Source organism: Streptomyces pacificus (assembly GCF_011766325.1).
Classification (GTDB): Bacteria; Actinomycetota; Actinomycetes; order Streptomycetales; family Streptomycetaceae; genus Streptomyces; species Streptomyces pacificus.
This window is the reverse complement of the sequence record NZ_BLLG01000014.1, coordinates 1-115,343: the sequence shown is the minus strand read 5'-3', so window position 1 is coordinate 115,343 and position 115,343 is coordinate 1. Positions and strand designations below refer to the sequence as shown.

The following is a 115,343-nucleotide window of genomic DNA, read 5'->3' as shown; positions in this document are numbered from 1 at the left end:
GAACCGGAACCCCGGCCGGGGAGCAGGACGTCCTCCGGGTGCTCCCCGGCCCTCAGCGCGCCGCCGTGGCGATGCTGTGCCGGGAGGCCCCCGTGCCCGAGGAGGGCTGGGACCGCATCGCCCTGCGGCTGGCCGTCGCCGGGATCCTCCGGGCGCTCGCCGCCCGCGGTCCCGTGCTGCTCGTCGTCGACGGAGTGCAGCGGATGGACCCCGAGAGCGCGGACCTGATGCGTTTCGCCCTCCACCTGGCCCCGTCCACGCTGCGGGTCGTCGCCGTGGAGACCCCCGACGCCGAGGCGTACGGCCCCGGCACCCGGGGCGAAGACCCGGAACCGCTGTGGGTGCCCTCCGAGGCCGATGTGCTGAACGTACCGCCGCTGCACGCCGACGAGATCGCCGAACTCCTCATCCACCACCGCCTCCCGGCCCGGATGGCCGGACGCATCCACCGGGCGAGCGGCGGGAATCCGCGACTCGCGCTCGCCATCGGCCGCTCCCTCGCCGACGCGCGCACACCGGTGCACCACGCCGAGGCGCTGTCCCTGTCGGGCCGCGCCCGCGACCTCGCCCGTCAACTCCTCGCAGTGGCCTCCCCCGCGGTGCGCGACACGCTGCTGCTCGCCGCGCTCGCGCTGCGCCCGTCGGCGTCGCTGATCCGCCGGGCGGGCCGCCCCGGCGCCGAGGCCGACCTGGCCACGGCCGAACGGGCCGGGCTGGTCACCCTCACCGAGGACGGGTCCGTGGCCTTCACCGCCGGCGTGCTGCCGTCGACGCTCGTCCACGACGCCTGCTGGACCGAGCGCAGCCAGGGGCACGCCGCACTCGCCCGGGTCGTGGACGACCCGGTGGAGGAGGTGCGGCACCGCGCTCTCGCCACGGACGTGCCCGACGAACTGCTGGCGGCCGAGGTGGCCACGGCAGCCGAAGCCGCGCGTCGCCGGGGCGACAGCGCCCTGGCGGCCGAACTCGCCCTGCTCGCCGCGGAGACCACACCCGGCCGGGTGGGAGGGCAGCGGATCTCCCGACTCGTGGACGCGGCGGAGGAGGCGGCCCGTGCCGCGCGGGCCGACCTGGCGGTGCGGGCCGCCACCGACCTCCTCTCCCGGGACGCCGGCCCCGCCGACCGGGTACGCGCCCGGCTCGCGGTGCTGGACACCGCGGGGCAGGGGCTCACCGACCTCGACGAGATCTATGTGCACGCGATGGAGGACTCCGAGGGCGACACCGCGCTGCGTGCCGCCGTACAGCTCCGGCTTGCCGTGAAGTACGTGCTCGCCGACGGCGACCCCCTGCGCTCGCGGGCGGCCGCCGTCGAATCGGCCGAACTGGCCTCCTCCGTCGGCGACACCAGGACGGCGGCCAGGGCGCTGACCGTCCGGGCCCGCATGGAGCGCTTCCTCGGCCGGCCCGACGCCGAGCGGGTACTCGCCGAGGCACGGGCCCTGGAGATGGTGGAACGGCCGCAGGGGGTCCGCAACACCGCCCGGATACTGACGATCCGCCACGCCCTGTGCGACGACCGGCTCACCGACGCCCGGGACCAGTTGAACGCCCTGCTGCCGCTGGTCGAGCGGCGCGGTACCGTCGAGGACGCCATCGAGCTGTTCAACACGTCCGCCGAGGTCGAGGCGCGCAGGGGCCAGTGCGCCGCCGCGTTGTCCCATGCCGGCAGGTCGCTGGCACTGACCCTGGAGGCGGGTCTCTCCCCGGGGCCCGCCTGGTACTCCCTGGCCCTCGCCGAGACGGCGGGCGGCAGCTTCGCCCGCGCCGCGGGCTACGCCCGCCGCAGCGCCCAGGCGTCCGAGGAGGAGGGCGACCGCGTCTTCCTCTCCCGCAGCCTGTACGCGCTCGGCCGGGTCCAGCTCGTCACCGGCGACGTGGCCAACGCCCTTCAGACGCTGCGCCGGGTCCAGGCCGGGGAGCGGGCGCAGAGCGCCGTCGACCCGTCCATGCTGCGCTGGCACGAGGAGCTGGCGGAGGCGCTGCTCGCCAACGACGCCCCGGAGGAGGCCGGCGACGTCCTGGCCGCCGTCCGCCCGGTCGCGGAGCGGCTGGGCCGTACGACGGTACTGCTCGGCTGCGACCGGGTGCACGCACTCTGCCTGGCCGCGAGCGGGAAGGCCACCGAGGCGGCCGTGCTGCTGGCCGACACCGCCGACCGGTTCGGCGGCGCGGGGCTGCCGTTGGAGCGCGGCCGGGCGCTGATCGCGCTCGCCCGGGTGGAGCGCCGCCGTCGCAGGCGATCGGCCGCCCAGCGGGCGCTGCAGGCGGCGGCAGCGGTCTTCGAGCGGTCGGGCGCTGCGCCCTGGCTGGCGCTGGCGTCGGAGACCCCGTCGGGGACGGCCGATCCCGCGCCTTCCCGCGCCGGCGCGCTGTCATCGCTGACGGAGGCGGAGCTGCATCTGGCGCTGCTGGTGGGGCAGGGCGCCAGCAACCAGGAGGCGGCCGCGCGGCTCTATCTGAGCGTGAAGACGGTCGAGGCCCGGTTGACGCGTATCTACCAGAAGCTGGACGTCCGTTCGCGGGCGCAGCTGGCCGGCGCGCTGAGTGCCTGGCCTGGGCTGAGACCGCCGCCGGTCCTCGCCGGCGGCCCGGCCGCCGGCTGAGCACGGGGCCGGAAGGCACGTCCGGCGCCTTCGCGGGGGAACCGGGCCGGGCCGGGGTGCCCGCCCGGGCCCGCGCCGTCCGCGGCACCGGGCGAGACGGACGGCCGGGAGACCGGGAGACCGGGAGACAACCCGGAGGAAACCCGGGAGCCGGAGAGCCCGGGAGCCGGCACCCCGCCCTGGGCACGAGGCACCGGGCACGAGGCACCGGGTCCCTGTGCGAGGGCACCTGCTCCAGTGGTCACCGCGATCCGCGGGGCTCCGCACCGCTGCCGGCGACCGTCCAGAGCAGCACCATGGTCACCGCGCACACGGCGGCTCCGAATCCGACGCTCACCTGGCAGCCCTGGATGAAGTCGCGCGTCGCGATCTCCGCGACGGAAGCGCGCTGCTCCAGCGAGGCCCCCGGCACCGGTCTGCCGGGGCCGATCTCGGCCGGATAGGCGTGGGGGTTGGCCTCCTGGATGATCCGCTCGGCGATCGCCCGGCGGGCCGCGGCGTCCGGGACCGCTTCGCGCAGATCGGCGGTGAGGCTGCGCCCGAGCCAGACGGCGAGGATGCTGCCGAGGACCGCGAAGCCGAACGTGGAGCCGATGGCCCGCTGGGCGCTCATGATGCCGGAGGCCATCCCCGCCCGGTCCACCGGCACCGAGCTCATGGCCAGGGCGGTGACCGGGGTGGCGAGGAGGGCCACACCGGCGCCGCAGAGGAAGAGACCGGCCGCGACCACCGCCACGGAGACGGGCATGCCCAGGGCGATGACGACCAGCCCGGCGACCAGCAGCGGCTGGCCGGTCCTGGCGACCGGCAGCGGCCCGACCCGTGCCGCCAGCCGGCCGGCGATCGGGGAGAGCAGCATGATGTTGAAGGCGAACGGGAGGATCAGCAGCCCTGCCGCCTCCGGCGAGTACCCCTCGATGTTCTGGAAGTACTGCGTGACGACCAGCAGCGTCCCGTATGCGCTGAAGAAGCCCGAGAAGATCGTGGCGATGCCCACGGCGTACGCACGGTGGCGGAAGAGGCGGACGTCCATCATCGGGTTCGGGTTCCGGTACTCGTACCGGGCGAAGAAGACGAGTCCCACCACGCCGACCACCAGCAGGGTCAGGATCCGGGCCGATGTCCAGCCGGCCTTCTGGCCTTCGATCAGCCCGTAGGCCAGGGATCCGACGGCGACGACGAACAGCAACTGGCCGCCCCAGTCGAAGCCGCGGGGCGTCGCCTCCCGGGACTCGGCGACATAGCGGGCGGTCATCACCAGGACCAGCACTCCGACCGGCACATTGACCATGAACACGGCCCGCCAGCTGACGCTCTCGGTCAGCACTCCCCCGATCGTGGGGCCCAGGGCGGTCGCCACACTCGCCACGCCGGTCCACAGCCCGATGGCCTTCGCCCGCTCGTCGTCGTCGGAGAACGCGGCGCTCACCAGCGCCAGCGACGTCACGGTCACCGTCGCGGCCCCGATGCCCTGCACGGCACGGGCGATGGCCATGAGGACGAGCGTGGGCGCCAGGCCCGCGGCGGCGGAGGCGAGGGTGAACACCGTGACGCCGACGACGAACAGGAGCCTGCGCCCGAACCGGTCCGCCGCGGTCGCACCGGCCATGATGAACACCGCCATACCGATGGAGTACGCGGTGACCACCCACTGCAGACCCGACTCGCCGACGCCGAAGTCCCGCTGGATGTCCGGCAGGGCGACGTTCGCGATGAGGGCGTCGAGAAAGACCATGAAGAGGCCGAGTCCGGTCGCCACGATGGTCAGGACCTGGGTTCTCGTCCAGGAGCGTGCTGTCCGCTGCTTGGTATGACGCATCGTCACACGCTAAGGCCAGGCCGGTGCTCCCCGGTGGATCAGCGCGCTGCGCGGGAGCCGGTTGCCGGGAGCCGGAAGCCGTCCCGGGTGAGGCCGGGCGATCGGGCACATCGCCACCGCACGGATGAAATGCGGCATTATCTCCGGAATCATCCGACTCCATTGACTATGCTCGCAACGCCCCTGAGGCCCACACCGCCGGAGCGCCATGCCGTGGGGCATCGCGGACACCGCTCTACCCCTGCCGGGAACCGGCAGGCGGACGCACACCGGGAGGGCGTGCGCCGGACAGCCGGCGGACGCAGGAACACAGGAGCCCGCCATGCACCTCGGCCGACCCCACCGCAGACCTCACGGTGAGGACCCCGGGCCCCGCCCAGACGGCCTCGGGGCCGGGCAGCTGCGTCTCGGCCTGACGCTGATCGCCGCCTCGCTGTGCATCTTCGTCGTGCAGCTGGACTTCCTGGCACTCAACCTGGCCCTCCCCCGGATGGCCGCGGAACTCGGCACCACGACCACCGATCTCCAGTGGGTGATCAGCGGCTACATGCTGGCACTGGCCGCCACCCTGGTCCCCGGCGGAAGGCTCGGCGACATCCTCGGCCGCAAGCGGATGCTGCTCGGCGGCCTGGTCGTGTTCGGCGTCTGCTCGCTCGCCGCCGGCCTCTCCTCCGACGCGGGCGTCGTCATCGTCATGCGGATCGCCCAGGGTGTCGGCGCGGGCGTGCTGTTCCCGCTCGCCATCGCCATCATCACGGATGCCTATCCCCCGGAACGCACACTACGGGCCATCGGGAACGCCTTCGGGATCGGCGCCGTGGCCCTGGCCCTCGGACCAGTGTTCGGCGGCGGTGTCACCGAGTTGCTGAGCTGGCGCGTCGTGCTGCTGGTCAACGTCCCGACGTGCGCGGCGGCCATCCTGATGGTGGTCGCCGGAGTGCGCGAGTCGCGTGACACCACCGTGCCCCGCTCGATCGACCTGCCGGGCGTGCTCGCGGTCGCGGCCGGCATCGCCCTGGTGACCTACGCGGTCGACCGCTCGACCACGTGGCCCCCCGGCTGGACCGTCGGTCTCGCGGCGGCCGGGGTGCTGCTGCTGGTCGCCTTCGTGCTCCACGAGCGCGTGGCCCGCTGGCCGCTGGTCGCCCTCGACCTGTTCCGCAACAAGCCCTATGTGCTCATCACCATGATGGCCACCGTCGCGAACATCGCCTTCGTCGTCGCCATGTACGGCATCACGATCTATCTCCAGCAGGTCGAGGGGTACTCACCGCTCGGGGCCGGCCTGGTCTTCCTCGCCGCGTCCGTCTCGGCGGGGATCGCCGCGCTGCTCTCGGGGCGGCTCGGCGAGCGCTTCGACGTCCCCCGTACGATCGGCGTGGGGACCGTGGTCGGAGGCGCCGGCCTGTTCCTCGTCTCCTACGGCGGGGGGCTGTGGTCCTATGTGCCCGGACTGGCACTGACCGGGCTCGGGTACGGCCTGGGATGGACGATGGGCAGCGCCGGAACCCAGGTCGTGGTGCCGCCCGAGCGGGCCGGCCAGGCCTCCGGGGTCACGCTGGCCGTCATGATCGGGGTCGCGGGCATCTGCGTGGCCGCGGGTGCGACCCTGATCGAGGTACGGGCCGCGGGCGAGGGCCTGGGCGCATCGATCGAGGGCGTGCTGCGCTGGGTCGCGGTGGGCAGCGCCGTCGCGGCTGTGGCGATCGGCGTGCTGGCCGAGCGCATGATGCCCCGCACCCCCGCACGCCCCGGCTGACCAGGTGCCTCCGCGCCGGGGCACTGCGACGCCACGCACACCCGGGAGGTCGCGCTGTACCGCCCATGGCCGGTCGTGGCACCGGCCGGCGGGGACGAACCCGGGCCGGCCGCCGACGAGGCCCGCCGCCGCAGAGGCCCGCCGTGTCATCGACACATCCGGCGGTCTTCCCTCGGAGCGCACGGCGGAGCGGACCCGGTGCTGACCTTGATCAACAGATGTTGCGAGGAATCGCGAGACGGCACCCCTGGAAACAATCGAGAGGGGCCCCGAAGGACCCCTCTGATCTGCGACGTTTCCGTCGGGACGACAGGATTTGAACCTGCGACCCCTTGACCCCCAGTCAAGTGCGCTACCAAGCTGCGCCACGTCCCGATGCCCGCCTGACCTGGTAATTCCCCGGGCCGAACGCGCACCAGAACCATACCGCACTTCACCGGGTGGCCACGAACCGATTGCCGGTTGACCTCAACTGCGGTTGAAGTTGCATGGTGGGCGCATGACCAGCACGGGAACCACCACGATGCACGACACCGCGCCCGACCGCCGGGACCTCGGGCGCCTGACGGCCCTGATGGCCCTGATGACGGGCGACGAGAAGCACGGGCCCGCGGCGACCTCGACGCTCGACGCACTGTGGGTGCTCTACGACCGGGTGCTCCGGGTGACCCCGGAGACCGCCGACTCGCCGGAACGCGACCGGTTCCTGCTGTCGAAGGGCCACGGGCCCATGGCCTACTACGCCGTGCTCGCGGCGAAGGGCTTCATCGACGAGGAGGTACTGGCCGGCTTCGGATCGTACGACTCCCCCCTCGGCCACCACCCGGACCGGATGCTGGTGCCCGGGGTGGAGATCGGCAGCGGCTCGCTCGGGCACGGGCTGCCCCTCGCGGTCGGCACGGCGCTGGGCCTGCGGGCGCAGGGGCTGGACACCCCCCGGGTGTGGGTGCTGATCGGCGACGCGGAGCTGGACGAGGGGAGCAACCACGAGGCCATCGCCTTCGCCGGCCCTGCGGGGCTCGACCGGCTCCACACGCTGGTGATCGACAACGCCTCCGCGACCCACGGCTGGCCCGGAGGCATCGCCACGCGCTTCGCGGCGGCGGGCTGGTCCACCGCGTCCGTGGACGGTCGCGACCCGCAGGCACTGTACTCGGCGTTCACCGCCCCGCATCCCGGCCGCCCGCACGCCGTGGTGGCCCGCGTCGAGCCGAGGACCGCCTGACGGGCGCTCCCGGCGGCGGACCCGGACGGGGCCGCCCACCCCGCGGGCACCCGACGGGGAACAGAACACACTCCCAAGGAAACGATCATGGACACCATGCGTGAGCGCTTCATCTCGAGCACGACCCGGCTGCTGGCCGAGGACCCCCGGCTCGCCCTCGTCCTGGCGGACATCAGCGCGGAGGGCTTCCGGCCCGCGGCGCGGGCGCACCCCGACCGGGTGATCAACGTCGGCATCCGCGAGCAGCTGATGATCGGCGTGGGCGGCGGACTGGCCCTGACCGGACTGCGACCGGTGGTGCACACCTTCGCCAGCTTCCTGCTCGAGCGCCCATTCGAACAGGTCAAACTCGACTTCGGGCATCAGGGCGTCGGCGGTGTCCTGGTGAGCGTGGGCGCTTCCTACGACTGGCCGGCGGGCGGCTTCACCCATATGGCACCCGGCGATGTGGCCCTGCTCGACACCCTCGACGACTGGACCGTCCATGTGCCCGGGCACCCGGACGAGGCGGAGGCACTGCTGCGGAGGGCGGCCCCGGGGGACGACCGCGTCTATGTGCGGCTGTCGCTCCAATCGAACGAGCACGGGTGGCCGGTCGACGGCGCCCGGTTCCTGACCGTCAGGGAAGGGCGCTCCGGAGTGGTCGTCGCGGTGGGGCCGATGATGGACCACGTCATGGCGGCGACCGAGGGTATGGACGTCACGGTGCTGTACGCGACGACCGTGCGGCCCTTCGACGCGGCCGGAGTCCGGCGGGCGGTCGGACACGGCCCGGCCGATGTGGTGGTCGTCGAGCCGTATCTCGCGGGCACGTCGACCGCCGCCGTCAACGACGCGCTGGCGGACGTACCTCACCGGGTGCTGGGGCTGGGCGTCGCACGGCGGGAGATCCGGCGGTACGGGCGGATGGAGGAGCATCTGGCCGCGCACGGCCTCGACCCGGCGGGGCTCCGCGGGCGGATCGGCCGGTTCCTCGGCGCCGGAGCATCCCGCTGAGCGAGGCCCGCACCCCGGCGGTCCCCCGCCCCATCGGCGCCCCGGGCCGTCACCCCTGCTCCCCGGCCGGTGGGGCGAGCCACCCCGCGACCGCCTCCGCGACGGGCAGACCGGTCTCCAGTTCGATGAAGCCGAACTGGCCGCCCTGGTTCGCCTCCAGGAACCACCACAGCCCCTCCGCGTCCTCGGCGAAGTCGAAGGCCGCATAGGCGAGTCCGGCGAGTCCCATGTACTCGCGTACGGAACGGGCGACGCGCTCCGGCACGTCGGCGGCCCTCCAGGGCTCGCCGGTGTCGCCGTACCGCCCGTCCACCTGCCCGTCCACGGAGCGCTTGCGGGCGGCGAACAGGCGGGGGCCCACGGCGGTCAGGCGGATGTCGGCGCGTTTGGGAACGTACTGCTGGAGCAGCGTGGGACCGGCGGCCACGCTGGAGAAGTCGGTTCCGGGAGGGACTCGGGTGGTGGGCAGGGACACCGGCGGATCGCCGGGCGGCGGCCCCGAGGCGGACTTCACCACGATGTCCCGGTACTGGGCCGCGAACTGCCGCGCCACACGGGGGAACGTGGTGATGACGGTGGGTGGTACGGCGAAGCCGCTGCGGTGCGCCAGGCTGAGCTGCCAGGGCTTGCAGCGGGCCTGAGCGGAGACGACGGGGTGGTTCATCCAGCGCGCGGTGACCGAGTAGAGCATCCCGTACAGGGCCTGCTCCGTCTCCGCGGTCAGCCACTGCGAGGGCTCCTCGGCATGGGCGGCGGGGTCGCCCGGTCTTCGCACCCAGACCGACCGCAGCGCGCCCATGCTGAGCAGCCGTCCGCCGGTCGACAGATGGCCGTAGAAGTCACCGCGCACATACTCGGCGGACAGCGCCGCCTCACCGGGCAGGTCGGCGGGGTCGAGCCGCACGAGGGGCACCCCGCGGTCATGCAGCTTGGCGATCACCATGTCCGCGGTGACGTCTTGACGGCACGTCAATATCAGTACGGTCATCGCTGCGCCGGTCCGTCAGTCGTCGAAGTGCGTCTTGGAGCCGGCCGTGGACGTCGTCGTGCCGGTGACCAGGATCAGATCGCGGTCGACGATGGCCGGCCGCCCGTCCGGCAGCACGTTCAGCTGAAGGGCGGAGTCGTAGGTGTACGGCAGCGTGACCGCAGGACTCTCGGCCGGAAGTACGTACTTCAGTACGAACGGTCGCATGAGTCTCCTTCGTCGACTGTCTGGGCACACGTAACAGTACGTGCCGATGATGTAGGGCACTCATTACTTTCCGTCACTTCCCGCCGTGCTGGCAGTGAAGGGTGCCACACCGGACGGACCCCGCGGGATCACCCCATCGGTAGACGGGTGAGGGAATGCGCGGGGTTCCCCCATGAGAGCACTGAATGGTGTAGACCGATGTGAACATCCCGTGAAGACAGGCATGTTGCGATGCCGCCCGCCATCGAACGCGCGGACGCCATGACCGTCCGTCATGCGTGCGCTTCCTCCACGCCCCCACCATGACCAGGCGTCACACGCCCCCGCCACCCCCGTATGCGACATGACCGCGTGTCACAGCGGGCGAACCCCCTTGACCCGACCCTTACCCCCTGTGACGGTTGCGGCCGACCCGCGCGCACGACTCCCGGTGCGGATCGCGCGCCGCCACGGGCCCGAACACCCACCGCACTGCCGCGCCGCCGCACCACCGGGTTCCGTCGGCAACCGGGCACCAGGACCACCCCGCGACGGCCGGCAGCACCGGGCGCGGCGCCAGGCCGCCGGGCGCAGGGACGCAGAGACGCAGAGACGGCCGGCGAGGCCGGGGAAGGGCGCCGCGCACACCGGACCGCCCGCACGCGCCGGACCCGGCGGACCCGGCGGACTGGCCGTACCGGGCGTCCCCCGGCGCAAAAGCGGGCGGAAGGCCCCGCAAAGCCCCGAAGCCCCGAAGCGCGGGGGCAACGGGGCCACGGGAGCACCGGCCCGGGTCCGCTCCAGGCCCCATCCGGAACCTCGGAACCACTCCGGGGGCGTGCAGTACGGGAGAGCGCGCCCGTCCGGCACTCCGATACGCCGGCAGCCCGCCCGATCAAGAGCGCTCAAATCCGGCCGAGTTGCGCGCCCTTCCAGACCCCCGGCGACCGACTGGCGACCGACCGGCGACCGACCGAAGCGGAATGCCGCCCTTCGTCGCCATATGCCCATGAACCGCTTGCCATGGGCACGTGGCAGAAAGATGCTCCATGGGCATGCCCTGCACCGGACCGGGCCGCGGGCCACCACCGGGGACGCGGTCCCCATCACATGACAACGGAGCGCATTTCGGCCAAAGTTGGCCACCGAGTTGTACCGGCCGTTAGCGATCAACACCATGAGGTAGTCGGCCTGTACGGGACGGGACCATGCCGATGCACCACCTGCTCGCACGCTCACGCGAGCAGGCGTTTCGCAGAGGAGGCCTCGCGATGGACGGGTACTTCGCCAGTCGACTTCATCAGCAGCTACGGGACCGGGTACGGCACTTCGCCGAGTGCGAGGTCCGCCCGCGCATTCCCGCCATGGAAGCCGCCCGCACGGCACACCGCGAGCTCTCGCGGCTCATCGCACACCAGGGCTGGCTCGGAGCGACGATCTCCCAGGCCCACGGCGGCATGGGCGTCGGTCATCTGGCCAAGACGATCATCATTGAGGAGCTGTCCCGGGTGAGCGGGGCGATGGGGGCCATGGTCCAGGCCTCGCAGCTGGGCGTCGCCAAGATCGTCCACTTCGGGAGCGACGAGCAGAAGAAGACCTGGCTCCCCCTGATCGCCGCGGGCGAGTGCCTGCCCACGATCGCGGTCACCGAACCCGAGTCGGGCGGTCATGTCCTCGGCATGACCGCCACCGCCGTACGGGACGGCGACGACTACGTCCTCAACGGCCGGAAGGTGTACGTCGGCAACAGCCATGTCGGTGATCTGCACGGGGTCGTCGTCCGCACAGGGCCGGGATCCAAAGGGCTCACAGCCTTCCTGGTGGAGTCCGGCCGCCCCGGATGCCACACGGGAGAGCAGAAGCCGACCATGGGACTGCACGGCTTCGGTTTCGGCGAGCTCCACTTCGAGGACTGCCGGGTTCCCGCGGCCAACCGGCTGGGCGAGGAGGGCGACGGCCTGGCCGTCGCCTACTCCTCCAGCATGCTCTACGGCCGCGCCAATCTGACCGCCGTTGCGCTCGGCATACACCAGGCCATCATCGAGGAGACCACGCGGTTCTGCGCCGAGCGCCACCGCTACGGCAAGCCGCTGCACGAACTGCCGTCCATCAAGCTCAAGCTGGGGCAGCTCCAGTCACGGCTGATGACGGCGCGACTGGTCGCCTACCACGCGGTGCACCTGCTGGACCAGGGGCTGGCCTGCGACGCTGAGCTGATGAACGCCAAGCTCGTCAATGTCGAGTCCGCGCTCGACTCGGCACGCAACGCGATGGAGATCCACGCGGCGGCCGGACTCTTCACCGATCGGCCCATCGAGCGCTATCTGCGCGACGCGCACCACATCTTCGCGCCCGCGGGCACCTCCGACGTCCAGCTGCTCAGGCTGGCGGAAGTCGCACTGGGGCAGGCGAAGGGGCAGTGGTCGCAACGGCTGTCCGAGCTGACCCGCGGCGAAGCCCTGGTCTAGGGGCGCGGCAGGAGGCCGCTGCGGCGTCCCGGGGAGCCTCTCGGGGCTCCCCGGGACGCCGTCGCGCTCGTCGCGCTCGTCACGGCAGCATGTCCTCGCGGCGGTGGATCTGCTCGACCAGTTCCGCCGCGAGCGACTTGATGGTCTCCAGACCCGCCCGGCCCCAGGGGCGCGGCTCGGTGTCCACCACGCAGATCGTGCCCAGGGCGGTGCCCGTGCGGTCGATCAGCGGCGCGCCGAGGTAGGAGCGGATGCCGATCTCGTCGACGACCGGATTGCCGGCGAACCGCGGGTAGTCGCAGACGTCCTCCAGCACGAGTGCCTTGCGCCGCACGACCACGTGCGGACAGTAGCCGTGGTCGCGCGCCATGAAGCGCCCCACGTCCCCGGCGTCCGCCGTGTCGAGGTCGCCCCCGCCCGCGTGGGTGCCGGCGGGGGTGTGCAGCCCCGCGAAGAACTGGCGGTGCTCGTCGATGAAGTTGACCATCGAGTAGGGTGCCCCGGTCACCTCGGCGAGCCGGTGCGCGAACTCGTCGAACGCAGGCTCGGGCCGTTCTCCCAGACCGAGTTGACGCAGCCGCCGCACGCGGGCGGGAGCCTCCTGGTCGACGGGTGTCAGCAGCAGATGGCCGGTCGGGTCGAACGTGGTCATGACTGAGCTCCGTAGCTCGGCGCCGCTGCCGGTGCCGGGGTCGTGGTGAGCAGGTGCTGGACGAGGGTGACCAGGGCGCCGATCGCGGAGCTGGCGATACGTGCGTCGCACAGCACGACCGGGACGTCCTGCTTGAGGTCGATCGCGGCCCTGACCTCGTCGGGTTCGTAGCGGTAGGAGCCGTCGAACTCGTTGACGGCGACGACGAAACCGATGCCGCGCCGCTCGAAGAAGTCCACGGCGGAGAAGCAGTCCTCCAGCCGGCGCGTGTCGGCGAGGACGACCGCGCCGAGCGCCCCTTCGGAGAGTTCGTCCCACATGAACCAGAACCGCTCCTGGCCCGGTGTGCCGAACAGGTACAGCACATTCCGGTCGTCGAGGGTGAGCCGCCCGAAGTCCATGGCTACCGTGGTGGTCGTCTTGGTCTCCACACCCGCCAGGCTGTCGGTGCCGACGCCGACGGCCGTCAGGAGTTCCTCGGTGCACAGCGGCTCGATCTCGCTCACCGCGCCGACGAAGGTCGTCTTGCCCACCCCGAAGCCCCCCGCCACGAGGATCTTGAGGGCGCTGGGAAAGGGGTCGCCCCGCTCGCGCGGGCCCCGGCCGTGCTCGGCGGCGCGGTCGGGGCGGCGGTCAGAGCCGTCGTCGTAGGCCATCGAGCACTGCCTCCAGCAGGGAACGGTCGGTGGGGGATTCCTGGAAGCGGGGCGCCCTGGCGGTGACCGCCCCGCAGTCGACGAGATCGGAGAGGAGTACCTTGGTGACGACCGCCGGGAGCCGTAAGTGCGCCGCGATCTCCGCCACCGAGGTGGGCCCGTCGCACAGGCCCAGGGCCAGCGCATGCTCCGGTCCGAGCGACCCCTGGGGGGCCGTGCCGGTGGCCATCACCAGGGACAGCAGGTCGAGCGCGGCCGTCGGACGGGTACGGCCCCCGATCACCGAGTACGGGCGGATCAGCCGGCCTGCCGCGTCGTCGAGCCACGGCCCGTCCATGGGGGCCGGCACGGTCAGAGCCCCGTGGCGCTCGGCGCCCCGGTGGCCTGTCTGGCCGGCGTGACCAGGTACGGCCGCACGCTCTTCACCAGCATCGCCATCTCGTAGCCGAGAACCGCGGCGTCCGCCTCCCGCCCGGCCAGCACCGCGAGACAGGTGCCCGAGCCGGCCGTGGACACGAAGAGCAGGGTCGAGTCGAGCTCCACCACCACCTGGCGGACCTCTCCACCGTCGCCGAACCGGGCACCGGCGCTGCGTCCGAGCGAGTACAGACCGGAGGCCAGCGCGGCCATGTGGTCGGCGCTGTCGGCGTCGAGGCCGTGCACGGACTTCACCAGGCCGTCGGAGGAGAGCAGGACTGCGTTGCGGGTGTACGGCACTCTCTGGACCAGGCCGCTGAGCAGCCAGTCGAGATCCGAGGAATGGCCCGTCGGCACATCGCTCGCCATGGTGCATCTACTCCTTGTGGGTGTCGTCGCGTTGCTGCGGTTCGTGCGGGGCCGTGTCCGCGGCCCGGGGCGTCCCGGACTCCGCCAGGCCGATGCCCCGCTGGAAGGCCGCCATCAGACCGGGGTCGTGCAGCGCCGTTTCCTCAGGTCTGCGCTGGGCCGGTTCGTCCCGCAGCTGGGGCACCAGATGCTCCTGTGCGCGCCGCTTGGGCAACTGCGGGCGGCCGGTGGCACCGCGTACGGCCGGGGAACCGAGCGGAGGGGACGCATGGCCGGGTGCGGGCGCCTGCGGTGCGGGCGCCTGCGGTGCGGGCGCCTGCGAGGGCGGTGGGAGGGGCGTCTGCGGAGGTGGGGGGGCGGCCGCCCGCGGTGCGTCCGGATGGCCCGCGCCGGTCCACCGGGCGGCCGGGTCGGGCCGGTCCGGGTGCTCGCCGCGCACCGGGAGGGGAGCCGGTCCTGCGAAATCCGCCGGGGGCTGGTGGTGCGGTATGGCCGGCATGCTCGTCGTGTAGGTGAGGCTTCGCTGGCCGCCGCTGTGGTGGCCGGCGGCAGGCTGCCGCGGTGCGACGGCGGCGTGCGGAGCAGCCTCCGTGGGAACGGCCCCCGCGGGAACGGCACCCCGCTCCCGGCCTGCGCCTTGGCCCGCCGCCGCGGCCGTCGCGGCCGTCGCGGCCGTCGCGGCCGCTGGGTGGTCGGCGTGGCGCTCGGCGCCCGGCTGCGCCGCGCCGCCGTGGGCTCCCGGCTCGGCACCGAGCAGTCCCTGCGGCAGCACCAGGACGGCCTGGACTCCCCCGTAGATGTTGGACTGGAGGCGGACCGCGATGCCATGCCGGCGGGCAAGCGCCGAGACCACGAAGAGGCCGATGCGGCCGTCCTGCAGAAGATGCGCCACATTGACCTGGTCGGGGTCCGCGAGCAGGGCGTTCATCTTGTTCTGCTCGGAGAGCGGCATGCCGAGGCCCCGGTCTTCGACCTCCACGGCCAGACCCGCCGTGACACGCGAGGCGCGCAGCAGCACCTGGGTGTGCGGGGCGGAGAACAGGGTGGCGTTCTCGACGAGTTCGGCGAGGAGGTGGATGACGTCGGCGACCGCGTGTCCACGCAGGGTGCCGTCGATCGGCGGCACCAGCTTGACCCGGGGGTACTGCTCGACCTCCGCGATGGCGGATCGGAGGACCTCGGTCATGGTCACCGGGTTCGACCACTGGCGCCGGGAGATCGCACCGCCGAGGACGGCGAGGTTCTCCGCGTGCCTGCGGATCCGGGTGGCCAGATGGTCGACATGGAAGAGGCCCTTGAGCAGTTCCGGGTCCTCGACCTCGTTCTCCAGTTCGTCGAGAAGCTGGATCTCCCGGTGGACCAGCGACTGGAGCCTGCGGGCCAGGTTGACGAAGACCTCGACCTTCTGCTCGTTGCCGACGCTGCTGGAGAGCCGGGACGCCTGCACCACGGCCGCGACGGCCGCGTCATGGGAGCGGCTCAGCTCCTGCGCGAGGAGGTCGAGTTCGTCTCCGCCGGACGGCGGGACCGGGAGATCATCGCGGGTCGGCGGGCGCTCCCCCCGGCGCAGTCCGTCGACGACGGCGGTGAGCTCTGCCTGCCGGTGGGCGCTGGACCGGCGCAGGGCCTGCGCGCGGTCGAGTACGGATCTGGCGGTGCGCTCCGCGCTTAACGCCGCCGCCGCGACGGCGACGACGGCGAGGAGCGCCGAGCCGGCGAGGGCGGCCCACAGCGCGGCGGAGGGCCGTGCGCCGGTGGAGTGGATCGTCAACAGCACGGCGCCCGCGCCACTGAGCGACACGACCACGGCGGGCAGCACGGCGGTGCGCATCAGTTGGGGACGTATACGGGCTTCGGAGCTCGGCGGCGTGGACTGCGGTCTGCCCGTGGAGGAGGGAACGCGGGCGCCTGACCGGCCGTGCCGCCCGCCCTCACGGCGGTCCGACCGCGCGGCGGGTGCGCGTAGTTGAGACATCAGTGTCCTTGGTGCGGGGCCCGGGATTGTCTGTCGATCGTTGTGCGTGGCGTCAAAGGTGAGTGCTCAAGACTATCGTTGATCACCGGGCACACAGGGTAGTCGTGAACCGTTCATGTGTGGTGGGCAGTTGACAAACTTGCCGGAAGAGGAGCCCGCTCTGGTATGAGGGCTCGCACGCGCAACCGAAACCCCTGGGCCGAGGTCGGGGCACTGCGGCGGGGACGCCCTCTCCCATGGCGAGGCGGCGAAGTGTCCGGACCACCGGCGAGAAGGCCGGGCTCCGGGGGCATCCCCCGTGCTGCGGAAACGGACGGCCGGTCCCGGACGCGAGGCGCACCCGGGTGGGCCGGGGCCCTCGAACGGCCCGCCTGCGGCGCCGGCGGGCCCGGACGGCGTCCGCTGCCGGGCCTCCGGAGGCAGTCGGCCGGAATCCGGCCACACGCCGGACCGCGGCATCGGGAGCCCGCCCCTCTCCACCCCGTCCTTCTCCGCTCGATTCCCGGCCGTCCCTCCCCTCCACCCGAGGCCCCGCCCCCGAAGCACCTGCCGGTGTCAGCCGGCGACCCCGCGGGCGAGCGGCTCCTGCCTCCCTTCGGCGCCGGCCGCCACGGCTCCACCCGTCTCCCGCCTCCCGCCTCCCGTCTCCCGCCTTCGATTGACCGTCCGTCCCGTCCCGCCCCCGCACCGCCATGGAGCGATGGCGGCGCACCTCCTGCACCGCCCCACCGCCCCGCCCACGCCCGCCCACAGCGGTGACTACTCGCTGCCCCCGTGAAAAGGGCGGGGTCTCTTTCGCTGAAGCGAACCCGAGTACGGTTCCCGTGACATCGAGGGGTCGCTTCCGCGGGGCCCCGCGGCTAGGCTCGATCCGATACCTCGGGCAATGGGCCCGAGTGGACAAGGCATGGGATTTGGTGGGGTTGGACATGGTGGCTGGTCGTGTGGTGCGTTTCGACAGTGCGCGGGGTTACGGGTTCATCGCCCCGGAAACCGGCGGGGACGATGTTTTCCTGCATGTCAACGACATGCGGGTGTCCGAATCGCTGGTGGGTCCCGGTGTGATGGTGGAGTTCGAGATCGAGAACGGCGAGCGGGGACCGAAGGCAGCAGGGGTCCGCCTCGCCCCCGGGGAGACCGGCAAGCCGAATCCCTCGTACGACGATTCGCTCTGCGACGTGCTTACCGAGGTGCAGTTCACCCGGGAGGTCACCGAGATCCTGCTGGCGGCAGCGCCCTCGCTCACCGGCCAGCAGATGCTGCAGGTCCGCGGTGGGCTGGCCCAGTTCGCTAAGAACCACGGCTGGACCGAGGGCTGAGCCGCCGCCGGGGCCCGCGGGATCCCCGGCGGACGGCCGTGCCGGGCGGCACCGCAGAAGCGGCCGCCCGGCTGAGGGCCGGCGACCTCGTGCCGGATCGGCATCCGGCGTCAGCGGTCACCCGCCAAGTCGAGGTCACCGCTGAGCGTGTCACCCGACACCGCTTCGGTGGTCCCGGGCCTCCGCCACGGGCGCTCGATGGGGTGGGCCAGGGGCCTCCACCAGGGGTCCACGGGCAGTCCCCCAGCCGGCTCGAAGGGCTCGCCCGGCCGGGGCAGGGCCACCGCCTGGCCGGCCTCCCCCGCCGCGTCCCTGGTCCACTCCCCCGGCTCGGCCCAGGCGTGCGGGGCGAGGTTGAAGGTGGCCCAGTGGATCGGCAGCATGACGCCGCCCGGCTGGCCTCCTTGCAGGTCAAGATGGCTTTGGACGCCCTCGGCGGGTGACATGTGAATATCCGGCCATGGGCCGGGGAGCGGCCTGTGGTCCGTGCGGTTCTCGGGCCAGTACTCGCTGTACGCACCGATCTGGATCATGGTCGCGTCGAACGGGCCGTGCTCGGCGCCGATGTCCCGGAAGCCGGGGAAGTACCCTGTGTCACCGCTGTGGTAGACGCGGTGACCGGACGAGCCCTCGACGACCCACGAGGCCCAGAGGGTGTCGTGCCGGTTGCGCAGGCCGCGGCCGCAGAAGTGCCGGGCCGGGGTGGCGGTCAGCCGCAAGCCGTCCACCTGCGCCGACTCCTGCCAGTCCAGCTCCCTGAGGCGGCTCTCGGCGACACCCCAGCGTTCCAGGTGCGCGCCCACGCCCAGCGGTACCGCGAAGAGCGTGTCAGTCGAGGCCAGGGTGCGGATCGTCGGCAGGTCGAGGTGGTCGTAATGGTCGTGCGAGATGACGACCACGTCCACCGGGCCGAGCGCGGCGAGGGGCAGCGGCGCGGGGTGGAGGCGTTTGGGCCCGGCGAACGCGAACGGTGAGCAGCGCCGGCCCCAGACCGGGTCGAAGAGCACCCGTGCCCCGTCGATCTCGGCGAGCACGCTGGAGTGGCCCATCCAGGTGAGCCGCAGCCCCGATGCGGGAGGCCCTGCGAGGTCCTCGAGGGTGGTGGGGTGCAGGGGTATCGGCGCTGCGGGGGCGCGGCGCCTGCGGGACTCCCTGCCGAAGTAGACCTTCGCGAACTCGAGCATGGACCCGGCCGGTCTGGTGCGGGCGCCCATGGGGTTCTGGAACACTCCGTCGGCGAAATGGGGCGAGCGGCGTATCCGCTCCATCCGCGCTCCGGCGGGGTCGGCCCCGAAGGCGGCGGGCCGCAGCGATCGCAGCCGGTTACGCAGCGGGTACGGGGAACCTGCGCCGGTCAAGGGGACCTCCTGAGATCTCCGGTCAATTCCATTATCGGTGGATATGTGCGGGACGCCGGGCGAGGGCACCGGGACCACGCGCGTCCCACGGCAACCGCAACGAGCGGGATCCGGAAAAAATGCCGGACGGCGGGCCCGGACCGTACCGACCGGTTCGTTCCGGACGCCGCGGCGCACACGTCCGGCCGATCCCCGCGTGCCGCGGTCCGCACCCGCCGACGGATCGCGCCGAGGCTCCCAGCCCGTGCCCGGGCCCCCGGCGGCACCCGGCGGCCGGGTCGTCTCGAAGCGGGCCTCGCACCACGATCTGCTCCCGCAAGCACGGGGATGTCGCGCGACCGCGATCGCGACCGCGGTGAAACGGCTGCCCCGCAAGGGGGAGGGGGCCGAGCGCTCCACGTTCCGGTTCGAGGTCCGTGATGACCTCCGCGGAGGCGGCCCCCGGCAAAGCGGCCCGCTGAGGCGGGCTGCCCGCCCGATCCGGCCGCGTCGCCACACCGGCAGGACACCATCGGCGGTCGCGCCGCGCGGCAGAAGCCCGGGCCCGACCGCGGAGCGGCAACGGACCGGCGGCCGTCCCGGTAGCCTGCCCCCTGCGCGGCCGCAGGCGCCGCCCCGCCGACGGGTCCGCCACACCCCGCGCGCCGCGGCGACGACCCGGACATGGGCAGCGCCGCCGCGGCCCGGACATGGGCAGCGCCGCCGCGGCGGCGTCCGCGAGCAGCTCGACCGGAGACCAGGAGGTTGCCGATGCGGTCGGCGGACGACACGGCGGTGTGGCGTGAGCGCGGCAACCCCCTGGTGGCGGGGTCCGCTACCGGGAGGTTGCGGGGGGTGCGCCTGGCGGTGAAGGACATCCACGCCGTCGCGGGGCACCGGATCGGCGCCGGCAATCCGGCCCGGCTGGCGGAGGCCGAACCGCAGCCGTCGCACTCCTGGGCGGTGGCCGCCCTGCTGGACGCCGGTGCCGACGTGGCCGGGATCGCGCAGACGGATGAGTTCGCCTACAGCCTCAACGGGACGAACGCCCACTACGGCACACCGCCCAACCCGGCCGCGCCCGGCCGGGTGCCCGGCGGCTCGTCGAGCGGGCCTGCCTCGGCCGTCGCGCTCGGCGAGGCCGACGCGGGCCTCGGAAGCGACACGGCCGGCTCGATCAGGGTGCCCGCCTCCTACTGCGGGCTGTACGGGCTGCGGCCCACGCACGGTCTCGTCCCCGTCACCGGAATGCTGCCGCTGGCGCCGTCGTTCGACACCGTCGCCTGGCTGGCGCGCGACCCCGGGCCGCTGGCGCGCCTCGGCGACGTCCTGCTGCCGGAGGCCGGGGCGGCCGAAGCCGCGCCACCGTTCCGCACGGCCCTGGTGGCGGACGATCTCGTCGCCCTCGCCGAGCCCGAGGTGCGCGACACGTTCGCCGAGGCGGCCGCGGACCTGGCGGCGCGCGCCGGTCTCCGCCTCGCGCGGGTGCCCTCCCCGGGCGCCGACCCCGGGGTCCTCGGGGCCGCGTTCGCGACCGCCCAGGGCGCCGAGGTCTGGGAGAGCGACGGCGCCTGGGTTCGGGCCCATCCCGGTGCGCTCGGCCCCGGTATTGCGGCCCGCTTCGCCCGTGCCTCGGAGGTCACCGCGGAGCGCCGGGCGGCCGCGGAGGAGGTGGTGCACCGCGCGGGCCGGGCCGTGCGTTCGGCCCTGCGCGACGACACCGTGCTGCTGCTCCCCGCCGCGGGAGGCCCTGCGCCGCCGGCAGACGCGGCCCCCGAGCGGAAGGCGGCGCTCCGCGACGCCGCGTTCCGCCTCACCTGCCTGGCGAGCAGCGCCGGCCTGCCCTGTCTTGTGCTGCCCCGGATGAGGGTGGGCGGACTTCCCGTAGGACTGGCCGTCGTCGCCGGACACGCAGCCGACCGGCGCCTGCTGGAACTCGCCACGCGCGTGCAGGCGCCCGCGAGGGAGCTCTGAGGGTCGCCGACCGGGCGGGCGGCTTGTCCCCTGCCCGGATCGCCGGCTCAGCGTGTGTTCGGTGGCCCACTCGGCCGTCGATCCGCTCGCGCAGGAGGTCGGCATGGCCGCAGTGCCGCGCATAGGCGCCGGCCTGCGCCACGAGTATCCCCCGGGGGGTGCCTCCCCGGTCCGGGTGCCGAGGTCGGCGAAGCCGGCGATGAACCGGTCGGCCAGTTCCTTGCCGGCCCGCCACCGGTCGCACGCTTCCGCCACGACGGAGTGGGCGGAAGCAGAAGAGGCGCTCGCCCGCGAACCGGGACTCGACCGCGCGGCGCTGACACGGCAGAGTGCTTGGCGCACGGACAGGCACGCGGAGAGGAAGACCTTGTCGACACAGAGCACGGAGCAGTCCACCCTCGATGTACTCGTGGTCGGCGGAAGCGGGGTCGACACGGTGGTGCGGGTCGAATCCCTCCCGGTACCGCTGGCGGACTCCGTCGGGGTGCCGCCGATCCGTGAGTGGGTGGGCCACACCGGCGGCAACGTGGCACTGGGGTGCCGGGCACTCGGACTGGGTGTGACCTTCCTGGACTTCATCGGCGACGATCTGCCGGGCCGCCGGGTCCGGGAGCGGCTGGCGGACGGCGGCGTGGACTTCGCGTATCTCGTCTCCCCCACCGGAACGAGGCGTGCGGTGAACCTCGTCGACGGCACGGGCCGCAGGATGTCGTTCTACGACGCCCGCGACCCGGGCGATCTGCGGATGCCGCGCGGCTTCTACCTCGACCATCTGCGGCGGGCCCGCCACATCCACCTGTCGATCACGGACTTCGCCCGCTTCCTGTACGACGACATCGCGGAACTCGGGGTGCCCGTGTCGACCGATCTCCACGACTGGGACGGAGTGGAGGACCACCACCGGGACTTCGCCCTCCGCTCCGACGTGGTGTTCCTGAGCGCGGCCGGGGCCGGCGAGCGGATCGCGTCGGTGATGCGCGAGATCCTGCGCGAGGGCCGCGCCGAGGTGGTGGTCGCCACGGCCGGAGCGGGAGGCTCGTATCTGATGACCCGTGACGGTGGCCGCACCCCCCGCCCGATAGCGGCGACGGTGCCGCCCGCACCCGTGGTGGACTCCAACGGCGCGGGCGACGCGTACGTCTCCGGCTTCCTCTACGGCCGGCTGGCGGGCCGCAGGGTGGAGGACTGCGCCCGGCTGGGTGCGGTGGCCGGTGCCTACGCCTGCACGGGGCAGGGCGGTTCGGCAATGATCGGCCGGGAGGCACTGGCGTCCGCTCAGGTCTGACGCAGCGGGGCGTACGCCTCGGCGTCCAGTCCGAAGGTCCATGCGACTCCCTCCTTCGCGGTCCGGGTCGCGGGCGGCACCCTCAGCCAGTAGGTCTTGGACGTACCGTCGGGCTCGGGCGTGGAGTTGACCACTTCGACCATCGTCACGTCCTCGTCGCCGGCCAGCGGGATGCACCACAGGACGCCGGTCTCGTCCCGGTGCACGGGCCGTGCCCCCGACTCGGCCAGATAGCGGTCGTAGCCATAGAACTCCAGCATCACCCGGCGCAGTTCGGCGTTCTCCTCGGTGCGTATGCGCTCCGGGGTGAGGGACACCAGTCCGGACAGGAACTCGGCCGTCACGGCCATTCCGCGCCAGGCGTGGAGCGCGAAGCCGTCCGGGAACGCGAGCGCCGGGCCGTCACCGCGGTCGAGCCGGCCTGCCTCGTCGCGGTGCAGTTCCACGGGCCGCTCGCAGAGCACCACCACCTTCTCGAAGGGCCACCACCAGCCGGCGTGCCGGGCCACCCCGGCCAGGCCGGCGAGCCGGTCGCTGCGCCCGTCGAAAGCGGCGAGCCAGGCGGCGTCGTGCTGGCCCGGCACCGCGTCCAGCAGGACCATCCGCACCGCCTTCCGCTCGGCGTCCGCGGCGTCGGAGTCGTCTCCGGTACGGGCGGCGTCCGCCGCGAGGGCGTCGGCCACTCCCGTCCGTATCCGCTCCGCGAGCGCGTGCGTGCTGTCCCACAGCTGCGCCCCGGTCCTGCCCCAGAGTTCCGTCCAGCCCGCCGGCCCGAGGGCGTCGTGCACCCGTCGCCTCTCCCCGGCCCAGGGCACCGTCCTGACCTCGTCCCGCACCGAGCGGCCCGCGTCCCGGAGCGACCGCACCGCCGTCACGGCCGCCCTGGGCGATCCCACCCATACGAAGCGCCCGGGCTCCGCGAGCCCGGCCGTGCGATAGGCGAGCCTGACCGCGTCCTGCGCGGCCGCCCGGTCGGCCGGGCCCGTCGCCGCGGCCACTGCCCGCCACGTGTCCATGCGATGCATCCGAAGCCCCGTTCTCCCGAAACCTGTTCCCGCCCTGCGGAGCCCTGCGCCGCACCGTGCCCTGTGCCGCGCCGCGCCGCCCTTCCTCTCGTACTGCCGCGCCCGCCCGCCGGCCCTGCCGCAGGAGGGCCGGGAGGCCGCTGCCGGCGCTCAGTCCGCGACGATCCGCACCGCGCCCGGGAGGTACTCCCGCTGGCGCACCACCCGGTACCACCCCTTCGGCAGCGGTATCGGGGCGTGCTCCTCGTGCATCACCCGGCCGCCCTGGGGAAGGTGCAGAAGCATCGGCCCGGCGGGGCCCTCGTCGCGAAAGAGCCGCCCCGGTCCCGTCACCGCGTGGGCGTGCCCCGTGACCTCGCCGAGAGCGAGCACCAGCCGCCCGCGGCCGTCCCTCGGCTCTCCCTGCGCCTCCTCGGCACGGGCGGGGACGGCGTCCTCCACCACGGGCACGATCAGCACGTCTCCCTGCCGGTACATGGCTCTCCCCTGGACCGCCGGCACCTGGTGCGCCGGGCTGTGATCGACGCTAGGGGCAGGGTCTGACATCGGCCGGGGCACCGGCTCGGAAGCCGGGGACCCCCGGGCCGTCCGCTGGACCGCTGTCCGACCGGCGGCCGTTCCGGCCGGGTGGAGCCGCGCCGGGCCAAGGGCGGATCTACCGGCCCCGACGGGACCGGAGCACGACCGGCCGTGCGTGCGGAGCGCACCTCGGGCGCCGGGACGCAGCTGGGCGGCGGAAAGGCAGCCGCGCCGGGCCACCGGCGGATCGGAGCGGGAGGTCGCCGCCCCTGCCTGCCCGGCGCGATCGCGTGCGGCCGGCGGGAGGCGTCCGGCCGCCCCGGGACGGGCGGTGTCAGTGGCGCTTGGTAGAACTGCTCGCACATCAGCCGCTCATCGCCCGTCCGCTGTCTGGAGCATCGTCATGACCATCGGGAGCCATCTGCAGGCGCTGCACGGCCTGCCCGCGTTCGACTTCCCCGACGCCGACGCGATGGGCGGCGAGCTGCCGGACCCGGCGTCCGTCGCCTGGCGCATCACCGTCGAGGCGTACGAGAGCGACGAGGCGTGGGAGGACGCCTTCGCGCGCTTCGCCGCCGCCGTGGACCTCGCGAAGGTCCGGTCGCTGATCGTGGGCGCCTGGAGCGAGGTGTACGACAGCGGTCCCGACAAGGTGGTCTCCGCGCTGCTCGGCTCCCGCGACCGGCTGCCGGAGCTGCGGGCGCTGTTCGTCGGCGACATCACCTTCGAGGAGTGCGAGATCTCCTGGATCAACCAGGGCGATGTCACGCCGCTGCTCGACGGCTTCCCGGAACTCGAGGAGTTCGGGGTGCGGGGCGGCATGGGCCTGGCGTTCGGAGCAGCCCGGCACGACCGGCTGCGGAGCCTGGTCATCGAGAGCGGTGGCCTGCCGGCCGAGGTGGTGCGCGGCGTCGCCGCCTGCGAACTGCCGTCACTGGAGCGCCTCGACCTCTGGCTCGGTACCTCCGGCTACGGCGGAGACGCCGAACTCGCCGACCTGGGACCCTTCCTCGCCGGCACCAGGCTTCCCCGGCTGCGTCGCCTGGCCCTGCGCAACAGCGAGATCCAGGACGAGATCGCGGCGGCTCTTGCGGCGGCTCCCGTCGTCGCCCGGCTGGAGGTGCTGGACCTGTCGATGGGCACCCTGGGCGACCAGGGCGCGGCGGCGCTGCTCGACGGGCAGCCCCTCACCCACCTCAGGGAGCTCGATCTGCACCACCACTTCATCGACGCACAGCTGGCCGGGCGCATACGGCGCGCGCTGGAGCCCTCCGGAGTCACCGTCGATCTCGACGATGTGCAGGAGCCGTGGGACGACGACATGGACAGCGGCCGGTTCACGGCGGTGGCCGAGTGAGGCCGGGTGAGCCGCGGCGCTTCGCCGTGGTCGGTGTCCCGGGGAACCGCCGGGTCGCCTCCTTCCAGCGCGCCCTGCGCGCGGCGGGGCTGCCCGGGGCGCGCGTGGTGCCGTGGCTGGACGTCCTGCGCGGCCGGGCCCGCTTCACCGCCGGGGAGACCGTGCGGATCGACTCGCCCGGTGAGGACCCGGAGGTGGACCTGCTGCTGCGCGGGGTCGGGGACCCGGCCAGGGTCGAAGGCACCGGCCGCTGGTACGCCCGCTTCACGGCCGTCGTGCGGAGGGTGGCGGAATCCGTGCGGGCGGCCGGCGGCGACCTGCTCGACGATCCGGAGGAGATCGCCGTGCTGTTCGACAAAAGACTGTGCCACGAACGGCTCACGGAGGCCGGTGTGGCGGTGCCGCCGTCACCCACCGCAGGCGCCCGGGCGGCCGCGGTTCGCGGCTGGGACGATGTGCGGGCCGTGCTCGCCGAGCCGGGCTATCGCCGCGCGTTCGTCAAGCTCGCCCACGGTTCCTCGGCGTCCGGCGTCCTGGCCGTGGAGTCCGCGGGCGGCGGCCGCGTCCTGGCGGTGACCTCGGTGGAGCGGGCCCCGGACGGACGGCTGTTCAACTCGCTGAGGCTGCGCCGGTACACCGCCGAGCGGGAGGTCGCCGCCATCGTGGACGCCCTCGCGCCCGACGGTCTGCACATCGAGCGCTGGCTGCCGAAAGCCGACCAGCACGGGCGGGCCGCCGACCTGCGGGTGGTGGTCGTCGCGGGCCGGGCCACCCACGCCGTCGTACGCACCAGCCGCTCCCCGCTGACCAATCTCCATCTGGGCGGCCGGCGGGGGGACCTGGCCGAGGCCAGGTCCGCGGTGCGGGCCGCCGGCCGCAGCTGGCGCGACGATGTGCTCGGCCCGTGCGAGCGGGCCGCCGGTCACTTCCCCGGAACCTTGTGCGTCGGTGTCGACCTGCTGCCGGCCACCGGCTGGCGCCGGTTCGCCGTCGGCGAGGTCAACGCCTTCGGCGACCTGCTACCGGGGCTCACGGGACTGCCGGGCAGCGGCAGCGAGGGACTCGACACCTATGCGGCGCAGGTCGCCGCCGCCGTACGACCGCACGATGAGGAACCAGCATGCGCCAAGCCCCACCCGGCCGGACCGGTCCGGCCGGCATGACTCAGCCCTCCACGGTCCCGGCCGGGGCCCCGTGCCGGACCACAGGACCGCCGCAGGTGGACATGGGCAGGGTCGTCGGCAGGGACGACCTGCTGCTCGTCACCCTCGACACCCTGCGCTTCGACGTCGCCCAGGAACTGGCGGCCGCCGGCCGCATTCCGCATCTGGCAGGTCGTCTCCCGGGCGGCCGCTGGGAGCGGCGGCACGCCCCGGGCAGTTTCACCTGGGCCTCCCATCAGGCGATCTTCGCCGGCTTCCTGCCGACGCCCGCCGGGGCCGGTCCGCACCCGAGGCTGTTCGCCGCGCGGTTCGCGGGCAGTGAGACGACCGCCGACGGCACGTTCGTGTACGACACGCCGGACCTGGTCTCCGGGCTCGCCGCAGCCGGGTACCGGACGGTGTGCATCGGCGGTGTCGGTTTCTTCAACCGGCAGGGGCCGCTCGGCAGCGTGCTGCCGGGGTTGTTCCAGGAGAGCCACTGGGAGCCGGCGTTCGGGGTGGCCTCCCCCACCTCCTTCGAGTCGCAGGTCGACAGGGCGGCGGAGGTCGTCGCCGCGCTCCCCGCGGAGCAGCGCCTGTTCCTCTTCGTCAACGTCTCCGCCCTGCACCAGCCCAACTGGTTCCACCTCCCGGGGGCGACGCGGGAGGCGGGCGACTCGCGCGAGAGTCACGCAGCGGCGCTGGAGTACGTCGACCGGCACATGGGCCGCCTCTTCGCCGCGGCCGGCAGCCGCCGGCGCTGCTTCGCGATCGTCTGCTCCGACCACGGCACGGCGTACGGCGAGGACGGGTACACCGGTCACCGCCTGGGGCACGAGGTCGTGTGGACCGTGCCGTACGGGCAGTTCTTCCTGCCGGGTCCGGACGGTGCCCGGTGAGCGGCGCGGTGCGGGGGATCCGCCCGTACCGGAGCTATGTGTACGCCTACCCGCACAAGACGTCCTACCGTCCACTGCCGGAGCGGCCCGCGCTGGGCGAACTGTGGTCCGGTGAGCGGAAGGACGCACTCTCCCTCTACCTCCACATCCCGTTCTGCGAGATCCGCTGCGGCTTCTGCAACCTGTTCACCCGGATCGGCGCCCCGGACGAGCTGACGACGCGGTATCTCGACGCGCTGGAGCGGCAGGCCGCGGCCGTGCGGGAGGCGCTGGGCGACACCGAACCGGTCCGGTTCGCGGCCGCCGCGTTCGGCGGCGGCACGCCGACCTTCCTCACCGCCGGGGAACTGGAGCGGCTCTGCGACATCGCCGAGCGGCGGATGGGCGCCGATCTGCGCGGGGTGCCGCTGTCGGTGGAGACGTCCCCGGCCACCGCGACCGCCGACCGCCTCGCGGTGCTCGCCGAGCGCGGCACGACCCGGTTGAGCATCGGCGTGCAGAGCTTCGTGGACGACGAGGCGAGGGCCGCCGTCCGCCCGCAGCGGCGCGCGGACGTCGAGGCCGCGCTCGGCCGCATCCGGGACACCGGCGTGCCCGTCCTCAACATCGATCTGATCTACGGCATCGACGGGCAGACGGAGACGACCTGGCGGCGTTCCCTCGACGCGGCACTCGGCTGGCGTCCCGAAGAGCTGTATCTGTATCCCCTCTACGTACGGCCGCTGACGGGCCTCGGCCGGAAACCGCGCGGTGACGCGGACACCTCCTGGGACGAGCAGCGGCTGCGGCTCTACCGGCAGGGCCGCGACCACCTCCTGGCGCACGGCTACCAGCAGGTCTCGATGCGGATGTTCCGGCGCCGCGGCGCGCAGGACACGGCGCCGCGCGGCCCGGACGACCACGCCTGCCAGACCGACGGCATGATCGGCCTCGGTTGCGGGGCACGCTCGTACACCTCGGGGCTGCACTACTCCTTCGACTACGCCGTGGACATGCACCGGATACGCCAGATCATCGACGACTACACCCGGACGGTGGACTTCACCCGCGCCGAGGCAGGACGGCCGATCGACGGCGGCGAGGCGCGCCGCCGGCATCTGCTGCAGTCGCTGCTGCAGGCGCGGGGCATGGAGGTGGCCGACTACCGGGAGCGTTTCGGCAGCACTCCCGCCGAGGACTTCCCCGCCGAGTTGGCCGCGTTCGCCGGGCGCGGCTGGCTGGAGGAGAGCGGGGGCCTGCTGCGGCTCACCCCTGAAGGGCTGGCGCACTCGGACGCGCTGGGTCCCGAGCTGTTCTCGCCCGCCGTGCGGCAGGCCATGGCCACGTACGAACCGAAGTGAGGCGCCGATGGATCTGACCGTGCTCTACCGCGGGCCGCTGGCGTCGTGCGACTACGACTGCCCCTACTGCCCGTTCGCCAAGCGGCGGGACAGCCGCGACCGGCTGCGGGCCGACCGGGCGGCGCTGGAGCGGTTCACGGGCTGGGCGGCGGAGCACCGGGGTGAGGACCACCGGCTGTCGGTGCTGTTCACTCCGTGGGGCGAGGCACTGGTGCGCTCCTGGTACCGGCGGGCGCTGTGCGAGCTGTCCCGGTTGCCGCACATCCGCAGGGTCGCCGTCCAAACCAATCTGAGCTGCCGCACGGACTGGCTGGAGGACGCGGACCCGCGGCGGCTGGCGCTGTGGTGCACCTACCACCCAGGCCAGACGCCGTACGCCCGCTTCCTCGGCAAGTGCCGGGACCTGACCGCGCGCGGGGTCAGGTTCAGCGTCGGGATCGTCGGCCTCGAGGAGCACCTGGAGTCCGCCCGGCGGCTCCGGGCGGATCTGCCGGACCCGGTCTATCTGTGGGTCAACGCGGCAGAGGGGCGGCTGTACACGGACGAGGAGGCCGCCCGCTGGACGGCGCTGGATCCCCTGTTCCCGTACAGCCGGCGGCCCCACCGCTCGGCCGGGCTGCCCTGCCGCACGGGCGAGTCGGTCGTCTCGGTGGACGGCGACGGCACGGTGCGGCGCTGCCATTTCGTACGCTCCGAACTCGGGAATCTCTACGACGGTTCCTACCGTGCGGCGCTGCGGCCGCGGGCCTGCCCGCTCGCGGTGTGCGACTGCCATATCGGCTATGTCCATCTGGAGTCGCTGCCGCTGTACGACGTGTTCGCCGGCGGGGTCCTGGAGCGGATACCCGCCGGGTACCCGGACTCGGTGCCCGTCGGCGCGATCGCCCCGGGTGGGGCCGGCGGGGCGGTGACGATCCCGCACCCGGCCCCGGCCCCGCGACCGCCTGACCACCGGAGCCCGGGAGCAGGGCGCGGTGGTCAGAGCGGCAGCAGGTCAGGTCGCTTCGGCGCCACGTGATCGCCGGACGACTCGCCCCTGAGCCGACGTCCGATCCACGGCGCGAGGTGCTCGCGGGCCCACTGGATGTCGTCCCTGCGGACTTCCAGGCTGCCGCGCGGGGGCAGCGGGGGCCACGGCTGGTCGGGGTCCGCGGGCACGTCCAGACCGAGCACCTGTGCGGCGCGCAGCGCCACCCGGGTGTGTCCCTCGGGCGACAGGTGCAGCCGGTCGGCGTCCCAGGCCCGCCTGTCCTGCACCGACCGGAGGGACCACAGGTCGAGGACGGGGCAGTGGTACCGGTCGGCGATGGCTCGGACGTGCGCGGTGTAGGTGGCGATCCTGCCCCGCAGATGGCGCAGGACGGGTACCCGTCGGGTGTCGAACCCCGTCGTCACCATCACCGTGCCCACGGAGGCGGTCAGGTCGGCGACCGCCCGCTCGAAGCGTTCCGCGACGGCGTCGGGGTCGCTGCCCGGCCGGATGATGTCGTTACCGCCGGCGCAGAAGGTCACCAGGTCCGGAGCAAGCTCCCTGGCGCGCGGGACCTGCTCCTCCACGATCTGGTCGAGGAGCCTGCCGCGTACGGCGAGATTGGCGTAGCGGAAACCGTGCTCCGGTAGGCGGTCGCCCAGCAGGACCGCGAGACGGTCCGCCCATCCGACGAACCGTCCGTCGGGTCCGGGGTCTCCGACACCCTCGGTGAAGCTGTCACCGATCGCCGCGTACGACCCGAAGGGTTCCCTGGTTCTTGATCGCGATTCGTCTGCCACGTCGAGCCATCATTCACCGCGCGAAGTGGCCTACGCCACCGTAGGGAGAGGTTGACGGCACGTGACATGGACCACCGCGCCGACTTTCGGCCACTCTGGCCGAACAGGCCGAACAGGCCGAACAGGCCGAACAGGCCGAACAGGCCGAACAGGCATCGCCCGGCCTGCCTGCTTCCCGCCGGGGCGGTGGGAAGGCGTCCGCCGGCCCCCGCGCGGGAGCCGGCGGGCGGATGACGCCTGCGCGAGGTGCCCGCGCGGCGTCAGATGACGACCCCGTGGCGGCGCAGATAGGCCAGCGGGTCGATGTCCGATCCGTAACCGGGGCCGGTGCGGACCTCGAAGTGCAGGTGCGGACCGGTGGAGTTGCCGGTCGAGCCGGACAGGCCGATCTGCCGGCCGCCCGTGACGGCCTCTCCGGAGGAGACGGACAGCTGGGAGAGGTGGGCGTACTGCGAGTAGGTCCCGTCGTCGTGCTTGATGACGACCTCGTTGCCGTAGGCGCCGCTCCACCCCGCCGAGACGACCGCGCCGGGCCCGACGGCCTTCACGGAGGTGCCGGTCGGGGCGACGAAGTCCACCCCGGTGTGGTAGCCGCTGGACCACATGGCGCCGGCGGCCCGGTACGCGGTGCCGACGCCGCCGTTCACCGGGGCGACGTAGCCCGAGGGCGCGTTGCGGGCGACGGTTCCCGCTGCCGGCGCCTGGACGGGGGCCGCCGACGGGGCCGCCGCGGCGCGGGGAGTGCTGTCAGCGGAGGCCGCCTCCCGCTGCGCCGTCGGCTGGTTCCGGGCCTTCGCCGGGGTGCCGGCCGTGCGGTCGCTCTTCGCCTGCGGCTCGGGGGCGCTGCGGGCCTTCGACTCGCCGTGCAGGCTGAGCTCGAGGCCCGGGTGGATCAGCGACGGGTTGTCACCGACCGCGGCGCGGTTGTGGGCGTAGAGCCGCTGCCAGCCGCCCGCGACCTGCTGCTCGACCGCGATCTTGGAAAGGTGGTCGCCCGGCACGACGGTGTAGAGCCCGGCCGCCTTGCCGGTCCGCGGCGCCTGAGGGGAGGCGGCCCTCTGCGGGGCCGGGGCGGCATACCCGGCGGGCGCAGACTGCCCGGCGGACACGGACTGCCCGGTGGGCGCCGACTGCCCGGTGGCGTGCGCGCCCGCGGCGCCGGTGAACGGGATCGCGATGGCCGCTCCGCCCGTTCCGGCGGCGATCAGTCCGCGCCTGAACGGGCTGGCTTTCGGACGGCGGTGCTTCCCCTTGCCGGGCATGGCGCTTTCCTCTCCGCCGCCTGCGAGGTGAGCTGTCGGGTTCGGGCTGGAGCCGCCCGGCCGCACATGGGCACGGCTTCACCCCAAGCCGTCCGGGGTCACGGAACGGCGCGGTACCTGGGTCCCCCGCTCCTGCCGCATGTGTGTGGGTGGGTGCGATATTCCGGTCGGCGGCAGGACGAGGCGTTCCGGCCGGATTGCGGTGACGGTAAGGGAGCCGGGCAGAGGGAAACAAGCCGCCATTTCCCCGCCGAATCGATCTGCCGGATATCGGCAGACATTTCCTGGTCACACTGAGTGGATTCCGGATCGCCGACACCCTGAGGGGAAGGGGATTTGACCGACCCGGCCCCCACGGAACGTCACGGATATGATTCAGCTCACGGACTGATCGCCATACCCCATCCAATCGCCCCGAATTCCCAGAAGAACCCGAATCCGACATTTCACGGCTTGGGGATACATAACAGCGAATAGGGCGAATCTGCCCTTTTGGCCGGATGGCCGGATGGCCGGATGGCCGGAATCCCCTTCCCGCAGCGGACGTCCTGCCGCTCTCCAGTGCAGCGGACAGCGCATCCGGCACCGCAGCACGGGCGCCCCACCGCCCACGGCACTGCGAGCAGAGCACCGCCACCACCGCCCACGCACGCGGGGCGGAGCACCCCTCGTCGGGATCCCCGCAGAGCACGAGATAACTGCCTGCGAAACCGGTGTCGTAATGTCAGCACCGCGCCATCGTCGGCGAGCAGCGCCGACCGCAGACACGGAGGAGCCCCCGTGACGCAGCAGCTGCCCCAGACCCCGTCGGCCGAACCCGAACTGTCCGGCGTGCGCAACTTCCGGGACGTGGGCGGACTGCCGACCGTGGACGGACGGCGCGTTCGGTACGGACGGCTGTTCCGCAGCGGCCATCTCGCACACGCGACGGACACCGACGCGGCCTTCCTCTCCTCACTCGGGCTCCACACGATCTTCGACTTCCGCAATGCCGCCGACCAGCGGCTGGAGGGGCCGGACGTCGAGCTCTCGGGAGTGCGCAACGTCAACATCCCGCTGTCGGACCCGGCCGACGGCGCCGAGTTCTGGCGCATGGTGCGCGACGGGGACCTCGATCAGCTCACGTCGATCCTCGCCGACGGCCAGGCGGCCGGGCGCATGATCGCCTCCTACCGCATGATCGTCACTGAGCGCACCGCCGAGCACAGCCGCGTCCTGCACGCGCTGGCCGAGGACAGCACGCCGGCGCTGATGCACTGTGCGGCGGGCAAGGACCGGGCCGGCCTGTCCATCGCGGTCTCGCTGCTGGCCGTGGGCGTCGAGCGGGACGCCATCGAGGCGGACTACCTCAAGTCCAACGACCCCCAACGGCGCTACCGGGTACGCCGCAGCGACAGCTCACCGGCCGGGATGTCGCCCGAGGTGATGGAGCTGCTCAACCCGCTGTTCGACGCCCGTGCCGAGTACCTGGCCGCGGCGTTCGAGACCATGGAGGAGGTCTGGGGCGGCACCGAGCGCTATCTGGAGGAAGGTCTCGGCCTGACGCCCGCGCTGCGGGAACGGCTGCGGGAAAGGCTCCTCGACGGCACCGCCTGACCACGGCCGACCGCCGGCCCCGGACCGGAGCTGCCCGCGCCGGGGGTCACCGCTCAGCCCGAGGGCCCTTCCGGGCCCGGATGCCTGGAAGTGGGCCGGCGGGAGACGGCCACGGCCGGACCCGGACCGGCCCCTCGCCCGACCGCACACCCTCGTGCCTGCCTGCCTGCCTGCCCGCCCGCCCGCCTGCCCCAGGTACCGACGCCCGGGAATCGACGCGCGCGGGCCCGACGCCTCGGGCACACCGCACCTCGTCCCGGCGCGGCGGGCCGGGCCGGGCCGGGGCGCGGGGACCGCCTCCCGGTCCTCCGCCGTACCGGCCCGCGGTGACCGGACCTCGGCGCCCGCGGGGCGCTCCCCGCCCGGCCCCGCCCTGCGCTGCCGAGCCCTGCTCAGTGACCGGCCATCGCCTGCTTCACGAGGTTCTTCCCGAAGTCCCACAGCAGCCCGCTGCCTCCGTGCGCCTCTTCCATGACGGCGGTGAAGGCCCCGACGAACCGGTCGACCTCCCGCTCTCCGATGGTGAGCGGCGGAATCAGCTTGATCACTTCGAGCCGGTCGCCCGAGACCTGGGTGAGGATGCGGTGGCGCTGCAGCAGCGGCACGACCACCATCTGGGCGAACAGCCCCTTGCGCGCCGCCTGCAGCATCGACCAGCGGCCGCGCAGCTTCAGCGAGGACGGTCTGCCGAACTCGATCCCGATCATCAGCCCGCGTCCGCGGACCTCGTGGAGCAGCTCGTAGCGGTCCACGAGCGCGGCGAGCCGGGCCCTCAGCAGGTCCCCGGTGGCCCTGGCGTTCGCCACGATCTGCTCGTCCTCGATCACCGAGAGCACGGCGAGGCCCGCGGCCATGGCCTGGGCGTTGGAGCCGAAACTCGCCGAGTGCACCAGCACCCGGTCCATCGAGGAGTAGACCTTTCTGAAGATCCATTCCCTGCCCAGGGTCGCGCCGACCGGCACATAGCCGCCGGAGAGGGCCTTGGCGACACAGACCAGGTCCGGCTCGGCGCCGTCCTCGTGCTGGTAGGCGTAGAAGTCGCCGGTTCTGCCGAGGCCGGTCTGCACCTCGTCGGCGATCAGCAGTGCCCCGTGCCTGCGCAGCAGTTCCCGCGCCGCGGGAAGGAACCCCGGCGGGGTCTCGTGCACGCCCTTGCCCTGGATCGGCTCCACGACGAAGCCGGCCACGTCGCCGCGTGCCAGCTCCCGTTCCAGCGCCGCCAGATCGCCCAGCCCTACCGCGGTGTCGGGGAGGAGCGGGGCGAAGCCGTCCCGGAAGCCCGCCTCGCCGTTGACCGAGAGCGACCCGGCCGTCAGCCCGTGGAAGGCATGGCCGCAGTAGAGGATCCTGGGCCGGCCGGTCGCGCAGCGGGCGAACTTCAGGGCCGTCTCGACCGCCTCCGTGCCGCTGTTGCAGAAGAACACGCGGTCCAGGTGGGGGCTGTGGGCCAGCAGCCTCTCGGCGAGAAGCCCGGGCAGCGGCGGGCAGTCGAAGCGGGTCAGGTCGGCGAGGGGGGTGTCGAGGACGTCGTGGAGCGCCTTGCGGACGACGGGGTGGTGCCGGCCGAGGCCCATGACGCCGAATCCGGAGAGCATGTCGAGGTAGTCGCGGCCTTCCTCGTCCCAGAAGTAGGCGCCCTCCGCCCGCTGGTACACCCGGTCGAAGCCGATGGTCCGCAGCATCCGCGGCAGTTGGTGGTTGAGATGCCGGGCGTGGAGTTCGTACCGCTCCCTCCCTCGTTCCTCCAGGAGTTTCGCGAGGTCGAAGCCGTTGCTCATCCGCCGCTCTCCTGGAACGCCGCGGGGCGCCCCGGCCGGGCGGTCCCGGCGGGCGCCGGGGAACCGGCGCGCTCCGGGACCTGCCCGGTTCGCCGTGCTCCGGCCGGAGCGGCGGGCGTCCGCGGTCCGGCGGCCGGTCTCAACTCCCGCTCCCCGTCACGGTCTCCCGCGCCGCGCGCAGCGACTCCTTCAGGGAGCCCATGGTGGCCAGGACGGCGGTCGGTTCGTACCCGCAGTGCGCCATGCAGTTCGCGCAGCGCGGGTCCTTGCCCCGGCCGTAGCTGTTCCAGTCGGTCTCCTCGACGAGTTCCCGGTACGTGGACACGTACCCGTCGCTCATCAGATAGCAGGGGCGCTGCCAGCCGAACAGCGAGTAGTTCGGGATCGCCCAGGCCGTGCAGGGGAAGTCGACCTTGCCCTCGAGGAAGTCCAGGAAGAGCGGTGAGTGGTTGAGCCGCCAGCGCCGCCGGTTGCCGTCGGCGAACGCCTTCCTGAACAGCTCCCGGGTCTGCTCCACGCCGAGGAAGTGCTCCTGGTCCGGCGCCTTCTCGTAGGCGTATGCCGGGGAGATCATCATCTCGTCGACCCTGAGGTCGTCATTGAGGTAGTTCAGCACCTCGACGACCGTCTGCGGAGTGTCGGTGTTGAAGAACGTGGAGTTGGTGGTCACCCGGAAGCCCCGCTCCTTGGCCTCCCTGATCGCCGCCACCGCCTCGTCGAAGACGCCCTCCTGGGCGACCGACTCGTCGTGCCGCTCGCGCAGTCCGTCGATGTGGACGGCGAAGGCGAAGTAGCGCGAGGGGGTGAACCGGTCCATCTTCTTGCGCAGCAGCAAGGCGTTGGTGCAGAGGAAGACGTACTTCCGCCGGGCCACCAGCTGTGTGACGATCTCGTCGATCTGAGGGTGCATCAGCGGTTCGCCGCCCGCGATCGACACCATCGGGGCACCGGACTCCAGAACCGCGCCCACCGCCTGGGCGACCGGCATGCGCTGTCTGAGGACCCCGGCCGGGTGCTGGATCTTGCCGCAGCCCTCGCACTTCAGATTGCAGGCGTACAACGGCTCCAGCTCCACGATCAGCGGGAACTTCTCACGCCTGCGGAGCTTCTGTTCGAAGAGATAGGTCCCGACCCTGATGGTCTGGCGGAGCGGCATGGCCATCTGGCTCACCTCCTGGGGAGCGGCAAAGAACGGCGCCATTCGTAGAAAGCTGGCATGAGGGCACGAAGAACACGGAACGCTGATATTCCACCGCGTACCGTACCGATACGGACCAGCTCATGCTCGGGAGCGTCCACGACCACCCGGACGGCGGCAACCGGGCGCACCCCGGCCCTCAGGGCGCCGTGGAGCGTCGCGGCGGACTCCATGTCCACCGCGATCGCGCCGGTCGCCGCCAGCTCAGCCCGCTCCTGCCCGCGCACCACGTGATCGGAGGCGGTGAGCGGGCCGGTGTGCACGGTCCGATCCGGCACCGCCCTGGCCAGGGCCTCCGCCAGCGTCTCCGGGGCGGTGCAGGGCGTGACGCCGCGGGGGCCGCGGGTCTCGTCGGCGACCACCACATCACCGGGGTGCATCCCAGGGGCGAGCCCCGCGCAGAAGCCGGCGGCGACGACGCCGGCCGGCGGGGGCTCCCCGGCGCGGCGGCCGGGGCCCTCTGCGGCGTCGCCCAGCGCCCGGGCGAGCGCACGTTCCGCGTTCCTCGGCCCCATTCCGGTGCGCAGTACGGTGACCGAGCCCGGTGCACCGCCGCGGGCCCCCGCGCGCAGGGCGAGCCGTTCGATGCCGAGTGCGCAGGCGATCAGCAGCGGCCCGGCGGGGTCACCGGCGGGGTCACCGGCGGGCGGCGTACCGGGGGCCGTCATTCATTCACCGTTCCGGCCTGCGGGCAGTTGTCCGTGCACATAGCGGCCGAGGGCCATCAGCGGGAACACCTGCCGGTAGATGTGGTAGTTGATGGAGAAGTCCCAGGGGAACCCGGTCCCGGTGAAGTACGGCTCGTCCCAGGAGCCGTCCTCGCGCTGTGCGGCGGTGAGGAACGCGACGCCCCGCGCGACCGCCCCACCGTCCCGCTCCCCGGCGGCCAGCAGCGCCAGCAGTGCCCAGCCGGTCTGCGAGGGGGTGGAGACGCCGCGGCCGATCCACGACTCCTCGCGGTACGAACGCAGGTCCTCGCCCCATCCGCCGTCGTCGTTCTGGACGGATACCAGCCAGTCGACGGCCCTGCGGATCGCGGGATGCGACACCGGCACCCCGGCCGCGGTGAGCGCCGGGACGACCGCGCCCGTGCCGTAGAGGTGGTTGACCCCCCACCGGCCGAACCAGGCCCCGCTCGGCCGCTGTTCGCTCAGCAGCCACTCGACCGCCCGGCGGGTCCGCGGGTGGTGGGCCCGGCCCTCCCGGGCCAGCATCTCCACGACGTGCGCGGTGACGTCGGCGGACGGGGGGTCGACGACCTCGCCGAAGTCGCAGAACGGAAGCCGGTTCGGAAAGGTCCCGGTGTTGTCGGCGTCGAAGGCCCCCCAGGCGCCGCACTTCGACTGCATCCCCAGCGTCCAGTTGCCGGCCAGGGCGACGGCCTCCTCGACACGGGCCGGGTCCGGGTGCCTGACCCGGCGCAGGGCCAGGACGACCTCCGCCGTGTCGTCGATGTCGGGGTAGTTGTCGTTGTGGAACTCGAACGCCCAGCCGCCCGGGGCCAGACGGGGCCTGCGCACGGCCCAGTCCCCGGGCCGGGTGATCTGCTCTCCCAGCATCCAGTCGGCCGCCCTGACCAGCGCCGGATGATCACCGGGCACTCCGGCGTCGGAGAGCGCGAGCACGGTGAGGCAGGTGTCCCACACGGGCGACTGGCAGGCCTCGACCATCCTCGCCGGGCCCTCCCGGCGGTCACCCGGCCCGGCGGTCCCCTCACGCCAGACGGCGAACCGGTCCAGCGACTCCAGTCCGGCGCGCATCACCGGGTGGTCGAGGTCGTAGCCGAGCAGGCTCAGGGCGATCAGCGAGTAGACGGCGGGCGGCTGGATACCGCCCCAGCAGCCGTCGTTCTCCTGCCGCTCGATGATCCAGCGGGCGGCCCTGTTCATCGCCGCGCGGCGCAGCGGGCGCGGAGCCACCCTGCGGTAGCCGTGCAGCAGCCGGTCCAGGTGCTGGAAGACCCCGTCCCATCCGGTCGCGGGAGACGGCGGCCGGGGCGGGTTGGGGCGGTGGCGGTCGGTGTGCAGCTCGTCCAGGGCGAACGGCGCGGGGCGTACGGGCCGCTCGGCGGAGACGACAGTGAGCGGCACGATGGTCTGGCGCGCCCAGCAGCCGAAGTCGTAGATGTTGAGCGGGAACCAGGAGGGGAGGTAGATCAGCTCGGGCGGCAGCTCTGGCAGGTCCTCCCACCGCCACCAGCCGAAGAGCGCCAGCCAGATGCGGGTGAAGACGCGGCTCGCCGCGATGCCGCCCCGCGCCCGGATCCATGCGGCGGCGCGTTCCATATGGAGCTCGTCCGGCCGGTCGCCGGCGAGGCGCAGGGCGACGTACGCCTCGACGGTGGTGGAGAGTTCGCCGGGTCCGCCGTAGAAGGTGGCCCAGGTGCCGTCCTCGCGCTGCTCGCCGCGGATGAAGACGGCCGCCGCTGCGGTGGTCTTCGGATCGTGCACGCCCAGGAACTGGCGGAGCAGCAGATCCTCCGCGTCCATGGTGACGTTGGTCTCGAGGTCGCCCTTCCACCAGCCCCGCGGGTCCTGCCTGCCGAGCAGGTGCTCGACGGAGCGCTGCGCCGTCAGCAGGGCGGTGGTGCACAGGCCCGCGGAGTCCCCCGGAGCCGGACGGTGATCGGTGATGCGGTCGCTGGCCGCGGGCGGGTGGGGCGCGAGGGCCCCGCCGCTTCCGTCGGTCGTCGCTGTCATGGCTTCCCCTTCGTGCAGTCGGACATGCTGCTTCGGGTCTGCCGTCGGCCGGTGCCGAGAGGGCACCGGCCGGCGACCGCGCACTCATATGCGGTGGATCGCGGTCGTCTCGGCCGGTGCCGTCCGGGGGAAGGCGGTCATCTCTTGCGTACGACGACGAAGTCGGCGAGGGCGACGAGCTGGGCGCGGATGCGCTCGGGCATGTCCACCCGGTCCAGCGCCGCCACGGCGACGGCGTGCTGCCTGCGGGCCTCCTGCGCTGTCCACTCGCGGCCGCCCGCCTCCTCGATGAGGGCCGCCCGGGCGGCGAACTCCTCCTCGGAGAAGCCGTCGGCGTCGCCGGCGGCCGAAGACCGCCCGTCTGGGTCCGCCTTGGCGTCGGCGGCGAGCAGTTCACCGAGCCGCCGCGACGCCGGCCCGCCCGCGGCGAGCGCGGCGACGACGGGCAGGGACTTCTTGCGCTGACGCAGATCGCTCCAGGTCTGCTTGCCGGTGGCCTCCGGGTCCCCCCAGATGCCGAGCAGGTCGTCCACGGCCTGGAAGGCGAGCCCCAGGTGGTGGCCGTACGCCTCCAGGGTGTCGGCGGTGCGGTCGTCGGCGCCGCCGAGCACCGCGCCGATGGAGACGGCGCAGGCGAGCAGGGCGCCCGTCTTGTTGCCCTCCATCTCCAGGCACTCCTCGACGGTGACCCGCTCCCGGTGTTCGTAGGAGATGTCCTGGGCCTGGCCGTCGATGAGCTTGCGGGTGGCCCTGGTGAGCCGGCGGGTGGCGCGGCCGGCCTCCACGGTGCCGAGTTCCAGCAGGATCTCGTTGGCGAGCGCGAAGAGCGCGTCGCCGACGAGGATGGCCTGCGCCGGCCCGTGCACCTTCCACACCGTGTCGCGGTGGCGGCGCTGCTCGTCACCGTCCATCAGGTCGTCGTGGAGCAGCGAGAAGTTGTGCACCAGTTCGACGGCGACGGCACCGGGGACGCCGACCTCGGGCGCCGCGCCGGCCGCCTCGGCGGACAGCAGCGCCAGCGCGGGGCGTACCGCCTTGCCGCCGTCGCCGTCCGCGGGACGGCCGCGGGCGTCGATCCAGCCGAAGTGGTAGGCGGCGACGGTGTCCATGGGGGGTGCGAGCCGGTCCACGGCAGCGCGCAGCACCGGGGTGGACATCGTCCGCCCACGCTCCAGCAGCGCGGCGACGGCCGCGGTGTCGACAGCCGGGTTCGCCGAAGGCGCAGTCGGCACTTTCTCTCCTCTGGTTCCGGACGTGGGTCTCATGCCACCTCCTCGAGCGGATGGTCATGGCGGCGGCCGAGGGCTGCGAGGGCGGCACCGGCGGCGTTCAGTCCGCTGCGCACGGCGCCCTCCATGGTCGCGGGCCAGCCGGTGGCGGTCCACGACCCGGCCAGCAGCAGCCCGGGGGCGTTGGTGCGGGTCCCGGGCCGGAGCCTGCCGACTCCGGGGGCGGGGGCGAACGTCGCCGTGCGCTCCCTGGTGACGAAGAAGTCCCGCACCTTCGCGGTGCGCGCGGCGGGCAGCAGGCGCCGGAGTTCGGGGAGGTAGCGCTCGCCCAGTACGGAGACGGGGGTGTCGATCTCGTCCTCGGCGGCGGACTGGGACAGCGCCAGGTACTGTCCGGCCGCGCGCCCGGGGGTCCCGCCGCCGGGGGTCCCGCCGCCGGGGGTCCCGGCGGCGTCGCCGGCGGCGAGGCCGGAGGCTCCGGTGCGGTCGAAGACCCACTGGACGGGGCTGCCGAGCGCGGCGAAGAAGGGGCGGCGCAGCACCGGACGGTCGTACACCACGTGCACGTTGAGGATCGGCGCGGTCCCGATGCCGAGCAGCCGGTCCGGGTCGTCCAGGGCGCCCTCGGGGAGCAGTGCGTGGGCCTCCCGCTGCGGTACGGCGAGGACGACGGCGTCCGCGGCCAGCGGCCCGCAGCCCGCGGTGACGCTCCAGCGCCCGTCGTCCGTGCGGGTGATCCCCGTCGCACGGGTGCGCAGTTCGGTACGCACGCCGGCGGTGTCGAGGGCCTTGCGGGCCAGCGTGTCGTGCAGCTCGCCGAGGGGGACTTGGGCCCAGCCGATGTCTGCGGCGCCGGGGGCGGAGAGCAGGCCGGTCCTGAAGACCATCGCGGCCAGGGCCATGGAGGCGTTCGGCGCGGTCGCGTTGAGGGTGGCGACGCCGACGAGGTCCCAGAGGGCCTCGACGGCACGCGGGGACTGGCCGTGCCGGTGCAGCCAGGTGGCGAAGTCGACGCCGTCCAGCGCCGGGTCGGCGGGGTCGAGGTTCTTCAGCGCGAGCGCCGCGCGTCCGACGGCGGCGCGCTCGGCGAGTGAGAGATGGGGGTAGCCGGCCAGGCTGGCGGCCAGGTGGAGGGGGACGGGCAGGGCGGTGCGGCGCAGCCGTCCCAGGCGGGGGCCCCGGGGGTGGGCCGCGTCCAGGACGGGTACGTCCAGGCGCGGCTGGAGCGGAGCGAGGCGGGCGCCGCCGACGCGGTCGAGGAACCAGCGGTAGGCGGTGCAGCAACGCAGGTAGACATGCTGGCCGTTGTCGACCGTCAGCTCGCCGCGCCGGAAGGAGAAGACCAGCCCGCCGAGCCGGGGCCGGTTCTCCAGCAGGGTGACCCGCAGACCCGCGTCCGCCAGGCGGAGCGCGGCCGTCATACCGGCGAGCCCGCCGCCGACGACGACCGCGCGCCGCTCGGAGGTGCCGTCCCGGTACGTCATGCGTCCTCCCCGGCTGTTCCAGGGCCGCCCGGGCGTGTGATGTCCCGGACGTCCGCGCGCGGCCCGACCGCCCGGAGCGCGTCGGGGGCCGCGGCGCCCCGGACGCCCGCGCGCGGCCCGGTGGCAGGGAGGGGGCGCGGGGAGGGTGCCGGCAGCGGCATCAGACGCGCCTCCTGACGGCCTTGCGGGAGATGTGCCGCGCGTCGAGCCCGGACAGGCCGCGGACGGCGACGTACGCCTTCTCCCGGCCGGGCAGGGAGACCCGGCCGCGCAGGACGGCCATGGGGTCGCGTTCGATGCGGTCGAGCAGCCTGCGGTAGATCCCGGCCATGGCCGCGACGCAGGCGCCGCTGCGCCGGTCCAGCATCGGCAGCAGCCGGTAGCCCTCGGCGAACAGGCCCCGGGCCCGCCGCACCTCGAAGTGGACGAGCCCCGTGAAGTCGGCGCCGGGCGGCGGGGTCGCACGGTGGAAGCCGCCGGTGCAGCCGAACTTGGCGAGGTCGTCGGTGGGCAGGTACGTGCGGCCGTTGCCCGCGTCCTCGCGGACGTCGCGCAGGATGTTGGTGAGCTGGAGGGCGAGTCCGAGTGTGTCGGCGTACTCGGGGGCCCGCTCGCTGCCGGCCGCTCCGGGCAGGGTGCCGAACACGCCGAGGGAGAGCCGCCCGACGGCGCCCGCGACACAGCGGCAGTAGACCTTGAGGTCGTCCCAGGTCTCGTATGTCTCGCCGCGGACGTCCATGAGGACGCCGTCGATGAGTTCGTCGAGGGCGTCGAGCGGGATGGGGAAGCGGTGGGCCGCATCCGCGAGGGCGACGGCGACCGGGTCCGTGTCGTCCTCGTCCACCGCCCCGTCGCGGATCCTGCCGAGCAGTTCCCGGGTCGCCTCGAGCCGGTCCCGCTTGGCGGTCTCGCCGAGGAGGCCGTCGCCGATGTCGTCGACGCGCCGGGAGAAGGCGTAGAGCGCCGACATGGCCTGGCGCTTGTCGGGGGGCAGGAGCCTGATGCCGTAGGCGAAGTTGCGTGCCTGCGTCCCGGTGACGGCCTCGCAGTAGCTGTATGCGGCCCGGACCGGAGCGGACCTGTGTGTGAATTCCTCCATGGCCCGGCTCACCCCTCTCTACGCGCTCTGTGCAGGACGGCTCCCACTTCGCGCATCAGCCGGGTCCTGGTGGGCCTGGGCGGCCCGGGGAGGACGTCGTGGCCGGCGTCCGCGATGGCTGCGAGGGCGGCGCGCCCCCCGGCGACGAAGCCGGCGAGCAGCAGCCTGAGCCTGCCGTGGACGCTGCCCACGAGCGGGATGCCCTCCTCCAGCAGCCGGCCGGCGCGCGCGGCCTCGTGGGCGATGAGGGCGCGCACCGGCTCGCCGGCGCTCGGTGCGGCCAGGTCTCCCTCGGTGACCCGGAAGCCCTTCATGTCGTCGGCCGGGAGGTAGACGCGGTCCGCGGCCAGGTCCTCGGCGACGTCCTGGAGGTGCTCGACGATCTGGAGTGCGGTGCACACGGCGTCGGACCGGCGGATCCGCTCGGGACTCGCCGTACCGGTGATCGCCAGGACGAGCCTGCCCACGGGGTTGGCGGACAGCTCGCAGTAGCGGACGAGGTCGTCCCAGGTCCGGTAGCGGCGGACCAGCTGGTCCTGGCGGTTGGCCTCGATCAGGCCGAGGAACGGCTCCGGGGCGAGGGCGCGGCGGCGTACGGTCGGCACCAGCGCCCGCAGCAGGGGATGGCGAGGACCTTCGCCCTCACCTGCGGCGTCGCCTCGGCCGTCACCGGGGAAGATCCGCAGCAGGTCGGCCTCGAAGGCGTCGAGCATCGCGAGCCGGTCGGCTGCCCGGGCGGGGTCGAGCCCCAGGTGGCGGGCGTCCGCTCCGCCCGGGGCGAGGTCGCCGTCGCCGATGTCGTCGACGAGCCGGGCGTAGCCGTAGACGGCCATGAGGTCGTCGCGCCAGCCGCGGGGCAGGAAGAAAGGGGCCACGGGAAAGTTCTCATCCGCGGCCTTGGCGAGCGTGGTGCGCGTGGTGGCGTCGGGGCGCGCCTGCCGGGTACCCGTCACTGCCGGCTGCCATATGCGGGGACGGCACTGCCCACGCTGAGCTGGAGATCTTCCGTCATGGCCGTCACGTCTCCCGTTCTACACTGCCGACCCAATACATCCTATTTCGGACACGCCGCCGGTCCCCACGAGGGGGTTCGAGGTCCGGTCGGCGCAATCCCCGCAGGGCGTATCGCCCCACTTGCCGTGAATCGGCACCGGTACAGCTTACGTTCCCCCGTGTTCCCGTCCGCGACCGGGCTCCCGCAGCGGACGCGGGGCTCCGGCCGGGCGCCGGACTGCCGCAGCGGACACCGGAATTGACGGCCGGTCGGAGAGCGGGCGCCGCCCCGACCGGGCCGGCGGCAACGGGAACCCCGCCGGAACGGCCGGGCGGGTGCCCGCCGTCCACCGCGGGAGACGGGCTACTTCCCGGTCTCCTTCTCGTACGCCCTGATGACCTCGTCGGTGGGGCCGTCCATCAGCAGCTCGCCCTTCTCCAGCCACAGCACCCGGTCGCAGGTGTCCCGGATCGACTTGTTGCTGTGGCTGACCAGGAAGACCGTCCCGGCCTCCTTCCGGAGCTCCCGGATGCGCTCCTCGGAGCGGATCTGGAACTTGCGGTCACCCGTGGCCAGCGCCTCGTCGATCATCAGCACATCGTGGTTCTTGGCCGCCGCGATCGCGAACCGGAGCCGGGCGCCCATGCCCGAGGAGTAGGTGCGCATGGGCAGGGTGATGAAGTCGCCCTTCTCGTTGATACCGGAGAAGTCGACGATGGCCTGGTAGCGGTCGCGGATCTCCTCGCGCGACATGCCCATGGCGAGTCCGCCGAGGATGACGTTCCGCTCACCGGTCAGATCGCCCATCAGGGCCGCGTTCACGCCCAGCAGCGACGGCTGGCCGTCGGTGTAGACCCGGCCGCTCTCGGTGGGCAGCAGCCCCGCGATCGCGCGCAGCAGGGTCGACTTCCCGGAGCCGTTGGTGCCGATCAGGCCGATGGCCTCACCGCGGTAGGCGGTGAAGGACACTCCGCGGACGGCGTGGACCTTGCGGACGCCCCGGGGCTCCCCGCGGTCGCGGCGCAGGATCCGGCTCAACGCGGCCGTCGCGCTGCCCTTGCCGCCGCTGCCGCCGCTGACGCGGTACACGATGTGCACGTCGTCGGCGATGACGGTGGGCACCCGCGCGTCGAGGGGGTCGTGAGGGTGGTCAGCCACGGCCATAGCGCTCCTCCGCCTTCCAGAAGTACACGAACCCGGCGGCACCCACCAGCAGCGCCCACAGCCCGCCGGCGAGCCACACGTGCGAGGCCAGGTTCGACGCGTCGTACCGGTCGATCAGGGCGAAGCGGACCAGGTCCATGTAGATGGCCGCGGGGTTGTACATCAGGACCTCGGCGATCCACGCGGGCCGTTCCGACAGCATCTCCTTGATCGAGAACATGACGCCCGAGGCGTACATCCAGGTCCGCATGATGAACGGCATCAGCTGGGCCAGGTCGGGGGTCTTGCTGCCGAGCCGCGCCATGATCATCGCAAGGCCGACGTTGAAGACGAACTGCAGTCCCAGCGCGGGCAGCACCAGCAGCCAGCTCAGCGACGGGTAGCTGCCGAAGCCGACCACGATGAGCAGCAGGACCACCATCGAGAACAGCAGCTGCTGGAGCTGCTGGAGCGCGAACGAGATCGGCAGCGAGGCGCGCGGGAAATGCAGGGCGCGCACCAGTCCCAGGTTCCCGGAGATGGCCCGGACACCCGCCATGACCGACGTCTGCGTGAACGTGAACACGAACACGCCCGTCACCAGGAACGGGATGTAGATCTCCTTGGACATCCCGCGGCCCGCGCCGAGGATGAGGCCGAAGATGAGGTAGTACACGAGGGCGTTCAGCAGCGGTGTCGCGACCTGCCACAGCTGGCCGAGCTTCGCCTGGCTGTACTGGGCGGTCAGCTTCGCCTGGGAGAAGGCCAGGATGAAGTGCCGGCGGCCCCAGAGCTGCCTGACGTATTCGACCAGCCCGGGGCGGGCACCGCTCACCGACAGGCCGTACCTGGCGGCCAGCTCCCCCGGCGTCAGACCGTCGTCGGGGGACGGCCGGGCGCTCGTGGCGATCGCGCCGTCGTGGGTTGTGTCACTCACAAGTCGAGACTTTCGTGTTCAGGATGCGCGGCGGCGGCCCTCAGTTGGCGGCCGGGTCCCGGAGGTACGCCCGATGCTCTCAGATCCCGGACCGTCACACGACAGGCGGTCGGCCCAGTCGCGTCAGGCGCCAGACGGTACGCCACCCCATGGGACGGCGGGGTCCGCAGGGAGTGGCCCAGCCCTCCCGGAAGCCGGCGGACCAGGCCCGGAGCGCCGGGGCGGAGGGCCGCCTGAGGAGCGTGAGCAGGATCCACACCCCGAGGTAGGCGGGCACCAGGGGCGCGGGCAGGCGGCGACGGGCCAGCCACACCCGGTTGCGGGCCACCATGCGGTGGTAGACCGCGTGCCGGGAGGGCGGCGTCGCCGGGTGGTGCAGCACCATGTCGGAGCGGTAGTCGATCATCCACCCGGCGTCGAGGGCCCGCCAGGCGAGGTCGGTCTCCTCGTGCGCGTAGAAGAACGCGTCCGGCAGCCCGCCGACCTGTTCCAGGACCTTCGTGCGGACGGCGCTGGCACCGCCGAGGAAGGTCGTGACGCGCGAGGAGCGCATCGGGTCGGACGCCCGCAGCCGGGGGACGTGCCGACGCTGGGTGAGCCCGGTGTCCGGGTCGGCGATCCGGAAGCTGATGATCCCGAGGGCCGGGTCCTCCTCGAAGGCCCGGCGGACCAGCTCGGCGGTGCCGCTGTTCGGCAGCAGGCCGTCGTCGTCGAGGAAGAGGACCGCGTCGACGTCGCCGCCGGCCGGGCCGAACATTTCGACTCCGGCGTTCCGGCCGGCGGGGATGCCCAGGTTCTCGGGCAGGTCGAGGGTGCGTACGCCGTCGGGCACTCCCGCGACGGGGGCGCCGTTGCCCACGACCACCACCTCGACCGGGTCGCCGTCCTGCCCCGCGACCGAGTCGACCAGGGCGCGCAGCTCGTCGGGCCGGTCGCCCATGGTGATGATGACGGCACCGAGCTTCATCCGGCTCACCTCAGTCTGCTGGAGACGAGGACGGAGACCAGGTGCAGCACCGTCTGCAGCAGGGCGACGGCGGCCAGCACCGCCACGCCGAGGCGGGTGAAGAACAGGTCGCCCCGCAGCTGGTCGGCGACCGCCAGCACCAGGATCAGCAGCGACGCCTCGATACCGAGGACGAGCCGGTGGAACTTCAGCGCGGCGGCGGCCCTGCGGGCGAGGGCCATCCCGGACGAACGCGGCTCGGCGGCCGCGTCCTTGACCGGCTCCATCCCGGCCTGGTGACGGGCGACGCCGACCAGGTCGGTCTCGGCCTTGATCAGGATCGCGCCGAGCGCGGCGAGGGTGCCGAGGAAGGCCCAGAGCCAGTCGATCCGCCCGCCTCCCCACAGGTCGGCGGCGCGCAGGCCGAAGCCGGTGAGAACCGCCGCATCGCAGAGGTAGGCGCCGACCCGGTCCAGATACACACCGGACAGGGAGTACCGCTGCTTCCATCGGGCGACCTCGCCGTCCACGCAGTCCAGCAGCAGGTAGAGCTGGACCATCAGCACGGCGAGGACGGCGCCCCAGACACCCGGCACCAGCAGGGCCGGCAGGGCCAGCACCCCCGCCAGCGTCATCAGATACGTCAGCTGGTTCGGCGTGACCCCGGTGCCGACCAGGACGCGGGTGACGCGCAGCGAGATCTCGCGCATGTAGAGGCGGCCGCCCCAGTGCTCGCCGCTGCGCCGGTCCTTCACCCCGGCCGGGTGGACGACCGGGCGGAGCTCAGCTACGGATGGTCTTGGCATAGTCGGCGTACGCGTCCCTGATCTGGTCGGTGGACAGGTCGAGGTGCTCGAGGATGGTGAAGCGGCCGGGGCGGGTCTGCGGTGCGTACTCCACGGCCCTGACGAACTCCTCGACGGAGAAGCCGATCTCGCCGGGGAGCACCGGAAGCCCGTGCCTGCCGAGCACCTCGGCGAACAGCGCGGACTCCTCACGGGCGCCGCGCAGGTGCATCGCGAACGCGGCACCCAGGCCGACCTGTTCGCCGTGCAGCGCGCAGCGCTTGGGGTACAGCAGGTCGAAGGCGTGGCTGATCTCGTGGCAGGCGCCGGAGGAGGGGCGGGTGTCGCCGCTGATCGACATGGCGATGCCGGTCAGGACCAGGCCCTCGGCCAGCACCGTGAGGAAGCCGTCGTCGCCGGCGCCCCCGGGGTGGCGCAGCACCGACTCGCCTGCGGTACGGGCCATGGCCGCGGCCAGGCCGTCGACCTTCTCGCCGCTGACCCGATGGGACAGCTCCCAGTCGGCGATGGCGGAGATGTTGGAGACGGTGTCGCCGATGCCCGCGCGGACGAAGCGCACCGGGGCCTCGCGGATGACCTCCAGGTCGATCACCACGGCGATCGGCGTGGGGACGCCGTAGGAGCCGCGTCCGTTGTCGTTGTCGAGCGTCGCGACCGGGGAGCACAGGCCGTCGTGCGCGAGGTTGGTCGCCACGGCCACCAGGGGCAGCCCGACCCGGGCCGAGGCGTACTTGGCCACGTCGATGATCTTGCCACCGCCGAGGCCGACGACCGCGTCGTACCGCTTGCCCCTGATCTCGTCCGCGAGCCCGACCGCCGCGTCGATCGTGCCGCCCGCCACCTCGTACCAGTCCGCGTCGGGCAGCAGCGGGGCGAGGCGCTCGCGCAGCACCTGCCCGGAGCCGTTGCTCGTCGCGACCGCGAGCCGGCCCCCGGACGAGATGCGCTGGTCGGCGAGCAGCCCCGGCAGGTCCTCCAGAGCACCCGGGCGGATGTCGACGACGACCGGCGACGGGATGAGCCGGGTCAGTACAGGCACGCGATCTCCCGGCCCCTCGCGAGGTCGTCGTGGTTGTCGATCTCGACCCAGGGGACGTCGCCGATCGGCGCCACGTCGATCCGGAAGCCGCGGTCGACCAGCTCCTGGTAGCCGTCCTCGTAGTAGAGGTCGGGGTCGCGCTCGAAGGTGGCCTTCAGCGCGTCGGCGAGCGCCTCGGCGGCCTCGGGCTCGATGAGGGTGACACCGATGTACTCCCCGGTGGCGGCGGCCGGGTCCATCAGCTTGGTGATCTGCCGGACGCCCCGGCCGTCCGCGGCGATGACCTTCATCTCCTCGTCGGCGAGCCGCTTGGCCGTGTCGAGGGCGAGGATGATCCGCCGGCCGCCGCCGCGGGAGTCGAGCAGGGTCCGCTCGACGGAGACCGGGTGCACGGTGTCGCCGTTGGCGAGGACCGCGCCCTGCTTCAGCACGTCGCGGGCGCACCACAGGGAGTAGGCGTTGTTCCACTCCTCCGCCCTGTCGTTGTCGATCAGGGTGAGCTTCAGGCCGTAGGCGGCCTGGAGTTCGTCCTTGCGCGCGTACACGGCCTCCTTGCGGTAGCCGACGACGACGGCGGCCTCGGTGAGGCCGATCTCGCTGAAGTTCCTCAGCGTCAGGTCGAGGACCGACAGGTCCCCGTCCACGGGCACGAGGGCCTTCGGAAGCGTGTCGGTGTGGGGGCGCAGACGCCGTCCGGCACCGGCTGCCAGAACAAGGCCGATCATGCAGGCTCTCCTTCGTCGTGTACGGCGGGTGCTCCGGAGGAGACCCAGAAGCGGACGGACTCCGCGACCACCACCAGTGCCACGGCCGCCGCGAGGACGGTCAGCGCGATCGTGAACTGCGGGGCGCCGAGCAGGGCGGCCGCCAGCGCGACCAGGACGGTCCGCCCCTCGTGCCCGGCAGCCGCCCGGACCAGCCGGTGCGGGGGCGCGCCGGTACCCCCGCGGATGCGGTAGACCGTGTCGTAGTGATGGTAGGCGACCGCGGCCACCAGGCCGAAAGCCGCGGGAAGCGCCCCGCTCACGTCCGCGCGGGCGGCGAGGACCAGGATCGTGCCGTACTCCGCCGCGCGGAAGGCCGGGGGCACCAGCCAGTCGAGGGCGCCCTTGAGGGGGCGGGCGACGGCAAGGCCCGAGGCGAGGGCGTAGGCCAGGGCGGCGGCGACGGGCCAGGGGCCGCCGTAGGGGGCGAGCGCCGCGGTGAGGATGACCGCGGCTGCGCCGGCCAGGGCGAGCGCGGGGGGCGCGAGCGCGGGCAGCCGGCGGGCCGCGCCCCCGAAGCGGGCGGCGAAGCCCTCCGCCAGCGGACCGGAGTCGGCGAGGTCGGCGAGCGCCCGTGCGGCCCGGTCGGTCCTGCGGGCCTTGCGGGTGAGCGAGCGCAGTACCCGGCCGGCGGTGGTGTAGGCGGCGGCGAAGGCGCAGCCGGCCAGCAGCACGCAGAAGACGATCCGCGGGGTGGTGGCGGCGGTCAGCACGGCGATGAGCGCCCAGCGTTCGCCGATCGGCAGCACGATCATGCGCCGGACCCAGACCGTCCAGCCGACGCTGTCGAGCCGGTCGGAGAGGGCCGCGGTGGGGCTGGTGTTGCCGGTGGCGTCGTGATTGGCCTCGTTGAAGGAGAAGTCGACCACGTGCCGGCAGGTCTGCAGCACCATCGCGCCGAGCGCCAGGGCCCAGACGTCGTCCCCGCCGCGTGCGGCGCCGAGCGCGAGGCCCGCGTAGTACGCGTACTCCTTGGCCCGGTCGAAGGTGGCGTCGAGCCAGGCGCCGAGCGTCGAGTACTGGAGGGAGTAGCGGGCGAGCTGCCCGTCGGTGCAGTCCAGGACGAAGGAGAGGATCAGCAGCACGCCGGCGGCGGCGAAGCCGCCCCGGGTGCCGGTGGCCGCGGCGGCGGCCGCTGTCAGGGCGGTGGCCAGCGAGGCGGTGGTGACCTGGTTGGGGGTCAGCCCGCGCCGGGCGCACCAGCGGGCGAGGTAGCGCGAGTAGGGGCTGATGCAGAAGGTGGTGAAGAACCCGTCGCGCGCCTTGACGGCGGACCGCAGCCGGACGTCCTCGTCATCGACGGCCGCCAGGGCCTGGCGGGCCTCGTTGCGGGCCTGGGGGTCGCTCGGCACGGTCGCCACCAGGGGCCCCAGTTCAGGGCGGTGGGGAGGGGCACCGGCGTCGGCGAGGGCGGCGGCGGCGAGGTCGGGGAGCACGTCGGCCCGGGCGGGGTGGGTGTGCAGGACCCCGCCGGCCGGAACCGCACCGTCCTTTGACGGCTGCCCTGCGGGGTGCCCGTCCGCCGGTCGCCCACCGGCAGCCGCCTCCCGGAGGGCCGCCAGCAGCGCGGGGCGCGCCTCCGGCAGGGCGGCGGCGGCACCGGGGATCGCGGCGGCCGGGAAGCGGGGGTCCGTCAGACCGATACGCAGGGCGTGGACATGGCCGACGAAGCGCGGGTCCACGAGCGCGACCCGCTCGGCGGCAGGGAGCCCGGCGAGCAGGTCGGCCGCCTCGCCGGCCCCGCCGGCGAGGCGCACGTCGAAGCCCAGCGACCGCAGATCGCCCTCCAGCGGCGATCCGGGTACCGGCGGACCGGTGAGGATGGCGGTCGACAGACGGACTCACTCCTTGGCAGTGATCAGACGGGTGGGCACGGCGGCTCGGCCCGGGACCGGGCGGCGGCACGTCGGCTGAGGCTATCGGATGAACGGAAACACGAGTCCACCGAGGTTTCCCGGTGGGGCACCCGCGCCGGTCCCACCGGCCCCGTCCCCGGGCGGGCGTCCCTGCCCGCGGACGGGCGGACGGCGGACGGGCGGACGGGCGGACGGGCAGACGGGCGTCCCTGCCCGGACGGGCAGACGGGCGGACGGCGGGCTGGCGGACGGCGGGCGGCGGCCGGCATCGCGATCGGGACCGCCACCGCCGGGCGGCGGCCGGCGCCGCAAGCCGTCCTCCGGTGCCCCGGGGCGCCCCGGCGCGGCCCGCCGCGCCGGGCGCGGTCCGCACGCCGGCGGGCGGAGCGGCGGCCGGAGCGGTGCACCGGAAGGCGCCGGATCGGCCTCGGCGTGGGGCTCCCCGGCCGATTCGGCAGCGCAGCGAGTCGCCGTTTCGGGCGTCGCGACGGGGCGAGCGCCGCCTGGACGCGGCACCGGCCCGCACGGGCCCGCGCAAGAACGGGTTTGGGGGGCGAGCGCCGCCTGAGGCGGCCTAGAGTGTCGGGCATGACGTGGCTGATCACAGGCGGGGCGGGGTACATCGGAGCGCATGTGGCGCGGATCATGACGGGCGCCGGCGAACGGGTCGCCGTGCTCGACGATCTCTCGTCGGGCGACGCGGCACGGCTGCCCGACGGGGTGCCGCTGGTCAGGGGCTCCGTTCTGGACCGGGAGCTGCTGGACCGGGTCCTCTCCGGACACGGTGTGACCGGGGTGGTGCACCTGGCGGCGAAGAAGCAGGTCGGCGAGTCCGTGGAACAGCCGCTGCGCTACTACCGGGAGAACGTGCACGGCCTGACCGTGCTGCTGGAGGCGGTCGCCGACGCGGGGGTGGAGCGCTTCCTCTTCTCGTCCTCGGCCGCGGTGTACGGGATGGCCGACGCCGATCTGATCACGGAGGACGCCGCGACGGTCCCGATCAACCCGTACGGGGAGACCAAGCTCGCCGGCGAGTGGCTGGTGCGGGCGGCCGGCCGGGCGCACGGCTTCGCCACCACCTGCCTGCGCTACTTCAACGTCGCGGGCGCGGCCGGCCCGGAACTCGCGGACACCGGGGTGTTCAACGTCATCCCGATGTTCTTCGACCGGCTCACCCGGGGCGACGCCCCGAGGATCTTCGGCGACGACTACCCGACGCCGGACGGCACCTGCATCCGCGACTACATCCACGTCGCCGATCTCGCCGATGCCCATCTGACCGCGGCCCGCCGGCTGGCCCGCCGGGACGGGGCCGGAGACCTCACGGTGAACGTCGGGCGCGGCGAGGGAGTCTCCGTGCGCACACTGGCCCGCATCGTCGCCGAGGTGACCGGTCACGGCACGCCGGCGGTCATCGAACCGCGCCGCCCCGGGGACGCGGCACGGGCCGTCGCCTCGGTCGGGCGCATCGGCGGGGAACTGGGCTGGACGGCCTCTCGCGGGGTGCGCGAGATGGTCGAGTCGGCCTGGGAGGGCTGGCTGCTGCACCACCCCGAGTGCGTACCCGGCGTCCCCGGCTGATCTTTCACGGTGAGTGGCCAGTGCGCTGATCTGCAGACATCACCGCAGGTCAAGCATATGACAACGGTGTTCAACGCCGTGTTGCCCGCTGCCCCGGGACCGTAGTTCACCGGCCACTCGGACGGAACGTACGGCGACCCGGGAGGCGTCTGGCATGGGGGCAGGGCAGGACCACGGACACGGTGGCCGCCCGCGTAGGGGGACCGCGGCCGCCGCCTCGCACTGCGCCGTGGAGCACTGCACGTTCCAGCTGGAACCCGGCGGTCATGCGGAGCACGAGGCGGGCTACTGTCATTGAGCGCACTCTCCGGTGCCACGGCCGGCCACCCGCTGCTGCCGGCAGCCGGGGTGAGGGCGGCGGATCCGCACGAGCCGTTCCCGCAGGCGCCGAGGCCGGTCTTCACACCTGCGGTCCCGGCGGGCCCGGTCCGCGGTGTGCAGGCCGGCCGGGCCACCCCGCCCCTCGCCGAGGGGTCGTGCGTTCTGGTCAGGGCCGGGCCGAGGGCTGGGCGTACGCGGTCGGCACCGCGCTGGAGCCGACGTCGGCCGGCGTCGGCCGGCGTCGGACGGCGTCGGACGCCCCTGCCGGGCGGGCGGCCCTCCGTGCCGGGCGGGGACCGGCGCCGGTCCCCGCCCGGCGGGAGCGGACATGCCCAGGGGCGGTGAAGTGCCGACAAGCCGCTTTTGTACGGCAGACTGGGTGCGCCCCTCAGGGCCGAGGACCGAAGCGAAGGATGGCCATGCCGATCACACCCGCCACCGCGCCGAACAGCTCGTCGAACGGCACCGCGCAACCGATCTTGCTCGAACTGGTCGACGAGAGCGGCCGAACCATCGGCACCGCGGAGAAGCTCTCCGCCCATCAGGCGCCGGGACAGCTGCACCGCGCGTTCTCCGTCTTCCTCTTCGACGAGCAGGGGAGGCTGCTGCTGCAGCGGCGGGCACCGGGCAAGTACCACTCCCCCGGAGTCTGGTCGAACACCTGCTGCGGGCATCCCTATCCGGGCGAGGCGCCGTTCACGGCCGCCGCCCGGCGGACACACGAGGAGCTGGGCGTCTCCCCGTCGCTGCTGGCCGAGGCGGGCACCGTCCGCTACAACCATCCGGACCCGGCCTCGGGCCTGGTCGAGCAGGAGTTCAACCACCTGTTCGTGGGCCTGGTGCAGGCACCGCTGCGGCCGGACCCGGAGGAGGTCGGCGAGACGGCGTTCGTCACGGCAGCGGAACTGTCCGAGCGGCACGCGCGGGACACCTTCTCGGCCTGGTTCATGACGGTGCTGGACGGGGCGCGCCCGGCGGTCAGGGAGCTCACCGGCCCGTCCGGGGGCTGGTGAACGGGCGGGCCTGACCTGAGGTGCGGTGGGTGCGGCGCCCCGCCCGGGGCGACCGCCGCTCACGGGCGCAGGGGCAGCGCCGCCCAGATGATCTTTCCACCGTGCGGTGTGTGCTGGACGTCCCACTCACCGCCCGCCTCCCGGGTGATCTCCTTCACCAGGAGCAGCCCCCGGCCGCCGGTCCTGGCGGCGTCGCTCACCAGGGCCGCGGGCCGGTAGGGGTGGTTGTCCTCGACGGCCACCCGGATCCACTCCGGACCGACCGCGATCTCGACGGCCACCTCGGGCGACAGCAGCGCGGCATGCCGCACGGCGTTGGTGACCAGTTCGGACACGATCAGCAGCAGTGCCTGCACAACCTCGTCACGGACCGGTACGCCCTGGCGCCGGACCAGATCGCGGACGGCATGGCGGGCCCGCGGTACGGACACGTCGCGTGCGGGTGCGGTGAACCGCCAGACGCCTTCGTACGGCAGTGGCCGGGCCGGGACGCTCCCGGGGCTCTCCATAGACCCGCACCCACCCTCGTGAGACGTCGCTGGGGAACTGCTGCGTCACCGAGTGTCGGGAACGCAGGGGCCCCTACCGGGCTGCTGACCAGAAGTCAGCCCCTATCGACGGTTTGAAGCCGGGACATGGCGGTTGGGTCAGCTCTCCGACTGATTCGGATCGCCTTCTGACGACTTCTCGGATACACCGCCCGCCGTCCGGCCGGGTGTCTCCCCGGTCCCCACGGTCCCTCCGGTCCCTCCGGCCTCCCCGGTCGGCCCGGTCGGCCCGGTCGGTCCGCCCTCCGCGACCATGCCGACGATCTGCCGGCCGGACACGCCGATCGCGATCAGGCCCAGCCCGTCGAAGAGCAGGGCGAGCGAGAAGAACACACCGAGGACATAGCGGCTGCTCTCCGGCCAGTTCACGAGCACCAGGATGCCCAGCAGCAGACCGAAGGCGCCCTGGACCAGGGTCCAGCCGAACTGCGGGCCCCGCACCACCAGACTGCCCACGAGCCGGAACAGCCCGCCGGTGAGGAACAGCAGTGCGGCGAACATCGTCAGCGCCTCCGCGCTGCCCTCCGGATGGCGGATGACGACCACACCGGCCGCGATGTTCAGGGCGGCGACGACGACGGCGAGCCAGAAGAAGTTGCTGCCGCGCGACTCGACGGCGTGCAGCAGCCCGACGAATCCGCCGACGAGCAGCAGCCAGCCGAACAGGAGCATCGAGGTGAGGGTGGCGAGCCCGACGTAGACGAGGCCGACGATCCCGGCGATCACCAGGATCACGCCGAGGACCGCCAGCCAGCCGAAGCTTCGGCGGAGCTTTCTGCCCTCACGGGCGGGACCGGTCATCACTGCCTCCTCGCGCCTGGGGGGTCGCGGGGGTCGCCGCCTGCGCGGTCGCCCCGCCGTCGCGTTGGCCGGCGATACGGCCCGCGCCCGCACCCCCTCACCGATCGTAGGCAGACGCCCGGCGGATAGCATCCGGCGCATGGACCGGACGAACGAGGCGGGGAACCGGACGAACGAGGCTGACGGGGCGGAGCCGGGGGTCCGGCACTCGGTGGCGGACGGGGTGGCGACCGTCGTCATCAGCCATCCGGCCAGGCGCAACGCGATGACGGCGGCGATGTGGCGAGAGCTGCCCGGACTGCTGGACGGACTGGGCCGCGACCCCGCCGTCCGGGTACTGGTGCTCACCGGCGACGGCGGCACCTTCTGCGCGGGCGCCGACATCACCTCGCTGGGCCCGGCGGTCGCGGAGGAGTCACCGCAGGAACTGGCCGTACGGGCCGAGGAGGCACTCGCGGCGTTCCCCAGACCGTCGCTGGCGGCGGTCCGCGGCTACTGCGTGGGCGGCGGCTGCCAGCTCGCGGCCGCGTGCGACCTGCGGTTCGCCGAGGAGGGCGCCTCCTTCGGGGTCACCCCGGCGAAGCTCGGCATCGTCTACCCCGCCGCCTCCACCCGGCGCCTGGTCTCGCTCGTGGGTCCGGCCACCGCGAAGTACCTTTTGTTCTCGGGCGAGTTGATCGGTACGGAACGGGCGCTGCGCACCGGTCTGATCGACGAGGTGCTGCCCGCGGGCGAACTGGGCAGGAGGGTGGCCGGGTTCGCCCGGGTGCTGGCGGCCCGCTCGCAGCTGACGCAGGCCGCCGCGAAGGAGTTCGCGGCCGGGCGGGCCGACCGCGAGGCCCACTGGGCGCAGCAGGCGCGCGGCAGCGGCGACACGGCGGAGGGCGTCGCCGCCTTCCTGGAGCGCAGGCCGCCGCGGTTCACCTGGGGCGGGTGAGGCAGGACCACCGGACCGGACGGGGCGCTCCGGGCGGTCGGACGGGACCGGACCGGACGGGACCGGACGGGACCGGACCGGACAGGACGGGACCGCGCGGTGGCCCGGCGGCCGGCCGGACGGCCGGGGGTGGTCCCACCGGCCCGCCGTTGACGGCCTCGTGCGGATCGGGCCACGCGGATCGGACCGCGCAGCCGGGCCGCCGGGTGCGTCCGGGCGTCCGCCGCCGCCTGCGGGTGGGGCGAGCGGGTTCCCGGCCCCCGCCACCGCAGGGCCTTCCCGCCGTTCACAGCGCGGGCGGTCTCGCCCCCTTCACGCCGTACTAACCGGTCGGTAACGTTCGGGTATGAGTTCTCTCCACCCCCGTGCGGGACGCCGCTGCCACAACGCCGTCAACCCGCTCCACGCCACCGTGTACTTCTCGCCCGACCATGCGAGGGAACTCGCGCTGATCGGCGTCGAGGACACCAGTGCCGCCTACTTCGCGGGCCGCGCCGCACCCCTGGGCGCGGTCGGGCCGGGCACGGTCTCGGCAGCGTTCTACAACTTCAGCCACGAGCTGATCGCCCGGCACCTCCCCGCGGTCTGGGACACCGCCTCCCCCGCCGCGGTCCTGGACGCCCGCACCCGGGCGGTCGACGCGACCCTGCGCCGGCTGCTCGGCGACGACACCGTCTCCTCGCCGGAGATGGCGGAGGCCGCCCGCCTGGCGCTCACCGCCACCGAGGCCTGCACCCGGCACGCCCGCCCGCTGTACTCCGCACACGCCGACCTGCCGGTGCCCGGGGAACCGCATCTCGCTCTCTGGCACGCCGCGACCCTGCTGCGCGAGCACCGCGGCGACGGCCATCTCGCCGCGCTGCTGTCCGCCGGGCTCGACCCGCTGGAGGCCCTGGTCAGCCACACCGCGACCGGCAAGGGCATGTCACCCCGCTGGATCCTCGCCAGCCGGGGCTGGCGGCGCACCGACTGGGAGGCTGCCTCCGGGCGGCTGCGCGAGCGGGGACTCCTCGACCGCGAAGGCGGGCTGACCGAGGCGGGCACGGCGCTCCGCGAGGAACTGGAGGAGCACACCGACCGGCTCGACCTCGCTCCCTACCAGCACCTGGGGGCGGACGGCGTGGCACGCCTCACCGAGCTGGGCCGCGGATTCGTCCTGACCGCCACCGCGGCCGGCGCCTTCCCCGACGGCCTCGCGGGGAAGGGCTGACCGCCGCCGCCTCGCCCTCCCCGCCGCCACCGCCCCGCTCCGGCCGCCGGCCCCGCCTCCTGTGCGGGGCGGCCGGCCGCGGACAACGCACGCGCCGGGCGCAGGGGGAGGCGCGACAGGGCCGCGGCCCACCCGGCAGAATGCAGCCGAGGAGATCGCGCGGGCGCACATCCGCGCGGCCTCGCAGGCACAGCCGGTATCGGAAGGCGAGTCGGGAACCGTGACGACGTCCATCGAAGGCAGGATCGCCGAGGAACTCGGCGTACGGGAGCGGCAGGTGAAGGCGGCCGTCGAGCTGCTCGACGGCGGGTCCACCGTCCCGTTCATCGCGCGCTACCGCAAGGAAGCGACCGAGATGCTCGACGACGCGCAGCTGCGCGCGCTCGAGGAGCGGCTGCGCTATCTGCGGGAACTGGAGGAGCGGCGGACCGCGGTCCTGGAATCCGTCCGCGAGCAGGGCAAGCTGACCGGCGAGATCGAGGCGCGGATCCGGTCCGCCGACACCAAGGCCCGGCTGGAGGACGTCTACCTCCCCTTCAAGCCCAAGCGGAGGACCAAGGCGCAGATCGCCCGCGAAGCGGGGCTGGAGCCGCTCGCCGAGGGACTGCTCGGCGACCCCACGGTCGAACCCCTCGCGGCCGCCGCCGCGTTCGTCGACGCGGGCAAGGGCGTCGCCGACTCCGCGGCAGCTCTGGAGGGCGCCCGCGCCCTCCTCACCGAGCGCTTCTCCGAGGACGCCGACCTCATCGGCGAGCTGCGGGAGCGGATGTGGACCCGGGGCCGGCTGGCGGCGAAGGTCCGCGACGGCAGGGAGGAGGCCGGCGCGAAGTTCGCCGACTACTTCGACTTCGCCGAGCCGTTCACCGAACTCCCCTCGCACCGCGTGCTCGCGATGCTCCGCGGCGAGAAGGAGGACGTGCTCAGCCTGGAGCTGGAGCCGGAGGAGCCCGCGGAGGGCCCCTCGACGTACGAGGGCATGGTCGCCCGCCGGTTCGACGTGGCGGACCGGGGCCGCCCGGCGGACAAGTGGCTGCTGGACACGGTGCGCTGGGCCTGGCGGACCCGGATCCTCGTACACCTCGGCATCGATCTGCGGCTGAGACTGCGGACGGCCGCCGAGGACGAGGCGGTACGGGTCTTCGCCGCCAACCTGCGGGACCTGCTGCTCGCCGCCCCCGCCGGGACCCGGGCGACACTGGGCCTCGACCCCGGTTTCCGCACGGGGGTGAAGGTGGCGGTGGTCGACGCGACCGGCAAGGTCGTCGCCACCGACACGGTCTACCCGCACGTGCCCGCGAACAAGTGGGACGAGTCCCTGGCGAAGCTGGCCCGGCTGGCCAAGGAGCACGGCGTCGAGCTGGTCGCCATCGGCAACGGCACGGCGTCCCGGGAGACGGACAGGCTGGCCGCGGACCTCATCGCGCAGCACCCCGAGCTGAAGCTCACCAAGGTGATGGTGTCGGAGGCAGGCGCTTCGGTGTACTCGGCGTCCGCGTTCGCCTCGCAGGAGCTGCCGGGCCTGGACGTCTCGCTGCGCGGCGCGGTGTCCATCGCCCGCCGGCTGCAGGACCCCCTCGCCGAGCTGGTGAAGATCGACCCCAAGTCGATCGGCGTGGGCCAGTACCAGCACGACCTCTCCGAGGTGAAGCTCTCGCGCTCGCTGGACGCGGTCGTCGAGGACTGTGTGAACGGCGTCGGCGTCGATGTGAACACCGCCTCGGCGCCGCTGCTGTCCCGGGTCTCGGGCATCGGTGCGGGCCTCGCCGAGAACATCGTGGCCCACCGCGACCAGAACGGCCCCTTCCACTCCCGCAAGCAGCTCAGGAACGTGACGCGGCTCGGCCCGAAGGCGTACGAGCAGTGCGCGGGCTTTCTGCGGATCCGCGGCGGGGACGACCCGCTGGACGCGTCCAGCGTGCACCCCGAGGCGTACCCGGTGGTGCGGCGCATGGTGAAGACGGCCGGCAGCGAGGTCGCGTCGCTCATCGGCAACACGGGGGTGCTGCGGTCGCTGCGCCCGGGCGACTTCGTCGACGAGACCTTCGGCCTGCCGACGGTGACGGACATCCTGCGGGAGCTGGAGAAGCCGGGGCGCGACCCCCGGCCCGCGTTCCGGACGGCGGCCTTCAAGGACGGAGTGGAGAAGATCTCCGACCTGGCTTCCGGGATGGTGCTGGAAGGCGTGGTCACCAATGTGGCGGCGTTCGGGGCGTTCGTGGACGTCGGCGTCCACCAGGACGGACTGGTGCACGTCTCGGCCATGTCCCGCACGTTCGTCAAGGACCCGCGGGACGTGGTGAAGCCGGGCGACGTGGTCAAGGTGAAGGTCCTCGATGTCGACATCCCGCGCAAGCGGATCTCGCTGACGCTGCGGCTGGACGACGAGGCGGCGGCGCAGCCCGGTGCTGGTGGTGGCCGGCGCCGCGAGCAGGGCGGCGGCCGGCCGCCGCAGCAGCGCCAGGGCGGCCGCGACCGCCGCCAGGGCGCCGGTTCGGGGTCGGGGTCCGGTTCGGGGTCCGGTTCGGGGTCCGGTTCGGGGTCCGGTTCGGGGTCCGGTTCGGGGTCCGGTTCGGGGTCAAGGCCCGGCTCGGGTTCGGGTCGTCGCGGGGCGCCCCCCGCCAACAGCGCGATGGCGGACGCCCTGCGCCGGGCCGGTCTGCTGGACGGCGGGGGAGGCGGCGGGCGCTGACCCCGCCACGGCCGCGCGGCCACTGCCGTACGGCGGGGCCATGGTGGCCGGTGGCCGCGGAGGCCGGTGGCTGTGTGGCCCGGTGGCCGCGCGGATGCCGCCTCCGCGGGGCCGATTCGGCATCGGGCCTTTGGACCTGTGACGGTACCCGGGGCGGCGGCTGTGGGCCTGCGGCGGCGGCCGGCCGGCATCCCCGCCGACCCCGCCTTGTCCCGACCGGCCACGCGGCAGCCGTTCGCCAGGGCCTGACCCCCGTCCCGGCGGCGCGCGGGCGCCGTGGCCCGCTCGCTGCCGGGAGTGGGGACGCCGGGTCCGGGAGGGCCGGTCGGGACCGGCCCCTCCTCAGCTTTCGGTGACCTTGCCGTGCGCCACCTCGAGGCGCCGGGTCGTGCGGACGGCGTCGAGCATCCGGCGGTCGTGGGTGACCAGCAGCAGCGTGCCCGGGTAGGAGGCGAGTGCGGACTCGAGCTGCTCGATGGCGGGCAGGTCGAGATGGTTCGTGGGCTCGTCGAGCACCAGCAGGTTGACGCCCCGGCCCTGGAGCAGGGCCAGGGCGGCGCGGGTCCGCTCGCCCGGGGACAGGCCGGCCGCCGGGCGCAGCACATGGTGCGCCTTGAGGCCGAACTTGGCGAGCAGGGTACGGACGTCGGCGGGTTCGGTGTCGGGAACCGCCGCGCAGAACGCGTCAAGCAGCGAGTCCGTGCCGTGGAGCAGCCGACGAGCCTGGTCGATCTCGCCGATGACGACGCCGGACCCGACGGCGGAGTGCCCGGCGTCCAGCGTGAGCCTGCCGAGCAGCGCGGCGAGAAGCGTCGACTTGCCTGCGCCGTTGGCCCCGGTGACGGCGACCCGGTCGGCGAAGTCGATCCGCAGCGACACCGGGCCGAAGCGGAAGTCGCCCCGCCGCACCTCGGCATCGCGGAGGGTCGCCACGACCGACCCCGATCGGGGCGCGGCCCCGATCTCCATGCGCAGTTCCCACTCCTTGCGGGGTTCCTCGACCACGTCGAGGCGTTCGATCATGCGCTGGGTCTGGCGCGCCTTCGCGGCCTGCTTCTCGCTCGCCTCGCTGCGGAACTTGCGGCCGATCTTGTCGTTGTCGCCTGCCTTGCGCCGCGCGTTCCTGACGCCCTTGTCCATCCAGGAGCGCTGCATCCGGGCCCGGCCCTCGAGGGCGGCTCTCTTGTCGGCGTACTCCTCGTAGTCCTCGCGGGCGTGCCGCCGCGCGGTCTCGCGTTCCTCCAGATACGCGGCGTGGCCGCCGCCGTAGAGCGTGATCTGCTGCTGGGCGAGGTCGAGTTCGAGGACCTTGGTGACGGTGCGGGAGAGGAACTCCCGGTCGTGGCTGACGACCAGGGTGCCCGCGCGCAGGCCGGTGACGAAGCGCTCCAGCCGCTCCAGCCCGTCCAGGTCGAGGTCGTTGGTCGGCTCGTCGAGGAGGAAGACGTCGTAGCGGGACAGCAGCAGGGAGGCGAGCTGGGCCCGGGCCGCCTGGCCGCCGGAGAGGGAGGTCATCGGCCGGTCGAGGCCGGCACGGAGGCCGCTGCCGGTGCCGGTGCCGGCGTGGAGGCCGAGCGAACCGGCGACCTCCTCGGCGCGCTCGTCGAGGTCGGCGCCGCCGAGCGCCAGCCAGCGCTCCAGACTCGCCGCGTAGGCGTCATCGGCGCCGGGCGTCCCGTCGACGAGGCCCCGGGTGGCCTCGTCCATCGCGCTCTGCGCGGCGGCGACCCCGGTCCGGCGGGCGAGGAACCCCCGTACGGTCTCCCCGTCGCGTCGCTCCGGCTCCTGCGGCAGGTGGCCCACCGCAGCGGTCGGCGGGGACAGCCGCACCTCACCGTGTTCCGGGGTGTCGAGGCCGGCGAGCAGCCGGAGCAGAGTGGACTTCCCGGCGCCGTTGGCACCGACGAGGCCGATCACGTCGCCGGGCGCGACGACGAGGTCGAGTCCGGCGAAGAGCGTGCGGTCGCCGTGTCCGGCGGCGAGGTTCTTGGCGACGAGGGTTGCGGTCATCAGAGGGCCGAGTCTAAGGCCCGTTCGCCGGGCGGGGTGCGAGGGCCGCCTCGTCCGCCGAGGGGACGGGACTCCGGTGCGTACGGCCGCGAGGCGGCCACCCCCCTGCCTCGCACAGCGAGCGGGATCTCCGGGCACGGTGCGAAGGCGCGGCACGGGCAGCACGACGGCGGCAGCCCGGCACGACGGCCACGACGGCCACGACCACGACGACTCCGCCGGGGCGCACCGGGAATGAACAGGGCCCGACCACCCACCACCGCCCGGGGCCAAGTCCCCGCCCGGAGCGGAGACCGCCGCCACCGCCCGGCTCCGGTCGCCGGGTGGGCGGGCCGCCTCCAGAGGACTCGGCCGGCCCCGGATACGGGTGACGCCGAGCCCCGGGCGGCCCGGGACCCCGGGCCGGGACACGGGACACGGGACACGGGACACGGGACATGGGACACCCTGCAGCAGCGGTCACCGGCCGCCGGACGCCTCCGGGCGGTGGGCGGCCGGAGCACGCTCCGGCCGGACCCCGGGCGGCGCCCCCGGAGGGGCCTGGTTCACTTCTCGGGCGGCGTGGGCCCGATGCGGAGCTCGAAATCGCCGTCGTACTTCTCATGCCCCGCGATGACCGCGAGCTCGACGGCCTCCTCCCCGCGCCGGCCGCGCAGGACGAGCGGGTCGCGGCGCAGATCGCGCATCAGCGCGAAGCACATCGCGATCATCACCGCCAGGAACGGCGCCGCCACGAGGATGGTGAGGTTCTGCAGTCCCGCGAGGGCGTCCCCCTTCCCGCCGCCGATCAGCAGCATCACGGCCGCCACGGCGCCGGTGACACCGCCCCAGAACACCACGACGAAGCGGCCGGGTTCCAGGGCGCCCTTCTGCGAGAGCGTCCCCATCACCAGGGACGCCGCATCTGCGCCGGAGACGAAGAAGATGGCGACGAGGACCATCACGAGCAGGCTCGTCACCGTGGCCGCCGGGTACTGCCGCAGCACGGCGAACAACTGGCCCTCGGGGGTGCTCTCGTCGCCGAGCCGGCCGCCCTCCTGGAGGGTGATCGCCGTCCCGCCGAAGATCGCGAACCAGCAGAGGCTGACCGCGCTGGGCACCAGGATCACTCCGCCGACGAACTGGCGGACGGTCCGGCCCCGGCTGATGCGGGCGATGAACATGCCCACGAACGGCGTCCACGAGATCCACCAGGCCCAGTAGAAGACGGTCCAGCTGCCGAGCCATTCGGCGACCCCTGCGCCGCTGGACGCCTCGGTGCGGCCGATCAGCTGCGGCAGCTCGCCGAAGTAGGTGGCGATCGAGGTGGGCAGCAGGTCCAGCACGATGACCGTCGGCCCGGCGACGAAGAGGAACACGGCGAGCAGCAGGGCCAGCACCATGTTGGTGTTGGACAGCCACTGGATGCCCTTCTCGATGCCGGACACGGCGGAGAGGACGAAGGCGAGCGTCAGCACGGCGATGACGACGACGAGCAGCGCCGTGCTCACCCTGGTCATCCAGCCCAGTTCGCTGACTCCGCCGGCGATCTGCAGGGCACCGAGCCCGAGGGAGGCGGCCGAGCCGAACAGCGTGGCGAAGATGGCGAGGATGTCGATGAGCCGGCCGCCCCAGCCTTGGGCGTGCCTCCTGCCGATCAGCGGCTCGAAGACCGCGCTCACCGTCTGGCGGCGGCCGCGCCGGAAGGTGCTGTAGGCGATGGCGAGCCCGACCACGGCGTAGATGGCCCACGGGTGCAGCGTCCAGTGGAACAGCGTCGTGGCCATCGCCGTCTCCATGGCCTGTGCCGCGTCGGCGGGGGCGGTGCCCGGCGGCGGGTCGGTGAAGTGCGCCAGGGGCTCGCTGACCCCGTAGAACATCAGGCCGATGCCCATGCCGGCGCTGAACATCATCGCGATCCAGGAGACGGTGCGGAACTCGGGCTCCTCGCCCTCCCGTCCGAGCGGGATCCGCCCGTAACGGCTCATGGCGAGCCAGAGCGCGAAGATCACGAAACCGGAGGCGGCCAGGACGAACGCCCAGCCTCCGTTGTGGATGAGCCCCGCGAGCATGTCGGCGGACACGCGCCCGAGGGTGTCACTGGCGACCGCACCCCAGAGCACGAACGCGACCGTGAGGGCGGCGGTGACCCCGAAGACCACCCGGTCCGTGGCGGTGCCGCCCTTGGCCGGCCCCGGCGGCCGGGGGAGGTCCGCCGCCCGGGGACTTCCCGGGTCCGCCGGTTGTGGTGCGCCGGATGTGTCGACGTGCGGCACTGAGGCCCCTTTCGCGGGTGAACGGAGCCGGGTTCGCTCTCCTGAGGCCCCTCCTACCACGCCTGGCGAGATTCACACGCGTGGCGAGATCCACAGGGGGTCGGCAGCGGGTGATCGGGCTCCCGGCCGGGAGACGGCACGCGGCACGCCCGTCTGGCAGCAGGGGTGCCAGTGCCCGCATCGACCGCCGCAGCGGCACGACCACGCCGTGGGGCGTGGGCCGGGAGACCACGCCGTGCAGGGCGAGTTCGTGCTCGACCTCGGTGTACCGGGCGGCCGTGAGCCGGTAGCCGCAGGGCGGGTCCTGGACGGTCTCGTCCGGTGCCGCGGGGTCGTTGCCCGCGCCGCCGGTCCATACCGGGCCGCGTTCGGCGGGTCCGGCGAGCCGGGCCGCGGTCGGCGCGGCCTCGATCGGGGCGCGCCGCTCGCCGGCGAAGGCGAACGCACCCTTCAGCGCGGCGAGCAGGGAGTGGACCCTGCGCCGGTTGCGGACGGCGGGGTCCGCACGTTCGGCGTCGGGGAGAGCGTCCGCACGTCCCCGGCCGCCACTCGGTTCGCCCCTCCGGCCTCGCGCTCCGGGCGTCGGCGGCCCCGCCAGGCGTCACCCGGCGCGCGGTCGTCGAGAACGCCGGCCGGTCCGTCCCGTCGGCAGCAGTCCCCCGGCCCGTGCCCGGCGGCGGGCCTCCCTGGCCTGCGGCAGATAGCGCATCCGCTCCGGAAGCAGGGGGACCACGGTCCGTACGATCCGGCCGAAGCGCCGCAGCCGCCGCTCCTGCCCGCCGGTCCAGGGCAGTCCGATCGCCGCCCGGGCGTCCGGCGGCATCAGCCCGATGGTGAGGAAGCGCCTCAGCCGGAGGAACCCGGGCAGTACCAGCGGCCAGCACAGGCGCAGCAGCAGCCGCAGCGGCGGGGGCCCGAAGACGGGTGGCGGCAGCCGGCTGCCGGTGGCGACGAGGTCCCGGACGACGGCGTTCGCCTCCAACTCGCCGGCCAGGACCCCGCGGTAGTACGGCCAGAACTCCTCGACGGTCCCCGGCATGTCCCGGTCCCGGATGCCGAGCACCCGGCCGACCATCAGCCACTCCTGGTAGAGCCGGCGCTCCTGGTCCTCGGTGACCGGCCGGTACAGATAGCGGAGCGCGTGGCGGTGGACGGGGAAACCGGTGGCGTGGACCCACGCGTAGTACTCGGGAGTGAGCGCACGGTAGCGGCGGCCCCGGCTGTCGGTGCCCTCGATGCCCCGGTGCAGCCGGCGCAGCCGGCGGCCCTCCTCGGCGGCGGCGGCACCGCCGTACACCCACAGCTGGAGCGAGCGCAGCGAGCGCTCCCCGCGCCCCCAGGGGTCGGCGCGGAAGAGGGAGTGCTCGTCGACGCCCGCGCCGACGGCGGGATGCGCGACCTGCAGGGCCAGCGCTGCGGGGAGCATGAGCAGCCCGCGGATGTCGCCGACAAGGGTCCACAGGACACCACCGGGCGGCGGGGGCGGGGGGTCCGGCCCCGCCCTCCCGTCCGTCCTGCGCGTCAGCCGTTCCCGCGGCCTGGTCATGAGCGTGCTCCCGGTGGCCGGCGGGTGCGCAATGCCCGGCCTGAGGGTCCCACGTCCCAGTATGCGAGCCCGAGCGGGGGCGGGGAAGCCGGCGTCGGACATCAGGCAGGCGGGGCGGGCCGGCCGGGAGGCAGGCCGGCGGGAGGGGAGGCCGATCCACCGGGAGGCTCCCGCACGCATGCCGGGAGGGGATACCCCCGTCCACGTTCCCAGGGCGCGCGGAACTCCGGCGAAAGACCCGGCACCTGACGGTTACCCCGAGGTAGCTGCCGCTGCTTTGATGTGCGCGCCGACCCACCGCCCGCACCCCCACCGGAAACGGGAGTCACAGTGCCGCATTCCGTGTTCCGCCGCGCGTCCGGCGCGGCCCTCTCCCTCACGCTCGCCGCGGCGGCCCTGGCGGTCGCCGCACCGTCGGCGTCCGCCGCCCCCGGCCGGCAGTCCCCCGCCGCGACACCCTCGCTGAAGGTCCTGACGTACAACGTCTTCCTGTTCAGCAGAGTCCTCTATCCCAACTGGGGCCAGGCCCACCGGGCCGCCGAGATACCGAAGGCCCCCTACTTCCAGGGCAACGACGTCGTCGTGCTCCAGGAGGCGTTCGACAACTCCTCGTCCGAGGCCCTGCAGCGCAACGCACGCGCCCAGTACCCCTACCAGACACCGGTGATGGGCCGCAGCAAGAGCGGCTGGGACGCGACGGGCGGCGCCTACTCGGCGACGGTGCCGGAGGACGGCGGGGTCACCGTCCTCAGCAAGTGGCCCATCGTGCGCAAGGAGCAGTACGTCTACAAGGACGCCTGTGGCGCCGACTGGTGGTCCAACAAGGGCTTCGTCTACACCGTCCTGGACGTGAACGGCAGCCGGGTGCACGTGGTGGGAACCCATGCCCAATCGACCGACCCGGGCTGCGCGGCGGGCGAGGCGGCGCGGATGCGCAGCCGCCAGTTCAAGGCGCTCGACGCGTTCCTCGACGCGAAGAGCATCCCGGCCTCCGAACAGGTGCTGGTGGCAGGCGACTTCAACGTCGGCTCGCACACCGCGGAGTACGCGGGCATGCTCGCCGACGGCGGGCTCGTCGGCGCGGACAGCCGGACCGGTCACGCGTACTCGTTCGATACCCGGGACAACTCGATCGCGGCCGAACGCTATCCGGGCGAGCCCCGCGAGGACCTGGACCACGTCCTGCACCGCGCGGGGCACGTCCGCCCGGCCGGCTGGCGGAACGACGTGGTCAAGGAGCAGAGCGCGCCCTGGACGGTCACCAGCTGGGGCATCGACTACACCTACACCAACCTCTCGGACCACTACCCGGTCGCCGCCTTCGGGCAGTAGCGGGGGGAGGCTGCCGGGGCGCCCGGACCCGCGGTGGCGGGCCCGTCCGGCGCGCAGGGCGTGCAGGGCGAGCGCGGTCCGCAGGGCAAGCGGGGCCCCGGCCGGTCCGCAGGGCTCGCCCGCTCGACGACGGCGCCGGCGGCGGGCCCGCGCCTCGACCGCCGGGCCGGGGCGCCGCCTCCGGTCGCGGGGCTACCGGTACCAGATGGTGGCGCTCCAGGCGTACAGCGCGATGGTCGCGGCCACGCAGACGATGACCGCCCAGGAAACGAGGCCGGTGTGCCGACCGGGACGCGGGGTCCGGGGCGTACGCCGGGAGCGGGCCGGGCGCCGGGAGCGGGCCGGGCGGGCCGGGCGGGCCGGGCGGGCCGGGCGCGGCGTGGCACCTCCGAACCGCCGGAAGAAGCGCCCGCGCCGGACGGAGCGAGGAACCGCGGAGGCCACCACACGCGGCAGGGGGTCCGCCGCGGCCTCGGCGAGCAGCCGGCGGCAGACCGCGGCCAGGTCGGCCGTGCCCGCCCCACCGCTCACCACCGCCTCCGAGCGCGCGGGAGCCGTCGTGCCGCCGTCGAGTATCCGGCCGGCCCGCATCAGGAGTTGGCCCCGGCCGCCGCTCGGTGCGAGGCTGATCCAGCGCCGTACATGCTCGCCGCGGATGACGACGCCTCCCGCGCGGTCCCGGTACACGGTGTGTTCACGCCACAGGACGTCGGCCAACTCCACGGCCTTCTCCCTCAGCTGCGCGCTCATGCCCTCCCCGCCCCCCATGCGCCGCTCGAACAGGAACCGCACTCTAGCGTCATCGGAGCAGCCGTCCACCCGCTGGGAGCGTCCCGGGCCCTGCCTCGTCATGGGCGGGCCTCCGCTCGCGAGGGGGGGCGAGCCCGCGTCGCGGGCCCCACCGGGCGTCACCGGGCCCCACCGGGCGCCGCGGGCACACGCCCTCGGTTCGGCGCCCTGGTGCGCGGCGCGGTGGCGTCCCGCGATGCACATGCCCCCGCCTGCCCGCCCGTACGTCCGTACGTCCGTATGCCGTATGCCCGTATGCCCGTATGCCGCCGGGGTCCCTACGTGCCCCGGAATCCCCGTGTGCACCCGGGTGGGCAGGCGCCCCGGACCGTCGGCCGGGCTGCTCACCCGGTTTCACCACCCCGATGAGACAGCAATACTGTTGCACCGGAGCCCGGTGCACGCAGGGAGCGAGGAAGACGATGGCGACCGAGACCGAGGAGCCGATCCTGACCATCGACGAACTGGCCGCCCGCGCGGGTGTCACGGTCCGCACCATCCGCTTCTACAGCACCCGCGGTCTGCTGCCGCCCCCGCAGATCGGCCCGCGCCGGGTCGGCCACTACGGCGCGGAGCACCTGTCCCGACTGGCCCTGATCGAGGAACTCCAGTACCAGGGCATGACGCTCGCGGCCATTGAGCGCTACCTGGGACAGCTGCCCCCGGGCCTGAGCGCACAGGACCTGGCAATCCACCGGGCGCTGGTGGCCTCCTGGGCGCCGGAGCCGGCGGAGGAGACCGGTCGGCCGGAGCTGGAGCGCCGGGCCGGGCGGCCGCTGTCGGACCGGGACATCGACCGGCTCGCCGCCATGGGGGTGCTGGACCGCACCGCCGCGCCGGACGTGTTCCGGCTCGACGGCGGGCTGCTGCGGCTCGGTGTCGAACTGCTCGACGTCCCCATCGCCCACACGACCATCCTCGCTTCCCGCACCGTGCTGCTGGAGCACGCCCGTTCCGCCGCGCAGGAGCTGACCAGGCTGTTCCGCGACGAGGTGTGGGGCCCCTACCGCGAGCGCGAGTCCGGCGCGGACCATGTCGCCGCGATGAGGTCCCTCTCGGCCCATATGCAGCCGATGGTCGTGCAGGCTCTGGTCACGGCCTTCCAGCGGTCGCTGAGGTCGGAACTCCGCGCCGCGTTCGGGACCGGTGGGGAGGCGTCTGGGCCCCGGCCCGACCAGTGCCCGTGAACGGGTCCGCCCTTGACGCGACGTCCCGGCTCGCCGCCCCGGTTCGGCACCCTGACCGGCGCTCTCCCCGAGTACGCCGTGCGGCAGCATCCGGTACTCCGGCGGCCCCCAGCGGCCGGGAAGTCCCCTCCGGCGTGCGGGCCGGCCGCAGGACGAGACGGACGGGATGAGACGGACGGGATGAGACGGCCGCAGTCCGCCGGGCCAGACCGCGGCGAGACGGGCGGAAACCGGACAGAGGCAGCCCCGCCGGTTGCTGCCGGTCGGAAACGGGACCGACGAGTCGGGACCGGCCGGGCCCGCGCACCGGCCGGACCCGCGCACCGGCCGGGACGCGCCGGGTCACTCGTCGGTGAAGGTCTCCCCCCGCTCGGCCTTCTCCAACAGGAGCGCCGGGGGCTCGAAGCGCTCGCCGTATGCCTCCGCCAGCTCCCGCGCCCGCGCGACGAAGCCGGGCAGACCGTCGCCCGCGCCGCCGCGCCCCTGGTAGCCGTTGATGTACTGCAGGACGCCGCCCGTCCACGCCGGGAAGCCGATGCCCATGATCGAGCCGATGTTGGCGTCGGCGACCGACGTCAGCACGCCCTCCTCCAGGCACCGGACGGTGTCCAGCGCCTCGGCGAAGAGCATCCGCTCCTTCATGTCCTCGAACGGCACCCGCACGCCGGGCCGGCTGAAGTGCTCGCGCAGACCCGGCCAGAGCCCCGAGCGCCTGCCGTCCACGTAGTCGTAGAAGCCCGCGCCGCCGCTGCGGCCGGTGCGCCCGAACTCGTCGACCATCCGGTCGACGACCGCGTCGGCGGGGTGCGGGGTCCAGGTGCCGCCGGACTCCTCCACGGCCCGCCGCGACTCGCCGCGGATCCTGCGCGGGAGGGTGAGGGTGAGCTCGTCCATCAGCGACAGGACCTTCGCCGGGTACCCCGCCTGGGCCGCGGCCTGCTCCACGGACGCGGGCTCGACGCCCTCGCCCACCATCGCCACGCCTTCGTTGATGAACTGCCCGATCACCCGCGAGGTGAAGAACCCCCGGGAGTCGTTCACCACGATCGGGGTCTTGCCGAGCCGGCGGACCAGGTCGAAGGCGCGCGCCAGCGCCTCGTCACCGGTGCGCTCCCCCTTGATGATCTCCACCAGCGGCATCTTGTCCACCGGTGAGAAGAAGTGCAGGCCGATGAAGTCGGCGGGCCGCTCCACGCCCTCGGCGAGCATGGTGATCGGCAGCGTCGAGGTGTTGGAGCACAGCAGCGCGTCCGGCCCGACGACGTGCTGGATCTCCTGGAACACCTTGTGCTTGAGCGCCGGGTCCTCGAAGACGGCCTCGATGACCGCGTCGCAGCCCGCGAGGTCGGCGGGGTCTGCCGTCGGGGTGATCCGGGCGAGCAGTTCGGCTCGCTTGGCCTCCGTCGTCCGGCCCCGGCTCAGCGCCTTGTCCAGCAGCTTCTCCGAGTACCCCTTGCCCCGCCCGGCGGCCTCGGCGCTGACGTCCTTGAGGACCACCTCGATGCCCGCCCGGGCGCAGGAGTACGCGATGCCCGCGCCCATCATCCCGGCGCCGAGGACGGCGACCTTGCGGACCTCGCGGGGCTCGACGCCCTTGGGGCGGTTGGCGCCGGAGTTGACCGCCTGGAGGTCGAAGAAGAACGCCTGGATCATGTTCTTGGCGGTCTGGCCGGTGAGCAGCTCGGTGAAGTACCGCGCCTCGATGACCTGGGCGGTCTCGAAGTCCACCTGCGAGCCCTCGACGGCGGCGGCGAGGATGTTGCGCGGCGCCGGGAAGGGCGCGCCGTTCAGCTGCTTCTTGAGGTTGGCCGGGAAGGCGGGCAGGTTCGCGGCGAACTTGGGGTTCGACGGCGTACCGCCGGGGATCCGGTAGCCCTTGACGTCCCAGGGCTGCTGCGACTCGGGGTGCGCCTCGATGAAGGCGCGCGCCTTGGCCAGCATCTCCTCCGGCGTCGCGGCCACTTCGTGGACGAGCCCGTTCTCCAGGGCGCGCCGAGGGGAGTACTGGGTGCCCTGCAGCAGCACCTTCAGCAGCGCGTCGGCGATGCCCATGAGGCGCACGGTGCGGGTGACACCGCCGCCGGCGGGCAGCAGGCCGAGGGTGACCTCGGGCAGGCCGATCCTGGATCCGGGGGCGTCGAGCGCGATGCGGTGGTGGCAGGCGAGGGCGATCTCGTACCCGCCGCCGAGCGCCGCGCCGTTGAGGGCGGCGACGACGGGCTTGCCCAGGGTCTCGATGCGGCGCAGCGCCCGCTTGATGCCCATGCCCATCTCGAAGGCCGCCTGGGCGTCTTCGGGGCCGACCTTGATCATGTCCTTGAGGTCGCCGCCCGCGAAGAAGGTCTTCTTGGCGGAGGTGAAGACGATGCCGCGGAGGGAGTCCTGCTCCGCCTCGGCGCGGTCGGCGATCGCCTCGATCGACGCGCGGAAGGCCCGGTTCATGGTGTTGGCGGACTGGCCGGGGTCGTCCAGGACCAGGGTGACGATCCCGGTCTCGTCCTGCTCCCAGCGGATGGTGGTGCTCGTCGGCGTTGCGGTCATTGCGGCTTCTCCGTACGGGGGAAGGGGCGGGAGGGGACGAGGGGTCAGACGCGTTCGACGATCGTGGCGATGCCCATGCCGCCGCCGACGCAGAGGGTGGCGAGGCCGTACCGCTTGTCCTCGCGCTCCAGTTCGTCGACGAGGGAGCCGAGGATCATGGCTCCGGTGGCGCCGAGCGGGTGGCCGAGCGCGATGGCTCCTCCGTTGACGTTGACCTTGTCGAGGGAGAGCCCCATGTCCTTGACGAAGCGCAGGACGACGGCGGCGAACGCCTCGTTGATCTCGACGAGGTCGATGTCGTCGATCGTCAGCCCGGCCCGGGCGAGCGCCTTGCGGGTGGCGGGCGCCGGCCCGGTGAGCATGATGGTCGGCTCGGATCCGGAGACCGCGGCGGACACGATCCGTGCCCGGGGCGTGAGACCGTACCGCCGGCCGACCTCCTCGGAGCCGACGGCCACGAGCGAGGCGCCGTCGACGATGCCCGAGGAGTTGCCCGCGTGGTGGACGTGGTCGATGGTCTCCACCCAGTGGTACGTCTGGAGCGCGACGGCGTCGAAGCCGCCCATGTCCCCGATGCCCGCGAACGACGGCTTGAGGGAGGCCAGCGACTCCGCGGTGGTGCCGGGGCGCAGGTGCTCGTCGTGGTCGAGGACGACGAGGCCGCTGCGGTCCCTGACGGGGACGACGGAGCGGTCGAAGCGGCCGTCCTTCCAGGCGGCGGCCGCCCGCTCCTGGGACAGCGCCGCGTACTCGTCCACGTCCCGCCGGGAGAATCCCTCGATGGTGGCGATCAGGTCGGCGCCGATGCCCTGCGGCACGAAGTGGGTGTCGAAGTTGGTCATCGGGTCGGCGAACCAGGCTCCGCCGTCGGACGCCATCGGCACGCGGGACATCGATTCCACGCCGCCGGCGAGCACCAGGTCCTCCCAGCCGGAGCGGACCTTCATCGCCGCCATGTTGACGGCCTCCAGGCCGGAGGCGCAGAAGCGGTTCTCCTGGACGCCGGCCACGGTGTCGGGAAGTCCGGCGGCGATGGCGGAGATCCGGGCGATGTCCGAGCCCTGGTCGCCGACCGGGCCCACGACTCCGAGGACGATGTCGTCGATCGCGGCCGGGTCGAGGCCGGGGAAGCGGGAGCGGATCTCGTGGATCAGGCCGACGACGAGATCGATGGGCTTGGTGCCGTGCAGGGCGCCGTTGGCCTTGCCGCGGCCGCGCGGGGTGCGGATCGCGTCGTACACATACGCTTCGGTACTCACAACAGAGCCTTTCGCTTCACGGATGAGGGTGCGGCGGCGGGAGGTTCGGGGGGACGGGCGGGCCGGGAGAAGCGGGCGGGGGGAGGAGGCGGGCCGGGAGAAGCGGCCGGGAGAGGCGGGCGGCGGGGGAGGCGGGCCGTCAGGAGAGCAGCGAGCGGCCGATGATCTCCTTCATGATCTCGGTGGTGCCCCCGTAGATCGTCTGGATACGGCCGTCCGTGAAGGCCCTGGCGACCCGGTACTCCGCCATATAGCCGTATCCGCCGTGCAGTTGCAGGCAGCGGTCGGCGACCCGCTTCTGCAGCTCCGTCGCCCACCACTTGGCCATCGAGGCGTGCACCGCATCCAGCCGCCCCTCGCCGTGGTCGACGATGCAGCGGTCGAGGAACGCCCGGGTCACAGCGCACTCGGTGGCCATCTCGGCTATCTCGAAGCGGATGTGCTGGAGCTTCGCCAGCGGCCTGCCGAACGCCTCGCGCTCCTTCACATACCGGGTCGTGATCTCCAGCAGGTACTCGGCGGCGGCGACGGCGGCGACGGCGATGCCCAGCCGCTCCTGGGCCAGGTTGGTCATCAGGTGGACGAACGCGCCGTCGAGCCGCCCGAGGAGGTTCTCCTTGGGGACCCGCACGTCCTCGAAGAAGAGCTCGGCCGTGTCCTGCGCCTTCTGTCCGATCTTGTCGAGGTTGCGGCCGCGTTCGAAGCCCGCCATGCCGCGCTCCACGACCAGCAGCGACAGCCCCTTGGCGCCCCCTTCGGGGGTGGTCCTGGCGACGACGATCACCAGGTCGGCGAGGATGCCGTTGGAGATGAACGTCTTGGACCCGTTGAGCAGCCAGTGGCCGCCCCTGTCCTCGGCCGTGGTACGGATGCCCTGGAGGTCCGAGCCGGCACCCGGCTCGGTCATCGCGATGGCCGTGACGGTCTCGCCGCTGCAGAAACCGGGCAGCCAGCGCCGCTTCTGCTCCTCGGTGGCGAGGGAGGTGAGATACGGGCCGATGACGTCGTTGTGCAGCCCGATCGCGAGGCCGGAGGCGCCGACGCGGGCGAACTCCTCGGTGAGGACGGCGCTGTAGCGGTAGTCGGTGTTCCCGCCGCCGCCGTACTCCTCGGGCACGGCAGGCCCCAGCAGGCCCTGGCGGCCGGCCGCCAGCCAGGCGTCGCGGGATACGACGCCGGCCTTCTCCCACCGCTCGTAGTGGGGCAGCACCTCCTTGCCGAGGAAGGTGCGGACGGTCTCGCGGAACGCCTCGTGCTCGGCGTCGAAGATCTGCCGTCTCATGTCTGGAGCCCCTTCGGGCCGGCTGCGGTCGGGTCCGGTCGGGTGGCTCGGGCACCCAGGATGCCGGGAACACCCCAGTCCCGGGCGATCTCCTCGGTGTCGGCGCCGGGTTGTGCGGGCGGGCGCCGGACGGCGCCGGGGGTGGCGGAGAACCGGGGGGCCGGGGACGGCTGGATGATCCCGCCGTGGCCGGTGAAGGTGCCGCGGGCCGCCAGATGCGGATGCCCGGGCGCCTCGCTCAGCGAGAGCACCGGCGCCACGCACGCGTCGGAGTCCTCGAACACCGCGGTCCATTCGTCCCGCGTCCTGCTCCGGAAGCGCTCGGCGACGGCGGAGCGCAGCTGCCCCCAGCGGGCGAAGTCCTTGCGGGCGGGCACCTCGCCCTCGATCCCGAGCAGCCGGATGAACTCGTCGTAGAACCGCTGCTCGAGCGCGCCGACCGCCATGTACCGGCCGTCGGCGGTCTCGTAGCTGCCGTAGAAGGGGCAGCCGCCGTCGAGGAGGTTGGCGCCCCGGCGGTCCTGCCAGCCGCCCGCGGCCATCATCCCGTGGATCATCGTGGCGAGGTGTGCGGCGCCGTCGACGATCGCCGCGTCGACGACCTGCCCCGTGCCACCGGGGCTTCGGGCGTGCTGGAGCGCGGCCAGCACGCCGACGGCGAGGTACAGCGAGCCGCCCGCGTAGTCCCCGAGGAGGTTCGCGGGGACTGCGGGCGGCTCCTCCGCCTTCCCGATCATGCCGAGGGTGCCGGTGACGGCGATGTACGCGATGTCGTGCCCGGCACGCTCGGCGAGCGGCCCCTCCTGGCCCCAGCCGGTCATCCGGCCGTAGACCAGCCGCGGGTTGCGGGCATGGCACTCCTCCGGCCCGACCCCGAGCCGCTCGGCCACGCCGGGCCGGTAGCCCTCGATGAGCACGTCGGCGCGCTCCACGAGGTCCAGGACCCGGCCGGGGCCTCCGTCGGCCTTGAGGTCGACCAGCACGGACCTCTTGTTCCGGTTCGTCAGGTCGTGGGCGGGGTCGATCGCCAGCCCTGCGCCGCCGGGACGGTCCACGCGCACGACATCGGCACCGAGGTCCGCCAGCAGCATGGCGGCGAACGGTCCGGGCCCGATGCCCGCCAGTTCGACCACCCGCACACCGGCCAGCGGACCGCCGGGCGGGCCGTGCCCTGTCGCTGCCATGAAGCCCCCAGTCCTGTGACACAACTGATGTAACATCGGCGATGTTAAGAACACGTTCCACTCCGCACAAGCCCCTGAGCCGAGCAAGCGCTTGGTCGCCCCCCAACGGCGACGGGGTCTGCCGCCCTATCCGGGAACGTCTGCGGCCCTATCCGGGAACAGGAGTCTCCTTGCGTATACCCCGCCCTCTACGTGCCGCGGCGCTCGTCGCACTTCCGGCGGCACTGCTGGTCGCCTGCTCCACCGCCGGGGGCCCGCCCGCGACCGGGGGAAGCCCGGCGGCCGGTACCGGGGCGGCGCAGGCCACGACGGCGGCACCGCGGCAACAGCCCTCCGCGACACCCGCGCCCGAGGACGCCGCCACCCCCGGGGCCATGGACACACCGCCACCCGTGAGGGTCCGTGACGCCTTCGCGGGTCTCCAAGCCACGCTCGGCGACGGCTGTACGACGGAGGGGCAGTGCGCGTACTTCCTCGGCCGCGTGTACGACGAGCTGGAAGAGCTCGACCGGGCGATGAAGGCCGACCCCAAGGGCCCCGGCCACTTCCCGGAGCCGATCGAGTGGATCGCCGGTCTCCGCACGGCGATCGGCACCGACCGCTCGTACCCGAACCTCAGGGCCCACCAGGACGAACTCGTCGGCACGCGCGACCGGATCAACACCTGGATGCAGGACCACCCGGACGACTACCGCTGAGGCGCCGCCCGTGCGGGCAGCGAGGGCCGGGGCGGGGATCCGGTGCGAGGAAGGGGTGCGGGCCGGGCCGGGGATCCACGGTGAGGACGGGCTGCGGCCGGGCTGCGGGCCGAGCCGGGGATCGGGTGGTGGGAAAAGGCGCCGTCCTCTGACCCGCGCCTGCCGAGGCGGGGGCCTCCCGGTGGAGCACGCCGTCCGCGCTCACGCTAGCCTCGGCCGGCGGCATACGGCGCGGCGCGGGACAGGACCCACGACCCGGTGGAGGGCCAGTGAAAAGGCAGAGCGGGCCGGAGCGGCCGTACGACATCGTGCTCTTCGGCGCGACCGGATTCGTCGGCGCCCTCACCGCGGAGTACCTGGCCGCGCACGCCCCCGAGGGCTGCCGCTGGGCCGTCGCGGGCCGCAGCCGGGCGCGGCTGGAGCAGTTGCGCGAACGGCTCGCCGCGATCAACCCGGCCTGCGCCGGGCTGCCGCTCGTCGTCGCGGACGCCGGCGAACCGGACTCGCTGCGCGCGCTGGCCGAGTCGGCGCGCGTGGTGGCGACGACCGTCGGCCCGTACCTCTGGTACGGCGAGCCACTGGTCGCCGCCTGCGCGGACGCCGGGACGGACTACGCCGACCTCACCGGCGAACCGGAGTTCGTCGACTCCGTCTACCTACGGCACGACGCACGGGCCCGCGAGACGGGCGCCCGGCTGGTGCACGCCTGCGGCTTCGACTCGGTGCCGCACGATCTGGGCGCCTACTTCACGGTCCGGCAGCTGCCGCGGGACGTACCGCTGCGCGTCGACGGCTTCGTCACCGCGGGCGGGATCTTCTCCGGCGGGACGTTCGCCTCCGCGCTCACGGCGATGGGCAGACAGCGGCAGGCAGCGCACACCGCGCGGGAGCGCAGGCTCCATGAGCCGCGGCTCTCGGCCCGCCGCGCCAGGGCGCCGCTGGGTACCCCGCGCTTCAGCCGGGAGACCGGCACCTGGGCACTCCCGCTGCCGACGCTGGACCCCCGGATCGTGGCCCGCTCCGCCGCGGGACTGGAGCGGTACGGCCCCGACTTCCGCTACCGGCACTACGCCTCGGTGCGGACGCTGCCCATGGCGATCGGCGGCCCCGTCGCGCTCGGTGCCCTCGCCGCGCTGGCCAGGATCGGGCCCGTCCGCACGTGGCTGATGAACCGTTACGAGCCCGGCCGCGGCCCCGGCGCCGAGCAGCGCGAGCGCAGCTGGTTCCGGGTTCGCTTCGTGGGAGAGGGCGGCGGCCGCCGGGTCTTCACGGAGGTGTCCGGCGGCGACCCCGGCTACGGCGAGACGGCGAAGATGCTCGCGGAGTCGGTGCTCAGCCTCGCCCTGGACGAACTCCCCGCCACCGCGGGCCAGGTCACCACGGCCGTCGCGATGGGCGACGCCCTGCTGGCACGGCTGGTGGCCGCGGGCGTCGTCTTCCGCGTCGCGGACGCGCGGTGAAGCCCGGCCCCGCCCGCCGGTCCAGCGGCCGGCGGACCAGGGGTTCCGGTCCGGACGCCGCCGGCGCCGCGGTCGCGGGCGGATGCCGGACGGCGGAACAGCCCAGGGGAACGGCCCAGCGGTGCCGGACGGGTGACGGGCGCCGGGGCCGGTGCCATGGGCGGGGTGAACGCCGCCTGACGCGGCGCCGGCCCCCGGCCGTGTTCGTCGGGGAATCGGCCGAAGCGGCCCCCACCGAGCGTCGAGGAGTAGCGCAGACCGCCATACGGCCTGGTACGGCCTGGTACGGCCTGGCGGGAGGCCCTCCCCCGGCGGGCGTCCTGGTCGCCTCTGGTCGGAAGGAACCGCGGTACGGAGATGCGCTGTTCGCCCCGGGCGTCGACCGCGAGCGGGCCGAGGGGATCGCGGCGTCGGACACGCACACGACGGCCGGGGGCTGCCGCTCACGACCGCTTCCCCGGGGGTGATGCAGCTCACATCCCCGGTCGATGCACGGATCACGGCTTTCTCCCGTCTTCCTCCTCGGCAGAGGACCGGCGTCGCCCTCGGCCGAGGCAGAGGACCGACGCCGACAGCAGCTACCCGAGGGAGAGCGGGCCTTGTCCAGCGTCATCGAGCAGGCCGTGCAGGCCCGTCTGGTCTCCTCCGCACCACGCATGGAGTCCGTGCCGGCAACCCTGCGCTACGACAGCCGCGACCCCTTCGCCGTGAGGATGTCCTTTCCCGCCTCGGCGACGCTGGACGGCACCGACGTGTCCTGGGTGTTCTCGCGCGATCTGCTCCTGCGCGGCCTGGACGAGCCCACCGGGCTGGGCGATGTGCGGGTACGGCCCTACGGGTACGACAGGACCGTGCTGGAGTTCCACGCGCCGCAGGGGACCGCGATGGTGCACGTCCGCAGCTCCGACGTCCGCCGCTTCCTCAAGCGGAGCCAGGGGCTCGTACCAGCCGGCCGGGAGCACCTCCACCTCGATCTGGACGCGGACCTGGCCCAGTTGATGCGCGACGCGCACTGAACTGCCGACGCCGGGCGCCGGGCCGGGGCGGCAGGCGCCGACCCGGGGTACCGGCCCCGCCCCGTAAATCGTTTGCCCGCCGACCCCGGTGGGCGTAGCTTCTCATCCGTACCTGTTGTCGTCGATCGGAGAAGGACGTTGCTCGTCTGAGGTCCTGAGACACCGTGTCACGCGGCTTTCCGCCCGCGTGCCCGTGTGCGACCTCGGCCTGCGAGCCGTCCCGTTCCCGGACCAGGGCCTCCGCGCCGTCCGACCGGTGTCTCACCCGTTGCCCCTTTTCTTCTTCCGACGCAACAGGGAGACCCGTATGTCTACCTTCCCCACCTATGTGACGTGCTCCTCGCTGGCCTTCTCCTGGCCCGACGGCACCGACGTGCTGGCGGACTTCCACCTGGCCGTCGGTCCCGGCAGGACGGGGCTGATCGGACTCAACGGCTCGGGCAAGTCGACACTGCTGCGGCTGATCGCCGGCGAACTCGCCCCCACCGAGGGCGTGGTGCGGACCTCGGGCCGGGTCGGGTATCTGCCGCAGAACGCCGTGCTCGACACGGCGTTGCGGGTCGACGAGGCGCTCGGCATCGCCGCCACCCGCACCGCGCTGCATGCGATCGAGGCCGGCGACGTGCGGGAGGAGCACTTCACGGCGGTCGGCGACGACTGGGACGTGGAGGAGCGGGCCGTCGCCGCTCTCGCACAGCTGGGTCTCGGGCGCGTCGGCCTCGACCGGACCGTGGGCGAGATCTCGGGCGGGGAGTGCGTACTGCTCAGACTCGCGGCGCTGCTGCTGGCCCGGCCTGACGTCCTGCTGCTCGACGAACCGACCAACAACCTGGACCTGTTCGCCCGCGGGCGGCTCTACGAGGCCGTGGAGGCCTGGTCCGGGGTGATGATCGTGGTCAGCCACGACCGTGAACTCCTCGAGCGGGTCGATCAGATCGCCGACCTCCGCGACGGCGCGGTGACCTGGTACGGCGGGGCGTACTCGGCCTATGAGGAGGCGCTGACCGTCGAGCAGGAGGCAGCCGGGCGGATGGTGCGCGTCGCGGAGGCCGACGTGCGGCGGCAGAAGCGCGAACTGGCCGAGGCGCAGGTGAAGCTCTCCCGCCGGAAGCGGTACGGGCAGAAGATGTACGAGCAGAAGCGCGAGCCGAAGGTCGTGATGGGCGAGCGCCGGCGCCAGGCGCAGGTCTCGGCCGGCAAGCACCGCACCATGCACACGGAGAGGCTGAACGAGGCGCGGGAGCGGCTTTCGGAAGCCGCGGACGCGGTGCGGGAGGATGACCGGATCCGCGTCGAACTGCCGCACACCCGGGTCCATCCGGGCCGCGGGGTGCTGCGCATGGGCGAGGTGGAACTCCGCTACGGGGCGCGGGTGGAAGGGGGTTTCGAGCTTCGGGGACCGGAGCGGATCGCGCTCGTCGGACGCAACGGGGCCGGCAAGACGACCCTGCTGCGGACCATCGCCGGGGAGCTGCGGCCGGTGGCGGGCGAGGTGGAGGTGCAGGTACCGCTGCGCTTCCTGCCGCAGCGGCTGGACGTGCTCGACGAGGAGCTGAGCGTCGTGCGGAACGTCGCGCGCTTCGCACCGCAGGCGACGGACAACATGATCCGGGCACGGCTGGCCCGCTTCCTGTTCCGCGGGGAGCGTGCCGACCGGCCGGCCGGCACCCTCTCCGGAGGGGAGCGGTTCCGAGCCGCACTGGCGGCGCTGCTGCTCGCCGAGCCCGCCCCGCAGCTGATGATGCTGGACGAGCCGACGAACAACCTCGACATGGCGAGCGTGCGGGGGCTCACGGAGGCCCTGGAGGCCTACGAGGGAGCGCTGATCGTGGCGAGCCACGACACCGCCTTCCTGGAGTCGCTGGGCATCACCCGCTGGCTGCTGCTGGACGGTGGACTTCGGCCGACGACCGCCGAGGAGGTCGGGGAGCAGTCGACGGGGGCCTGAGCCCGTACGACCCGAGGAGGGCGTGACGGCCGCGCGGCAGCGGGGGTCCCGGCCGCCGGGCGGACAGCCGCGGGCGGGCAGCCGGGGGCGGACAGCCGCGGGCGGACAGCCGCGGGCGGGCAGCCGGGGGCGGGCAGCCGCCTCGCAGGTTCCGCGGCGGGCGGCCGCCGGGCAGACCCTCCCGCAGTGTGGAACGGGACGGAGCGGGGCAGGTGGGGCTCATGATGGCGCTGCCACCCCCCAATTCGCTCCCTGGAGAGCCCGTGCCGAGCAGAAGAGCCCTGATTCGACGCCCCAGCCCGCGCGTGGCCGACGGCCTGGTCACCCATGTGGAGCGCCGCCCCGTCGACCCCCGGATGGCGCTCGCCCAGTGGAGGGCGTACGGCGAGGCCCTCCGGGCGCACGGCTGGGAGACGGTCGAGGCGGAGCCCGCCGACGACTGCCCGGACGGGGTCTTCATCGAGGACACCGTGGTGATGTTCCGCAACGTCGCCCTCATCGCCCGTCCCGGGGCCGAGACCCGGCGCCGGGAGACGGCCGGGGTGGAGGAGGCCGTGGCGAGGCTCGGCTGCTCCGTGAACTGGGTGTGGGAGCCCGGCACGCTCGACGGCGGCGATGTGCTCAAGATCGGCGACACCGTCTATGTCGGCAGCGGCGGACGCACCAACGCGGCCGGGGTACGGCAGGTCAGGGCGGTCTTCGAGCCGCTGGGGGCACGGGTCGTCGCCGTACCCGTGTCACGGGTGCTCCATCTGAAGTCCGCCGTGACCGCGCTGCCCGACGGGACCGTGATCGGCTACGAGCCGCTGGTCGAGCGGCCTTCGCTGTTCCCGCGGTTCCTGCCGGTCCCCGAGGAGGCCGGGGCGCACGTGGTGCTGCTCGGTGGCGCGAAACTGCTGATGGCGGCGAGCGCTCCCAAGACGGCGGAGCTGTTCACCGACCTGGGGTACGAGCCGGTTCTGGTGGACATCAGCGAGTTCGAGAAGCTCGAGGGCTGCGTGACGTGCCTCTCCGTGCGGCTCCGGGACCTGCACACATGACAGAGCGCATGCGGACATCACCACCGCGCGCTTGGACGACGGCTTATCGCGCCTTTAACCTACGGTTTCGTAACCTACGAGGTCGTAGGTAGAACGTATCCGGCGATCCGGCCGGTACCCCGGCCTCGTCCGCCGTGCGTTCCGCTCGCCGATGTCCCTGCCCCACCCGTTCCCAGGAGCCCCCGTGACGATCACCTCTCCCCACCTCGGCAGTTCGGAAGTGTGGACCGACGCCCGGCTGCTGTACGCGCTGGAGGAGGTCGTGGAGAAGGAGCTCAACCGCCACCTCGGGGTCGCCAAGGACTGGATGCCGCACGAGTACGTGCCGTGGACGGACGGCCGGAACTTCCCCGGCGTCTTCGAGGACGGCGAGGCCTGGGAGCCCGGCCAGTCCAAGGTCACCGACATCGGGAAGACCGCCCTCGTCGTCAATCTGCTGACCGAGGACAACCTGCCCAGCTACCACCACGAGATCGCGACCCTCTTCGGCCGCGACGGCGCCTGGGGCACCTGGGTGCACCGCTGGACCGCGGAGGAGGGCCGGCACGGGATCGTGATGCGCGACTACCTGCTGACCTCGCGGGCCGTGGACCCGGACAAGCTGGAGCAGTTCCGGATGGCGCACATGTCGGAGGGCTTCGAGTCCGACAACCGCCACTCGATGCTGCACTCCGTCGCATATGTCGCCTTCCAGGAGCTCGCCACCCGTATCTCCCACCGCAACACCGGCCACCAGTCGGGCGACCCCGTCTGCGACCGGATGCTCGCACGCATCGCCACCGACGAGAACCTGCACATGGTCTTCTACCGGAACCTGCTCGGCGCGGCCTTCGAGATCGCGCCGGACCTGACCATGCAGGCGGTACGGGACGTGGTGGTGAACTTCCGGATGCCCGGGCACGGGATACCGGGGTTCGAGCGCGCGGCGGCGCAGATGGCGATCGGCGAGATCTACAACCTGCGGATCCACCACGACGACGTGCTGCAGCCGGTGCTGCGCTTCTTGAAGGTGATGGACATCGACGGGCTCGGCCCCGAGGGTATGAAGGCCCAGGAGGAACTGGGACTGTACATGGGCGGACTCAACACCGAGGCCGCCAAGTTCGACGAGAAGCTCGCGGCCCGCAGGGCCCGGCTGGCCGCCCGCGCCAAGGGCTGAGCGGCACGTCCCCCTCCGGGAGCACCGGCACCGGTGCTCCCGGAGGGCGTCCGGCGCGGCCGCGCCTCGTGCGGTGGCGCCGGGTCCTCCGGCGGTGCCTGCCGTACCGGAGGCGGCAGGCACACCTCGGTGGCGTCGCCCGGACGCGGGCCGAGCGGACTGCCCCACTCGCTTTCCCACGTCGGCGCAGCCGGCGGGGCCGGCGACGGCCGAGGGCGGTGCGGCCGGGCGCCGGCGAGCCGCGGCCCTGGGCGCGCCCCGGAGGCCACCGGGCCGGCGCGGTGGGGCGGGGCGGGGCGGTGGGGCGGGGCGGCGACGCCCCATCCGGAGCGTCCGGCAGCCGCCCAGGACGACACCACCCCGGCCAGTGGGCCCGACCCATCGGCGACCGGTCGGGCAGGCGCCACCACACGTCTTGGTCCGCCCGGAATCCCGCGTTCAGCGGGACGGGCATCGAACCGGCGAGCGCGCACCGTAACCTTGGCCGCGTGAAACCCGCGACCCGCATCATCCTCATAGGCGCCCCGGTGGCCATCGCCGCTTCCGCGTTCCTCGGCATCGGCGGCAAGGAGGAGATCCCGCTCGCCGACCGGCCCCGTGAGGACCGGAAGACGGCCGCACCCGTGCAGAACCCGCTCGCGTCCGGCACGGCGTCAGAACGGCAGGCGCTCGAGGCCCGGATCGCGAGGATGCCCGCGGGCCTCGCGCACCCGGCCAAGAAGGAGATCGCCGCTCAACTGGTGTCCAGCGCCGAGCACTCCACCCTGGACTGGCGCGGCCGGTACGGAGCCATCGAGGACCTCGGCGACGGCAACGGCTACACCGCCGGGAGCATCGGCTTCTGCTCCGGCACCAACGACATGCTGCAACTCGTCGAGGCGTACACCGCCGACCACCCGGACAACGGGCTGGCCCGGTACCTCCCCGCCCTCAGGAAGGTCGACGGCAGCGACTCGCACGAGGGGCTTGACCCCGGTTTCACCGACGCATGGAGCACGGAGGCCGCGAAGCCGGCCTTCCGCGCCGCGCAGGACGCCGCGCGCGACCGGATCTACTTCGACCCCGCCGTCCGGCTCGCCAAGATGGACGGCCTCGGTACGCTCGGCCAGTTCATCTACTACGACGCGATGCTGCTGCACGGCCCCGGTCTCGCCCGCGACGGCTTCTACGGCATCCGCCGGGCGGCCATGGACAGGGCCAGGACAGCCGCGGAGGGCGGTGCGGAGAAGAGGTACCTGAACGTCTTCCTCGACGAGAGCCGTTCGGCCATGCGCACCCGGACGAACCCCGCCTGGCGCGACACCTCCCGCATCGACACGGCGCAGCGGGTGTTTCTGCGCAACGGGAACATGAGGCTCACGCCGCCGCTGCAGTGGCGGATGTACGGGGAGACCTTCCGCATCCCGGCCTCCTGACGGCCCGGCCCGGCCCGTCGTACCGGCGGCCGGGCCGGTTGCCGAGGGCCCTCCGTCCGGAGCGGACCGTGACGGGGCCGGGCCGGGCCGCACCGCGGGACCGCACCACGGCTGCCCGCCCCCGCCGGCGGGCCGCCTCGCCTCGTACGAGCGTGCAGGGGGCGAGGGCGTGTCGCACACGTCCCACCCGAACTGCGTTCCGAAGGAACTGCATTCGCCCCTACGCCCTCCGCGGGCGCCGCGCCGGCGGGGTTGTACGGATCCGGCCGCGGCGCTCCGGACCGCGCGGAACGGGGACCCGGCACGGGTCGTCACGGGTCGTCACGGGTCGTCACAAGTCTTACAGGACCCGCCGGTTCCCTACCCGTGGCGCTGGATGCGGTTGCGCCGGAGCATGCTGCGTTCCTCCTCCGAGAGGCCGCCCCAGACACCGAAGCGCTCGTCGTTGGCGAGCGCGTACTCCAGGCACGCCGTGCGGCCCTCGCAGGCGCCGCACAGTTCCTTCGCCTCGCGAGTGGACGAGCCGGGGGCCGGGAAGAAGAAGTCGGGGCCGACCTGGGCGCACAGGGCGTTCTCCTGCCAGGAGAGTGCGCGATCGGCCATCGGAACGGTGCAGGTGTTCATGGGCATGGAACACAGGGTGCCCCGCAGCGCTAAACGGTATGTCAATGAATCCTCAACGTGCGCATTCCGGCCGTTCGCGGTCCCGATCGCGCTGCTTGCATGGCGTGTTCAGGCCGCCTTCGTCCCGCCCGCACTCAGTGCCGAGGACTCGATCACCGCGAAGCGGGCTCCGCAGGGGTCGGCGAGTTTGGCGATGCGGCCGACGTCCTCGATGTCGATCGGCCGGCTCCGGACCGTACCGCCGAGTTCCTCGGCCGCGGCGGCGGTCGCGTCGGTGTCGGTCGCCTCGAAGTAGGGCAGCCAGTACGGCGCTCCGGCCGCCTCCACCGGGTCGGTGTCCAGGGCGACGAGCCCGGCGAACATGGCGTCCTCGCCGGCACCGGCCGGGTTGACGGTCACATAGGTGCCCCCACCGGGGAAAGGCACGGCGAACTCGTCCCAGCCGAAGACGGCACGGTAGAATTCCAGGGCGGTGCCCGGGTCCCGGGTGCACAGCTCGGCCCAGCAGAGCGAGCCGGTCTCGTTGACGACGTCGAGCCCCCTGCTGGTGCCCGGTTGCCAGGTGGCGAAGACCGCTCCAGCCGGGTCGGTGAAGCGGGCCGTGCGGCCGAGGTCCCAGACGTCCGCCGGCTCGTAGGTGACCGAGCCGCCGGAATTCCTCACCCGTTCGGCGGTGTCGTCGGCGATGGCCGACTGGAAGTAGAGGGTCCAGCCGGGCGCGTCCTGCTCCGGGGGCACCGGCATCCCTCCGGCCGCGGTCCTCCCGTCCAGTGCGAACATGCCGTAGCCGCCGGCTTCCGGACCCGCGGACCGGAACGTCCAGCCGAAGAGTCCGCCGTAGAACGAGGCGGCGCCGGGAAGGTCGGGGGTGGCCAGATCGAGCCAGTTGGGGGATCCGGTGAGATAGCGGGTGGTGAGCATGGGACATCGCTCCTTCCCTGGCGACCGGGCGGCCCCCTCGTGCCCCGTCGAACCCCGGCGGGGGCCGCCGGGGATCACGTGGACCTCGGGGGCCTCACGGTCCCTGGAGGTTCGGGTCTCGGGGCTCCCGGGCTCCGGGGACCGTCGTCGTGCCTCGCCCGCTGGTGCGTGTGCTGCCGACCCCACCGAGTGTGCTCCCGGTGCCGGTCCCCCGCACCCGGGAACGGCCGCTGCCAGCCGCTGTCGGCCGCACCCGGTACGGCCCACCGCGCTCTACGGGTCCGACGGGGCGGACCGGCAGGCCTCGCCGTGCGACGCCCCGGAACCTGCGCGACACTGGACCGCCGCGACACCGCGACACCGCGGCCTCCTGGCGACACTCCGGGGCGGGTCCCCGGCAGCACCTCGCCCGGCCCCGGCGCCCCTGCCCAGGCCCGCGTCCGTGCGCGGCCGGGACCCGGCCTCGGTATCGGTATCGGTATCGGTATCGGCAGCGGGCCACGCCTCTGCCGCGCCTCGGCCGCCCTCCACGCGGGACGGCCCACGGCGAACGCACCGCGCGGTGCCTCCCGCCATGCGGGCGGCGCCGACCTGTTCCCGTGCCGCTCCGCTCGCCCGCCCGCGCCCGGACTCTCCCCCGCGTCGCCCTCGGTCCCGTGTGATCACTCGTGCCGGTGGTCGGACCGTGTGCCATCACCCGCGCGGCGCGCACTGCGGCAGGGTGGACGGATGCACCCCCGGATCAGTCCCCTCACCCTCGCACTGCTGCTCACCGCGACCGCTCTCGCCGCGAGCGGCTGCGTCTCCGTGCCCGCGACGCCGCGCCCTCAAACCCCCGGCATCGTGCCCGCAGCCGCCCCCTCGCCGTCGCCCGCCGGCCGGGAGCACCGGGCCGAGCAGGCCCCGCCCCGCGGCGAACTCGCCGCCACCGGGCCCGACGAGCCGGCGCGGCCGGGACCCACCGGTGCGGATGAGGCGGGCGCCGGTCGGCCGGGAGAGGTGCCCGAGCCCACCCGGGGGGAAGCACCCCGGGTGCGTCAGGGGCAGGCGGCCGCGTCCAAGCGGCAGGCGCGCGAGCGGAGCGGCACCGTCCAGGCGGACAGGTCGGCACCGCCCCGCAAGGACGGGAGTCTGCCGGCCGTGCGGTCGCCCCGGCCGCGGACGGACTTCGGCATGGTCGATCTGTGCAGGTTCTCGAACGGCGTGGCGGACCCGTCCCTGGTCGCCATGTGCCACGCGAATTACGGCCGCTGAGCGCGCAGGCTGAGTGCGCTCCTCATGACGGCGCCGACTTCGGGGAATCTCGGGACGGCCGGTTCGGCACGACGAGCAGCCTGGCCGGGGCAGCCGTTCGGCCCTGCCCCGAGGAGGACGGCGGAGGGTCCAAACGACCCTCTCCGTCCTGCCCGTTCCCGCCTCAGGGCCCGGTCAGCGGCGTGATGCCGGGAGGTACGTAACTGCCGTCGAGTGCGCCTCCCCGCGGTCCGTACGCGCGCAGCATGACGTTGAACTCCCCGTTGCCCACGGGTATCCAGTTCGCCGGGTTCACACCGGCCGGCCGGGTCCGGGAAAGATGGATCGACAGCGATCCGTCCGGATTCCTCTTCATCTCCGGGGTGTAACTCGCCACCGCGTATGTGCGGGACGAGTTCGGTATGAGGGTCACGGCATTCGGGGTGTAAGCCGTCAGTGACCAGAACCGGCTGGTTTCCGGGAGTTCCCCGGGAGGGAAAGTCACCACGTACGCCTGGGAACCACCGTCGAGCACGGTTCCGGATGCGTCCTTGAAGGCGTGCCAGTAGGCGGCTGTGGGAAGGCTGTTACCCCATTGGAGAAACTCGGCGACGGCGGAACGGTCCAGATAGTCGTCGGCAGTCCAGTCTCCGATGTTGCGGAAGTTCACCCAGTTGGTTTCGGTGGTGTGGTCGAGGTAGTTCTCGGTAATCCGGGCGTGTCCCTGCCGGGCTCCGTGGGCGAGTTGGTGCCGTAGCGTGAGAGACAGGTTCCTGCCGTTGCCGAAGACGCGGTCGAACTCCGCGGCCACTGCCTTTTCCCCGCCGCTCAACGGGGCTGTCCTGGGGTCGTGCACGGCAGCCTGCAGTTGGCGCAGGAAGGCGATCGGCGTTCGGGCGACAAGGCTGTCGGCGATCACCTTGTAGCGGATGGCGAAGGTCGCGCCCGGCACGATCTCGGTCTTTCCCGCGTCCGGGTTCGCCAGGTAGTCGGACAGGGTGGCCATGCGCAGGTTCCGCCGGAACGACTCCGCCTCGGCGACCGTGTTCCGGCCTCCGCTGTACTTGTCACCCCGGATGATCAGCATGGATTGCCGGTAGGGGACGTCGACCCGGGTGATTCCGGCGGGGAGCTCGCCGCGCCAGTCAGGAGCGGTCAAGGCGTAGGTGCCGGGCTGCCCTGACGGTATACCCGAGTCGAAGACGTCACCGAAGTTCGTCGCGGTGAACAGCGAGTAGCTCGCGGAGGTCTCGGGAATCGTGAAGACCACGGGTTCCGAGCCGGGCTCGACGATCGCGCTGGCGTACAGCGTGTCGACGTTGATGGCCACGACCGCACCGTAGAGCGGGGTGACCCGGTCCGGTCCGAACAGCACGTTCCCGCCGGGGGTATGGAGATCGGCCGTGCGTGTCTGCTGGTAGCTGAACCAGCGGGGATAGAACCGCTCCAGGTAGTTCTGCGCCACACGGCTCGCGCCGGATTCTACCGGGCGGGGAACTCCCCATGCAGCGGGAGCGGCGAGCAGCACCCCGAGGACGGTGAGGAGTGCCAGCCATTTTCCCCGGCTCCTCTTCGCGGCAGGCAACATGGAATGCACCTCTTCCTTGAGTCGCTTCGGTTCCGCATCACCACGGAGCGCCTGCCGGACGCCGAGATACGCACCCTCAGCGCGGGTGCCGCGTGGGATCGGCCGCGGAACGCGGTGCCCCCGAACCGCCCCCGGGCACCGCCGCCTTGCCCCCTTTCCGGACCGCGGCCCGTCCGGCGGTCCGGCAGTTGCCCCGCGTACAGCCCGAGATGGCGCACCCGCCCTCCGGCCGGAGCGGCCCTCGGTGCGCTCCCCCCGCCTGTCCATGTGAACCCCCCACTGCCGTCGGAGAACCGCCGTCGGGAAAATCGGGTCGGGTCGGGCCGGGCACACGGTAGTGGGCCGGTCCTCGTTTCTCCACACCCCGGACGAAGTTCACCGGAGACCGTCCGCGCCTCCTCGCGGTTCACCGAAACAGGTCCGCGTACCGCGTCAGGCAGGGTTTGCCCGCCGGCAGCGGCGCGGAGCGGCTCCGGTGCGGTGGACCGGGCTTCTACCTGCCCGCCGACGAGCGCGACGGGAACGGGGGAGCCGGTGACCGCCGAGCTCGACTATGGCCGGTGGCTGGCCGCCGCGTACTCCGACACCACGCTGATCACGCAGTTCGACGGCGACGAACCCGACTGGAAGAACTCGGCCGTACAGCACGGCGGGGCGCCGACCTCGTCGTCCACGCTGCCCTCGCTCGTCATACGAATGTGGGCGGACGCCGACGTCTCCGAGGGGCACACAGTGCTGGAGATCGGCACCGGCACCGGCTACTCCACCGCGCTCGCCTGTGAACGACTCGGCTCCGCCGACGTCACCAGCATCGAGGTCGCCCCCCACCGGCTGGAGCAGGCCGCGGGCACGCTGTACGACTGTGGCTACACCCCGACCCTGGCCGTGGCCGACGGGTTGTACGGCTACTGGCCCGAAGCATCGTTCGACCGGATCGTGGCTGCTTGCTCCTTCCGCGCCGTCCCGCCCGCGCTGATCGCGCAGACCCGGCCGGGCGGGAAGATCCTGCTCACCCTGTCGGGCTGGCTTTACGGATACGCCCGCGTCCTGCTGACCGTCGCCGAGGACGGCACCGCCGAGGGCCAGCTGCTGCCCGGCACGGTGTCGTTCATGTCGGCCCGCACCCACGCGGCGCCGGCGTTCGGCAACCCGACCCATTGGGCCGCGGGCCTTCCCGAGAGGGCCCGGACCACGCGGATCAGCCCCGAGCGGATCACCGCCCGCGACCGAGGAAGCGTTCCACCTGCGCTTCCTCGCCCAGAGCGCCGTCCCGGACGCGCAGATGGTCACCGTCGGCGAGGTGGTGCACCTGGTCGACGCAGTCACCGGCTCCGCCGCCACCCTCACCCCGGCCGACGGTGGGTGGCAGGTGAGGGAGGGCGGCCCGGTCCGGCTGTGGGAGCGGATCGAGCGGGTCCTGGATGCCTACGACACGGCCGGTGCCCCGGGCCCGGAGACGTTCACCCTTCACGTGTACGACGGCGGGCAGCACCTGCGGCACCCGCAGATGCCCGGCCTGCCCCTGCCCAGGCCCTGAGACGGCCCGTACGCTCCAGGCGCCCGGGCGGGGAGAGTGACGGCCCCCGCCCGGGCGGGGGCCACGTTCACCGCACCCACTCGTACTCGTCGTCGTCCCCTCCGGCGTCCCGCTCATCGCCGCTGAGCAGGTCGTTCACCTCGTCCTCGGTGAGCTCACGCGTCTCGGTAGAAGGCCCGCTTTCGGAACCGCAGCACCAGGGTGCTCCATCGCCCCCGCGGTGGGGCACCCGTGCACCGGACCGCCCAAGCCGCCGGTTCAGCGCTCCCCCGGCCCCGTCCGCCCACCCGCAGCACTCTCACCTCGGCCCTTCGCGCCCGGCGCCCCTTCCCTCGGCCCGCGCCGCGTCTTCGTGGACGCCGGCCCGGTCCCCTCGGCGGTGCACCCGTGCGGGGCGTCCCCCTGCGGGCCTCCCCGGGCGTGCTGCTCCGCATCCCCCTTCGCATCTCCCTTCGCGCCCCGCTTCGCGTCCCTCTTCGCGCGGCTGGGCTGGACGCGCTTCGGCTCGCCGGGCATCTTCGGGTACTCCGGCGGGTAGGGCAGATCGCCCAGCCCGTGCTCCGCCTCGTCGCGGCGGGCGAGTTCCAGCAGCTCCTCCAGGCCGAAGCGGTGATCGTCCATGTCGGCGTGCACATCGCCGGCCTCGGCGTAGCGCGCCCGCATCGACACGATGTCGAAGTCCTCGGGCACGGCTTCGTCGATCTCCTCCCAGCGCAGGGGGGCGGAGACCGGGGCGTGGGGGCGGGGCCGTACGGAGTAGGCGGAGGCGATGGTGCGGTCGCGGGCGGTCTGGTTGTAGTCGACGAAGATCCGCGCGCCGCGTTCCTCCTTCCACCATCTGATGGTGACGTGGTCCGGCATCCGGCGCTCCAGCTGCCGCCCGCAGGCGATCGCGGCACGCCGGACCTGGGTGAACGTCCAGCGCGGTTCGATGGGGACGAACACGTGGAGCCCGCGTCCGCCGGACGTCTTGGGCCAGCCGCGCAGTCCGGCGCCGTCGAGGACGTCCCGGAGCTCATGGGCGGCGCGGACGGCGTCGGCGTAGTCCGTACCGGGCTGCGGGTCGAGATCGATGCGCAGTTCGTCGGGGTGGTCGGTGTCCCCCCGGCGGACCGGCCAGGGGTGGAAGGTGACGGCGCCGAGATTGGCGGCCCAGGCCACGGCCGCGGGTTCGGTCGGGCACATCTCGTCGGCCGACCTGCCGCTGGGGAACGTGATGTGGGCGGTGGGGATCCACTCCGGCAGGTAGGTGGGGGCGCGCTTCTGGAAGAAGGACTCGCCGGCCACCCCGTCGGGGTAGCGCTCAAGGGTGGTGGGACGGTCCCGCAGCGCCCGGGTGATGCCGCCGCCCACGGCGGCGTAGTACCGGACCACGTCCAGCTTGGTGTAGCCGCGTTCGGGAAAGTAGACCTTGTCCGGATGGGACACGCGCACGGTGCGCCCGCCCACGTCCAGTTCCACCGCTCCGGCCATGCCCGTCAGCGTAGGCGGTGCCAGAATTCCCCGCATACCGGACAATCGACCCATGGATCTGCCGGTGATGCCTCCGGTGAAACCGATGCTCGCCACGTCCGTGGCGGCCATCCCGCCCGGGATGCAGTACGAGGCCAAGTGGGACGGCTTCCGCGCGATCGTGCACCGGGACGGCGACGAGGTGGTGATCGGCAGCCGTACCGGGAAACCGCTGACCCGCTACTTCCCGGAGCTGGTGACGGCCCTGCGGGACAGTCTGCCGGACCGCTGCGTCGTGGACGGCGAGATCGTGATCGCCCACCGGGGGCGCCTGGACTTCGAGCGGCTCACCGAGCGCATCCATCCGGCGGACTCCCGGGTGCGGACGCTCGCCGCACGGACACCGGCCGACTTCGTGGCGTTCGACCTCCTCGCCCTCGGCGATGCGGCACTCCTGGACACCCCGCTGGTGCGGCGGCGCGCCCTGCTCGTCGAGGCGCTCGCCACCGCCCGCGAGCCGGTGCACATCGCCCCGGCCACGACGGACGCCGCCGTGGCCCGGCAGTGGTTCGAACAGTACGAGGGTGCAGGCCTGGACGGGGTGGTCGCCAAGCCGCTGGACCTTCCCTACCGGCCCGGCGCCCGGGCGATGTACAAGGTCAAGCACGAGCGGACGGCAGACGTGGTCGTCGCCGGCTACCGCTTCCACAAGAGCGGAGCGGTCGTCGGTTCGCTGCTGCTCGGACTGTACGACGGCGAGGGCGCCCTGCAGCATGTCGGCGTCTGCGCCGCGTTCCCCATGAAACGCCGCGAGGAACTGGTGGCGGAGCTGGAGCCGCTGCGCCTGGCGGACGCCTCCGGGCACCCCTGGGCACGCGGGGACGACGAGGGGGCGCACGCGTCGGCCCGGCTGCCCGGCGCGCCGAGCCGGTGGTCGGGCAGGAAGGACCTGTCGTGGGTGGCGCTGCGGCCCGACCGGGTACTGGAAGTCGCATACGACCACATGGAAGGCGACCGGTTCCGGCACACGGCGCAGTTCCGGCGCTGGCGGCCCGACCGCACCCCGGAAAGCTGCACCTACAGCCAGCTGGAGGAACCGGTGCGCTACGACCTGTCGGAGGTGCTGGCGGGCCCGCCCTCCGGGTGACCCGATGGCGCGGCGGGCTTCCCGGCCACGGCTCCGCGCGGCGTCACCCGCGGGACAGCGGATGTCCACGGGGGGATCCGGCGGGGCAGACCCCACCGGGCAGTGCACCGGGGTGCACCCGGAGTGCGGCGAGCCGCCGGCGGGGCCGCCTGGGCCGCCTCGCCTCTCCGCCAACCGGCCGCCGGCCGCCCTTGGGCCGAGAGCACCGGGTCGGGGGCACGGTCAACCTACCCCCGCGTAGAGGGAAATGATCGGTCGCGGCCGAAGGGATGTGGCACAGAGACCGTCGTGCCGACGAACCGTGAAGCACATCCGGTACGTATATGAGGAGAACACCACTCCTGCTCGGTGGCCCCGAGCGGCGTCAGCAAAGGACACTATGGTGACCGCGCCCGACCTCGTCCCCGTCCCGATCCCCGACGGTGTGGCCGCCCTGATCGGGTCCTGCATGCCGCGGGGCGTGCTCCAGGCGGAGATCGAAGCCGAGTGCGCGGCACGCGAGGCCATGCGCTTCCGGGCACCGTTCTGCTCCGAGGACCACGCGGACCGCGAGCACGCCCTGGCCCTGCTGTCCCGGGCGAACAAAATCCTCGCCGCCTACAACCCCGGACTGGTGGTACGTCCGGGCGGCCCTCGCTGAGACCTGCGCCTGGCGGGGCGCCCGCTCCAGGGTCTCCTCCGGCACGCGGCCGCCGACCGGGGGCGCACGAAGTTCCCGTGCCCGGACTCCCCGGACTCCCCGGGGCAGGCCGCCGAAGCGGCACCGGACGGCGTGCGGCCGGGTAGCGGTGCGCGCGGTGAGAGCCACGTGGGGCGGCAGCGGCGGGGGCGGAGCAAGCGGCGCGGCCAGACGGCGGGTTCGGCCGGACCCGGCTCCACAGGGGCACCGACCGCGTCAGGCCCCTGGCGCTTCAGCGCCTCCCTTCGCCGCCGCCTTGCGCCGGGCGGTTCCGCGTCTCCCCTCACCCTCGGGGGCCTCGGCCGGCTGCGCCCACAGGCCCACTTGGCTCTCGAGCGCGCCGAGCGTGGCAAGGGCCTCCCCGGTCGCGCCGGCGCGCGCGGCCACCTGCACACCGAAGAGAGCGGCCTGCACGACCCTCGCCCGCCCCAGGGTCTCCTCTGCCCCGGCGGGCGCGAGCTCTCCCAGGGCGGCGGCCCGCGTGAGGGCCGCCGCGATGCCGTCGCGGACGCGCTCGCGGTGGCGGTTCGCATGCGCGGCGATGCGCTTGTCACGGGGTGCCACCTCGGTGGCGGTGTTCACCATGAAGCAGCCCGGAGCACCGGCCTCGGTCAGGTCGGCGCGCACGGACGCGAAGAACAGCCTCAGGTCCTCCAGGCCTGCCTCGCCGCGCTCCAGCGGAGCGAGCAGGTCCTCCCGGTCACGGTCGTAGCGTGCGAGTGCCGCCTCCAGCACCCCGTGCTTGCTGCCGAACGCGGCATACAGGCTCGATGGCGCGAGCCCCGTGGCCCGCACCAGGTCCTCGACCGTCGTCGCCTCGTATCCCCGGGTCCAGAACGCGCTCAGCGCCGAGGCGGTGGCGGCGTCCAGGTCGAACGAACGCGGCCGTCCGCGGCGCGGGGTCGGGCCCGGCTTCCGATCATCTTGCATTTCTGAAGCATATACTCTAATAATCATTCGGGAGCATCCACTCCATAAAACGAGGAGACCCATCCATGGCTCACACCGAGCGCCCGCTGTCCCTGCCCGCCCGCACCGAGGCCGACCCGGACCCCGCCGTCGCCGCTGCGCTGGCCTCGGCCAAGGCGCAGAACGGGACGATCCCCAACATGCTCGCCCGGATGGCCAACGCCCCCGGCCTGCTGGAGACGTACCTGAGCGGCTACAGCGCCTTCCGCAAAGACTCCGGCTTCACCGCGGCCGAGCAGGAGACGGTGCTGCTCACCATCAGCCGCGTCAACGGCTGCACCTACTGCGTCGCCGCACACAGCACCGTCGCCGACATGAACAAGGTCCCCACCGAGATCACCGACGCCATACGCGACGGCAAGCCGCTGCCCGACGCCCGCCTGGAGGCGCTGTCGGCGTTCACGGCCGCCTTCGTCGAGACCCGCGGCCTGCCCACCGCCGCCCAGATGGACGCCTTCCTCGCGGCCGGGTACACGGAGACGCACATCCTGCACATCCTGCTCGCCGTCTCCGCCAAGGCGATCAGCAACTACACCAACCACCTCTTCCACACGCCCCTGGACAAGATGTTCGCCCACCGCGCCTGGGAGGAGTGACCAGCCCGACCTGCCCCTACCCGCGACGCCCCTCGCCTGCTGCCGGCATCGGCGGCAGCCGGGCGCCGATCGCTGAGCGCCGATCACCGCCTGGCGAACCGCCGCCTGGCGAACCGCCGCCTGGCGAACCGCCGCCTGGCGAACCCGGCCGGCACATGTGCCGGCCGGGTTCGCCGAACCGGACGTGCACCCCGGCGACGGCTCGACCCTCAGCGATCGGGTACGAACCGGTTCGATCTCCGTTGGACACCCATCGACACGGTCCATGTGGCATTCTGTTGCCTCACCGAACTGGTCGATGCCACATTCGCTCACCCCGATCAGTGTTCGGAGCATTCGTCAGAACACCAGATGTCAGGTGGAGATGTCGCCCGGAGAACGGCAACAGCCGAGCGCCGCACCGCAGTCGGCGTCCGGTACCGCCCACCCCGACGCCTCGGCAGCCGAGTCGGCGGACTCCGCCGAGGCGCCCGGGACGACCGGGACACCCGTGATACCCGTGATACCCGAGTCCGTGCGGGCTGCGGCCCGAACGGCTCCGGGGCACTGGATCGGAGTGGTGGACCCCGAGTGGACCGGGACCGGGCAGCCGCCCGAGTGGGCCGTGCTGGGGGAATGGCGGTCGGACGAGCACGGTGACCTCGAGGACTTCCGGCCCAACCCGGGGTACCGGCCGTCGCCCCGGGTGCTCGGCTGGCCCGAGCCCACCGACCCCGTGGACGCGGCGGCGCAGCGGGCGGCCACCGGCTACGGCTCGGTGCGGGAGGCACTCGCGGTGCTCGCGGACGCGAACGTCACCGTACTGCGAGCGCCGGACGGCGGACCGCTCACGGCCGCAGGGCGGGACGGGGCTCCCGTGGTCCCGCTGTTCACCTCTCCGATGCACTGGACGATGACCGGGGGACTTCTCCATGAACCGGTCGCAGCAGCGGAGTTGGCCCGTTCACTGGGCGGTTCCGGCACCCTGCTGATGGTCAACCCCGGAGCCGCCGCCCCCCTGCTGGTTCCGGCGGACGGCCTTACCGCCCCCGGGCACCGGGTCGACGGCGCTCCCCCTGCGGCTCCCGCGGGCGGTGCGGGAGAAACGAGCCCGGGTGCCCCTTCCGGCTCGGGTGCCCCTTCCGGCTCGGGTGCCCCTTCCGACTCGGGAGGCCGTGCCGGCGGCACCGCGGTCGTGACCTCCTCCGGCCGGCGAAACAGCTTCGGTGAAGCCCGGTCCCACACCACGGGGAGGACCCCATGACGCCTTCGAGTCCACAGCCTCCCGAGCCGCCGGCCCCCCCGGCGGCGGATACCGGTCCCGGCGGCGGGGCACCGGCGACCGCAGTGACCGGCACGGCGCCCCCGACCGCCGCGGAGCGCCCGCCCGCGCCGAGCGAGCCCGAGGCCGATACGGGCACCCGGACCGTACGGCAAGCCGCCGCGGCGGTCAGCGGGACCGCGCAGACCGGAACGGGACAGAACGCAGCGGCACGGAGCGGGACCGACGAACCTGCGACCGAAGCCGCAACGGAAACCGAGACCGGGGCCGAACCCCGGGCCGACACCGGGGCCGGGAGGGGAACCGGGCGCGGTCCCCGGTCCGAAGCCGCGAGCAGCGCGGCTGCCGGTGCCCCGTCCGGAGCCGAAACCGAAACCGAACCGGACCCCGGTGCCGCCGGCGTGGTCAAGAGCCGGCTCCCCGCCCTCGTGCGGGCCGCGACCTCCACCGCCATCGGCCGGCCGACGCAGCGGACCGGTCCGGTGGGGCGCCCGGGCCGGGCGGCACTGGCCGGGGCCGCGGTCGCCGGGGCCCTGCTGGTGTCGGTGCCGTTCCTGGTGCTCGGCGACCGCGACCACAAGGACGGCAAGGGGCCGGAGACCGCCGGAACCGTGCTGGGCGGGAGTGGGCAGGAGGCGCCGGGAGACTTCGCGCTGAGCCCGCCGGGCGACGGCCCGAGCGGCTCCGCCGAACCCGAGGAACCGGTGCGGGAGGACTCGGCGCCCGCGTCCGCGGGGAACGGGTCCGGCAAGGCGGACACGGGGTCGGAACCGGGCAAGGGCGAGAGCACGTCCACACCCCCGGGCGCGGCGGAGCAGGACGGCTCGGCGGGGACCAAGGCGCAGCCGGCGCGGCAGAGCGCCGGGAAGTCCTCCGATGCGACGGCGGACAAGCCCCCGGCGTCCCGACCGGCACTGACGCTCAGCGCCCCGGTCTCCCTGCGCAGTCATCTCTCGGGCCGCTGCATCGATGTGCCGGGCGCCGACTTCGGCGACGGCAAGAAGCTGTATGTGTGGGACTGCAACAACAGCACCGCGCAGAGGTGGCAGTTCGCCTCCGACGGCACCGTTCGCATCGCGGGCCTCTGCCTGGACGTGGCGGGCGCGAACTTCGGCGACGGCACACCCATCCAGATCGCCCGCTGCAACGGCAACGCCGCCCAGCAGTTCACCCTGAACCCCAGCCACGACCTGGTCAACACCGTCGTCGGCAAGTGCGTCGACATCAGGAACAACAATCCTGGCAACGGCGCCTGGCTGCAGCTGTGGAGCTGTGCCGGAAGTGCCAACCAGAAGTGGAGCGCCTGACCCCCCGGCCCCTACCGGGAGCACCGCGCCCTGGCGTCCGCCCACGCTCGGGGGCGGGGCATCATGGGACCGCGGGTCCGCGGGCCCGCAGGTACGCCCCGGCGAGCCGGGTGTCCGTTCAACACGTCGCATCAGCAGGGAGGTTGGTACGTGTCTCGCCAGGTACTGACGGTCGGTACCGAGCCCCGGGACAGCCACCGGACGATCGGTGAGGCCCTCTCGGCCGCCCGTACCGGCGCGCTGGTCAGCGTCCGGCCCGGGACATACGAGGAGAACCTGGTGATCCACACCCGGGTCACCCTCACCGCCGCAGAAGGACGGGGCACCGTGGAGATCCGGCCGCGCGCCGGCAGCGTGCTCGCCCTGCGCGCCGACGCCGTCATGCTCTCCGAACTGACCCTGCGGGGCGGCGACCCCGAGCTGCCGGCCGTCGACGTGCGGCGCGGGCAGGCCGCCTTCGACGGCTGCGAGATCACCGGCGCCGCGTGGACCGCACTGCTGGCCCAGGGCACCGGTTCCCTCGCGCTGCGGGACTGCCGGGTGAGCAATCCGCAGGGCGCGGGCATCGTGGTCACCTCCGCCACGCCCACCACGGTGGAGTCCTGCACCCTCGAACACCTGGGCACGAGCGGCCTCGTCCTCGCCGAGCACGGCGAGGCCCGCATACGCGACTGCACGGTGCGCCACGCCCGGGGCAACGGCCTGCTCGCCAACGAGGAGGCCCGCGGCACCGTCGAGGACTGCGACATCTCCTCCACCGACAAGCCGTCGATCGCCCTGGAAGGCAGCAGCACCGTCTCGGTGGTGCGCACGGTGGTGCACGACACCGGCACGGGAGTGCACCTGAGCACCGCGGGCCGCACCACGCTGGAGGACGTCCGGGTCACCGGAGCCGCAGGGAACGGAATCGCGCTGGCCGGGGGAACCGACCCGGTGCTGCGGCGCTGCCGGGTCTCCCGTACCCGCGGGCACGGCGTGCTGGTGACGGACCGGGCCCGCGGCACCTTCGAGGACTGCTGGGTCGACGGCTCCCAGGGCGCGGGGCTCCGGGTCGCCGGAGCCGCCTCGCCGGCGCTCACCGGTCTGACGGTCCGCGGCTGCGACGGGACCGGAGTGCTCCTGGAGGAGGACTCGGCGGCGGAACTGGACCGTCTGGAGGTGATCGGCGGTTCGCCCGCGGTCGCGGTGCGCGGGGGCGCCAACCCGCTGCTGCGCCGTGCCCGCCTGGTGGAGCCCTCCGGTGACGGCGTCCTCGCCGCCATGGGCGCCCGGGGCAGGGCCGAGGACTGCGAGATCCTCCGGCCGAAGGGCGCGGGCGTCCGTGCGGCCTCCGGCAGCACGCTGTACCTGGCCGGCGGTGGCGTGTCCGACACCGCCGCCTGCGGCCTGGTCGTGGAGGAAGGCGGGAACGTGACCGTCCGCGACTTCCGCGTCGAGACCTGCGGCGAGGAGGGCGTGGCGGTCGCCGCCGGCGGGGAGCTGACCGCGAACCGGACCGCGGTGCACGCGCCGCAGGGCCACGGCTTCCTGCTCCGCGAAGGCGCACTCGCCTCGCTCAGCGGCTGCGAGGCCGCCGGGGGCGCCCAGGACGGCTTCCGGGTGGAGTCCACCGCGCCGGTCTCGCTGGTGAACTGCCTTGCACGGGACAACGAGGGCAGCGGCCTGGTGCAGACCGCGCCCGGTGAACGGCTCGCCGTGGAGGGCCTGCACAGCGTCGGCAACGGCAGGCGGGACGCCTGGGGCAACGGCAGTGCGGAGAACACCGATCCGGCCGGATCGGGTTCCTCCGACGCAGCGGGGCCCGATCGCGAGGACGGTCCGCTCGGCGCCCTGAACGCGTTGATCGGACTGGACAACGTCAAGCAGCAGGTGGGCACCCTGGTCAACCTGACCCAGCTCGCCCAGCGCCGCGAACAGCTCGGCATGCCCGCTCCGCCGATGAGCCGGCACCTGGTGTTCGCGGGTCCGCCCGGCACCGGAAAGACCACGGTCGCCCGCCTCTACGGGGCGATCCTGGCGGAACTGGGCTCGCTGCGCAGCGGGCACCTGGTGGAGGTCTCACGCGCCGACCTGGTCGCACAGGTCGTCGGCGGCACGGCGATCAAGACGACCGAGACCTTCCAGCGGGCCCTCGGCGGTGTGCTGTTCGTCGATGAGGCCTACACCCTCACCGCGGACAGCGGCAGCGGGGGCGCCGACTTCGGTCGCGAGGCGGTGGACACGCTGCTGAAGCTGATGGAGGACCACCGCGACGACGTGGTGGTGGTCGCGGCGGGCTACTCCCGGGAGATGGAGTCCTTCCTCAGCTCCAACCCGGGTCTGGCGTCCCGCTTCTCGCGGACCGTGGAGTTCGAGAACTACACGGTGCCGGAACTCGTCTCGATCATGGAGAGCATGTGCGCCCGGCACCAGTACGAACTGGGCGAGGGCACCGCGGCGGCGCTGGCGGCGCACTTCGAGGCCATGCCGCGGGACGGCGGATTCGGCAACGGGCGGGCCGCGCGCGGGGTGTTCGAGGAGATGGTCGACCGGCAGGCGGTCCGGCTCGCGGCCCAGCCGCAGGTCGGCGAGAGCGATCTGCGGCTGCTGCTCCCGGAGGACGTCTCCGCGACCGCGGCCAGGGCTGCCGGGGCCGACAAGGCGGGCAAGGCAGACAAGAGAGGCGAGGAGGGCAAGGAGGGCAAGGAGGACGACCCGCTCACCCGCCTCGGCGACATGATCGGCCTGGCAGAGGTGAAGCACGACGTGGCGGATCTGGTCAACCTCATCACCACCGCCCGCCACCGGGCCGCGGCCGGGCTGCCGGTTCCCTCGCTCAGCCACCACCTGGTCTTCACCGGACCGCCGGGCACGGGAAAGACCACCGTGGCCCGCCTCTACGGTCAGATCCTGGCCCAGCTGGGCATCCTGGGACGGGGCCAGCTGGTCGAGGCGGCCCGCGCCGACCTGGTCGGCCGCTACATCGGCCACACCGCCCAGCTCACCCGCGAGGTCTTCGAACGGGCGCGCGGCGGTGTGCTGTTCATCGACGAGGCCTACACCCTCACGCCGCAGGGCGGCGCAGGCGACTTCGGCCAGGAGGCGGTGGACACCCTGCTCAAGCTGATGGAGGACCACCGCGACGAGGTGGTCGTCATCGCCGCCGGCTACACCGCCGAGATGGAGCGGTTCCTCGCCTCCAACCCGGGCCTCGCCTCCCGCTTCCCCCGCCGGATCGCCTTCGCCGACTACACCTCCGAGGAACTGGTCACCATCGTGCGGGCGCAGGCGGCGGGCATGGGCTACGAGTGCGGGACCGGTACCGGCCCGTTGCTCAGGGAGCACTTCGACACACTGCCCCGCGACCGCTCCTTTGGCAATGCGCGCCTGGCCCGCCAGGTAGTCGAGGCGATGATCACCCGGCAGGCGGGGCGCATCAGTTCACTGAACGCGCCCACCCTGGACGACCTGCGCGTCCTGCGCCCCGAGGACGTGACGGCCGCGGTGTCCACCGGGGTTCCCCGGTGAGGCCCGGCAACCCCGGGGCGCGCCGCCCGCCGGCCGGCGCCGGTCTCCTCGGCGCCGGCCGTCTCGGCGCCGGCCGTCTCGGCGCCGGCCGTCTCGGCGCCGGCCGTCTCGGCGCCGGTCTCCTCGCGACCGCGCTGCTGCTGTCCGCCGGCGGTCCCGCCCTGGCGGCGTCCCCCTCCTACCTGCCCGCCGCCACCGAAGGGAGTACCGAGCAGCACCTTCCCGGCATGCCCGCCGCTTTCGGCGCGGAGGCCGGACAAACGGCCTGCACCCCCGCATCGGAGGAGAAGGCGGAGAAGCGGGACTGGTCGCGCCAGCGCCTCGATCTGGACCAGGTGCACCGGCACGGCACGGGCGCGGGCGTCACCGTCGCCCTGATCGGCACCGGGGTCTCCCCCGGCGCCGCAGGGCTCGGCGGCCGCGTCACCGCCGCGGGCCCGGCCGGAGACGACTGCGTCGGATACGGCACCTTCCTGGCCGGGCTGATCGCCGGGGACGGCGGGGACCGCCGGCGCCTGGTCGGTGTCGCGCCGGACGCGCGGATCCTGGGCCTTCGCGGCACCGACTCGCGCGGACGGGCCAGCGCCGAACTGGTCGTGGAGGCGCTGCGCGAGGCCGCTTCGGCCCGGGCCGGGGTGATCGCCGTCGCGGTGGCCCTGCCGCGCCGCGACCCGGCGCTGACGCGAGCGGTCGCCGACGCCCGCCGCGCGGGCGCCGTGGTGCTCGCCGCGGCCGCCCCCGAGCCGTCCGCGGGTGACACCGCGAAGACCCCCTCCCGCGTCTACTGGCCGGCCGGCGAACCAGGCGTCCTCTCGGTCGCCGGCATGGTGCCGAGTGGCGCCCGCCCGGAGGGCTCCCTGCCCACGGAGGGCGTCGACCTGGCCGCCCCCGGCGCAGGCGTCGTCTCCGGCGGCGCGCGCGGCGAGGGACACTACCTGGGCGGCGGGGCGGCGGTGGCGACCGCGTTCGCGGCGGGCACCGCAGCGGTGGTGCGCGCCGCCCGTCCCGACGACCCCGCCGACGCCGTCGCCCGCCGGCTGACCACCACCGCCTACCCCGCCGACATCCCCCAGCTCGACGCGTACGCCGCCGTCACCGCGGTCCTCGGCGGCTCCGGCACGCCCACCGGGACCCGACAGGCCGCGGATCCGGTGACCGTCCGCGACACCTCCGCCGCCGACCGGACCGCCGACCGGGCAGCCCGCCTGGTCCTCCTGGGCTCCGCCGCCGTCCTCGTCGTCCTCTGGGCCGCCTTCGCCATCCCCCGGGCCCGTGCGCGTCGTTGGCGTCCGGCGGCCGCGGACGGCAGGTGAGCGGGCCACGGCGATACGCCGGGACGGCACCACACGCGCAGGCGCCGCCGCACACCACTGCAGGACGTCCCGCCCCGTCGTCGCGGACCACGATGTCCGGCCGGGACCAGGGCGGGGAACGGGACGGGGAACGGATGCGGCCGGGGGGACGGCCAAGGCCGCTCCGGCGGTCCCCGCCGGGCACACGACGCCGGCTGCGGCACCTCGCCGCCTTGTCGCCCCACCCGAACACACCCGGTACCAGGAGGACCGTCCGTCCTGCGGTGCGGCGCATCCGACACCCCGCGCCGATCCACCGGGGACAAGGGGCGGCCCCGCTCGATACGGCCCCGCTCGATATACGGCCCGTCTCGTTTCGTTTGCGGGTAGGCTGGGATCATGGCCGATGAGAAGGGGCCGGGCCACTCCCGGCGCAGGGAGCGGTCGCGCCAGGCGATCTTCGCCGCCACCCGCGACCTGGTAGCGGAGGGGCCCTACGAGAAGGTCACCGTCGAGGCCATCGCCGCCCGCGCCGGAGTGGGCAAGCAGACGATCTACCGGCGGTGGCCGTCGAAGAGCTCGGTCGTCTTCGCCGCCCTGCTGGCCCTGAGCGAGGAGGCGGACGGGCAGCCCCCCGCGCTGCCGGACACGGGCGACCTCCGGGCGGACCTCAGCCTCGTCATGCGAGCCACGGTGGAGGAGTTCGCCGACCCGTCCTTCGACCGGCTGATCCGGGCCCTCACCACCGAGATCGCCAACGACGCCGCGCTTGCTGCCGAATACCGCGAGAAGCTGGCCCGGCCACTGGCCGAGGCGAAGGAGGCGCGCCTGCGCAGCGCCCAGGAGGCGGGCCAGCTCGATGCCGACGCCGACCTCGGCCTGGTCCTCGAAGTGCTCTACGCCCCCCTCTTCCAGCGCTGGCTCCACCGCAGCGGGCCGCTGAGCGCCGCATACGCCGACTCGCTCGTCGACGCGGCACTCCGGGCCTTCGGCCCCCGAGCAGGAGTGAAGCCACCAGCCGGCCGCACTGCGGGATGAGTGCGGGGCCCGGTCCCGTACCGGTCAGCGGCCGGCTTCGGCAGCCCAGGGGCCTCACGTCCCCCGGCGCCCGCCCGCCGCCTCACGTACCCTGCCGCACGCCCCTCACGTCCCCCGGCGCCCGCCCGCCGCCTCACGTCCCTCGCCGCACGTCCCGGATCGCTCGCCGCACGCACGTCCCCGGTCCGTCGCCTCGCTTCCGGCCGCCTCGCTTCCGACCGCCCGGGTCCGCAGCGGTGGCGCGGGATGCGCCGTCCGCGCTGCGCCCGCCCGCCCGGCCCGCCCCACCGCCCTTCCCCCGCTTCCCCCCTCCGGGCGACCGCCACAAGGTCACCGGGCGCCTGCGCCTGCCCTCACGACACCGGAGGACCGCGGCCGCCGCCCCGTGCGGCCGCCGCGGTCCTCCGCACGGGGCCCGCTCAGCCTCCCTGCTGCCGGTGCTCCTCCACCAGCGCCGTCTGGAACAGCCGCGCCCGTCGGCGGGCGATATGCAGTGCCCGCCCCGGAGGAAGGCTGAGGGGCTTGGTGTCTCCGAAGAGGCGGCCCTCGGTGGGCGGGCAGGAGAGGAGTACGGCGGGGTTGTTGGCCTCGTCGAGCCGGCGGATCAGCGCGTCGCCGAGGGCGCGGCCCGCGCCCAGTGCGGTGCGTGCGACGACCAGGTGCAGGCCCACCTCGAAGCCGAGGGTCAGATGCTCGAAGAGCGGTTCGAACGGATTCTGGAAGGAGCCGCTCGAGACCATGTCGTAGTCGTCGACCAGGACGAACAGACGGGGGCCCGTCCACCAGTCGCACCGGCGCATTCGGGCGGGGGCGATGTCGGCGCCGGGGACACGGCCCTTCATCGCCCGCGCCGCTCCGTCGACGGTCTCCCCGAGCTTGTCCAGGGAGATGACGTGCCCGATCCGGTACTCCTCCGGAATCGCGTCCACCAGGGTGCGGCGGTAGTCCACCGCGATGATCTTGGCCTCGTTCGGGGCGTAGCGGTCGGTGACGGCCCGGGTGACGCGGCGCAGCAGATTGGTCTTTCCGCTCTCCGCGTCGCCGACCACGATCAGGTGCGGGGTGCGGCTGAAGTCGTGCCAGACCGGTTCCAGGGCCTCCTGGTCGATACCGAGCGGGAAGCGCATACCCCCGCCCTCGGTGGGCTCGGGTGCGGGGAGTTCGGCGAGCGGGAGCCGGTGCGGCAGCATCCGGACCTGCGGGGCGGCCGGGCCGGACCAGTGCCGGGCGACCTCGGCGACCAGATGGGCGACTCCGGCGCCGAGGTCGTCGAGGGAGCCGCTGCCGTCCAGGCGGGGCAGACCGGCGAGGAAGTGCATCCTGCTGTCGGCGGTGATGCCCCGGCCGCCGCTGCGCGGCACCGAGCGGGCCTTGCGGGTGTCGATCTCGGAGTCCATCGGGTCGCCCATCCGCAGCTCGAGGCGGGTGGCGGACTGGTCGCGGACCTGGGCGGACAGCTCCACCCAGCGGGTGGTGGTGACGAGCAGATGGATCCCGTAGTTGAGTCCGCGGGCGGCGAGTTCATTGAACTTCGGTACCAGCTCGTCGTAGTCCTGGCGGACCGTGGACCAGCCGTCGACCACCATGAACACGTCGCCGTAGGGCTCGCCGGGGAACTCCCCGGCCGCCCGGCGCCGCCGGTAGGACTGCATGGAGTCGAGGGTGTGGTCCACGAAGAACTGCTCGCGGCGGGCGAGGAGTCCCATCACCTCGGCGACGGCCCGGTGCACCCGCTCCGGGTTGAGGCGCGCGGCGACCCCGCCGACATGGGGCAGCCCGGCGAGCTGGGAGAGGCCGCCCCCGCCGAAGTCCAGGCAGTAGAACTGGACCTCCTCGGGGGTGTGGGTGAGGGCGAGGGCGGCGATCAGTGTCCGGGTCAGCGTGGACTTGCCGCTCTGCGATCCGCCGGCGACCGCGATATGGCCGCCCGCCCCTGCGAGGTCCACGACGAGCGGGTCGCGGCGCTGTTCGAAGGGCTTGTCCACCAGGCCGACGGGGACCCGCAGTGCCCCGTTCCCGGGCCAGCCGGCGGCGGTGAGGCCGCGCCCGGGGTCCGGGGCGATTCCGGGCAGCAGGGCGTCCAGCGGGGCCGGTGCGCCCAGCGGGGGCAACCACACCTGGTGGGCGGCGGGGCCGGAGTCACGCAGCCGTTCCAGGGCCACCTCGAGCAGGGTCTCCTCGTCGCCGCCGACCTCGCCTTCCGGCTCCGGCTCCGGCTCCGGCTCCGGCGAGGAGTCGGGCGCGCGCGGCACCACCCAGCCGCTGGTGAACGGCACCACCTGGCTGGCCACCCTGGCCTGGACCACCGCGCCGGTGCGGCGCAGGTAGGTGCCCGAGGAGTAGGCGGCGCGGAACCGGGTCAGGGCCTCCACACCGGACTTCAGATAGCCGTTGCCGGGCTGGGCGGGCAGCTCGTAGGCGTCCGGGACGCCGAGCACCCCCCGGCTCTCCATGGCGGAGAAGGTGCGCAGGCCGATGCGGTACGACAGATGGCTCTCCAGCTGGTGCATACGCCCCTCGTCGAGGCGCTGGGAGGCGAGCAGCAGATGGACTCCGAGGGAGCGCCCCAGACGTCCGATCATCACGAAAAGCTCCATGAACTCCCGGTGTGTGGAGAGGAGTTCACTGAACTCGTCGACCACCACGAACAGGCTCGGCAGTGCGTCGAGTTCCGCACCGGCGGCACGGGCCCGCTCGTACTCCTGGGCCGAGGTGTGGTTCCCGCGGGCCCGCAGCAGTTCCTGGCGGCGTATCAGTTCGCCGTGCAGGGCGTCCTGCATGCGTTCCACCAGGGCGGCCTCGTCGGCGAGGTTGGTGATGACGGCCGAGGTGTGCGGCAGCTCCTCCAGGCCGAGGAAGGTCGCGCCGCCCTTGAAGTCGACCAGGACGAAGTTGAGGGTCTCGGAGGAGTTGGTGAGGGCGAGGCCGAGGACGAGGGTGCGCAGGAGTTCGCTCTTGCCGGAGCCGGTGGCGCCGATGAGCATGCCGTGCGGGCCCATGCCTCCCTGCGCGGACTCCTTGATGTCGAGCTCCACCGGGCGGCCGTCGGCGCCGACCGCGATCGGGACCCGCAGCCGGGCGGCCCCGCTGTGCCGGGCGAACAGGGCGGCCGGTTCGTGGCGGTGCAGGTCGGGGATGCCGAGCAGGGCGGTCAGTTCGACGTCGGAATCGAGCGGCTGGGCCATGTCGGTACCCAGACTCATCCGGCGCGGCGTGAGCAGCCGGGCGAGTGACTCGGCACCGATCCGGCCGAGCCGGTCCGGCCGGCCGAGCGGCACCGAGCGCTCCTTGCGGCTGCGGTCGGTACGCACCAGGCTCACCCGGTCCGGCCCCACCGACAGCCGCAGCGTGTTGCGGCCGGGTCGCCAGCGCAGCGCGCCGGAGACGTCGAGGACCAGGGCGTTGCGGTAGCCGTGCCCCTCCCAGCGGTGGCCTTCGGCAACGGTGACACCGTCCAGGACCACGACGGTGTACGGCTCGTCGCGCCCCGGCCGCGCGTCGGGGTCGAAGCCGGGACGCTCGGCGAACTCCGCACCGAGCAGGTCGTCCAGCTCCGTCAGGTCGGCGGTGATCCGGCGGGCCCGGCCGGCGCCGTCCTCCTCGTACGGATGCAGCGTGTGCGGCAGCCACTTGGCCCACTCCCAGTCAGGCCGCCGCTCGTCGCTCACACAGAGCGCGAGCCACAGCTCCTCGGGCGCGTGGAACACCGCGAGCTGGCCGAGGACCGCCCGCACCAGAGCGCGGACCGGGTCGGCGCCGCCTTCACCGGCCGGATCGGCGCCGCCTTCGCGGCCGTCCCGTGCGGGTGGCGGGGTACCGGGCCCGGGGGGCGCTGGGGAGCCTGGGTGCCGGGCGGGCCCGGGGTCCCCGGGTCCGGGGACCCCTGTGGCCTGCTCGCCGGATGCCTCCTCGGGGCGCAGCAGGATCCGGGCCGACGAGCGCAGATAGAGACCGAGCGGCTGGCCGGGAATGGTGGAGTAGGCGCGGACGAAGCGGCGCAGGGCGTGTGCGCAGAGCGGTTCGAGGTCCTCCACCGGGCGGGTGGAGACCGGATTCAGGGCGAGTGCGAGCTGCTGCTCGCCGACGGCGATGCGGGTCTCGCCGAAGTCCTCGTCGTCCGGGCGGCGTTCCCACAACCGCGAAGTGCGGGCGAGTGCCCGCAGCGAGGCGGGCTCGGGGTGGCGCCAGGCGAGCGCCCGCTGCTGCTCGGCGATGGTGGACCGCACCCGCCTGCGCGTCTGCGCCAGATAGCGCAGATAGTCGCGGCGTTCGCCCTTCAGCCGCTGCTTGCGCTCACTGGCGCGGCGCATCAGCTGCCCGAACAGCATGGCGCCGGCGGAGAGCGCCATCACGCCCATCGCCAGGTACATGAACACGCCGTTCCCACCGCCGGGACGCAGGAACATCAGCATCATCGACACCGACATCAGCGCCATCGGCAGATAGGTCCAGATCGCCGAGGTGTCGGGCACCGTCTCGGCCAGGACGGGTGGTTCCTGGAGGGTCAACTGCCCCTCGGGCATCTCCGGTCCGCGTCTGCGGGCCGGCCGGCGAAACAGCACCACGCTCAAGGAACAGAACCTCCGGACATCACTGGTCTCCCCGCGTTCTCACCGGCTCCCGCCCGGATCCCGCGCGCAGGGTGACGGGACAGGACCACCGCTCCGCTCCGCGGCTGCCGCGCGCCGCCGTGGGAGACCCGGTGGGTCCACCCGGACGGATCGCGGGCGCGGTGAACTGCCCGACGTCGACCGGTAACCGGTCGGGGAGGGGGAAGCCCGGTCCGCGGCGCGAACCGGTCGGGGCAGGCAGTAGTCTGCATTCACGGAACGCGAACTGTCCACGCGGGCCACCTGGTTGACGGCCGCAGGGGCTGCGGGCGGCCCCTTCCGGTCCGCGGCGTCACCGCCTTCCGTAGTCTTCGCACCGTCCCCTCCCGGTCTCCATGCCGCCGGGTCCCGGACGCTCCTCCGCCAGAGCCCCGGATCCCCGCCAAAGCCGATACGGAAAACGAGAGTTCAGCCGATGACCGACAGCGCAGTGGCCGATCTGTGCCGCCTGACCGTACGTGCGCCGAGCGTATCGGTCGACCTGGCCGTCCCCGCGGACGTGCCGGTCGCCGATCTCCTGCCCACGCTGCTGCGCTACGTCGGCGAGGAGGCCGAGGAGGCCGGACTCGACCACGCCGGCTGGGTGCTCCAGCGGCTGGGCGATCCGCCGCTCGACGAGGAGGCCACCCTCACCGGTGCCGGGCTCTTCGACGGCGCCGTGCTCCATCTGCGGCCGCACACCGAGGCGCTGCCCGAGGCACGGCTCGACGACCTGGTGGACGGGATCGCCGAGACCGCGGGCAGCCGGCTGCGCACCTGGCACCCCGGGGCGTCCCGCGCCCTGCTGGTGGGCATCGCGGCCGCGGCCGCGGTGACCGCCGTCGCGCTGGCGTCCGGGCCCTGGGCGGCCGGTTCCGGGGCCTTCCGGGCCGGCTGCGCGGCGCTGGCCGGGCTGCTGCTGCTGGCGGGCGCGGGTTCGGCCAGCAGGGCGGTCGGCGAGCGCCTCTCCGCGACGGCGCTCGGCCTGCTGGTGGCGCCCTGCCTGGCACTGGCCGGCTGGCTGCTGCCGGGCGGCGATCCCACCGGCCCCGACGCGGCGCCGGTGGTGGGCGCGCGGCTGGTCGCCGCAGGGGCGGCCGGAGCGGGCGGCGCGGTCCTCGCCCTGGCCGCCACGGCGGTCGGCGGCCCCGCCCTGCTGGCCACCGCGGTCGTCTCGGTGGCGGTAGCGGTCACCGGGGCCCTGATCGGCTACGGCGGCCTGGCCGCACCGGAGGCGGCCGCTCTGGTGTCGACGGTGATCGTGCTCGCCGCCGGCATGGTCGCACCGCTCGCGTTCACACTGGCCGGGATGCGGATGCCCCCGCTGCCGTCCTCCGCGAGCCAGCTCCAGGAGGGCATCGAACCCTACGCGGGCGAGGAGGTCGCCGAGCGCACCGAGCTGGCGGGGCGCTGGGTGACCGCGCTCTTCTCCGCCACCGGCGCCGTCGGTGCGGCGGCCCTGGTCGTCGTCACCGCGGACCCGGAGCTGCCCGAGGTGCTGACCGCTGTCACGCTGAGTCTGCTGCTGCTCCTGCACAGCCGCGGCCTGGTGCACATCGGGCAGCGGCTGTCGCTGGCCGTGCCCGGCGTCTGGGGACTGCTGCTACTCGCCCGCGCCTGGGCAGCGCACGGCGACGGCGAGGGGCGGATGGCGGCGTTCGCGGTACTGCTCGCCGCCGCGGCCGCCCTGGTGATCGCCGCCTGGACGGTACCCGGTCGGCGGCTGCTGCCCTACTGGGGGCGTGCGGCGGAGCTGGCGCACACCGGCCTGGCCGTGGCCCTGCTGCCGCTCGCCCTGTGGACGGCGGGTCTCTTCGGCTGGCTGCGCGGACTGTTCGGCTGAGCGCCCGCGTGCGCCCCGTACGCCCCGTACGCCGCGTGGAGGGGCACGCCCGTGGACACACGCCCGTACGCCCGTACGCCCGTACGCACCGGAATCGAGTACCACCTGAGGAGAGGCCGTGCAGTCCAAACGCGACCAGGTGCACGCCCACGGTTTCATGATGGGCAGGCTCAGTTCGGGCCTGCTGACCGCCGACCCCGACGCCCCGGAGAGCCCTCTCGGGCGCACCACCCGCGGCACGGTGTTCGGTGTGCTGGCCACCCTGCTGATCGGCGCGGGCGCCACCGTCTACGGCCTGCTCAACCCCGGCGGGAACGACGGCTGGCGGGACGGCGAGCATCTGGTGGTCAACCGCGACACCGGCGCCCGGTACCTGTGGACCGGCACCGACGGCGTCCTCCACCCGGTGCGCAACTACGTCTCGGCGCGGCTGATCGGCGGCTCCGACCTGGCCACCGAGGACGTCCGCACCGCCTCGCTGCGGGATGTCCCGGTGGGCTCCGCGGTCGGCGTACCCGGCGCCCCGGACGCCCTGCCCGAACCCGGCGGACTCGACGGCGGGGCGTGGCACATGTGCGTCACGGGTCCCGGGGGCGCACTGCCCGACACCTCGGGCCCGGTCGCCGGCAGTGGTGTGGAACAGCCGGGAACCACCACTCTGGTGGCCGGGGCGCCACTGGAGTCCCGGGGCGTCGGCGGCGACCGTGCCGTGCTGGTGCGCGGCCCGGATGGTGCCGAGTACCTGGTGTGGCGTGGCAGCAGGCTGCCGCTGGACGAGGACTCCGACGCCCGCAACGCCCTGGGCTACGGCTCCCAGCGGCCCGTGCCGGTCTCGGCGGCCTTCCTCGACGCACTGGCACCAGGCCCCGCCCTGGAGCCGCCCCCGGTGCCGGAGCGGGGCGGGAAGGGCCCCGTGCTCGGCGGCGAAACCAGCCGGATCGGCCAACTGTTCGAAGTGCGGGTACCCGGCGGTGACAGCACCTACCACCTGCTGCGCAAGGACGGCCTGGTTCCGCTGACCCGGCTCGGCGCAGCCCTGGTACTGGGCGACCCCGCCACCCAGAAGGACGCCTACGGGGGCCGGTCGCCCGAGGCGCGGGCGGTCGGCGCGGACGCGCTGCGCGAGCACGGGGCGGCGGACGCGGGCGCCGACCCGGCTCCCGAGCTGCCCGACGAGCCCCCGGTACCGCAGTCCGTACCGCCGGGCACCGCGCTCTGCGCGCGGGTGGACGGCGCCGACGGCGGCGCGAGAATCGGGACGGTCCTGGCCCCGCTGGCCGGACTCGCCCCGCCGGCAGCACCGGAGGGCACCGCGGGACCGCTCGAGCCGGCCTGTGTGCCCGTGGACGCGACGGTGGTGCGGCCCGGCCGCGGAGCCCTGGTCCGCGCGCTGCACGCGAGCGGCTCCGCGCACGCCTCGACCACCTATCTGGTGGCGGAGAACGGTGTGAAGTACCGGGTCCCCGCCAAGGAGTCACTGGAGGCTCTCGGTTACGGGGCGGGGGACGTCGGCTCGGTCCCGGCCCCGCTGCTCGCCGCCCTCCCGACCGGCGCGGACCTGGACCGAAGCGCCGCGACCGGCGCGGCGAAGCCCGTGGTCACGGCTCCGGACTGCGGTGCCGCCGGGCGGACCGAGGAAGGCGGGGCGGCCGGCGCCCGGACCGGGGCGGGGGCTGCGGACGCCGCGGGCAACGCCCCGCGGGGCTGACACCGCCCGCAGTCGGGTACGGTACCGGCCGCCGCCTGCACCGGGGATCCCGTTCGGGAAACTTCACGCCGAATTCCCCGCCGTTCCCCGAAGTGACCGCCGCACCTTCCCGGTTCGGCGACGGGAGAAGTCCCGGGAAAGCTCAGGGAAAGCTCAAATGGGCACGCCGGGAGCCACGGGAGAACCAGCCGGTTCGCCCGCATTGCCGGAATGGAGCGGCACCCGTTCCCGGCCTCCGCGACCTGGCACACACCCGCCACCAGCCTCGCAACCCGTGGCAGGCCGCTGACGCACCGCCGGGATGTCACCGCAACCCCACTGCGACCACGGCGAGTTGACGGAATAGCATTTTCCCCACGAATACTCCTGTCGGCGTTGCACGAGACGAGGAAGGCTCATTAACCTCAGCCGCGCGAGAAGACTCGCCGCAACGAAGGGAATGCGACATGGCGGACACTGGCTCGAGAAAAGTGGACTACGCCAAGGGCCTGGGGGGCGTCTCCTCCCTGGAGACGGCCCGGAGCCAGGTCGAGAGGACCCGGAACAACGTCGCCGAGACCGCCGCTCGCTCGGGCGTCGGCGGCGACGAGGGCCAGGCTCTGCTGAGGCTCTTCCGCAGCTGGGACAACGAGGCGCAGCGGGTCGTCGTCCAGATCTCCAAGATGGTCGACGCCCTCCAGGACAACGTGGCCTCCGCCAACCGCCAGGCCAAGGAGAACCAGGACCTCACCGAGGCCCTTACCGGCAAGACCAGCCAGGGCGTCTTCGAAGCACTGCGCTGACCACCACGGCTCCGGTCTCCCCCGCGAGGCCGCGACCGTGTCAGACCGCCGGGCAGGACGCCCGGCTTCCCGAGAGGAGATGTCATGGCCGACGGCATTATCGATGTGCAGTACTCCAAGGTTCGCTATGCCATTGAGGAGTTGCAGGACCAGACCCAGGCGATCACCGTCACGCTCAACAACCTGGAGGACGAGCTGAGGCCGCTCATCGCCTCCTGGGAGGGTGCGGACCAGGAGATGTACCGCCAGGTCCAGGCAGAGTGGAACCAGGCCACCAGAAACATGGCCGCGCTCCTCGGTGACAACAGCCTGCTGATCCAGGGCATCCACGACAGCCACGCCCGGGACGAGCAGAGGAGCGCCGACAGCTGGGGCAGTGTGCGGCCCCGTTAGCGTGTGGCGGGCGGGTGGCGTCCGCCCTGCCGCAGAGCGGCCCGGCTGCCACGGCACCGCTCCTGACCGCAGCACCACCCGGTGCACACCGGCTCACCGTGGCTGCCGCGTACGGCCTCGGGGTCCGTGCCGGGCCCGCCCCGAAGAACCCTGTCCGAGCAGCAGACCGCAGGAGGACGTCCCATGGCCCAGGGAGAGGCCGACGTCAGGCATTTCGACCTCAAGCAGATGGAGCGCTTCCGGGACGACGAGGTGCAACCGGTGCACACCACCGCGAAGAAGCACCACACGGAGGGCGGCGAGGGCATCCGTCCGCTCGGCCATCTGCTGGACGGCCACATCACCGCGGAGAACCTGGACCAGAACCAGCAGATCCTGCACATCGGCCGGATGGTCACCGAGAACCTCGTCTCGGGCCCCCAGCTGATCGAGGACGTCCGCACCGCGGCCGAAGCCGTCGACACGCTGCTCGGCGACCAGGTCGACCTCTTCAAGGAGCTGATGGCGGCGCTCACCGAAACCATCGAGAAGGCCGCCGAGACCAAGGAGAACAACCTGGACGCGATCGACGCGCAGACACTGCTCCAAACCCTGGAGGACGTCGACGCACTCCTCACCGGCGCACCGGACGACGCGCCCCGAACCTGAGCCGCGCGATCCGCAGGGCGCGGGCCGGTCTCCGGACCCGGACCCGGACCCGGACCCGGACAAGCATGGACGCACCCGCCGGACACCGCATCGCAAGACGGTCACCGGCACCGCAGACAAACGACCAGAAAGGGCGCCCCGGTGGTCGATCGGTACGATCCCAACTCCGCCGACCACGTCGGCAGATACGACGGCGCAGACGGCACGACGACCGACGTCTGGGGCGGTCTGGTCACCCACCTCACCGGGTATCCGGTCCCTGACCGCGGCACCGTCTTCGACACGCTCCGCTCGGACAACGGCGGCAGGCTGTTCCGGGGCGACATCAAAGAGCGCAGGCTCAGGGAGATGGTCGAGGACCCCTCCGGCTTCCTGAGGGACGCCGGTCAGGACTACGACATCTGGTTCCTGGACAGCGGCGAGCCGAAGAAGATCATGCAGGCGCGGATCGTCTTCGAGGGCCGTGTCAAGACGGAGAACGGCGACATCCTCTTCGCGGACCCGGGCTCCGACAACGTCGAGAGCGCGCAGGTACGCGAGGGCAACGAGTTCAAGGACTGGCACGGCGACCAGTTCAGCACCATCCCCCTCAGCCGGTACATGAACGGGCCGCGTACGGCGCTCATCGCCCTGCGCAACGGCAGCACCCAGGGAGTCGGCTTCAGCAACCTCGGCGTGCCCGACACCGACGCCGTGAACCTGGACTCCTTCAACACCACGGCGGAATCCTTCGACTTCGCCGCCAAGTTCTTCAGGGACACCGCGAAGGTGCTCACGGACTGGGAGGAACGCTTCGGACGGGACGACGCAAGCTGGCAGGGCGAGTCCGCGGAGATCTTCCGCAGCCTGCTGCGGAAGATCAGGGAGAACTACGACAACTACAACGAGTCCTTCGACTCCACACCCGGGTCGGGCGACGACACCGGTACCGGACGCACGGTGTACTCGCGGGCCCTGTCCCTGGCCCGACGGTATCTGGAGGGCACGGCCGACGATCTGCTGGACGCCTGGTTGGCATGGGCGCAATCCCCGTTCTACGACCCGCACCAGGTCTTGCGCTATGTGCTGGACGAGCTCGGCCGGTGGGTCTACGACAACAACATCACCAAGGCGAGTGTCTACCGGCGGCAGTCGCCCGTAGTCGGCGTACCCGGCGCTTCCTACCTCAGCAGCATCCGCTTCAGTCCGCAGCCCGGCTTCTCCCAGGTGCACCCCGAGTACGGCGATCTCGCCGACTGGGCGAACTGGGCGAAGGTCGGCGACAAGGCCGTCAGCATCTGGACCCAGGGAGTCGACGAGTGGCTGGGCAAGCCCGCCGCCCGGATCCAGGCGCAGCTGAACAACCGCTTCATCGACCTGGGCCAGGACTTCACCGGGAACCTGCCCCAGCCGAAATCCACCACCGGGGTCGGGGAGGAGTACCAGGCGAAGCAGCTCGAGGAGCAGCAGGCAGAGTACGAGCGCCAGCAGCAGGAGCAGCTTGAGTACCAGGATCAGCTCCGCCAGGAACAGGAACAGCAGCGCCAAGAACAGCTCCGGTACCAGGACGAGCTGCGCCAGGAACAGGAGCAGCAACGTGAGGAAGACCGGGCGTACCAGGAGGAGCTGCGCCAGCAGCAGGAGCAGCAACTCGAGGAAGACCGCGCGGCGGTGGAGGAGAACCTCGGCAGCCTCGGCGATCCGAACGCGGTCGGCGAGCAGCTTCTCGACGGCCTCGACGGGATACCGAACCCCGGCGACGTCGTCACCGAGTCCACCGGCGGGCTCGGCGACCTCGGCGACCTCGGCGATCTGCCCGGCGGATCTCCCGGCAGCGGCGGTGAGCAACTGTCCGCGGACATCCTGTCCCCGCTCCCCCAGGCCCTCGGCGGCCTGGGCATGCTCAGTACCGGGACGGGCGGGGCCGTCCGAAACCCGACCGGGGGTACGACCCGGCTGGACGGCGGAACGGTCGCCGTCGACTTCCCGGACGGCAGCCACACCGCCTTCGACCCCGACACCGGCCTCCTCACCACCACCCAACCCGACGGAACCACCACCACGACCGACCTCACCCACGGCGCAACCATCACCAACCCCGACGGCTCCACCACCA

At 73.4% G+C, this 115,343-nt stretch carries 87 protein-coding genes, 1 tRNA gene, 3 pseudogenes and 1 riboswitch (1 of these 92 running past the window's edge); of the genes and pseudogenes, 44 read left to right on the top strand and 47 right to left on the bottom strand.

The window, feature by feature from the left end:
• Positions 1 to 2,606: the 3' portion of an AAA family ATPase gene (locus SCWH03_RS21000; protein ID WP_173265837.1), read on the top strand. Its footprint begins 331 nt before the window's first position; only the last 2,606 of its 2,937 coding nucleotides appear in the window; its start codon lies off the left edge, out of view; it ends in the stop codon at positions 2,604 to 2,606.
• A gap of 241 nt (positions 2,607 to 2,847) precedes the next feature.
• On the opposite strand, the gene SCWH03_RS20995 is transcribed toward SCWH03_RS21000, so the two are convergent.
• A complete protein-coding gene (locus SCWH03_RS20995) occupies positions 2,848 to 4,425 on the bottom strand; it encodes a DHA2 family efflux MFS transporter permease subunit (protein WP_173265836.1) in 1,578 nt (525 codons plus the stop codon).
• Positions 4,426 to 4,747: 322 nt separating this feature from the next.
• Between SCWH03_RS20995 and SCWH03_RS20990 the strand changes: the two genes are divergently transcribed.
• Positions 4,748 to 6,184, top strand: coding sequence for an MFS transporter (locus tag SCWH03_RS20990; protein ID WP_173265835.1), 1,437 nt, complete (start codon positions 4,748 to 4,750; stop codon positions 6,182 to 6,184).
• A 301-nt stretch (positions 6,185 to 6,485) separates the two neighbouring features.
• Here the strand turns inward: SCWH03_RS20990 and SCWH03_RS20985 are convergent.
• Positions 6,486 to 6,559 (bottom strand) — tRNA-Pro (locus SCWH03_RS20985).
• Positions 6,560 to 6,707: 148 nt separating this feature from the next.
• On the opposite strand from SCWH03_RS20985, the gene SCWH03_RS20980 reads away from it, so the two are divergent.
• Positions 6,708 to 7,409 carry a thiamine pyrophosphate-binding protein gene (locus tag SCWH03_RS20980; RefSeq protein ID WP_254076917.1) on the top strand — a complete coding sequence of 234 codons (702 nt, stop codon included), beginning with the start codon at positions 6,708 to 6,710 and terminating at the stop codon, positions 7,407 to 7,409.
• 87 nt (positions 7,410 to 7,496) lie between these two features.
• A complete protein-coding gene (locus tag SCWH03_RS20975; RefSeq protein ID WP_173265833.1) occupies positions 7,497 to 8,405 on the top strand; it encodes a transketolase family protein in 909 nt (302 codons plus the stop codon).
• Between the two features lie 49 nt (positions 8,406 to 8,454).
• Here SCWH03_RS20975 and tgmB read toward each other — a convergent pair whose 3' ends face one another.
• Together tgmB and tgmA are read right to left on the bottom strand one after the other, a co-directional pair.
• Positions 8,455 to 9,393, bottom strand: coding sequence for an ATP-grasp ribosomal peptide maturase (gene tgmB / locus SCWH03_RS20970; RefSeq protein WP_173265832.1), 939 nt, complete (start codon positions 9,391 to 9,393; stop codon positions 8,455 to 8,457).
• 15 nt (positions 9,394 to 9,408) lie between these two features.
• Complete coding sequence (gene tgmA, locus SCWH03_RS20965; protein ID WP_017944157.1) at positions 9,409 to 9,600, bottom strand: putative ATP-grasp-modified RiPP; 192 nt, start codon at positions 9,598 to 9,600, stop codon at positions 9,409 to 9,411.
• 1,250 nt (positions 9,601 to 10,850) lie between these two features.
• Here tgmA and SCWH03_RS20960 point away from each other — a divergent pair.
• Complete coding sequence (locus tag SCWH03_RS20960) at positions 10,851 to 12,047, top strand: acyl-CoA dehydrogenase family protein (RefSeq protein ID WP_173265872.1); 1,197 nt, start codon at positions 10,851 to 10,853, stop codon at positions 12,045 to 12,047.
• Positions 12,048 to 12,126: 79 nt separating this feature from the next.
• On the opposite strand, the gene SCWH03_RS20955 is transcribed toward SCWH03_RS20960, so the two are convergent.
• From SCWH03_RS20955 to SCWH03_RS20935, 5 genes are read right to left on the bottom strand one after another with little or no spacing between them, the layout of a single operon-like run.
• Positions 12,127 to 12,699 (bottom strand): GAF domain-containing protein, encoded by a 573-nt coding sequence (locus tag SCWH03_RS20955; RefSeq protein ID WP_173265831.1) that lies wholly within the window; start codon positions 12,697 to 12,699, stop codon positions 12,127 to 12,129.
• Positions 12,696 to 13,355, bottom strand: a complete 660-nt coding sequence (locus SCWH03_RS20950) for a GTP-binding protein (protein WP_173265830.1) — start codon at positions 13,353 to 13,355, stop codon at positions 12,696 to 12,698. The genes SCWH03_RS20955 and SCWH03_RS20950 overlap by 4 nt, the downstream gene beginning before the upstream one ends.
• Positions 13,333 to 13,704 (bottom strand): DUF742 domain-containing protein, encoded by a 372-nt coding sequence (locus tag SCWH03_RS20945; protein ID WP_173265829.1) that lies wholly within the window; start codon positions 13,702 to 13,704, stop codon positions 13,333 to 13,335. Before SCWH03_RS20945 ends, SCWH03_RS20950 begins: the two co-directional genes overlap by 23 nt.
• A 2-nt stretch (positions 13,705 to 13,706) precedes the next feature.
• Complete coding sequence (locus tag SCWH03_RS20940; RefSeq protein ID WP_173265828.1) at positions 13,707 to 14,141, bottom strand: roadblock/LC7 domain-containing protein; 435 nt, start codon at positions 14,139 to 14,141, stop codon at positions 13,707 to 13,709.
• A gap of 7 nt (positions 14,142 to 14,148) precedes the next feature.
• A complete protein-coding gene (locus SCWH03_RS20935) occupies positions 14,149 to 16,116 on the bottom strand; it encodes a sensor histidine kinase (protein WP_173265827.1) in 1,968 nt (655 codons plus the stop codon).
• Between the two features lie 929 nt (positions 16,117 to 17,045).
• Between SCWH03_RS20935 and SCWH03_RS20930 the strand changes: the two genes are divergently transcribed.
• Positions 17,046 to 17,435, top strand: a complete 390-nt coding sequence (locus SCWH03_RS20930; RefSeq protein WP_173265826.1) for a cold-shock protein — start codon at positions 17,046 to 17,048, stop codon at positions 17,433 to 17,435.
• A gap of 110 nt (positions 17,436 to 17,545) precedes the next feature.
• On the opposite strand, the gene SCWH03_RS20925 is transcribed toward SCWH03_RS20930, so the two are convergent.
• Complete coding sequence (locus SCWH03_RS20925; protein ID WP_173265825.1) at positions 17,546 to 18,793, bottom strand: MBL fold metallo-hydrolase; 1,248 nt, start codon at positions 18,791 to 18,793, stop codon at positions 17,546 to 17,548.
• A 750-nt stretch (positions 18,794 to 19,543) separates the two neighbouring features.
• Here SCWH03_RS20925 and SCWH03_RS20920 point away from each other — a divergent pair.
• Both SCWH03_RS20920 and SCWH03_RS20910 read left to right on the top strand, forming a co-directional pair.
• The gene (locus SCWH03_RS20920) at positions 19,544 to 20,746 is read left to right on the top strand and encodes an amidase (protein ID WP_173265824.1); all 1,203 of its coding nucleotides are present in this window, start codon (positions 19,544 to 19,546) and stop codon (positions 20,744 to 20,746) included.
• A gap of 367 nt (positions 20,747 to 21,113) precedes the next feature.
• Positions 21,114 to 22,031, top strand: a complete 918-nt coding sequence (locus tag SCWH03_RS20910) for a carbohydrate kinase family protein (RefSeq protein WP_173265823.1) — start codon at positions 21,114 to 21,116, stop codon at positions 22,029 to 22,031.
• Here SCWH03_RS20910 and SCWH03_RS20905 read toward each other — a convergent pair.
• Both SCWH03_RS20905 and SCWH03_RS20900 read right to left on the bottom strand, forming a co-directional pair.
• Positions 22,022 to 23,056, bottom strand: coding sequence for a DUF6745 domain-containing protein (locus tag SCWH03_RS20905; protein WP_173265822.1), 1,035 nt, complete (start codon positions 23,054 to 23,056; stop codon positions 22,022 to 22,024). The two genes, SCWH03_RS20910 and SCWH03_RS20905, sit on opposite strands and share 10 nt — an antisense overlap.
• Before the next feature lie 150 nt (positions 23,057 to 23,206).
• Positions 23,207 to 23,533, bottom strand: a complete 327-nt coding sequence (locus SCWH03_RS20900; protein WP_173265821.1) for a DUF8820 family protein — start codon at positions 23,531 to 23,533, stop codon at positions 23,207 to 23,209.
• A 445-nt stretch (positions 23,534 to 23,978) separates the two neighbouring features.
• On the opposite strand from SCWH03_RS20900, the gene SCWH03_RS20895 reads away from it, so the two are divergent.
• From SCWH03_RS20895 to SCWH03_RS20875, 5 genes are all read left to right on the top strand, one after another.
• Positions 23,979 to 24,932, top strand: coding sequence for an STM4015 family protein (locus tag SCWH03_RS20895; protein WP_173265820.1), 954 nt, complete (start codon positions 23,979 to 23,981; stop codon positions 24,930 to 24,932).
• A complete protein-coding gene (locus SCWH03_RS20890; protein WP_173265819.1) occupies positions 24,929 to 26,095 on the top strand; it encodes an STM4014 family protein in 1,167 nt (388 codons plus the stop codon). The genes SCWH03_RS20895 and SCWH03_RS20890 overlap by 4 nt, the downstream gene beginning before the upstream one ends.
• 62 nt (positions 26,096 to 26,157) lie before the next feature.
• Complete coding sequence (locus SCWH03_RS20885) at positions 26,158 to 26,973, top strand: STM4013/SEN3800 family hydrolase (protein WP_173265871.1); 816 nt, start codon at positions 26,158 to 26,160, stop codon at positions 26,971 to 26,973.
• Positions 26,970 to 28,313, top strand: a complete 1,344-nt coding sequence (locus SCWH03_RS20880) for an STM4012 family radical SAM protein (RefSeq protein ID WP_254076911.1) — start codon at positions 26,970 to 26,972, stop codon at positions 28,311 to 28,313. The genes SCWH03_RS20885 and SCWH03_RS20880 overlap by 4 nt, the downstream gene beginning before the upstream one ends.
• Positions 28,314 to 28,320: 7 nt before the next feature.
• Positions 28,321 to 29,331 carry an STM4011 family radical SAM protein gene (locus tag SCWH03_RS20875; protein WP_254076910.1) on the top strand — a complete coding sequence of 337 codons (1,011 nt, stop codon included), beginning with the start codon at positions 28,321 to 28,323 and terminating at the stop codon, positions 29,329 to 29,331.
• Here SCWH03_RS20875 and SCWH03_RS20870 read toward each other — a convergent pair.
• Positions 29,292 to 30,083: an SGNH/GDSL hydrolase family protein gene (locus SCWH03_RS20870; protein ID WP_173265818.1), complete on the bottom strand. Its 792-nt coding sequence runs from the start codon at positions 30,081 to 30,083 to the stop codon at positions 29,292 to 29,294. The genes SCWH03_RS20875 and SCWH03_RS20870 overlap by 40 nt on opposite strands.
• Before the next feature lie 260 nt (positions 30,084 to 30,343).
• The gene (locus SCWH03_RS20865; protein ID WP_173265817.1) at positions 30,344 to 31,345 is read right to left on the bottom strand and encodes a M23 family metallopeptidase; all 1,002 of its coding nucleotides are present in this window, start codon (positions 31,343 to 31,345) and stop codon (positions 30,344 to 30,346) included.
• Between the two features lie 2 nt (positions 31,346 to 31,347).
• Positions 31,348 to 31,507: riboswitch (cyclic di-AMP (ydaO/yuaA leader) on the bottom strand.
• Positions 31,508 to 32,125: 618 nt separating this feature from the next.
• Here SCWH03_RS20865 and SCWH03_RS20860 point away from each other — a divergent pair.
• Complete coding sequence (locus SCWH03_RS20860) at positions 32,126 to 32,941, top strand: tyrosine-protein phosphatase (RefSeq protein WP_173265816.1); 816 nt, start codon at positions 32,126 to 32,128, stop codon at positions 32,939 to 32,941.
• 392 nt (positions 32,942 to 33,333) lie between these two features.
• On the opposite strand, the gene SCWH03_RS20855 is transcribed toward SCWH03_RS20860, so the two are convergent.
• From SCWH03_RS20855 to SCWH03_RS20785, 15 genes are all read right to left on the bottom strand, one after another.
• Complete coding sequence (locus tag SCWH03_RS20855; protein ID WP_173265815.1) at positions 33,334 to 34,719, bottom strand: aspartate aminotransferase family protein; 1,386 nt, start codon at positions 34,717 to 34,719, stop codon at positions 33,334 to 33,336.
• Positions 34,720 to 34,858: 139 nt separating this feature from the next.
• Positions 34,859 to 35,881 carry an adenosyl-hopene transferase HpnH gene (gene hpnH, locus SCWH03_RS20850; RefSeq protein WP_173265869.1) on the bottom strand — a complete coding sequence of 341 codons (1,023 nt, stop codon included), beginning with the start codon at positions 35,879 to 35,881 and terminating at the stop codon, positions 34,859 to 34,861.
• 5 nt (positions 35,882 to 35,886) lie between these two features.
• Entirely contained in the window at positions 35,887 to 36,585 is a 699-nt protein-coding gene (locus SCWH03_RS20845; protein WP_173265814.1) for a phosphorylase family protein, read from the bottom strand.
• A complete protein-coding gene (gene shc / locus SCWH03_RS20840; protein ID WP_173265813.1) occupies positions 36,586 to 38,616 on the bottom strand; it encodes a squalene--hopene cyclase in 2,031 nt (676 codons plus the stop codon).
• Positions 38,617 to 38,753: 137 nt separating this feature from the next.
• Positions 38,754 to 39,881 (bottom strand): polyprenyl synthetase family protein, encoded by a 1,128-nt coding sequence (locus SCWH03_RS20835; RefSeq protein WP_254076909.1) that lies wholly within the window; start codon positions 39,879 to 39,881, stop codon positions 38,754 to 38,756.
• Positions 39,878 to 41,329 carry a hydroxysqualene dehydroxylase HpnE gene (gene hpnE, locus SCWH03_RS20830; RefSeq protein WP_173265811.1) on the bottom strand — a complete coding sequence of 484 codons (1,452 nt, stop codon included), beginning with the start codon at positions 41,327 to 41,329 and terminating at the stop codon, positions 39,878 to 39,880. The genes SCWH03_RS20835 and hpnE overlap by 4 nt, the downstream gene beginning before the upstream one ends.
• A gap of 160 nt (positions 41,330 to 41,489) precedes the next feature.
• Complete coding sequence (hpnD, locus tag SCWH03_RS20825; RefSeq protein WP_173265810.1) at positions 41,490 to 42,428, bottom strand: presqualene diphosphate synthase HpnD; 939 nt, start codon at positions 42,426 to 42,428, stop codon at positions 41,490 to 41,492.
• Between the two features lie 8 nt (positions 42,429 to 42,436).
• Complete coding sequence (gene hpnC / locus SCWH03_RS20820) at positions 42,437 to 43,381, bottom strand: squalene synthase HpnC (RefSeq protein ID WP_173265809.1); 945 nt, start codon at positions 43,379 to 43,381, stop codon at positions 42,437 to 42,439.
• Between the two features lie 404 nt (positions 43,382 to 43,785).
• Positions 43,786 to 44,586, bottom strand: a complete 801-nt coding sequence (locus tag SCWH03_RS20815; protein WP_173265808.1) for an ABC transporter ATP-binding protein — start codon at positions 44,584 to 44,586, stop codon at positions 43,786 to 43,788.
• Positions 44,573 to 45,502, bottom strand: coding sequence for an ABC transporter permease (locus SCWH03_RS20810; protein ID WP_173265807.1), 930 nt, complete (start codon positions 45,500 to 45,502; stop codon positions 44,573 to 44,575). The genes SCWH03_RS20815 and SCWH03_RS20810 overlap by 14 nt, the downstream gene beginning before the upstream one ends.
• A gap of 94 nt (positions 45,503 to 45,596) precedes the next feature.
• Positions 45,597 to 46,469 carry a glycosyltransferase family 2 protein gene (locus SCWH03_RS20805; RefSeq protein ID WP_173265806.1) on the bottom strand — a complete coding sequence of 291 codons (873 nt, stop codon included), beginning with the start codon at positions 46,467 to 46,469 and terminating at the stop codon, positions 45,597 to 45,599.
• A gap of 5 nt (positions 46,470 to 46,474) precedes the next feature.
• On the bottom strand, positions 46,475 to 47,254 hold the full coding sequence (locus SCWH03_RS20800; protein ID WP_173265805.1) for a CDP-alcohol phosphatidyltransferase family protein: 780 nt from the start codon (positions 47,252 to 47,254) through the stop codon (positions 46,475 to 46,477).
• A complete protein-coding gene (locus SCWH03_RS20795; RefSeq protein WP_173265804.1) occupies positions 47,232 to 48,293 on the bottom strand; it encodes an iron-containing alcohol dehydrogenase family protein in 1,062 nt (353 codons plus the stop codon). The genes SCWH03_RS20800 and SCWH03_RS20795 overlap by 23 nt, the downstream gene beginning before the upstream one ends.
• Complete coding sequence (locus SCWH03_RS20790) at positions 48,281 to 49,018, bottom strand: phosphocholine cytidylyltransferase family protein (RefSeq protein ID WP_173265803.1); 738 nt, start codon at positions 49,016 to 49,018, stop codon at positions 48,281 to 48,283. The genes SCWH03_RS20795 and SCWH03_RS20790 overlap by 13 nt, the downstream gene beginning before the upstream one ends.
• A complete protein-coding gene (locus SCWH03_RS20785) occupies positions 49,015 to 50,892 on the bottom strand; it encodes a DUF5941 domain-containing protein (RefSeq protein WP_173265868.1) in 1,878 nt (625 codons plus the stop codon). The genes SCWH03_RS20790 and SCWH03_RS20785 overlap by 4 nt, the downstream gene beginning before the upstream one ends.
• A 609-nt stretch (positions 50,893 to 51,501) precedes the next feature.
• On the opposite strand from SCWH03_RS20785, the gene galE reads away from it, so the two are divergent.
• Complete coding sequence (gene galE, locus SCWH03_RS20780) at positions 51,502 to 52,494, top strand: UDP-glucose 4-epimerase GalE (protein WP_173265802.1); 993 nt, start codon at positions 51,502 to 51,504, stop codon at positions 52,492 to 52,494.
• A 740-nt stretch (positions 52,495 to 53,234) separates the two neighbouring features.
• The gene (gene idi, locus SCWH03_RS20775; protein ID WP_173265801.1) at positions 53,235 to 53,828 is read left to right on the top strand and encodes an isopentenyl-diphosphate Delta-isomerase; all 594 of its coding nucleotides are present in this window, start codon (positions 53,235 to 53,237) and stop codon (positions 53,826 to 53,828) included.
• Positions 53,829 to 53,887: 59 nt separating this feature from the next.
• On the opposite strand, the gene SCWH03_RS20770 is transcribed toward idi, so the two are convergent.
• Together SCWH03_RS20770 and SCWH03_RS20765 are read right to left on the bottom strand one after the other, a co-directional pair.
• On the bottom strand, positions 53,888 to 54,337 hold the full coding sequence (locus tag SCWH03_RS20770; RefSeq protein WP_173265800.1) for an ATP-binding protein: 450 nt from the start codon (positions 54,335 to 54,337) through the stop codon (positions 53,888 to 53,890).
• A gap of 138 nt (positions 54,338 to 54,475) precedes the next feature.
• Complete coding sequence (locus SCWH03_RS20765; protein WP_173265799.1) at positions 54,476 to 55,177, bottom strand: HdeD family acid-resistance protein; 702 nt, start codon at positions 55,175 to 55,177, stop codon at positions 54,476 to 54,478.
• Positions 55,178 to 55,316: 139 nt separating this feature from the next.
• Between SCWH03_RS20765 and SCWH03_RS20760 the strand changes: the two genes are divergently transcribed.
• The 3 genes from SCWH03_RS20760 (at position 55,317) to SCWH03_RS20750 (ending at position 60,013) form a co-directional block, all read left to right on the top strand.
• Positions 55,317 to 56,114 carry an enoyl-CoA hydratase/isomerase family protein gene (locus SCWH03_RS20760; protein WP_173265798.1) on the top strand — a complete coding sequence of 266 codons (798 nt, stop codon included), beginning with the start codon at positions 55,317 to 55,319 and terminating at the stop codon, positions 56,112 to 56,114.
• Between the two features lie 346 nt (positions 56,115 to 56,460).
• On the top strand, positions 56,461 to 57,324 hold the full coding sequence (locus SCWH03_RS20755) for an SCO6745 family protein (protein ID WP_173265797.1): 864 nt from the start codon (positions 56,461 to 56,463) through the stop codon (positions 57,322 to 57,324).
• Between the two features lie 220 nt (positions 57,325 to 57,544).
• Positions 57,545 to 60,013 (top strand): Tex family protein, encoded by a 2,469-nt coding sequence (locus SCWH03_RS20750; protein WP_173265796.1) that lies wholly within the window; start codon positions 57,545 to 57,547, stop codon positions 60,011 to 60,013.
• A 342-nt stretch (positions 60,014 to 60,355) separates the two neighbouring features.
• Here SCWH03_RS20750 and SCWH03_RS20745 read toward each other — a convergent pair whose 3' ends face one another.
• The 4 genes and pseudogenes from SCWH03_RS20745 to SCWH03_RS20735 form a co-directional block, all read right to left on the bottom strand.
• The gene (locus tag SCWH03_RS20745) at positions 60,356 to 62,023 is read right to left on the bottom strand and encodes an ABC-F family ATP-binding cassette domain-containing protein (protein ID WP_173265795.1); all 1,668 of its coding nucleotides are present in this window, start codon (positions 62,021 to 62,023) and stop codon (positions 60,356 to 60,358) included.
• Between the two features lie 545 nt (positions 62,024 to 62,568).
• Positions 62,569 to 64,164 carry a BCCT family transporter gene (locus tag SCWH03_RS20740; protein WP_173265867.1) on the bottom strand — a complete coding sequence of 532 codons (1,596 nt, stop codon included), beginning with the start codon at positions 64,162 to 64,164 and terminating at the stop codon, positions 62,569 to 62,571.
• A 217-nt stretch (positions 64,165 to 64,381) separates the two neighbouring features.
• Positions 64,382 to 64,813, bottom strand: a pseudogene (locus tag SCWH03_RS29275) (carboxypeptidase); the annotation flags it as partial.
• A gap of 66 nt (positions 64,814 to 64,879) precedes the next feature.
• Complete coding sequence (locus SCWH03_RS20735; RefSeq protein WP_173265794.1) at positions 64,880 to 65,824, bottom strand: oxygenase MpaB family protein; 945 nt, start codon at positions 65,822 to 65,824, stop codon at positions 64,880 to 64,882.
• A gap of 330 nt (positions 65,825 to 66,154) precedes the next feature.
• Here SCWH03_RS20735 and sph point away from each other — a divergent pair, with 330 nt between their 5' ends.
• On the top strand, positions 66,155 to 67,156 hold the full coding sequence (sph, locus tag SCWH03_RS20730) for a sphingomyelin phosphodiesterase (RefSeq protein WP_173265793.1): 1,002 nt from the start codon (positions 66,155 to 66,157) through the stop codon (positions 67,154 to 67,156).
• Positions 67,157 to 67,348: 192 nt separating this feature from the next.
• Here sph and SCWH03_RS20725 read toward each other — a convergent pair whose 3' ends face one another.
• Entirely contained in the window at positions 67,349 to 67,906 is a 558-nt protein-coding gene (locus SCWH03_RS20725; protein ID WP_173265866.1) for a hypothetical protein, read from the bottom strand.
• Positions 67,907 to 68,367: 461 nt separating this feature from the next.
• On the opposite strand from SCWH03_RS20725, the gene SCWH03_RS20720 reads away from it, so the two are divergent.
• On the top strand, positions 68,368 to 69,132 hold the full coding sequence (locus SCWH03_RS20720; protein ID WP_173265792.1) for a MerR family transcriptional regulator: 765 nt from the start codon (positions 68,368 to 68,370) through the stop codon (positions 69,130 to 69,132).
• 342 nt (positions 69,133 to 69,474) lie between these two features.
• Here the strand turns inward: SCWH03_RS20720 and SCWH03_RS20715 are convergent, their stop codons facing one another.
• The 4 genes from SCWH03_RS20715 to SCWH03_RS20700 form a co-directional block, all read right to left on the bottom strand.
• Positions 69,475 to 71,673 carry a 3-hydroxyacyl-CoA dehydrogenase NAD-binding domain-containing protein gene (locus SCWH03_RS20715; RefSeq protein ID WP_173265791.1) on the bottom strand — a complete coding sequence of 733 codons (2,199 nt, stop codon included), beginning with the start codon at positions 71,671 to 71,673 and terminating at the stop codon, positions 69,475 to 69,477.
• A gap of 44 nt (positions 71,674 to 71,717) precedes the next feature.
• Positions 71,718 to 72,932, bottom strand: coding sequence for an acetyl-CoA C-acetyltransferase (locus SCWH03_RS20710; protein WP_173265790.1), 1,215 nt, complete (start codon positions 72,930 to 72,932; stop codon positions 71,718 to 71,720).
• 139 nt (positions 72,933 to 73,071) lie between these two features.
• Entirely contained in the window at positions 73,072 to 74,214 is a 1,143-nt protein-coding gene (locus SCWH03_RS20705; protein ID WP_173265789.1) for an acyl-CoA dehydrogenase family protein, read from the bottom strand.
• A complete protein-coding gene (locus tag SCWH03_RS20700) occupies positions 74,211 to 75,398 on the bottom strand; it encodes a CaiB/BaiF CoA transferase family protein (RefSeq protein ID WP_173265788.1) in 1,188 nt (395 codons plus the stop codon). The genes SCWH03_RS20705 and SCWH03_RS20700 overlap by 4 nt, the downstream gene beginning before the upstream one ends.
• Positions 75,399 to 75,568: 170 nt before the next feature.
• Between SCWH03_RS20700 and SCWH03_RS20695 the strand changes: the two genes are divergently transcribed.
• The 7 genes from SCWH03_RS20695 to SCWH03_RS20665 all read left to right on the top strand — a co-directional run bounded on the left by SCWH03_RS20695 (position 75,569) and on the right by SCWH03_RS20665 (position 84,134).
• On the top strand, positions 75,569 to 76,096 hold the full coding sequence (locus SCWH03_RS20695) for a hypothetical protein (protein WP_173265787.1): 528 nt from the start codon (positions 75,569 to 75,571) through the stop codon (positions 76,094 to 76,096).
• A gap of 269 nt (positions 76,097 to 76,365) precedes the next feature.
• Complete coding sequence (locus SCWH03_RS20690) at positions 76,366 to 77,556, top strand: saccharopine dehydrogenase family protein (RefSeq protein ID WP_173265786.1); 1,191 nt, start codon at positions 76,366 to 76,368, stop codon at positions 77,554 to 77,556.
• A 599-nt stretch (positions 77,557 to 78,155) separates the two neighbouring features.
• Entirely contained in the window at positions 78,156 to 78,572 is a 417-nt protein-coding gene (ssgD, locus tag SCWH03_RS20685; protein ID WP_173265785.1) for a spore wall synthesis regulator SsgD, read from the top strand.
• Positions 78,573 to 78,879: 307 nt separating this feature from the next.
• Positions 78,880 to 80,520, top strand: coding sequence for an ABC-F family ATP-binding cassette domain-containing protein (locus tag SCWH03_RS20680; protein WP_173265784.1), 1,641 nt, complete (start codon positions 78,880 to 78,882; stop codon positions 80,518 to 80,520).
• A 263-nt stretch (positions 80,521 to 80,783) separates the two neighbouring features.
• Positions 80,784 to 81,560, top strand: a complete 777-nt coding sequence (gene ddaH / locus SCWH03_RS20675; protein WP_173265783.1) for a dimethylargininase — start codon at positions 80,784 to 80,786, stop codon at positions 81,558 to 81,560.
• Between the two features lie 184 nt (positions 81,561 to 81,744).
• Positions 81,745 to 82,719, top strand: a complete 975-nt coding sequence (locus tag SCWH03_RS20670; protein ID WP_173265782.1) for an acyl-ACP desaturase — start codon at positions 81,745 to 81,747, stop codon at positions 82,717 to 82,719.
• 488 nt (positions 82,720 to 83,207) lie between these two features.
• Complete coding sequence (locus SCWH03_RS20665) at positions 83,208 to 84,134, top strand: chitosanase (protein WP_254076908.1); 927 nt, start codon at positions 83,208 to 83,210, stop codon at positions 84,132 to 84,134.
• A gap of 360 nt (positions 84,135 to 84,494) precedes the next feature.
• Here SCWH03_RS20665 and SCWH03_RS20660 read toward each other — a convergent pair whose 3' ends face one another.
• Together SCWH03_RS20660 and SCWH03_RS20655 are read right to left on the bottom strand one after the other, a co-directional pair.
• Entirely contained in the window at positions 84,495 to 84,764 is a 270-nt protein-coding gene (locus tag SCWH03_RS20660; RefSeq protein WP_173265781.1) for a WhiB family transcriptional regulator, read from the bottom strand.
• 102 nt (positions 84,765 to 84,866) lie between these two features.
• Positions 84,867 to 85,679 carry a VOC family protein gene (locus SCWH03_RS20655; protein WP_173265780.1) on the bottom strand — a complete coding sequence of 271 codons (813 nt, stop codon included), beginning with the start codon at positions 85,677 to 85,679 and terminating at the stop codon, positions 84,867 to 84,869.
• Between the two features lie 729 nt (positions 85,680 to 86,408).
• On the opposite strand from SCWH03_RS20655, the gene SCWH03_RS20650 reads away from it, so the two are divergent.
• Complete coding sequence (locus SCWH03_RS20650) at positions 86,409 to 86,933, top strand: hypothetical protein (RefSeq protein ID WP_173265779.1); 525 nt, start codon at positions 86,409 to 86,411, stop codon at positions 86,931 to 86,933.
• A 163-nt stretch (positions 86,934 to 87,096) separates the two neighbouring features.
• Here SCWH03_RS20650 and SCWH03_RS20645 read toward each other — a convergent pair whose 3' ends face one another.
• Complete coding sequence (locus SCWH03_RS20645) at positions 87,097 to 88,500, bottom strand: DUF1214 domain-containing protein (protein WP_254076907.1); 1,404 nt, start codon at positions 88,498 to 88,500, stop codon at positions 87,097 to 87,099.
• A 485-nt stretch (positions 88,501 to 88,985) separates the two neighbouring features.
• Between SCWH03_RS20645 and tgmC the strand changes: the two are divergent.
• Positions 88,986 to 90,037: pseudogene (gene tgmC / locus SCWH03_RS20640) on the top strand (ATP-grasp peptide maturase system methyltransferase); the annotation flags it as partial.
• 67 nt (positions 90,038 to 90,104) lie between these two features.
• Here tgmC and SCWH03_RS20635 read toward each other — a convergent pair.
• Both SCWH03_RS20635 and ligD read right to left on the bottom strand, forming a co-directional pair.
• Positions 90,105 to 90,266 (bottom strand): hypothetical protein, encoded by a 162-nt coding sequence (locus tag SCWH03_RS20635; protein ID WP_173265778.1) that lies wholly within the window; start codon positions 90,264 to 90,266, stop codon positions 90,105 to 90,107.
• Positions 90,267 to 90,508: 242 nt separating this feature from the next.
• Positions 90,509 to 91,510: pseudogene (ligD, locus tag SCWH03_RS20630) on the bottom strand (non-homologous end-joining DNA ligase); the annotation flags it as partial.
• 52 nt (positions 91,511 to 91,562) lie between these two features.
• Between ligD and SCWH03_RS20625 the strand changes: the two are divergent.
• Positions 91,563 to 92,636, top strand: a complete 1,074-nt coding sequence (locus tag SCWH03_RS20625; RefSeq protein ID WP_173265776.1) for an ATP-dependent DNA ligase — start codon at positions 91,563 to 91,565, stop codon at positions 92,634 to 92,636.
• A 379-nt stretch (positions 92,637 to 93,015) separates the two neighbouring features.
• On the top strand, positions 93,016 to 93,276 hold the full coding sequence (locus tag SCWH03_RS20620; RefSeq protein WP_173265775.1) for a hypothetical protein: 261 nt from the start codon (positions 93,016 to 93,018) through the stop codon (positions 93,274 to 93,276).
• 255 nt (positions 93,277 to 93,531) lie between these two features.
• Here the strand turns inward: SCWH03_RS20620 and SCWH03_RS20615 are convergent, their stop codons facing one another.
• Positions 93,532 to 94,245 carry a TetR/AcrR family transcriptional regulator gene (locus SCWH03_RS20615; RefSeq protein WP_173265774.1) on the bottom strand — a complete coding sequence of 238 codons (714 nt, stop codon included), beginning with the start codon at positions 94,243 to 94,245 and terminating at the stop codon, positions 93,532 to 93,534.
• Positions 94,246 to 94,310: 65 nt separating this feature from the next.
• Between SCWH03_RS20615 and SCWH03_RS20610 the strand changes: the two genes are divergently transcribed.
• The 6 genes from SCWH03_RS20610 (at position 94,311) to SCWH03_RS20585 (ending at position 103,285) form a co-directional block, all read left to right on the top strand.
• The gene (locus tag SCWH03_RS20610) at positions 94,311 to 94,880 is read left to right on the top strand and encodes a carboxymuconolactone decarboxylase family protein (RefSeq protein ID WP_173265773.1); all 570 of its coding nucleotides are present in this window, start codon (positions 94,311 to 94,313) and stop codon (positions 94,878 to 94,880) included.
• Between the two features lie 364 nt (positions 94,881 to 95,244).
• Complete coding sequence (locus SCWH03_RS20605) at positions 95,245 to 96,123, top strand: type VII secretion system-associated protein (protein ID WP_173265772.1); 879 nt, start codon at positions 95,245 to 95,247, stop codon at positions 96,121 to 96,123.
• Between the two features lie 419 nt (positions 96,124 to 96,542).
• Positions 96,543 to 97,448 carry a ricin-type beta-trefoil lectin domain protein gene (locus tag SCWH03_RS20600; protein ID WP_254076905.1) on the top strand — a complete coding sequence of 302 codons (906 nt, stop codon included), beginning with the start codon at positions 96,543 to 96,545 and terminating at the stop codon, positions 97,446 to 97,448.
• 150 nt (positions 97,449 to 97,598) lie between these two features.
• On the top strand, positions 97,599 to 100,955 hold the full coding sequence (locus SCWH03_RS20595; protein ID WP_173265770.1) for a right-handed parallel beta-helix repeat-containing protein: 3,357 nt from the start codon (positions 97,599 to 97,601) through the stop codon (positions 100,953 to 100,955).
• Between the two features lie 134 nt (positions 100,956 to 101,089).
• Positions 101,090 to 102,268, top strand: a complete 1,179-nt coding sequence (locus SCWH03_RS20590; RefSeq protein ID WP_254076916.1) for a S8 family serine peptidase — start codon at positions 101,090 to 101,092, stop codon at positions 102,266 to 102,268.
• A gap of 378 nt (positions 102,269 to 102,646) precedes the next feature.
• Positions 102,647 to 103,285, top strand: coding sequence for a TetR/AcrR family transcriptional regulator (locus SCWH03_RS20585; protein ID WP_173265768.1), 639 nt, complete (start codon positions 102,647 to 102,649; stop codon positions 103,283 to 103,285).
• 419 nt (positions 103,286 to 103,704) lie between these two features.
• Here SCWH03_RS20585 and eccCa read toward each other — a convergent pair whose 3' ends face one another.
• Positions 103,705 to 107,856, bottom strand: coding sequence for a type VII secretion protein EccCa (gene eccCa, locus SCWH03_RS20580; protein WP_254076904.1), 4,152 nt, complete (start codon positions 107,854 to 107,856; stop codon positions 103,705 to 103,707).
• 454 nt (positions 107,857 to 108,310) lie between these two features.
• Between eccCa and eccD the strand changes: the two genes are divergently transcribed.
• From eccD to SCWH03_RS29665, 6 genes are all read left to right on the top strand, one after another.
• The gene (eccD, locus tag SCWH03_RS20575; RefSeq protein ID WP_173265767.1) at positions 108,311 to 109,717 is read left to right on the top strand and encodes a type VII secretion integral membrane protein EccD; all 1,407 of its coding nucleotides are present in this window, start codon (positions 108,311 to 108,313) and stop codon (positions 109,715 to 109,717) included.
• Between the two features lie 118 nt (positions 109,718 to 109,835).
• Entirely contained in the window at positions 109,836 to 111,425 is a 1,590-nt protein-coding gene (gene eccB, locus SCWH03_RS20570) for a type VII secretion protein EccB (protein WP_173265766.1), read from the top strand.
• A gap of 446 nt (positions 111,426 to 111,871) precedes the next feature.
• Complete coding sequence (locus SCWH03_RS20565; protein WP_173265765.1) at positions 111,872 to 112,207, top strand: hypothetical protein; 336 nt, start codon at positions 111,872 to 111,874, stop codon at positions 112,205 to 112,207.
• 84 nt (positions 112,208 to 112,291) lie between these two features.
• Entirely contained in the window at positions 112,292 to 112,600 is a 309-nt protein-coding gene (locus SCWH03_RS20560; protein WP_173265764.1) for a WXG100 family type VII secretion target, read from the top strand.
• A 183-nt stretch (positions 112,601 to 112,783) separates the two neighbouring features.
• Complete coding sequence (locus SCWH03_RS20555) at positions 112,784 to 113,248, top strand: type VII secretion system-associated protein (protein ID WP_173265763.1); 465 nt, start codon at positions 112,784 to 112,786, stop codon at positions 113,246 to 113,248.
• Between the two features lie 141 nt (positions 113,249 to 113,389).
• Positions 113,390 to 115,343, top strand: a 1,954-nt coding sequence (locus SCWH03_RS29665) for an AAWKG family protein (protein WP_173265762.1), incomplete at its 3' end; no start/stop codon positions are given.

What these genes read in the sequence shown, in the direction of transcription:
- SCWH03_RS20995 (WP_173265836.1), bottom strand. Translation starts at nt 4,425, where the DNA reads ATGCGTCATACCAAGCAGCGGACAGCACGCTCCTGGACGAGAACCCAG.
- SCWH03_RS20990 (WP_173265835.1), top strand. Translation starts at nt 4,748, where the DNA reads ATGCACCTCGGCCGACCCCACCGCAGACCTCACGGTGAGGACCCCGGG.
- SCWH03_RS20980 (WP_254076917.1), top strand. Translation starts at nt 6,708, where the DNA reads ATGCACGACACCGCGCCCGACCGCCGGGACCTCGGGCGCCTGACGGCC.
- SCWH03_RS20975 (WP_173265833.1), top strand. Translation starts at nt 7,497, where the DNA reads ATGGACACCATGCGTGAGCGCTTCATCTCGAGCACGACCCGGCTGCTG.
- tgmB (WP_173265832.1), bottom strand. Translation starts at nt 9,393, where the DNA reads ATGACCGTACTGATATTGACGTGCCGTCAAGACGTCACCGCGGACATG.
- tgmA (WP_017944157.1), bottom strand. Translation starts at nt 9,600, where the DNA reads ATGCGACCGTTCGTACTGAAGTACGTACTTCCGGCCGAGAGTCCTGCG.
- SCWH03_RS20960 (WP_173265872.1), top strand. Translation starts at nt 10,851, where the DNA reads ATGGACGGGTACTTCGCCAGTCGACTTCATCAGCAGCTACGGGACCGG.
- SCWH03_RS20955 (WP_173265831.1), bottom strand. Translation starts at nt 12,699, where the DNA reads ATGACCACGTTCGACCCGACCGGCCATCTGCTGCTGACACCCGTCGAC.
- SCWH03_RS20950 (WP_173265830.1), bottom strand. Translation starts at nt 13,355, where the DNA reads ATGGCCTACGACGACGGCTCTGACCGCCGCCCCGACCGCGCCGCCGAG.
- SCWH03_RS20940 (WP_173265828.1), bottom strand. Translation starts at nt 14,141, where the DNA reads ATGGCGAGCGATGTGCCGACGGGCCATTCCTCGGATCTCGACTGGCTG.
- SCWH03_RS20935 (WP_173265827.1), bottom strand. Translation starts at nt 16,116, where the DNA reads ATGTCTCAACTACGCGCACCCGCCGCGCGGTCGGACCGCCGTGAGGGC.
- SCWH03_RS20930 (WP_173265826.1), top strand. Translation starts at nt 17,046, where the DNA reads ATGGTGGCTGGTCGTGTGGTGCGTTTCGACAGTGCGCGGGGTTACGGG.
- SCWH03_RS20920 (WP_173265824.1), top strand. Translation starts at nt 19,544, where the DNA reads ATGCGGTCGGCGGACGACACGGCGGTGTGGCGTGAGCGCGGCAACCCC.
- SCWH03_RS20905 (WP_173265822.1), bottom strand. Translation starts at nt 23,056, where the DNA reads ATGCATCGCATGGACACGTGGCGGGCAGTGGCCGCGGCGACGGGCCCG.
- SCWH03_RS20900 (WP_173265821.1), bottom strand. Translation starts at nt 23,533, where the DNA reads ATGTACCGGCAGGGAGACGTGCTGATCGTGCCCGTGGTGGAGGACGCC.
- SCWH03_RS20895 (WP_173265820.1), top strand. Translation starts at nt 23,979, where the DNA reads ATGACCATCGGGAGCCATCTGCAGGCGCTGCACGGCCTGCCCGCGTTC.
- SCWH03_RS20885 (WP_173265871.1), top strand. Translation starts at nt 26,158, where the DNA reads ATGGGCAGGGTCGTCGGCAGGGACGACCTGCTGCTCGTCACCCTCGAC.
- SCWH03_RS20875 (WP_254076910.1), top strand. Translation starts at nt 28,321, where the DNA reads ATGGATCTGACCGTGCTCTACCGCGGGCCGCTGGCGTCGTGCGACTAC.
- SCWH03_RS20865 (WP_173265817.1), bottom strand. Translation starts at nt 31,345, where the DNA reads ATGCCCGGCAAGGGGAAGCACCGCCGTCCGAAAGCCAGCCCGTTCAGG.
- SCWH03_RS20855 (WP_173265815.1), bottom strand. Translation starts at nt 34,719, where the DNA reads ATGAGCAACGGCTTCGACCTCGCGAAACTCCTGGAGGAACGAGGGAGG.
- hpnH (WP_173265869.1), bottom strand. Translation starts at nt 35,881, where the DNA reads ATGGCCATGCCGCTCCGCCAGACCATCAGGGTCGGGACCTATCTCTTC.
- SCWH03_RS20845 (WP_173265814.1), bottom strand. Translation starts at nt 36,585, where the DNA reads ATGACGGCCCCCGGTACGCCGCCCGCCGGTGACCCCGCCGGTGACCCC.
- shc (WP_173265813.1), bottom strand. Translation starts at nt 38,616, where the DNA reads ATGACAGCGACGACCGACGGAAGCGGCGGGGCCCTCGCGCCCCACCCG.
- SCWH03_RS20835 (WP_254076909.1), bottom strand. Translation starts at nt 39,881, where the DNA reads ATGAGACCCACGTCCGGAACCAGAGGAGAGAAAGTGCCGACTGCGCCT.
- hpnE (WP_173265811.1), bottom strand. Translation starts at nt 41,329, where the DNA reads ATGACGTACCGGGACGGCACCTCCGAGCGGCGCGCGGTCGTCGTCGGC.
- hpnD (WP_173265810.1), bottom strand. Translation starts at nt 42,428, where the DNA reads ATGGAGGAATTCACACACAGGTCCGCTCCGGTCCGGGCCGCATACAGC.
- SCWH03_RS20815 (WP_173265808.1), bottom strand. Translation starts at nt 44,586, where the DNA reads ATGGCCGTGGCTGACCACCCTCACGACCCCCTCGACGCGCGGGTGCCC.
- SCWH03_RS20805 (WP_173265806.1), bottom strand. Translation starts at nt 46,469, where the DNA reads ATGAAGCTCGGTGCCGTCATCATCACCATGGGCGACCGGCCCGACGAG.
- SCWH03_RS20800 (WP_173265805.1), bottom strand. Translation starts at nt 47,254, where the DNA reads ATGCCAAGACCATCCGTAGCTGAGCTCCGCCCGGTCGTCCACCCGGCC.
- SCWH03_RS20790 (WP_173265803.1), bottom strand. Translation starts at nt 49,018, where the DNA reads ATGATCGGCCTTGTTCTGGCAGCCGGTGCCGGACGGCGTCTGCGCCCC.
- galE (WP_173265802.1), top strand. Translation starts at nt 51,502, where the DNA reads ATGACGTGGCTGATCACAGGCGGGGCGGGGTACATCGGAGCGCATGTG.
- idi (WP_173265801.1), top strand. Translation starts at nt 53,235, where the DNA reads ATGCCGATCACACCCGCCACCGCGCCGAACAGCTCGTCGAACGGCACC.
- SCWH03_RS20770 (WP_173265800.1), bottom strand. Translation starts at nt 54,337, where the DNA reads ATGGAGAGCCCCGGGAGCGTCCCGGCCCGGCCACTGCCGTACGAAGGC.
- SCWH03_RS20765 (WP_173265799.1), bottom strand. Translation starts at nt 55,177, where the DNA reads ATGACCGGTCCCGCCCGTGAGGGCAGAAAGCTCCGCCGAAGCTTCGGC.
- SCWH03_RS20760 (WP_173265798.1), top strand. Translation starts at nt 55,317, where the DNA reads ATGGACCGGACGAACGAGGCGGGGAACCGGACGAACGAGGCTGACGGG.
- SCWH03_RS20755 (WP_173265797.1), top strand. Translation starts at nt 56,461, where the DNA reads ATGAGTTCTCTCCACCCCCGTGCGGGACGCCGCTGCCACAACGCCGTC.
- SCWH03_RS20745 (WP_173265795.1), bottom strand. Translation starts at nt 62,023, where the DNA reads ATGACCGCAACCCTCGTCGCCAAGAACCTCGCCGCCGGACACGGCGAC.
- SCWH03_RS20735 (WP_173265794.1), bottom strand. Translation starts at nt 65,824, where the DNA reads ATGACCAGGCCGCGGGAACGGCTGACGCGCAGGACGGACGGGAGGGCG.
- SCWH03_RS20725 (WP_173265866.1), bottom strand. Translation starts at nt 67,906, where the DNA reads ATGAGCGCGCAGCTGAGGGAGAAGGCCGTGGAGTTGGCCGACGTCCTG.
- SCWH03_RS20720 (WP_173265792.1), top strand. Translation starts at nt 68,368, where the DNA reads ATGGCGACCGAGACCGAGGAGCCGATCCTGACCATCGACGAACTGGCC.
- SCWH03_RS20715 (WP_173265791.1), bottom strand. Translation starts at nt 71,673, where the DNA reads ATGACCGCAACGCCGACGAGCACCACCATCCGCTGGGAGCAGGACGAG.
- SCWH03_RS20705 (WP_173265789.1), bottom strand. Translation starts at nt 74,214, where the DNA reads ATGAGACGGCAGATCTTCGACGCCGAGCACGAGGCGTTCCGCGAGACC.
- SCWH03_RS20700 (WP_173265788.1), bottom strand. Translation starts at nt 75,398, where the DNA reads ATGGCAGCGACAGGGCACGGCCCGCCCGGCGGTCCGCTGGCCGGTGTG.
- SCWH03_RS20680 (WP_173265784.1), top strand. Translation starts at nt 78,880, where the DNA reads ATGTCTACCTTCCCCACCTATGTGACGTGCTCCTCGCTGGCCTTCTCC.
- SCWH03_RS20660 (WP_173265781.1), bottom strand. Translation starts at nt 84,764, where the DNA reads ATGCCCATGAACACCTGCACCGTTCCGATGGCCGATCGCGCACTCTCC.
- SCWH03_RS20655 (WP_173265780.1), bottom strand. Translation starts at nt 85,679, where the DNA reads ATGCTCACCACCCGCTATCTCACCGGATCCCCCAACTGGCTCGATCTG.
- SCWH03_RS20650 (WP_173265779.1), top strand. Translation starts at nt 86,409, where the DNA reads ATGCACCCCCGGATCAGTCCCCTCACCCTCGCACTGCTGCTCACCGCG.
- SCWH03_RS20645 (WP_254076907.1), bottom strand. Translation starts at nt 88,500, where the DNA reads ATGTTGCCTGCCGCGAAGAGGAGCCGGGGAAAATGGCTGGCACTCCTC.
- SCWH03_RS20625 (WP_173265776.1), top strand. Translation starts at nt 91,563, where the DNA reads ATGGATCTGCCGGTGATGCCTCCGGTGAAACCGATGCTCGCCACGTCC.
- SCWH03_RS20620 (WP_173265775.1), top strand. Translation starts at nt 93,016, where the DNA reads ATGGTGACCGCGCCCGACCTCGTCCCCGTCCCGATCCCCGACGGTGTG.
- SCWH03_RS20615 (WP_173265774.1), bottom strand. Translation starts at nt 94,245, where the DNA reads ATGCAAGATGATCGGAAGCCGGGCCCGACCCCGCGCCGCGGACGGCCG.
- SCWH03_RS20610 (WP_173265773.1), top strand. Translation starts at nt 94,311, where the DNA reads ATGGCTCACACCGAGCGCCCGCTGTCCCTGCCCGCCCGCACCGAGGCC.
- SCWH03_RS20605 (WP_173265772.1), top strand. Translation starts at nt 95,245, where the DNA reads ATGTCGCCCGGAGAACGGCAACAGCCGAGCGCCGCACCGCAGTCGGCG.
- SCWH03_RS20585 (WP_173265768.1), top strand. Translation starts at nt 102,647, where the DNA reads ATGGCCGATGAGAAGGGGCCGGGCCACTCCCGGCGCAGGGAGCGGTCG.
- eccD (WP_173265767.1), top strand. Translation starts at nt 108,311, where the DNA reads ATGACCGACAGCGCAGTGGCCGATCTGTGCCGCCTGACCGTACGTGCG.
- SCWH03_RS20565 (WP_173265765.1), top strand. Translation starts at nt 111,872, where the DNA reads ATGGCGGACACTGGCTCGAGAAAAGTGGACTACGCCAAGGGCCTGGGG.
- SCWH03_RS20560 (WP_173265764.1), top strand. Translation starts at nt 112,292, where the DNA reads ATGGCCGACGGCATTATCGATGTGCAGTACTCCAAGGTTCGCTATGCC.
- SCWH03_RS20555 (WP_173265763.1), top strand. Translation starts at nt 112,784, where the DNA reads ATGGCCCAGGGAGAGGCCGACGTCAGGCATTTCGACCTCAAGCAGATG.